Source organism: Sneathiella chinensis (assembly GCF_012720115.1).
GTDB lineage: Bacteria > Pseudomonadota > Alphaproteobacteria > Sneathiellales > Sneathiellaceae > Sneathiella > Sneathiella chinensis.
This window is the reverse complement of sequence record NZ_VNWN01000007.1, coordinates 111,322-225,598: the sequence shown is the minus strand read 5'-3', so window position 1 is coordinate 225,598 and position 114,277 is coordinate 111,322. Positions and strand designations below refer to the sequence as shown.

Here is a 114,277-nt window from a genome sequence, read left to right as displayed (position 1 = left end):
AGAGCACAAGCTGAAATTCCTGCCCCGGATCGCCAAGCGGGTGAATGTCTATTTCAACAATGAAGACCGGGCCATGGCCATTTCAGACAAGACCAAGGGCAACCCGGACCGGCTCGGTGATGACGGGCCGCGTATTCCAAGGTCCATTCCCGGCAAGGTGACGCTGGTTGATTGTACGGATGTGGTTTCGGGACTGGTGGAGCATTCCTATTATCTGGAAAGCCAGCGGGTCATGATGGACATGAAGTCCGCCCTTTTGGGGACGCCGTCGAACCTGATTGACGGGCGGTCGTATGATCCGGAAACCAACCGCTATCGCCTGACCTGAGGGCAGGCGGGCGCTGCCATGCAGGGGCGCGGGGCAGACAGGGCGGAAGGGGATTAATCCTCGACCGGGTCGATAAGGACTTCCCGCTGGCGATAGGGGGTAAAGCCGAACCGCTGATAGAGGGGCAGGGCCTTCGGATGGTCAAGGGTGCAGGTATTGACGGTCACCAGATCCGGGTTGCGCCGCCATGCCTGTTCGATAGCCCAGTTTAGCAAATACGGCCCCAGTTTCATGCCGATAAATTCCGGCATGATGCCGAAATAGGCCAGATCCACAACGGAGGGGAATTTGCGGAAATCCAGTTCGGCATAGCCGGCGGGAACCCCCCGGATATACAGAACATAGATTTCGGTCCCCGGATCCACCAGAATTTCCGACAACGCGTCGTCACCCAGTTTCTTGCGGTCGATCCAGGCCCAATCCCGGCCGACCGCATCATACAGATACCGGTAAAAGGAAACCGTCGGCTTTTCCGCCCGCAAAATGGAATGGGGCACCGCCGGGGCCGGAATAACCTGTGGCACCGGCCGTTCCTCCATCTTCAGATAGGTGATGGTGACGGGCCAAAGGCCTTCTGCATCCGGTGTCGGTTTCCTCTGGATTGGCATTGTTTTGCTCCGGTTCTGGTTATTCTGTTCCGGTCGGGATTATTTTGTCCCGGTTGAAATGGGCATGCTGTCATCCAGTCCCCATTCGGTCCAGGAGCCGTCATAAACCGCAACCTGCTTGTGGCCGATCAGGTGCAGGCCAAAGGCCAGAACACAGGCCGTAATGCCAGAGCCGCAGGTGGTGGTAACCGGTTTGGACAGGTCTATGCCCGCCTCGCGGAAGCGGGTTGTGAGCGTCTCCGCGTCCAGCAGGGTGCCGTCTTCCTTCAGCAGTGTGTTGAACGGCAGGTTGAGCGAGCCGGGAATGCGGCCGCCGCGAAGACCGTCGCGGGGTTCGGCCTCAACCCCTTCAAAGCGCCCTTTTGAGCGGGCGTCGAGAACCTGTTCCCTTGCGGTTTCAATATTGCGGCGGACCTGCGCCTTTTCCCGGTACATCATGTTGTTGAAGCGAGAGGTGAAGTGCCGTTCGGACGGGTGGGAGGGCATGTCGGTGACCGGACGGCCTTCTGCCTGCCATTTGGGCAGTCCGCCATCCAGAATGGACACCTCGTTATGGCCGAACAGGCGGAACATCCACCACGCACGGGCGGCACTGCGGACGCCCGCACCATCATAAATGACAATCCGGTTGCCATCGCCAAGGCCCAGCTTGCGCATCCGGCTGGAGAATTTTTCCGGGCTTGGGATCATGTGCGGCAGGGGATTGTCCGTATCCGCAATCTCGTCAATATCGAAGAAGATGGCGCCGGGAATATGGGCGGCGTCAAATTCGGCTTTCGGATCCCGTTGTTCCCCCGGCATGTACCAGGACGCATCCACAATGCGGATGTCCGGCGCGGACATGTTCAGGGAAAGCCATTCGGTAGACACAAGAGAGGTGGGGTTGGCATAAGACATTCTGTTCGGGCTCACTCGGTTAGTCTGATTGCTGTTTTACAAGGGATCGCTTATTCATCAAAGGTAAGGGAAACACGCCTGTTTTGACGACCCTTTTTTTCGATTTTTCGCACAAGAACCCGGCCAATTTCCGAAGTGTTCTTCACATGGGTGCCGCCGCAGGGCTGCAGATCCACGTCGCCAACCCGGATCAGGCGGACCTTGCCCGCGCCGCGCGGGGGCTGCACGGACATGGTTTTCACAAGGTCGGGCTTGGCATCCAGTTCGGCATCGGTAATCCAGTCGGAAGATACCGGGTGGGCACCCTCGATCACCTCGTTAAGCTGGCGGGTGATGTCTTCCTTGTCGAGGCTGGCTTCGGGAAGGTCAAAATCAAGCCGCCCCTTGCCATCGGACACCTGTCCGCCGGTGACCGGATAGGGCAGGACAGTGGACAGAAGATGCAGGCAGGTATGCATCCGCATCAGGCGGTGGCGGACGGTCCAGTTGATCTCGGCGGTGACGGTGTCGCCAACCGCGGGCAGGGTCTGGCCCTCTGCAGGGACAAGGACGATCTGCTCCGGCGTGTCGCCCTTGACCGTTGTGGCGATGGTGACAACGGAGCCGTCCTTTAGGGTCAGGGTGCCGGTGTCGCCGGGCTGGCCGCCACCGGTGGGATAGAAAACGGTCTGGTCAAGAATGATCCCCCCCTTGTCGTTGATGTCCGTCACCGTTGCAGTGCACGTTGTCTGATAGGCATCGTCGCGAAAAAGGGGGATCGTCATTTGTCTCAGTCTCCGTTTCAGGGCATTTTTGATTATCCTTCCAGCCAGGGTGCAACCGGAAGGTCATTTGCCCGGAGCATATCAACGTCCATCAGCTTGCTAAAGTACTTTTGTGCCGTGTCGCAAAGGACCGTGACAATGGTGTGGCCGGGGCCCATTTCCCGGGCCATGCGAATGGCGCCAGCCACATTGACACCGGTGGAAAGACCCAGTTGCAGACCTTCATGAATATTCAGGTCATACAGCACGTTCAGGGCCTCGCGGTCACTGATCTGATAGGGGAAGTCCACTTCAAGCCCTTCCAGATTGGCCGTAATCCGCCCCTGACCGATGCCTTCGGTAATGGAGCTGCCCTCAGCCTTCAGTTCGCCGTGGGTGTAGTAATTGAACAGCGCCGCGCCCATGGGATCGGCAAGCCCGATCTTGATCGCCGGGTTGCGATCCCGGAGCGCACCTGCCACACCCGCAAGGGTGCCGCCACTGCCGACCGCGCAGATGAAGCCGTCCACCTTGCCATCCGTATTCTGCCAGATTTCCGGTCCCGTGGTTTCGAAATGACCGGTCCGGTTGGCCACATTGTCAAACTGGTTGGCCCAGATGGCCCCGTTTTCCCCGGAGGCCGCCAGTTCCTCGGCCAGACGGCCGGAATACTTGATATAGTTGTCCGGGTCCTTGTAGGGCTTGGCCGGTACAAGGCGCAAATCCGCCCCGCAATAGCGCAGCAGGGCCTTCTTCTCGGCGGTCTGGGTTTCCGGCATGACAATCACGGTCCGGTATCCCTTTGCATTGGCAACAAGGGCAAGGCCAATGCCCGTATTGCCGGCCGTCCCCTCCACAATGATACCGCCGGGGCGCAGCAGGCCCTTGGCTTCGGCATCCTTGATGATGGCTAATGCAGCCCGGTCCTTGACGGACCCGCCGGGGTTCAGGAACTCCGCCTTACCGTAGATTTCGCAGCCTGTCTGCTCCGATGCGGCGGTCAGTCGGATAAGGGGCGTGTTGCCGATGGTATCGACGAAGTTTGTGCGGATGGTCATAGCTGTATTCTTGTGAATAAAAATGTTTAACGGAAAATTACTGTTAATTTATTATATTACCATACGGTTTTCAAGGAAATTTAAAATACGCCGAAACAGACTGGAAAAAGGCAAGGGGAGGGCAAGGGAATAGGGGGCGGAAGCCTTGGAAAACGGGGCGGCACCTGTACCCGCAATGCGTGAAATGCAGCCGCCGCCGAAAGACATCATTTGCAAGATTTAAAATATGACCTATTTCAGTTTAGGTGGTTTATTCTATATCTTAAGGGCGAATTCTGTTGCGTTTTTTTACCCCTTTAGTCAAAAATATAGGTCATTGGGTCGACGCAACGAGAAGCCGGGGGAGCATAGATGGACGGGGAACTGAAGGACGGGGACAAGGACCGGCCGGGGCCGCATGGCGCCCTGCGGGAATATCTTGAAAAGGCATATGCCGAGGCAATGTACAGCCGGCTGTATGTGACGGCCGGCATTATCGCGGCATCACTGGAAACCATTGGTGTCCCCATGAATATGGGGGATGACGAGGACGGTGACGTCACCGCCCCGGATATGGCACGAATTGCACAGATCCTGGCCTTCCCCGGAGGGGGGGACCGATAAGGATGTCTGTTTTTTTGCAAGGCACGCCCTAGATAAAGGGCGTGCCTTGCTTTTAGGCGGCTTTGGTCCGGTGCCTAGCAATATTCCTCATACTTGCCGATGATACGGGCCACGAGGCCTTGCTGTTCCTGGACAAGCCAGCTTTTTTCTTTCTGTTTATCCGGCCGGGCCTTCTGACCGGACACAGCGGTTTCCTGACATCCGCTGAGGGGATGCAGGCAGATATACAGGGTGTATCCCGGAAAATCGGATGTGACGCTTTCCTCGATGGCGAATTTGGCTTCGTTCGGGGCGATGCCGGAGCGAGGCAGGGAAATTTCGTACTGGTCTTCCTGTTGCCACAGCCGGTAACTGCCAAAGTCATCGGAAATCTGCCCGACGACCGGAATGGATTCTGTTCTGCCCGGAGGAATACCGGGGGATTCGTTCTGATCCAGTCGAATTTTCTGAAGTATGAAATTCTGGCTTAAATCCAAAAATAATGAAAGTTCCGGGATTTCGTGGGATTGTATTCGTCGGCGTCCCTTGATGATATCGGTGATTCTTGAGGGCGGAAGGCCTAGTGCCGCGCCAAGTTCAGTTTTTTTCTTGCCGATTTCAGACAAGCGCAGTTCTATCCATGAGCGTCTCATAATATATTATTTATTCTCCCTTGTGACGAAGTATATTTACGAATAACGTAAATTTGTTTGACGCACTACCATGCTGAACTTATCGTATAGGTAGAACGAAAATTATCATTATTAAAACAACTTGAAGTCGTGCTTTGTGTGTGGGGCTGCTTCAGAGTCTCGTATTTCTGTCGTTCGGAAAATTTTATCTAATATACACCGGACCGGTTGAATAACGCAACATTAGGTTGCTTTAGTTTTGTTTCAATCAATCTTTGTCCGGAGCGCCAACACGTGCTGCGGCCTTGTTCGACATGTTCCGAAAAATATAAAAGAGGGGAGAGAATGACATTCAAACCGAATAATAAGAGTCTGTGTGTAAGATGCGGTCTGACCGGCTGTTATGTCGCCGATACGGGGCGGGCATGTCCGACGCCCGCCAATGACAATATCCCCGAGAATAACAGGGAAGCCCTGCGGACAAGGCCCCGGAAAACGGATCGCCGCCTTTGGGAGGGGATGAACGCGGAAGAGACACGGGCCGCCCAGTTGATTTACTACGGCTTTCAGTTTCGAACGACGGGGCTGGGGTTTCGCACCTCCCTGTATGAGGCCATGCCACGGGGCAGCGCCCCGAATGACGACTGGCAGGCGGATGTGATCCGGCAGTTTCTGGCGTGGGCAACCGCCTGTCAGGCCGAGGGGCTGTCCGTGGCTGCGGCGCTGGATATCATCGTGTTTGGCCGAAGTTGCCGCGAGACGGACAAGGCGCGCAGAAAAAGAAAAGGATATGCCCGGGACACCCTGAAAGCCTGCCTGGAGATTTATGTCAATTTGAGAAAAACACCATAAAATAGAAAAATAGCGTTGACAGTTCGGGGGCAAGTTTGATAAGATATTTCTCATGATCAGGAATTGGGCCTGAAGCGGGAAGCTGCTTCAGGCTTTTTTATTTTCCGCTACTGTGTGTTTCATCTCCCCTTTGACGGGGAATTTCTCCATAATAACAGATGTTTGAAGTGGGTTCTGGATGTGCGGTCTTGTCGCCGTGCAGCCCGCTTGTGTCTGTGCGTTGTCTGGATCAGGCAACGCCAGATCGCGAAGCCTGTTCTTTTGGGGTGCATCTTATGGTTGCTCTTTTGGGAAGGGGGCAGAATGGTATTGTCCAGAAAAAACGCGCTGGAGGCCTTGCGATCGGCAATCCAGAACCGCATTTTCGGCAGCAATTCCGATTTTTCACTGCTGAAGGAACTTGGCAAGAAATCACGGGTTCAGGAGCTGCTTTCGCTTGCGGGGACGGTGTTCAACAAGAAAGAGGATGAACGGGTCCGCCTGTTCCTTGCGGATTATTTCGCCGGGGAAATTGTCACCATTGCGGATAGCGACGACGCCGAGACACCGGACGGCCGGGAAGCCGTTGCCCGTTCGAAACTGAGGATCGATACCCGTAAATGGTTGATGGAGCAGTTCGCGCCGCAGCGATATGCGCCGCAGCGTTCCGGCCGGGAGAGCGGCGAGCGGACATCCATTTTCAGGACACGGGTCTATGTCCCGAGCAATGGCAGAGATTAGGCCGCAACCCGGCCCGCAGGAGGCTTTTCTGTCCAGTGCGGCGGACATTGCCATCTATGGCGGGGCGGCCGGCGGGGGCAAGAGCTTTGCGCTGCTGCTGGAGCCGCTTCGGCATGTGGGAATTGGCGGCTTCCGGTCGGTTCTGTTTCGCCGGACAGGCAAACAGATCCGTAATGAAGGCGGGTTGTGGGACGCCTCGCGGGAATTATATGGGAAGACCGGCGCGGCGGCACGGGAAACGGACCTGTCGTGGCGCTTTGCGTCCGGGGCGGCCATCAGTTTCGGATATATGGAACATGAAAAGAACCGATATGACTGGCAGGGGACAGAGATTACCTGCATCGGCTTTGATGAACTGACCCATTTCACGGAAAGCCAGTTTTTCTACATGTTGAGCCGGAACCGCTCCACCTGCGGGGTTCGCCCCTATGTGCGGGCCACCTGTAACCCGGATGCGGATAGCTGGGTCGCCCGGTTTATCGACTGGTGGATCGACCCGCAAACCGGATATCCGATCAAGGATCGTTCCGGGGTGGTCCGCTGGTTCGTGCGGGACGAGGATGCACTGGTCTGGGCCGATGGGGAGGCGGAACTGACCCAGCGATTTCCCGGCGCGGTCCCGAAGTCGGTGACTTTCATTGCCGCGAATATTGAGGATAACAGAATCCTGCTGGAACGGGACCGGGGATACCGGGCCAATCTGGCCGCCCTTGACCGGGTGGAGCGGGAACGGTTGCTGCTGGGAAACTGGAAAATCCGCCCGGCAGCGGGGGAATATTTCCGGCGCGGCTGGTTTCGGATTGTGGATCGGCCCCCGGCAGACATTCAGCGATCCGCAAGGGGATGGGACCTTGCCGCCAGCGAAGGCGGGCAGGGCGACTGGACCGTTGGGGCCCGCGTTGGCCGGACCGAAAGCGGCGGGTATGTGATCGAGCATGTGGAACGGCTGCGGGCCAGTCCCGGCGGGGTGGAAGGCACCATACAGGCGCTGGCCACGCAGGATGGAGCGCGGGTTGCGATCGCATTGCCGCAGGACCCGGGGCAGGCCGGCAAGGCGCAGGCAAAACGGTTTGTGGCCCTGCTGGCGGGATACCGGGTTCGGGCCCGTCCGGTCAGCGGGGACAAGGTGACCCGGGCCGCGCCTTTTTCTGCGCAGGTGGAGGCTGGCAACGTGGTGCTGGTAAACGGGCTGTGGAACGAGGCCTTCCTTCGGGAGTTGGAGAATTTCCCCGGGGGGCGCCATGACGATCAGGTTGATGCGGTGGTGGAGGCGTTCAACGCCTTGCAGGAGACACGACAGACCATGCAAAAGGATATGTATACATGACAGATGATCCTTCAATCCCGTCCCCGGCCTTTGAGGATATGGCGCGCCGGTGGGCCTTGCCGAAAAGCCTTCTGGGCGGCACCGCAGTCATGCAGGCCATGGGAACCCGGTTCCTGCCCCGTCATCCGGCGGAAAATGAAACCGTATATCGGGAGCGGGCGAACCGCACCGTGCTTAGAAACTATTTCGGGCAGACTGTCCGCAAGCTGGTGGGCCGGGTCTTTGCCGAACCGATCCGGGCCAGCAGTGACATGCCGGACGGGATCCAGAACCAGTTCCGCAATATCGATCTGATGGGGCGGGGACTGAATGTCTTTGCCAAGGCCTGGTTCGAGGATGCCCTTGTGTGCGGACTGAGCCATGTTCTGGTGGATTTTCCCACTGGCGGCGGCGGGGTCGGTCGCCCCTATGCGGTGCATGTGCCCGCGGAAAACCTGATCGCGGCCCGCTGGCACCTGAACGGCAGCAATCACGAACTGGTGCAGGTCCGCATTCGTGAGGGCGGGCGGGAATATCACGGAAACCGGGAGCGGGTTGTCCCGCAAATCCGGGTGCTGGCCCCCGATCACTGGACGGTATGGCGGCAGGATGAAAAGGGGCGATGGCAGTGCCGGGAAGAGGGGGAGAACAGCCTTGGACGCATTCCGCTGGTCACCCTGTATACCAACCGGACCGGTTTCATGCAGGCCGCCCCCCCGCTGGAGGATCTGGCTTATCTTAATCTGGAGCATTACCAGATCCGCTCTGACCAGCGAAACGCGCTGAACGTGGCGTCCTTTCCCATACTGGCCGCCGCCGGATACGACCCGGAACTGGATGGCCCCATCGAGGTGGGGCCGAACAAGGTTCTGACCACGTCCGATACGGACGGGAAATATTATTATGTGGAAAGCACCGGTGCGGCATTGGAGGCCGGGGCGCGGGAGTTGGCCCATCTGGAAAAGGCCATGCAGATGTTCGGGCTTCAGTTCGAGGCCGGGGCCATCGGGGAAACCGCGACCGGACGGGCACTGGATGCGCGGGATGCGCTGTCCCCGCTGATCGGCATGGCACAGGAGTTGGAGGACAGCTTGAACCTGATGCTGGCCCTGTTTGGAAGCTGGTCAGGACTGGAGGCCGTGGGCCGGTTGTCGGTCTCGGCGGACCCCTTGAAGGGCGGTGCCGGGGGGACGGACGTGGGGCATCTTCTGTCGCTTCGCCAGATGGGGGAGATCACCCCGGAAACCCTGCAGGCGGAACTGGCCGTGCGCGGGATTTTCAAGTCCGCCAGCAGTTTCAATGATGCAGGATCGCTGTCCGGCTGAGGCAGTACGAGCGGTTGGTTACAAGGTCAAAAACGGTTTTTCACAGGGTCCCGAAAGGGGCCTTTTTTTATGGAAGAGGTCTGAATGTTTGAATTTCCCGAAAAAATGAAGGCTTTGGACACGGCGCCAGAGGAGTTTCGCAGCCTGTACCGCGAGGCGGATGACGGTTTTGCCCTGAACGAGGAATTGGCCGGGCGCCTGTCGGGCGGCAGAGAGGAAGCCATCGCCCATCTGGAGCAGGAGAAGGAAAGCCTGCGATCCCGTCTGTCCGCCATGGAGCAGGAATTGGCCGCGCGAACCGCAACACTTGCCGATGTGACCCGGCAGACGGACAGGCACCGGGTTGACGGTCTGGCGGCGCGGGCCGTGTCGGCGGCGCGGGGCAGTGTGGAATTGTTGCTGCCCCATATCCGCGAGGTGGTGTCCATCGCCGAAGAGGGGGGAAAACGGGTTCTGCGGGTTCTGGGGCCGGATGGGGAGCCGCGGGTTTGCGACAACGGCGCCCCGTTCAGTCTGGAGGACCTGGTCGAGGAGATGAAGGTCTCGCCCCTGTTTAACCGTGCGTTTGAGCAGGACGAGACACGGGGCGGCGGCATGAACCCGGCGGGGGGCGCCCTGCAGGCAGGCCGGGTCAACGGCCATGACCAGAGCCAGCTTAACAACCGGATCGAGGAAATCGCCGCCGGAAAGGTGACCGTGTCCTTCTAGCAGTTGTTGTTCGTCAAGATTTTATCATTACCCACTGGAGAGAAAAAACATGACCAATAACGTATCGGCCGTGATGCCGAAAATCCTTGCGCGCGGCTTGATGACCCTGCGGGAACAGGCCATCATGCCCCGCCTTGTCAACGGGGATTACAGCGCCATCGCCGCCGAGAAGGGGGATACCATCGACGTTCCGGTGCCTGCCGAACTGAGCGCCACCGACGTCACCCCGGATATCACCCCGCCCGTGCCCGAGGATGTGGCCATCAGAAAGGTTCAGATTGAACTGAAGAACTGGAAAAAGGCGGGGTTTCACCTGACCGACAAGGAAATGATGGAGGTGGAAGGCCGCGACAATTTCCTGCCCATGCAGGCCGGATCGGCCATTCGCGCCCTTGCCAATGCGGTGAACCAGTCGATCCATGCAGAATATACGGGGGTTTACGGGCTGGTGGGGGACCCGGCACAGGTGCCGTTCAGCGGCGGGTCCGGGGATGCCATCGACGCCCGCAAACTGTTGCTTCAGCAGCGGGCGCCGAAGGAAAACCGCTACGGGGTCCTGAATTTCGATGCGGAGGCCAGTGCGCTGGACCTGTCGGCGTTCGCGGATGCGGACAAGGCGGGAACCAGTGAGGTCAAGATTGACGGCGAGATTGGCCGGAAATACGGCATCAACTGGTTCAGCGATGACCATGTGATGACCCATGTGACCGGGGCCGCCGGGGCCGCCGTTGTGGTGGATGAGGGCAGCAGCGGCAACACGCTGGTCCTGACGGGGCTAGCCGCCCGGCCAGCGGTTGGCGATGTGCTGACCATTGAGGGGAGCGACCAGCAATATGTGGTTCGCGCCGCCACTGAACTGGCGCTGGACCAGTCCACCCTGACCATCGATCCGCCGCTTGTGACCGATCCGGCCGGGGCGGAGAATGTCAGTTTTGTCCCGTCCCACACGGTCAATCTGGTGTTCAACCGGGATGCGCTGGCCTTTGCCAACCGTCCGCTGGCGCACAGTACGCAGGATATGGGGCTGGGCAACCAGATCATGTCGATGACCGACCCGGTGACCGGCCTGTCCCTGCGGTTGGAGGTCAGCCGTCAGTACAAACAGGTGGTGTGGGAGTTTGACATCCTGTGGGGGGTCAAGCTGGTGCGTCCAGAATTCGCGGTACGTCTGGCCGGGAAACCCTGATCCGACAGGGGGAGGGGGCGACGTCCCCCTTCCTTTTACCGGGTAACTATCTTCAGCAGCAGGGAGAGCAAGCGTGATCTTGGAAACGGGAAGCGGGATTGAGGGAGCCGACAGTTATGTGGGGCTGGCGGATGCCAGCAGCCATTTTGCGGCCTTGGGTCATCATTCCTGGAATGCGGCGGCGGACCCGGTCCGGGAACAGGCCCTGATCCGGGCAAGCCTGTATGTGGACAGTTTCGAGTATCCCGGTCGGCCCCGATCGGACCGGCAAGGCCTGAAATGGCCCCGGACCGGGGCACGGGATGCGGATGGCCGCCTGCTGGCGGAATTGCCTCATGCCTTGCGAACGGCCGTTCTGGAACTGGCCGCCCGGTTTGTAACGGGCGGCACGGACCTGATGGGCGGGCGCGAGGTCAGCCGCCAGAAAATCGGTCCGGTCGAGATTGTCTATTCAGGTGCAGGCCGCCAACCCAGCTTTGTCTTCCGGCTGTTACAGCAGATCGGGGCCAGACCGGCACGGCGGGAATTGCGGCGCGGCTGACAGGAAACAACAAGGCGAGGGTGAGATGAACAAAGAGGAAATCCGGCAGTCGGTCAAAGGGGTTCTGGACCGGCTGGGTGATGTGGTCGTGCCGGTCCAGATTATCCGCAAGACCCCGACAGATACCCTTCCGGGGGAGCCGCCGGTCAGCGGGGAAGACCAGTTTCCGGCCCGGTTGCTGATGACCGGGACGGGCGGCGCACGCGGGACCGAAAGCGGCCCGGAGCTTTATCCGGCGGCGACAAGGGGGCTTCTGGAAAGTTCGGCGGTGGTGCCGCGTGTTCATGACGACCTTGTGGTGGACGGAGTGCGCCGGACCCTTCTGGCGGTTGAGGGGGCGGACCTTGGGGCGGGCGTCTTGTTTGATGTTCGCTATCAATAGAAGGGGGGGCGTTTATGGGATACCGAAAAGTTCAGGCCGCACTGGACCAGCATTTGCGAGGGCTCACCCTTGATGCGGTGGTTCATCATGGCCGCCCCGCCCATCTGGCACCGGGGCAGCCCTGTGTGATCACGGAATTCCTACCGGGTCGGTCCCGCGCCGTGTTTCTGGGCATAAGCCAGCCGGAACAGCGCGAGGGCGGATACCGCATTCATGTGCAGGACGTCGATCTGGATGCGGCCCTTCGCCGGGTCGATCAGATCAGTGCCCATTTCGGGGCGGGACTGATCCTGACATTCGAGGGGCAGGACACCACCCTTCGCACACACCGGATTGGCCGGGATACAGGCGGCCTGAAATTTGTTCGGCTGCCGGTGACAATCGCCTGGCGCAGTTTTTTCTGAGGAGCAGCAGACCATGATATTTGCAAGCCAGTCCCGGCACCTGTTGGGCATCGTCGCGGAAGATGTGGCAGGCACGACGCCGCCCAGCCCAGAGATCACTCCGCTTCGTCATACGGGGTGTGACCTGACCCTGTCAAAAGAGACGGTGGAAAGCGATGAAATCCGCAGTGATCGTCAGATCGGCCATTTCAATCATGGCCGGAAATCGGTGGCGGGGGACATTGATTTTGAACTGTCCTTCGGCAGCTTCGACAGCCTTCTGGAAGGGGCGTTTTGCGCAAGCTGGTCGGGGAATGTGCTGAAGACCGGCAGCGAGGAGAAAAGCTTCACGATCGAGCGGGGCTTTCCCGATATCCAACAATATCAGCGGTTTACCGGATGCGTCGTGAACCAGATGGCCCTGACCGTGCAACCGGACAGTCTGGTCAGTGGCCGGTTCGGTATCATGGGGCGGGACATGATGCCGGCGGCGGCGGCGCTGGACCCATCGCCGGGGCCGACCCTTTCCGCCGCGCCCATGGATGGTTTTGGTGGCAGCGTGAGCGAGGGCGGTGCCCCGCTGGCCGAGGTGGCGGGGCTGGACCTCAAGATCGAGAACGGGTTTGAGGCCGCGCATGTTCTGGGCAGTGATGTTGCCGGGGCGATGACTTATGGCCGGTCCCGTGTCAGCGGCGAAATGACGGTCTGGTTCGAGAACCGCGCCCTGATCGACAAGTTCCTGGGCAAGGTGCCCAGCCGCCTCGCCCTTACCCTGAACGGGGAAGGTGGCGGGTATGAAATCCTGCTCCCCAATATCCTTTACAGCGGGGCGGACATTCCGGTGAAAGGCGGGCGGGGCGCAATCCTGACCCTGCCCTTTATCGCCCTGCATGACGGGGTGTTGGGCAGCAATATCCAGATCACAAGAATACCAGCCTAGGAGGGGGAGATGAAAAGCGAGTTGGAGATCGTTGATCTTGCGGGTCTGGACCTCACCGCCCGTGCCGAGGCGGGGGCCGTTCTGGCCTTGCGCCATCCGGTGACGGAGGCGGTGTTGCCGGTTCAAATCCGACTGAAGGGACAGGATTCTGAGACCTTTCGGGCCATCCTGCGCCAACAGATCGACGCACAACTGGCCAGCGGAGCGGAAAATTTGAGCGCTGCAGAGCTTGAGAAAAACCTGATCCGCCGGTTGGCTGCCCTGACAATGGGCTGGGACAATGTGATCCTGCGCGGCGAGGCGGTGCCCTTTTCGGTGCGGGCGGCAGAGGCGCTGTATTCGGAGCATGTCTGGGTCCGTGAACAGGTGGCGCGATTTGTTGAGGATCGCAGCCGTTTTTTTACCGAATGACCCGTCGCCTGCTGACGGCGGCAAAAGCCAGAATGCAGGCGGAAAAGCGGGTCAATCTTCATGGCATTACCCAAGGGGCGGTCTTGCGCCAATTGGGGCGGGAAGGTCCGTCAGAGGGCGAGACCGGCATTCCCGCCTGCGTCCGGTATCTGTGGGCGTGGTTTGGCCTGATTCTGGAATTCAGCAGCGGGTTTGCCGAGGGGGTGCCGGGGCCGTCGGATATCAGGTCCGATCTGGTTGCCCTGACCGGACTGCAGCCCGCACCGCAAGAGGTGCAGGTTCTTTCAAGGCTGATCCGGCTGTGGCGGCAGGTTCAGGAAAACGAGGACATTAACAGCGGCCCGGTGGCCGTATCGGGCGGGGGGCATCATGGAAACGGATCTGGCGGATATCACGGTGGAGTTTGAGGCCGAGGGGCTGGGGAGTGCCGCGGCCGAGCTGGGCCGTATTCGGGAGACGGCGGAACAGATTGGCAAGGCGTTCAGCACCTATGGGGATGCGGCGGCCAGCGGATTGAAAATTGCCTTTGGGGCCGTGGATGTGTCGCCCGGCCTGAAGGCGCTGGACACCCTTGCAGGCAAGGGGCGGGATGTGGGCCGGACGCTGGATGGGGTGTTTCTGGGGGCGCTGGACCAGTTGCTGGTCAAGGGCCGCAGCCTGGAACAGGTGCTGGGCCGTCTTGAAACGGAATTTTTAAAACGGGGGACACGCTATTTTGCCGGGCAAGGCGGCAGCGGGGCGGGTGGCGGCGGATTGTTCGGACTGGCGGGGGATATGCTGACCCGGTTCTTTCCGGGCTTTAACAGCGGCGGTCAGTTCACCGTTGGCGGGCCCGCCGGGCGGGACCGGAACCTTGTGGGGATGCGCCTTAGCCGGGGGGAGCGGGTAACCGTTGAGACCCCGGCCCAGCAACAGCAGCGGGAGATGGCAGCGGCCCCGCCCAATATCGCCATTACGTTCAATATCGCGACGCCCGATGTAGCGGGGTTCAGGAAATCACAGGCGCAGTTGCAGGCAGAGGCCTTTCAGGCCGCCCGTCACGCCACCAGAAGAAACGGATGACAATCATGACTTTTCACGAGATCAGGTTTCCGACCCGCATTTCCTATGGGGCGGTGGGCGGCCCCCGGTTTTCCACCACGGTCCAGATACTGGGGTCCGGTCATGAACAGCGCAATATCAACTGGGCCGAGGCCCGGCGGGAATATTCCGTGGATATCAGCCCGAGCCGGGGTCAGGAATGGGAGGCGGTTCTGAGCTTCTTTCATGCGCGGCGGGGCCGGGCCTATGGTTTTCGGCTCAAGGATTTTGCGGATTTCCAGCTGGAGCAGGGCGTCCTTGGAACCGGCGATGGGACGACCGAATCATTCGGGATCGTCAAACGCTATCAGGATGCGGAGGGACTGGCCCCGGGATATGAGCGCCGCCTGCATAAGATCGTACAGGATACGGCCACGGTTTATCTGGACGGGACGGCGCAATTTGGCAACTGGACCGTGGATCACCAGACAGGCACGGTTCAGTTCACGACGGCCCCCGATCCGGGCGCCGAGATTGCTGTTAGCTGCGAATTTGATGTGCCGGTTCGCTTTGATACGGACCTGATGGAAGCGGCCATTCCCGGCCCGGACATTCATCAGTGGCAGCGGGTCCGGTTGGTGGAGATCCGGGTATGAAGGAGATCAGCCTTGACCTGAAAGCCCATATGGAAGGGGAAGTGACGTCCCTTGCCACCTGTTGGGAGGTGATCCGGCGCGATGGTGTGACCTTGCGCTTTACCGATCATGACCGGGATATGACGGTGGCGGGCGCGGTCTATCAGGCCGGGCAGGGATACAGCCGGTCCGCCATGAAGACATCCGCCGGGGTTGCCGCTGATGACATGGAGGTGTCGGGCAGCCTGTCCCTTGATGGATTGCCCGCCGAGGCGCTGGAGGCCGGGCTTTTTGATCATGCGGAAATCCGCCTGTTTCTGGTCAACTGGCAGGCCCCCGAACAGGGCACCATCCCCCTTCGCAAAGGCTGGATCGGCGAGGTTCGTTGGGAGGACGGCCGGTTTGCGGCGGAGCTACGCGGCCTGTCGGATGCCCTGCGGCGGCAGGTCGGGGCCCTGTACACCCCGGAATGCCGGGCCGATCTTGGCGATGGGAAATGCGGGGTCAATGTCGCCGCGCTGGAGGTTGCGGACAGGGTTCTGTCGGTCCGGGACCGGCAGGGGCTTGGCCTTGAGATCTTCTCCGGGGATTGGAACGGCCTGATCGGGGGGCTGGTAACCTTTACAAGTGGGCTGAATGCGGGCCGGTCTGTTGAAATTGAGGGCGTGGACCCGGCCAGCGGTGAAATTTTCCTGTTTACCGGGGCGCCGTTCGAGATGGCACCGGGAGACGAGGTTCTTCTGACACCGGGATGTGACAAGCGGTTCGAGACCTGTCGCAACCGGTTTTCAAACAGTCTTAATTTTCAGGGTTTTCCCCATATACCGGGGACGGACGCCCTGCTGGAGGTGGTGGATGATTGACGGGCTTGCCATCGTGGAAAAGGCCCGTTCCTGGACGGGCGTGAAATGGCGTCATCAGGGACGAAGCCGGCAGGGGGTGGATTGCGTCGGCTTGTGCCTGATGGTGGCCGACGGTGTGGGGCATCCCGTTCCGGCACCGGTGGATTATGATCGCCGCCCGAACGGCAGTGCGTTGCTGCGGCACCTGACTTCGACCCTTGTGCCGATCAGGACTGACGACCCCGCACCGGGTGATATTGCCCTGTTCCGGGATGAGGGAACCCCCGTTCATGTGGGGGTTCTGGCCTGTCAGGACGGGCAGTGGACGGTTATTCATGCCCATGCGGCCCGCCGCAAGGTGGTGGAGGAACCGGTTGACCGGTTCGCCGCGCCCTTTGCCCTGTTCCGGTTGGGAGGGCTGGCCTGATGGCGACATTGGCATTGAGCCTTGCCGGGGCTGGTCTTGGCAGCATCACGGGGATTGGCGCAGGCACCGGCTGGCAACTGGGATCAACCCTTGGGCGCATCTTCTTTCCGTCCGGGGATGACCGGGGCGGCCCGCGTCTGGACACCCTTCGGGTGACGGGGTCTTCCTACGGGATGCCGATCCCGAAGCTGTTCGGAACCATGCGGATGGGCGGAAACATCATCTGGGCCGGACCCGTTGAGGCCGAGGCCGCCGGACAAGGCGATGGCGGGAAAGGCGGCGCGGGACGGGGGCACGCTGCGGGCGGATACCGATATTTTGCCAGCTTCGCCGTTGCCTTTGCGGAAGGGGAATTGCCCTCCCTTTTGAAGCTGTGGGCCGACGGTAAACTGATCCTTGATCGGGAGGGCGCGGGCGAGACCCGCATTCCCGGCCTTCGCGTGCGGTATTATTCGGGGACGGACGGGCAACTGCCGGACAGTATCATGGAGGCAGACCTTGGGGCTGGCAATGTGCCTGCCTACCGGGGGGTGAGCTATGTGGTGTTCGATCGGCTGCCGTTGGCGGATTATGGAAATCGCCTGCCGAATATCGAGGCGCTTCTGTCTGCGGGCGGGGCGCGGTCCTATCCGTTTGAGACGGGGGCCAACCAGACGGTCAATGCCAGCAGTCTGGCTTTCGATCCCTATCGTCGGTCCCTGTTCAGCTACGAGGTGATCGGCGGGGTGGACACGGTTCGCAAGATTGATGCGGACAGCCTGTCCGTTTTGGGGGAAGCCCCTGTCAGCGAGGAGGGATTCCCAAGGCTGCCGGTCAGCATGGATACCCTGCCGCTGGACAGAAACGGCGTGATCTGGATCGGGACGGGCCTTGGCATGTTCGGAACGCGCACCATTGCAAGGTTCGACACGGTTGCCATGCGCCGGATGGATACGGTTCCGCTGCCGTCCGGTATCGGGGCGGTCAGTCATTCTACAGATGTCCGGTCGTCTGTCACCGGGGCGCTGTTTCAGGTTGCCGGATCGCAGTCGGGCGGGCAGGTGGTGGTGTTTGACCAGACCGGGGCGGTGTGCGGCCGTGTGGATACGGCAACCCGGTATTGTTCAGGCGCTGTGACCGACCGGGACGAGGTGGCCTGGATCAGCATGTCAGGCCGGTATTCGACGGCGTGGTTCACCGATCTTGAAATCGTCGCCGTCCGTCTGGATACCCGGCAGGCCCCAAGCGGCCCGGCAGTGGCAATGGAGGCGGAGCATTTTACCGTGCCGGGCGCGGACCTGACCCCCGGTAACGCAGGCGAGACAAACAATGTCACCCGTCTGGTCGCCTATTTGCGGGACCGGGCGGAGCTGGTGTTCCAGAATGACTATCGATTGTTCAAGTGGTCCCTGCTGAGCGGGACCATCACCGCCTTCCGTGATGACCTGCAAGGGTTGCGGGTGTCGCCAGTTCATGTGAACGATGATGTGTCGCTGGTATACCTGCAGGATGGGCGGTATCTGGTGTCACTGGACGCGGAAACGCTGGCGGAACGGTCCCGCGAGGATGCGGGAAATTTCGGTGTCACGGGCGGCCAGTTCTCGTTCTTCCATGATGCGGTTTCAAATAGTGCGATCATCCTGAGCCGGGTGCAGGGATTGCGGCGTCTCTATCTGAACCGCCAGCAGGGCAGCAAGGCAGGTTTCAAGTCCCTGTTCGAGCGTCTGGGCGCGATGGCCGGGCTGTCCCTGTCCGATCTGGATACGGGGCAGGTGACAGGCAGTATCGGGGGATATGTCCTGAACCGGCCCATGTCCCTGCAGGAAGCCCTGAAACCGGTGCTGAGTGCGGGCGGATATGATCTGGTGGAATGCGGGTACAAGCTGTGTTTCAAGCCGGAAACGGACAGCCTTGCCGCGACCATTCCCGAGGAGGCGTTTCTGGAGCCGGTGGTGCGCACCCGCATACAGGAAAGTGAATTGCCGGAATCCCTGACCGTTTCCTATATGGCGACGGATGGGGGCTACCTTGCCGGGGCGCAAAGCGCCCGCCGCCACCAGACACCGCGTGCGACCATGTTCGCCCGGAACGAAACCACACTGGACCTGCCAATGGCCCTTGGCGGCGGGCAGGCCAAGGCCCTGTGCCAAAACCTGCTGCGGGAGGCATGGGCGGAACGGGAACAGGCACGGGGCGTGCTGCCGCTTCGGTATCTGTATCTGGACCCGTCGGACCGGGTTGCCATCACGGGGGCGGGTACCCGTCAGGAATGCCGTCTGGTGCAGACCCATCTGGGGGGAGACCTGTCCATGGAGGTGGAGGGCATCGCCTTTTCCCGAACCGAGCGACGGGAACAGGTGGATGCGGATGCCGGGGCGGGCGTTCCCGCCTATGCCATTCACCGCCCGCAGATGCTGGAGCCGTTCATTCTGGATCTGCCCCTGCTGCGGGATGAGGATGCGTTGGCCGGGACAGGAAGCCGGTACTATTTCGCCGCTGCGGGATACGGGGCGCGCTGGAACGGGGGCGGGCTGTATTCATCGGAAACCGGGGAGCGGTTCACATTTCAGGACGCCGTTGATCGGCAGGTGGCATGGGGCATTGCCCTGAACGCGCTGGGAGAGCCAGTAACCCCGTACCGGACGGACTGGGAAAACAGTCTGACCGTTCGTCTTCTGCATGGGGCCGACCAGTTCGAGAATATCCCCGAGGCGGATTTCCTGAACGGGACCAACCCGGTGCTGGTCGGGCAGGAACTGGTTCAGTTCAAGTCGGTTCAGGACAACGGGGACGGTACGATCACCCTGTCCACCCTGCTACGGGGACGGCGGGGGACAGACCCGTTTGCCGGTGGGCATCAGGCGGGGGAGCGGGTCTTTCTGCTGGATAGCAACACCGTCCGCCGGGGTCAGGTTCCCCTGTCCCGGTTGTTGATGCCGCTGCATTGGAAGGCGGTTGCAGCCGGGCAGTTGCTGGAACAGGCGCCGCCCCTGATCCAGTCGCTGACCGGGCGAGACCTGAAACCATACGCGCCGGTGCATCTGTCGGGGGGGCGCTCCGGCGGAACCCTGCAGGTGTCATGGGTCCGCCGAAGCCGCATCGCCGGGAGCGGCCTGTCCGCACCGGTGCCGCTGTCAGAAGGGAGCGAGCGGTATGAGATCGTCTTCAGGTATGGGGCGGAAATGGTGTCAAAATATGTCAGGGACACCCTGAGCTTTGAGTATCAACTTGCTGAATTCAATGAGGATTTTAATTTAACGCTTGAGGAAATTCCAACGCTTGAGGTGACCGTTTTTCAACTGTCGGACGCCATCGGGCGGGGATATCCGGTGAAGGGGGAGTTTTAGATGGGGGCACTTGATTTGCCACTAATTGCTGAAAACCAGTCGGCGGCCTATGTCACATCCAATGACGCGGATGCCATTCTGGAAAGCGCCTTGTGCGACCAGATACCGGACCATGTGGCGACCGATGCGGGCGTTGTGGTCACCGCGCACCAGTTTCGCCAGAACTGGCATCACCGGATCACGGGAACGCCCGCATTGGCATTTGATTTTGTGGTGCCGAGCATTGCCCGCCCGTTCATGGTCAGTAACGACAGTGGCCAGACCGCTGGTGTCCGAACCGCCGGGGGGCTTTCCGTTCCGGTACTGACGGGCGAGACGCGGCTGCTCTATTGCGATGGTAGCGCCATTGTGCCGCTGACGGACAGCCTGTCCGCTGGGGCGGGTGGCGGCGGATATCAGGGGGCGCTGCTGTCCCGTTCCGCCGCGACAACCATTCCGCTTCTGCCGGATAATCCGTCAAATCCGGGGACCCCGATATATGTCTATACGGCGATCGATTGGGACAGCGTTGCCCATGACACAGATGATTTTTTTGACGGAACAGCAGGCATGGAAAGCCGGATCACCATTCCGGCGGGGGTCTCGAAAGTGATCCTGAGTGGGCAGGTCACCTGGGATTACAATGGCACAGGCTGGCGCTTGCTGCGCCTTCAGAAGGGCGGCGGGGGAAGCTATGCGGGGCAGGTGAGCCAGAGCGTCAAGGGAGACAGCGCCACCACACAGAGCTTTGTTTCGCCGGTCCTGTCGGTGATCCCCGGTGACTATTTCGAGTTGGGCGTCCTTCAGGATGCGGGGGTGAATATCAACCTGCCGGGGTCGGACAAGACCTGGATCGGCATTCATGTGATCGCGTGATACGAAAACGGAAAATCCCATGGAAAAACTGGAACATGAAATCGGGTCCATGCGGGCCCGGATCGAGAACCTGCATCTGGATATGGTCGAGCTGCGGGATGATGTGAAATCGCTCAGCCTGCAGGTCAGTATGGGGCGCGGTGCCGTCAAGGTTATCGGCATCACAGGGACGCTGGTTATTGCGTTAACCACCTTTGCCGCCTGGATCGGGCAGACCCTCCGACCTTTTACCCCGTGAAGGAAAGACTATGGACGAGACATTTATCTTGCAAAAATTCACAGATTCCCTATCGCGAGGCGCTGAAATTCTGGCCCTTCTGGTGTTGTTTTCAACCCTGATCACCTCCCTGACGCCCAGCCGGTCCAATGACAGGCGGCTTGACCGGTTGTTGCAGGTTCTGAACCTGTTGGCGGGGAATGTGGGGAAAAACCGGAATGCGGATGATCGATGAGGCCGGTTGTTGCAGTGGAATGTGCCCGGATCGCCTATCTGGACGACGGGGCCAGCGACGCGGCGCGTCTTGGCTTCAGTTATCAGGCCTTCGGGAACCGGGGGGTGCGCTGCTGGCTGGGCCGAAAGGGTGGCAAGGCGGTGGTCGCCGTGCGGGGAACCGTGTGGCGTAAAGAGGGCGAGCGGAACTTTGATCATAACCTGAAGACGGATCTTGTGCCGTGGATGGGGCCGGGCCGGGTGCATGAAGGGTATCACCGCGCCTTGTGGAGCCTGCTGCCGGCCATTCGCGCCCATCTGAAAGGAGCGGAGCGCGTCTTTTTCACCGGTCATTCCATGGGGGCGGCCATTGCGGTGCTGGCGGGCGGCCTTTGCGGGGGGGACCGGGTGTTCTGTTTTGCCAGCCCCCGTGTGGGGGATGAGGTTTTTGTCCGCGGCCTGAACGCCCGCCTTCGGGTGACCCGCTATGAAAACCGCAACGATCTGGTGACGCGCTATCCCCTTTTCGGAAGCGTTCGCGGCCAGAAGGATCAGACCGCCCTTTATTGTCATGTGGGGCGGGCGGTGCGGCTGAAAGGCTTCGGCCATTCCATGAATGCCTACTTGCGGGGCATGCAACAGCGGGCAGGGGCCACAGGAATAATCACAAGGCCGGAGCAGGCCGATACCTAGGTTAGGAAAGGGAGAGGAAAAATGAAGAAGGAAAAAATTAAGAATGAACAGGGGCGCGATGAGCTGTCAGGACGGACCGGCATCCGGTTCATGACGGCAGCGGAGATTGACGCCTTTCTTCGGGATATTCCCGCCAATGACAATGGTGGGCCGGACGCAGAGGATATGGCCCTTGAAGCAGAGCGGGAGACACAGGCGCTGCGTCATCTGGTCGGTGTACCGGACGCAGGTGCGGCTTTGCCGGATGCGGACAGGGATGGGCCGGGGGAATTCTGCCGAACAGATCGCGGCGACCCGACCGAACTGGATTTCTCCAGTCGGGAAGGGCGCGGACGGACCTATGGGCGCGGCTTTCTGGAGGCCGGGCCGGATTTCCTGCTGGAATGACCGTCAGCCCGGCTGGCCGGACGGTCTGACGGATCGGTTACTTTCCCTGCCAGCGGGGTTTGCGCTTTTCGGCAAAGGCGCGGGGGCCTTCCACCGTGTCTTCCGCATGGCGCCATGTCTGAAAAGCGGGATAGCCTGCTTGGGCGGCCATGGCCTGTTCCAGACTTTCTTCTTCAAGACCCTTGTAAAAAGCCTGCTTGGTCGCCCGAATGGCCAGCGGGGCACAATCAAGAATACGGTCACACCAGCGCCGGGTGGCGGCTTTCAGGTCGCCTGCCGGAACCACCTCGTTGACGAAGCCCAGCTTTTCCCCTTCGGCGGCGGAAACCCGATCGGCGGTCAACAACAGGCCCATGGCCTTTTTCTGCCCGATCTGGCGGGCCAGACGGTGAATGCCGCCGCCAATGGCGATGGCCCCGACACGGGGCTCGGGCAATCCAAAGCTGGCTGTCTCCGCCGCAATGATCAGATCCGCGGCCAGCGCAATTTCAAAACCACCCCCAAGGGCAATGCCATTGACCGCCGCGATGACCGGTTTGTCCAGATCAAATCGCTCAATCAGACCGGCATACCCACTTGCCGGATAGGCATGGCGTTTTTCAGGGTCGCGCCCGGCAATGGCCTTCAGGTCGCTGCCTGCGCAAAAGGCCCGCTCTCCATCCCCCGTTATCACCGCAATATATTGGTCGTTATCCGCGGCAAATTCATCAAAGGCCTGCTGCAATTCCTCGTGCATTTCCGGATTGATGGCGTTCATCACCTCTGGCCGTGTCAGGGTGATTGTGGTGATGTGGTTTTCCCGGTCCACGGCAATAAACTGGTACGGCATGGTTTCCCCCCTTGTTCTTGTTTTCCGGAATGATGGCACGGCAAGGCGGCCGGTTCAAGAAATGGGTCGGGAAAAGACAGCGGGTGAGGGCGCCTGTCCACGGCGCACAAAGAAAAAGGCCCTTGGCGTTTTATCGCCAAGGGCCTTTTTGAATTGGCTCCCCGAGCAGGACTCGAACCTGCGACAGGCTGATTAACAGTCAGCTGCTCTACCAACTGAGCTATCGGGGATCAGTGGCCCGATCTCATCGGGTTCGCGGCTTATAGCAATTGCAGATTGACCTGCCAAGCCCTGTTTTGCATTTTTTTTAAATTTTTTTTCAGGACTTTGAAAAAACCTTTAATTTCCGCGATTTACCACATAATTCTGTATGAGAATTGTCTGGGGTTGTTTACCCTTGATTGTGCATTCCGCGGATTTTCTGATCGGTTTTATACTGGCTGAGGGCATAGACCGCCCAGATCGCCGCCGGGATCCAGCCAATCATGGTCAATTGCAGGATCAGGCAGAAAATGCCCTGAAAAGGACGTCCGATGGTAAAGAACACCATGAAGGGCAGCAAAAGGGCCAAAATCAGTCGCATAACATACTCCGTATCGCGTTTTTTGTTTAATCCAGTGTGATCTGGTCTGTATGGTAAAGGCTTTGATTACTCGATTACAGACAAAAAACAAGAAGCAAAAACATGCCCAAGGACAATGCCGGTCTTGCCCAACTTGAACAACAGCTCCGTCGTCATCTTCGTTATTTGAATTTTCCGGCCGCCAACTGGGTTAAGGGGCAGACGGCGCCTGATGGTCGGGCGGCGCTGGATGTGGCAATTATCGGCGGCGGCGCCTGCGGCCTTGCGCTTGCCTTTGCCCTGATGCGAGAAGGGGTTCAGAATTTCAGGATTTTTGATCGCAGCCCGGAAGGGCAGGAAGGGCCGTGGGTGACAACGGCCCGGATGCGCACCCTGCGATCCCCCAAGCATTTGACCGGTCCGAATCTGGGCCTGCCCGACCTGACCTTCCGCGCCTGGTTCGAAGCGACCGAGGGCGCGGGTGCGTGGGAGGGACTGGACCGCATCCCGCGTGAGCAGTGGATGGATTATCTTCGCTGGTACCGTAAGGTGCTGGAGATCCCCGTTGAAAACAATACCGACCTTCGCCGAATAGACCCTGCGTGCGGGGCGGATGGCGCCGGGGGCCTGTTCCGGCTTGCGTTGGACCGGGACGGCGTGCGGGAGGACGTCTTCGCCCGTCACGTGGTTCTGGCAACCGGACGGGCAGCCTTTGGTGGTGTCGCCCTGCCGGATGGGGTGTCCGGCCTGCCGCGAGAGCGATACGCCCATACAGAGGAAGATATTGATTTTGGGGCCCTGACGGGCAAGTCGATTGTTGTGGTCGGGGCGGCAGCCTCGGCGGCGGATAATGCGGCCATGGCCCTTGAGGCCGGGGCCCGCGAGGTGCGCATGTTGATCCGCGCCCCAGAGGTTCCCCGCCTGAACAAGTTCAAGGGGATCGTTTATCCGGGGTATATGCGGGGCTATTGTGCACTGGAGGATGCCCTGCGCTGGCAGTTCCTGAAAACGGGGCTGGATGCGCGGGTGGCGCCGCCGCGGGCGTCCATGTTGCGCCTGAAGGCCCATCCGGGTTTTCACCTGCATACCGGATCACCCATCCATTCCATGGAAATGCAGGACGATCAGGTGGTGTTGCAAACCGGCCGGGGCGAGCGGCGGGCCGATTTCGTCATTTTCGGTACCGGCTACGCCATCGATGTGACGCAGCAGCCGGAACTGGCGCCCTTTGCGGACGATATCCGCCTGTGGCGGGACGCGTATCACCCCCCGGAAGATCAGCAGGACGACACCTTGCTCCGCTATCCCTATCTTGGGGAGGGTTTCCAGTTCCTGCCAAAGCCGGGACACGAGGAACGCGCCGCCTTTCTGGAACGACTGCACCTTTTCAACGCCGCCGCCACCCTCAGCCACGCCCCCGTCAGCAGCGACATCCCCGGCATCAACACAGGCACCGAACGACTGGTCGATCATCTGGTCAAGGCCCTGTTCAAGGCAGGGCAACACGAACACCTGACCGACTTCATCGCGTTCGATGAGCCGGAACTCCTCGGCGATGAATGGGAAGAAAGCCGGGAGTGAGAGGGCTGCCTTTGGGTTGTTAGGTAGGTTTTCAGGTGTAAATTCTGATATGTTACGCTGATGTGGTGATTTTGGATTTCGATGATGTGGTGGTTTAGCTGTGATGTTTTCGATGCTGGGGTTCAATCTGCCCGATGTTTATGTGGTAAGCTCATAAAAATTTGAGTTGGATGCGAGTGTCGGCGAATTTGACCATGGCGATAGGGTGAACTGGGTTTGCTGTGCAGGATGCTATGTCCGGGAAGGGATTTGTTTTGTTGAGGAGGGTTCATCAAGTTACATTTTTTGAAAGCATGTGTCATTTCGCCCCTACCGGAAGGTGTATTGCAAAGCGGAAACTTTCCTTTATAAGTCTCCCTAGTACACGACATGGAGTAGAACTATGACATCTAAAATCGCTAGATATCCTGAAGCGGGAGCTTATATTAAAGGGTTGCGACAGAAGGTCGAGATGACACAAGTAGAAGTCAATAAGTTTATTGGTTTCCCTCATTATACTACCTACTCGAACATCGAGTCAGGACGTATGAAGTTGGCTGCTGATAAGTTCGAGCCTACAGCAAGAGCCCTAGGAGTCGATCTGTTCGAGTTCACTAGAAGGCTCTCCTCTTACTATTACCCAGATCTCTATCATATTTTATTCAGGCTCTATCAGTGTGAGCCTAGTAGGGGTAAGAAAAATGATGCGTCTGATGAGGGAGCTTGAGGATAATTAAACTATGATCCGTAATATCGTCATAGTTTCCTTTAGGTATACAGATTGATAAAAATAAAACCCTCGAAAAATCTATGTTTTTCAAGGGCTTAAGATTGGAGGCCTGGACCGGAATCGAACCGGTGTACACGGATTTGCAATCCGCTGCGTCGCCACTCCGCCACCAGGCCTCGCGTCCTCACCTTTGGAAGGTGGGTTGGCGTTTGAGATGCGTTGTATAGTCCGACAGACGCGGTTGGTCAATTGCTATCCTGCCTGAAGCGGGAAATTTTTTCACTTTCCCGTTTTGGGCGGGATGTTTGCTGGCTTGGCCGGGCGGGCCGGGCGGGCCGCTGGGGCAGGGGGATGTGCGAAAATATCACGTCTGGTCGTCAATTCCCTGAAAATTCCCCGAAAAGGAAGGCGAAGATACGCTTCCTTCTTGCCATTCTCCGTCCACATTCAGTATAAGGCAGCAAACCCCCTTGCGCCGTTGCGGTTTGTGCCGTTGCGGTGGCGCCGGATGTTTTGCCGTCGGGGGCATTGCAATGAGTATAGGGAAATCGGAATAGGGTAATGACCGAAAATTTCGCCGAAGCACGTCTTAGCATGGTTCTCAGCCAGCTCCGTCCGAACAATGTGACCAGTGATCGCGTGGCCGATGCCATGAACACGGTTCCGCGGGAAGAATTCGTTCCGAAAGACCTGCGCGGGGTCGCCTATATGGATGAGGATCTGGCCATTGCGGAAGGCCGCTACCTGATCGAGCCGCGGGTTTTTGCCCGCCTGCTGCAGGAAGCCCGCGTTGAGGAAAGCGACGTGGTTCTGGATGTCGCGGTCGGCACCGGATATTCCTCCGCCGTTCTGGGTGAACTGGCGCAGGCGGTTGTCGCCATTGAAAGCACCGCAGGGATGGTGGAAAAGGCGAGCGAGATCCTGACCCGGCTGGAAGCGGACAACGTGGCCGTTGTGGAAGGAAACCTTCAGGACGGCAATGCCAAACAGGGGCCGTATAACGTCATTCATGTGAACGGCGCCATTCCGGCCGTGCCGCAAGCCCTGCTGGACCAGTTGGCCGATGGCGGACGCCTGATCTGTGTGATCGGGACGAACCCGGGTGTTGCCACCGTTATCTATCGCAAGGGCGACCGGTTCCATGACGAGCAGGTCTTTGATGCCGCAGTACCGGCCCTTCCGGAATTGCGGCCGGCTGAAGAATTCAGTTTTTAGTTTTATTTCTCTAACATAAAACTAAATCATGTATGATGGGGATCACAAGGTTCGGAATTCATTACGTGATTCCTGTCGTCGGCTGTAAAAACGGCTGGTAAAAGGGCGTCTGAGTATAAAGTTTAGGTGCAGCCGGGCAGGAGAGGGGCTTCGGCACGCATTGACAAGACAACTTTGAACGCGAATAGCAGACCGTGAAAGGTATGAGGGCGGGTAATATGAGAAAATCAATCCTGACAGTGGCGTCAGTGGTGGCGGTGACATTTTCCTTCGCACAGGCGGAAGCCGAGACATTGAGGGAAGCGCTGGCACTCACCTATGCCAACAACCCGACCCTTCAGGCGCAGCGCGCCAATGTCCGCAGCGTGGATGAAGGCGTTTCGCAAGCCCTGTCCGGCTGGCGCCCGACCGTCACGGTGGTGGGCGAGGCTGGCGCTGAATACAGCGACAATTCCATGAACAGCGGCACCGGCGCCGATAACGACTATACCCCAAGTTCCGTTGCCATGACCGTATCGCAGCCGATTTATACCGGCGGCCAGACGATCGCCAGAACCAGTTCCGCCGAGGCGGATGTGCTGGCCGCGCGGGCCGGATTGGACGGAGTGGAGCAGGACGTTCTGCAATCTGCCGTGTCCGCCTATATGAATGTGGTGCGCGATCAGGCGGTTGTGGATTTGAACCAGAACAACGTTCAAGTGCTGGAGCGCCAGCGTGAAGCGGCACAGGATCGCTTTGATGTGGGTGAAATTACCCGGACCGACGTGGCGCAGGCAGAAGCCCGTCTGGCCGGTGCAAAATCCGATCTGGTTCGAGCCATCGGCACCCTGAAGGCGAGCGAGGCCACCTATGAGCGGATCGTGGGACAGCGTCCCGGCTCTGTCAGCTATCCGGAGACACCGCCAAACTTCCCGGAGTCCCTTGACGGCGCCATTTCCCTCGGGCTGGAAAACAACCCGACCATCGAGGCCGCGAAATATCGCGAGGAAAGCTCGATGCACAATATCCGCGCCACCTCTGGCCGGTTGCTGCCCACCGTGAGCCTTGACGGCTCGCTCAGTTATGCGGATCAGCAGAATTCCGCCACACAGTGGAGTGAAACCGGGTCCATTTCCGCAACCTTGCGGGTGCCGTTGTATCAGTCCGGTGCCGTCTATAGTCAGGTCCGTCAGGCCCGGCAGGTCAACAGCCAGCGGAAAATCGAGATTGAGGCAGCCGTTCGCGAAGTGCGCGAAGCCGTCACCCAATCGTGGGAGCAGCTTGAATCCGCCCGTGCCCAGATCATTTCCACCGAGGAACAGGTCCGCGCCAACACCATCGCCCTTGACGGGGTGAACCAGGAAGCGCAGGTCGGCTCCCGCACCACGCTGGATGTGCTGGATGCGGAACAGGAACTTCTGGTCAGTCAGGTGAACCTTGTGACCGCCCGCCGGGATGTGTATATCGCCATGTTTGGCGTGCTGGCATCAGTCGGAAATCTGGGTGCCCGCGAACTGGGACTGGAGGTTGACTACTACGATCCCGAGCAGAACTACACCCGCGTTCGGGACAAGTGGTTCGGTACAGACGGCGGCCTTGATTAAACATTCGTTAAAGATATAGGACGAAACTTCCAGATGAAGGGTAGCGCTCTGCGCTATTCTTCGTTACATTCTGGCAGTTGTGTGACCTCTTGGCGGTGATTTAGACGATGAGTGATTCAAAAACAGAACAAGAACCGACAATGGAGGAAATTCTTGCGTCTATCCGGCGCATTATTTCCGAAGACGGTGACGACGAGAACGGTGACACCGCCGCTTCTGCGGAAAAACAGGCCGCCGCACCAGACCCCGTTGTCGAGGCCGAGCCGGAGCCGGAACCCGAATCCGAGCCCGAACCGGAAGAAGATGTTCTGGAACTCACCGAAGAGGTGAATGACGACGGTGAGGTGATTTCCTTTAACGAGGAAGAGCCGGAACCCGAGCCAGAGCCGGAGGTTGATTTCGACCCGGTCCCGGCGTTCGAACCGGAGCCCGAGCCTGAGGTTGATTTCGATGCGGTCCCGGCGTTTGACCCGGAACCCGAGCCTGAAACCGAACCCGAGCCGATGTTTGAGCCGGAACCTCCGGTGCAGGCGCCTGCCTATCAGGAAAATCCGTCCCGCGTGGACAGCCTGCTGGCTGATCCGACCGTGGCGGCCGCCACAAGTTCCTTCGCCCATCTTGCTGGTGCGGTTTCCTCGTCCCGGGGAATGCCCATGGGGAACGGCCATGCCACCCTTGAGGAGTTGGTCCGGGATTTGCTGCGCCCCATGCTGAAAGACTGGCTGGATGAGCATCTTGCCGCCATCGTGCAGCGGATCGTGGAACGCGAGGTGAGCAAGCTCGCTGATCGGGCGGATGACGACGATTAACCGCAAAAACGTCTGTTTTTGACTTTCCTGCCCGGCGGTGAGCCGATTATACTCTGGGCCGCTTGGGCGGCCCAAGCACCCAATTTATCTGAACGTAAATAAAGAAAAGAGAGTATCAGCAAATGCTGGACAAGACTTATCGGCCTCAGGATGCCGAAGGTAAACTCTATTCCAAGTGGATGGAAAGCGGCGCCTTTGCCTGTGGCCGCAACGATAGTGAAGACGCCTTTACCATTGTCATCCCGCCGCCCAATGTGACAGGCAACCTGCATATGGGCCACGCCCTGAACAATACGCTGCAAGACATTCTGGTTCGGTTCGAACGGATGCGCGGCAAGGATGTTCTGTGGCAGCCGGGCACCGACCATGCCGGCATCGCCACCCAGATGGTGGTGGAGCGGCAACTGGCCGAGCAGGGCATCACCCGCCACGACCTTGGCCGGGAAAAGTTTATCGAGAAAGTCTGGGAATGGAAGGAGCAGTCCGGTGGCTCCATCATCGGTCAGCTGCACCGTCTGGGCGCCTCCTGTGACTGGTCCCGTGAACGGTTCACCATGGACGAGGGATTGTCCCGTGCGGTTCGCAAGGTGTTTGTCCAGCTGTACAAGGAAGGCCTGATTTACCGCGACAAGCGGCTGGTGAACTGGGACCCGAAATTCCACACCGCCATTTCCGATCTGGAAGTGGAGCAAAAGGAAGTCAACAGCCATATGTGGCACTTCAATTACCCCATCGAGGGTGAGGAAGGCCGCTTTATCACGGTTGCGACGACCCGGCCGGAAACCATGCTGGGCGATACGGGCGTTGCGGTTCACCCGGAGGATGAGCGTTACAAGGACCTGATCGGCAAGTTCGTGATCCTGCCCATCGTTGGTCGCCGCATCCCGATCGTGGCGGACGACTATGCAGACCCGGAGCAGGGGTCCGGTGCGGTGAAGATCACCCCTGCCCACGACTTCAATGACTTTGAGGTTGGCAAACGGGCCGGTCTTGAAGTGATCAATATCATGGACGAGAATGCCTGCCTGAACGATCAGGTCCCGGAAAAATACCGGGGCATGGAACGGTTCCAGGCACGCAAGGAAATCGTTGCGGAAATTGAAGCCCTTGGCCTGCTGAACAAGATCGAGGATCACGTTCACATGGTGCCATATGGCGACCGGTCCGGCGTGGTGATCGAGCCGTTCCTGACCGACCAGTGGTTTGCCGATGCGGCCACGCTGGCCCAGCCGGCGATCCGCGCCGTTGAAACCGGCCAGACAAAATTTGTTCCGGCGAAATGGACCAACACCTATTACGACTGGATGCGGAATATCCAGCCGTGGTGTATTTCCCGTCAGTTGTGGTGGGGTCACCGCATTCCGGCATGGTTCGGCCCGGATGGCATGATCTTCGTCGAGGAAACCGAGGAAGAAGCCATCGCCGCTGCCAAGGCCCATTATGGCCGGGATGAGGAACTGAGCCGCGATACGGACGTTCTGGATACGTGGTTCTCGTCCGCGCTGTGGCCGTTCTCGACGCTGGGCTGGCCGGACAAGACGCCGGAGCTGTCAAAATACTACCAGACCGACGTGCTGATCACCGGATTTGACATCATCTTCTTCTGGGTTGCCCGGATGATGATGATGGGCCTGCATTTCATGGAAGGGGAAGCCCCGTTCCATACGGTTTACATTCATGCCCTCGTGCGGGACGAGCAGGGTGCCAAGATGTCCAAGTCAAAGGGCAACGTGGTGGACCCGCTTGACCTTGTGGACAACTACGGCGCTGATGCCTTGCGTTTCTTCCTGTCCTCCAGTGCGGCGCAGGGGCGGGATGTCCGCCTGTCCGAACAAAGGGTCGAAGGCTATCGCAACTTTACCACCAAGCTGTGGAATGCGGCACGCTTCTGCGAAATGAATGAATGCCGCGAATATGAAGGCTTTGATCCGTTCGCCGTCAAGGACGTGGTCAACCGCTGGATCGTCGGCGAGGTGGCAAAATGCGAAGCTGCCGTTCGCGAGGCTCTGGAAGGGCAGCGCGACGGGTATCGTTTTAACGATGCGTCCAGTGCCATCTATTCCTTCACATGGAACGTGTTCTGTGACTGGTATCTGGAATTTGCCAAGCTGCCGTTCCAGGGCGATGACGAGGCCCTGAAAGCCGAAACTCGCGCCACGGCGGCGTGGGTTCTGGACCAGATCCTGAAAATCCTGCATCCGTTCATGCCGTTCGTTACGGAAGAACTGTGGGGCAGCCTTGGTGTTGCGCGGGAAAATGATCTGATCATTTCCGATTGGCCGGTTTACCCTGCGGGTGCGGTTGATGCCGCGGCTGAGGAAGAACTGGAATGGGTTCAGGGCCTGATCACCGGCATTCGCGGAGTGCGGAGTGAAATGAACGTTCCTGCCGGGGCGAAAATCCCGCTGATCTTCAATGAAGGCAGCGACGCCCACAAGGCCCGTCTGGACCGTCACTGGAATATCGTTTCCCGTCTGGCCCGTCTTGAAGACAAGAGCATGGATGCGGAGCTTCCCAAAGGCTCCCTGCAATTCGTCCATGATGGCGCGGTTGTGGCCCTGCCACTGGCCGGAGCCATGGACCTTGATGCGGAAAAAGCCCGTCTTGAAAAGGAAATCGGCAAGCTGAACGGCTATATCACCGGCCTGAACAAGAAACTCGGCAACGAGAAATTTGTCAGCGGGGCACCGGATAATGTGGTCGCCGCCGAACGGGAAAAACTGGCCGAGGCTGAGGTCAAGATGGCCAAGCTGAAAGACGCTGCGGACCGGCTGGGAGAACTCTAGGCCCACATTCGCATCAATGCTGAAGGTTTGAGAAAAAGGCGGCCCCTGTGGTCGCCTTTTTGTTTGAGGCAGGCGCGCGGGAAGGGATAGGGGCATACCACCGAAATCGTAGTAGATTGGTTGTATTCAAACGAAACGGACTGTACTATCGGGCTTCTTTGCCTCGTACTTTTTTCACAGTGGCCCGGTTTATGGTTTCGAATTCCAACATATCGCAGACGCGGCGCATTCCCCTGATTGTTCTGGTCCTGTTCAGCATGGCCGGACCGATGGGAATGAATATCGTCCTGCCGTCCCTTCCGACCCTGGAACAGGTGTTCGAAACCGATTACGCCACCGCGCAGCTTACCTTGACCCTGTATCTTGCCGCCGTGTCTGTGGGGCAATTGATTTACGGCCCGGTGTCAGACCGGTTCGGGCGGCGCCCGGTGGTCCTGTTCGGGTTGACGGTGTTTCTTCTGGGCGGGGTGATCTGCCTGTTCGCGCCGACGATTGAAATCATGATCGCGGGTCGGGTTATTCAGGCCATGGGCGGCTGTGCCGGTCTGGTGATCGGCCGGGCCATGGTCCGGGATCTGTTTGACGCGGATACGGCGGCGGCCATGATCGCCTATCTGACCATGGGGATCGTCGTGGCCCCCACACTGGCCCCGCTGATTGGCGGCGTGCTGGAGGACTGGTTCAGTTGGCAGGCCAGCTTTGTTTTTGTGATTGCCGCCGGGGCGGTTTTTCTGGTGGCTTCCATCGGTTGGGCCCATGAAACCCTGCCCGAGGAAAAACGCCACCGCACCAATTTCAGCGGCATGTTGCGGTCTTTCATGCATCTTCTGACCAATCCGGAATTCAACGCCTATGCCTTTCAGGTGGCCTTTAACACGTCCGCCTATTTCGCGTTTCTGGGCGGGGCGCCCTATGTGCTGGTCAACCTGATGGGGGGAACCGCCGGGGAATTGGGCCTCTATCTGGTGGTGATTTCGGTTTTCTATATCGGCGGAAACTATATGACCGCCCGCATTGCCCAGCGGCTGGGCATTTTCCGCATGGTCTGCATTGGCAACAGCATTTCGCTGGTCGGACCGGTCGTCATGCTGGTCCTTGAACTGACGGTGGGCTTGGACAAGGTGGCCTTTTTCGGGCTGATGTCGCTGATCGCCCTTGGAAACGGTTTCACCATTGCCTCCGGCATGGCCGGGGCTGTCGGGGCGGACCCGGAACGGGTTGGTGCCGCGGCAGGATTGGCCGGTTCGCTGCAAATCGGCATGGGGGCGCTCAGTACCTTCATTGCGGGCCTTCTGCTGGCGCAATACGGGGATACGGCGCTGCCCCTGATCTTTGTATTGCTGTTCGGCCTTGCCTTTGGCTTCCTGTGCCTGATCCTTGGAAAGCTTGTCGCTGACCGGACCCGCGCCCTCTCCTGAACCGCTTTCTATTTCGGGCAGGGGCGGTTTTTGCGGTCTGCCCAGTGCGGCGGTACTTTTACATCTTTACGGATGCGGGTTTTTGCGCTGATACTTCTCTTGTAAAAATAGAATGACAGGGGAGGGGAAACATGCAGATTGCACAGGTGCTGGAGCGTGCGGTCCAGATCAAACGGGACCAGACCGCGACGGTTTTCAAGGGACGCCGCCGGACCTACGCCGAATTCAAGGACCGGGTACAGCGGTTCGCAGGCGGGCTTCGATCGCTTGGGATCGGCGACGGGGAACGGGTTGCCATTCTGGCCCTCAATTCCGATCGCTATCTGGAATTCTATTACGCCGTACCATGGGCGGGCGGTGTCTTTGTGCCGGTCAATACCCGTCTTGCAGCGCCGGAAATCGCCTATTGGCTGAATGATTCCGGGTCGGAAATCCTTCTGGTGGATGATGCCTTTGCGGCCATGGTCCCGGAATTGCGAAAGGCCGTTCCCGGTCTTGAAACGGTGATCCATTGCGACGATGGCCCCGCACCGGAGGGGATGATGTCCTATGAAGGGTTGATCCGGGATCATGAGCCGGTGGCGGATGCGGGCCGGGGCGGCGATGACGTGGCTGGTCTTTATTATACAGGCGGCACCACCGGGGTTTCAAAGGGCGTGATGCTCAGTCATCGCAATCTGGTGGTCAATGCCCTGAACGGTATGCCTGCCTTCCAGTTTTCCGAAAAAAGCCGCTGGCTTCACGCCGCGCCCATGTTCCATATCGCCGATGGCAGCGCCGTTCTGGGCGTCACCATGGGGCTGGGCTGTCATGTGTTCATTCCCGCCTTCACCCCGGCGGCGACCCTGTCCATCATTCAAGGGGAAGGCATAACCTGCACCATTCTGGTGCCAACCATGATTAACCTGCTGGTCAATGACCCCACCTTGCCGGACCATGATCTTGGCAGTCTTGAGAATGTCCTTTACGGGGCGTCGCCCATGCCGGAGGCGGTGATTGAAAAGGCGCTGTCGGTCTTGCCGGGATGCGGGTTCACCCATGCTTTTGGCCAGACGGAATGTGCCCCGCTGGTCAGTTTTACCGGACCCGAATTTCATGTGCTGGAAGGCCCCCACGCCGGGCGTTACAAATCGGCGGGCCGGGCGGCTTATGGGGTCGAGATGCGCATTCTGGACGAGCAGGGGAGCGAGGTTCCGAACGGAACCGTGGGCGAGGTCTGCGTGCGCGGTGACAACGTGATGCTGGGATACTGGAACAAGCCCGAGCAAACCGCCGAGGCAAAAAGGGATGGCTGGATGCATACCGGGGATGGCGGGTATCTGGATGATGAGGGGTTTCTCTATATTGTGGACCGGGTCAAGGACATGATCATTTCCGGCGGGGAAAACGTTTATTCCGCCGAGGTGGAAAATGCCCTTTATCAGCATCCCTTGGTGGCGGAATGCGCCGTGATCGGAATTCCGCACGAAAAATGGGGCGAACAGGTCCATGCTGTCATCCGCCTGCAGGATGGCAAAACCGCGACCCAGAATGAATTGATCGACCATGCCCATTCCCTGATCGCCGGGTTCAAGTGCCCGCGCAGTATCGCCTTCGTGACGGAACCGCTGCCGTTATCGGGGGCGGGGAAAATCCTGAAAACAGAACTTCGCAAGCCTTATTGGGACGGATACGGGGCAAAGGTCCACTAGGGGCGGCGATGGTCCTTACAGATTCGAGGGAAACAGGAACAGATTAACGGAAAAGGGACGGATGACCGGCCTGATACTGGCTTCTTGTGCAGTATTGGCGCCGGTTTCGAACCTGTTGCTGTTCAAAGCATCCCGTTCCTCTCCCACTGCGGTAGTATTTTTACCGATTTACGACAAAAAGAGGCATGGATTATTGTATTTTAGCTTTTTATTAATATACTTAACAAAAGGTTAAGCATTTAGATAAGACGGATGCCTATTGACGTTGCGTTCCATGTCCGGGGATACGGTCGCTCTGTTTCGCTGTTGGCGTAAAGCCCGGCCTTAAAAAGCCGACCTGTCCTGATCCAGATTAACATCATTCATTTTTTCTGTGTCGTTGCCTGCAAGAGTTCCTGCGAGAGCAATCTGCTGTGCTTGCGATACAAGGATGGGGACATTCCATGCTTAAAAAACTTATGATTGGGGCGGGGGTAGGTGCGGCCATTCTTTTCAGTGCCGCCTGGGCTCAGGCTTCTACCTTCTCGATTATCGGCGGCAGTGCGGAGGCGCTGAACGGATTTGACCTGACATCAACCACAGGCCTGACTGATGGCGATATTGTTCTGGTGTTCAACAGCAGTTCTGATGGCACGGGAACCGGCCTGTTTCTGGATGGTGCCCCGGCAACGGTAACCTTTACCTATCTTGGCAGCGAAGCGGCGGCCACCAACGAGGCGGTCGAACTGGAAGGAACGGAATCGGTCCTGTTCAACAACGATACCTCTGTTGTGGGAGATACGTCCACGGTGACTTTCTCCAGTGACGGGGCCCTGCCGTTCGGGTTCGAAACCGAGTCTGAAACCTGTTCAATCTGGTTTATTATCTGCTGGCAATACACAACAACAACCGAAGGTGCCGACAATGATGGCACCATCGACGGCGATCTTTCCATTGCGCTGTTCCAGGAAAGCGCCACATCCGTCATCGCCCTGTTTGGTGACGGACGCGGAGACCATGACTATGACGACATGGCCATTCGCATTTCCATAGTTCCCCTGCCACCGGCCCTGCTGCTTTTCGGTGCTGCGCTCCTAGGGCTAGGGTGGCTCTCAAGAAAAAGAAGCACGTAAGTGCGACCCAACCAAACCAAAACTGGGAGGCCTTGTGCCTCCCTTTTTTGTGATGGCCGTCCTCTTGATTTTAGGCTAGTCCGGGGCAAGGATAGGGAACGTTGAAGTCAGGCCCTGAACAAGGAGAATGTCCCGTGAGAATGCCGGTTGTCTTTGTATCGCACGGGGGTGGTCCCATGCCCCTTTTGGGAGATCCGGGCCACGGGGAAATGGTCGCGGCGTTGCAGACCATGGCGGCGGACCTGCCCCGGCCGGATTGCCTGCTGGTGGTCACCGCCCATTGGGAGGCGGACACGGTTTCCGTCAGCAGCGGGGCCGCGCCCGGTATGCTCTATGACTATGGCGGCTTCCCGCCCGAGGCTTACACCCTTCAATACGGGGCACCCGGTGCCCCGGCAATGGCGGACCGGGTCAGGGCCGTGCTGGGTGAGGCCGGCATCACCGCCGCCGCCGACCCCGATCGGGGCTTTGATCACGGCACCTTTGTTCCGCTGATGCTGCTGTACCCGGATGCGGATATCCCGGTGCTTCAGATATCGCTGGAACGATCCCTTGATCCGGCCCGGCATCTGGCGATCGGCAAGGCCCTGTCGCCCCTGTTGTCAGAAGGGGGGATGATTATCGGGTCCGGCCAGAGCTTCCACAATATCCCGCTGATGTTTCAGGCCGACAACCCGGATGTGCAAAAGATCAACACGGCGTTTCATGGCTGGCTGGACCGGGTGGTCCTGTCCCCCGAACTGGCCGAGCCGGACCGGGAGAGCGAGTTCGAAAGCTGGGCGCAGGCCCCGTTCGCGGGAACCTGTCATCCCCGCGAAGAACATCTGGTGCCCTTGATGGTCTGCGCCGGAGCCGCCAGAGCCGCCGCCCGCCGCCGCATCGACTATTCCGTCATGGGGATCGAGGCCCGCGGCTATATCTGGTAACCCCATCCCCGTCAGGAACAAAGGCGGATTTCAGTCCGCCGTTCCGGCAGGAAACGGGACCGGTTTTCCCCCAAACCCAGCGTCATGATCCGGCTGTTATCGACGCCGAGCTTGACCAGCCATTTGCGGATATGTTCCGCCCGTTTCAGGGACAGATAGCTGTTATACCCCCGGCGCCCGGACGGATCGGCAAATCCGAACACAAGAACGGCGGCGTCAGGCCGGGCCGCAAGCTTTGTCGCATGGTCAATCAGGGCTTGCTGATCCACGGGCGATGACAGGATGTGGCTGTCCTTCTGGAAGCGGCTGACAAGGCTGGGGGGTGTGGCAAGGCAACCAACAGGGATATTGCGATCCTTGATCTGGTCGGCCTGTATCTCGGTATAGCTGTCATACCCGAAGGGGGCTGCCTGAGCCGGAACCTGCGCAGGTGGTGTTTCGGGCGCGGGACGCTTCAGGTTGGCCAGTTCCTGCAGCAAGCGCTGAAGGGGCGAGGGGGTGTCCACAACTGCAGGCTCAGACTGCGAGGAAGGGGCCGGGGCCAACACCGGGGCGGAGCGGTCCTTGGGCGGGGCCGGTTCGGCAGGCCACAGGTTAAGAGCCAAGGCCCCCGGCAGCACAACCGGTTTATGGCCTGCCGGATCAAAGAACAGGGTGTAGCGCGACGTGGTGCGAAGATAGATCATCCAGCCTGCCGGAGACGGACCATCGACCCGGACAAGCGGGAAATCCAGCAGGCCCGGCACCACGGAAAACAGGTTCGCCATGTGACCGCCAGAAGCGGCGGGGGAGGCTGCAAGGCCCGGACAGTCAGAATACTGGGTCATGCCGGAGGGCAGAGCGAGAGTGCCGCCAGCGGATGGGGCGGCCGTTTCCTGCAGGCAGGTCAGTGTGTTCCCCGCCTTGTTTGCGGCAACTGTCAGCAGGCCGATGCTGGATAGAACCATGATCATGGCCAGCGCGAAAAAGCGATGGCGGCCAAACTGCTGCAGCAGGGCAAAGCGCGAGAAATAGTGCCACGCGGTCCGGGCGGGCAGGCCAGGCGGCGGGGTTGTTGCTCCCGATGCGGGGCGCAACCGGCGGAGGCCAAGGGCGAACCGCTCCCTCTGCGAGAGGAACTTTTCCGACTTTCGCCGGATTGTCGTTGGCAGGGGCAGGAAGATCAGGCGCAGGATGTTGAACAGGAAAATCACAAGGCTGTAGGCGATAATGGCGAGCCTTGTCCGGAAGGGCAAATTCTCCCCGCGCAGATTCAGGATGACCCGCCCCAGCAGGGAAAAACCAAGGAACAGCCCCAGAAGCAGGCTGTAGGCCATCCACACAAGAAGGGAAATGCCAAGGACCACACCGCCATAGCGGACAGTTCCAAGGACCAGATCCTCAACCCCGGCCCACGCCAGATAGCTGATCCCGAAATAGTTCAGGATAATACTTTCAAACAAAATGCCGTAGAAAAAGAAATTAATGACAATAAAAAAGAGCAATATGGGAAATAATAGTGCTAGACTGTGGGTGCGCCGAACCCGTTTATGCGTATCGCAGAAGAGTTCACCGGGGATCGACTTTTTTCGGCATCTTTTCCCGGCGCGTGTAATACCTTCACATTGCATGGTAAAACTCACTTGGTTACTTTAAACACCTTTAAGTAGTGTTGTGTAATTATTGTTCAATCAAATAGTGTTGCCTTGTGTTGTGCCGAATAGGGGTATAAAAGCCCTCTCAGCCGCTTGCCCTCTGGGGATTAAAGGGGTAGGAATGAAAAAGAGTTTGTAAACCAGTCAGGGAACAAGGAAATGCCGCAATACAGATCGAAGACATCCACTCATGGCCGGAACATGGCAGGTGCCCGTGCGCTGTGGCGTGCGACAGGCATGCAGGACGGGGATTTCAGCAAGCCGATCATTGCGGTCGTCAACTCTTTCACCCAGTTCGTGCCGGGCCATGTGCACCTGAAGGATCTGGGCCAGATGGTCGCCCGCGAGATTGAAAAATGCGGCGGTGTGGCCAAGGAATTCAACACCATTGCGGTGGATGACGGGATTGCCATGGGCCATGACGGGATGCTGTACAGCCTGCCGTCCCGCGAGATCATTGCCGACTCTGTTGAATATATGGTCAACGCCCACTGTGCTGATGCCATGGTCTGTATTTCCAACTGCGACAAGATCACGCCGGGCATGTTGATGGCGGCCATGCGGCTGAACATTCCGGTCGTCTTTGTTTCCGGCGGCCCGATGGAGGCTGGTAAAGGCATGGCCGATGGCGTGGAAATCGGGCTCGACCTGATTGATGCCATGGTTCAGGCGGGGGACCCCAACGTGTCCGACGAAAAGGTCGCCGAGGTTGAGCGTTCCGCCTGTCCGACCTGTGGTTCCTGTTCCGGCATGTTTACGGCCAACTCCATGAACTGCCTGACCGAAGCCCTTGGCCTTGCCCTGCCGGGGAACGGCAGCCTGCTGGCCACCCATGCGGACCGCAAACAGCTGTTCCTGGATGCGGCGCGGACGGTTGTTGATATTACCCGCCGTCATTATGAAATGGATGAAAAGGGCCTGCTGCCCCGCGAAATCGCCAATTTCAAGGCGTTTGAGAATGCCATGACCCTGGATATCGCCATGGGCGGGTCCACCAACACGGTTCTGCATCTGCTGGCCGCCGCGCAGGAAGGCGAGGTTGGCTTCACCATGGAGGATATCGACCGTCTCAGCCGCCGGGTGCCGCATCTGTGTAAGGTGGCGCCCAGCACACAGCATTACCACATGGAAGATGTTCACCGGGCTGGCGGTATCATGGGCATTCTGGGAGAGTTGGACCGGGCCGGTCTTATTCACAACGATCTGACCACCGTTCACAGCCCCAGCGTTTCCGATGCGCTTGAGCTTTGGGATGTGAAGGTCTCCCGCAGTGACACGGTTCAGGAATTTTACCGGGCGGGTCCGGGCGGCGTTCGGACGACCGAGGCGTTCAGCCAGTCCAAGCGGTATCCGGAACTGGATGTGGACCGCGAAGGCGGCTGTATCCGCAGCAAGGAACATGCCTATAGTCAGGATGGCGGTTTGGCTGTTCTGTATGGCAACATCGCCGCAGAGGGCTGCATCGTGAAAACCGCCGGTGTGGATGCCAGCATCCTGAAATTCTCCGGTCCGGCGCGCCTGTTCGAAAGTCAGGACAGCGCCGTCAAGGGCATCCTGAATGACGAGATCAAGGAAGGCGACGTTGTCGTGATCCTGTATGAAGGCCCGAAAGGCGGACCGGGAATGCAGGAAATGCTCTATCCGACCTCTTATCTGAAATCAAAGGGGCTTGGTAAGGCCTGTGCGTTGTTGACCGACGGGCGTTTCTCTGGCGGGACATCCGGCCTGTCCATCGGCCATGTTTCCCCGGAAGCAGCCGAAGGCGGCAATATCGGTCTGGTCGAGGAAGGCGATATCATCGAGATCGATATCCCGAACCGCACCATCAACCTTGCCGTCACGGACGAGGAAATGACCGCCCGCCGCACCCGCATGGAAGCCCGCGGTGCCGATGCGTGGAAGCCGACCGAACAGCGGACCCGCGTGGTGTCCCGTGCCCTGCAGGCCTATGCGGCCATGACCACCAGTGCCGCCCGCGGCGCGGTCCGCGATGTGACGCAGGTCCAGAAATAATTACTGCCGACAAGGCGATTGTTCAAAATAGAAAAGGGGGCCGTTTTTACGGCCCCCTTTTTGTCAGGTCATGGAGGGAGAGGCTCCCTAGAATTTCCAGCGGGCGGTCACCGACAGGGCGTGGGCCGTTTCTGTGGCAGATAGATCCCCCTGATAGGACAGGTCAAGATCAACATCGCTGCTGAGCCCTACGGTGACACCGGCACCGATGCGGGCGCTGTTGCGGTCTGTATCCGCCCCCTCGATGCGGAAGCCACTGTTCGGCGCCGCGGCAAAGGCGGCGTTGATTTCACTGCCGGTGTCTTTGTATTCATGCAGCCAAGCCGCTTCGACCCGGGTTGCAATGGTCGTTCCTTCCGGTGTGTTGAAAACATAGCCGACCCGGCCGCCCAGCGTGGAGCGCAGGCTGTCGCTGGCATCGCTGTTGATGGTCAGGTTGGCAGCCCCGGCCCCGGTTTCGGTAAAGCTGTCCCGTTTCAGCCAGCCATAGTGAAGGGCCGCATAGGGGGTCAGGATCACGCCCTGTCCTGGCGTCAGGTCGTAGCCCGCCTCAAACCCGGCGTTCAGACCTACACTGTTATAGTCGGCGTGGGCGGTATCGGTCAGGGTGCCGACGACAATTCGGCGGGAGGCGTCCGTCTTGTGCAGTCCGCCGCCAACCATGCCGTCAAGATAGAAGGCGTTGGGCTGGAACCGTCCATAGGCGGCCATCTGGTAGCTGTCCACATCCGTATCGCCGTTGGAGGAGGCGTGGGTCCGTGTATAGGAAAGCGCCCCTCCGGCAATCAGGTTTTGCCAGATTTCCGTATCCGCCCCAACGGCGGCACCGCCATAGACATAATCGGCACCGTCAACATTGGCATCCCCGTCAATATCACCAAACCCGCCGTAACCGCGAACCCAGATACGGCTGTTCCGTTCTGTGGCGGAGGAGGCCGCCTGAACCGCATCGGCGACACTCTGGCTCCAACTGTCATTTCCGTCAAACGCGGCAGCAAGAGAGTTGGTGCCGGGCTGGGAGGATCGTCCGCCCAACCGGTTGGAAATCTGGTTCTGGAAGGATTGACGTGCAGGACGGGACAAGCCGGGAAGGTGGCTGTGTTGCTGGCCGCTGAGGGACTTATACGCCTTCTTGGCGCCGGCGCTGTTAAGTTGCAACAGGTTGCCGACCAACCGTTTAAACGCCGGGTTGTCCCGATTTTCCTGCAAAATTCCCGCCAAACCGGTCTGGTTCGGGGTGTCTGCCTCGTCCTCGAAGGTGCGGTCATTTTCCGTCAGGGTCAGGAGAACGTCATTGGCGTTATAGCTGAGGGTTGGGTCCAGAAACGCAAGGTCGGAGGTTATGGTGTTAAACTGGCTGCCGCCCAGTTCGCCGCCTGCAGACAGGATGGTGTAGGTGGTGTCCGGTGCATAATTGCCTGCACCTGCCTTAACGGCCACGGTTCCGCCCGTCAATGTGGCGGTTCCGGTGACCTCAAGGCGGTCGGAGACCCCTGCGGGGTCAATGTCCACTGCAAAGGTGCCGCCGTTGGAAAAGTCCACATTTCCATTGACTGTCAGGGTGCCGATGCCATTGCCGGGGGCAAGGGTACCGCCGTTGGTGGCAACAGACCCAACCGACCCGGTTCCGCCCAGTGTGCCGTCATTGTGAATAATTGTCTGCCCGGCGAGAGAGCCGTTCACCAGCAGGGTGCCTTCCTCAATATGGGTGCCCCCGGAATAGACATGGGTGCCGGTCAGGGTCAGGGTGCCGCTACCGTCCTTGGTAACCCGCCCGTTGCCACCGATGGTCCCGTCATAGATGCCATCGAATGTCTGGTTGAAGACAAGCGAGGCATTGTTGGCAACATCCCCTTGCAGGGAGGCGCTATCCCCGGTCAGGGTTCCGCCCATCAGGGTCCAGTTTTGATCGGTCAAGCCGGTCAGGGTCAGGTTGGCAGGGCCTGTTTTTACAGCAACACCGATACCGGACAGGGTACCGCCATAGCTGCCGTCAACGGTTTGGTCAAAGATAACGGTTGCGTCATTGGTGATGTCGCCCTGCAGAGAGATGCTGTTCCCGGTCAGGGTGCCCCCCAAGACCGTCCAGTCTTGTGCCCCGGAGCCGGTCAGGGTCCAGTTGGAAGCCCCTGTTTTTTCAAACAGTCCAAAGCCGGTATATTGTCCGCCGATGCCGGAAACATTGAAGGTGGAATTGTTGCTGCCGCCAAGCCGCAGGGTATCAAGAGCGGAAAAGGCCTGGACCTTTCCGGTAATTGTTGACCCGTGATGCAGTTCGAGGATGTTGGTGCCACCATAAAAAACAATTGCGTCGGCATGGGTGGTTACTACAGGCTCAATGCCGCCTTCGATGGTACCGCTGTTGATCAGATGGGTATCTTCTGCATAGATGCCATACCCTGCAGGGCCATTTCCGCCGCCGATCCCGGGGTAGCCGCCCTTTCCACCGGTGATCGTGCCCGCGTTGTTGAAGGTTGAGGAGCCTGAAATCCAGACACCGTAGCCGCCAATGCCGCCGCTGCCGCCCCATCCATCAGCATGCAAATTGCCATTTCCACCCTCTCCGCCATCGCCGCCGGTGATAGAGCCTGTGTTGGAATTGATCGTGTTCCCGAAATAAAGGGCGCCGTGACCGCCGTCACCGCCGCCGCCGCCACTACCTGACAAACCGATGACGGATCCGGTATGGGCGGAACCACCATTTCCGCCATTGCCGCCCCGAAGAGTTCCGTTGTTGTTCAGGGAACCGCCGCCATAGCCCGATGCGCCGCCGCCGCCGCCGCCGCCGCCGCCGCCCTCAATGCCGTCGGAACTGCCGTCGTAGCCGTTCTCGCCATAAGCGCCTGGGACCTGGCCCGCACTCCCACCCAAGCCGCCATAGCCGCCAGAACCGGTGCCGCCGTTTTCATCGGCAGCACCGCCATTTCCGCCGACATTTTCCTGAGTCCCACCGTCGCCAGCATGGGCGCTAACGGGCAGGGACAGGGCTAAAATACTGACCGACGCCAGAAGAAGTATGGCGTGACAGGCGTGCAGGGAAGACTTGCCTTCGCGGGCGATTAAGGGGTGTTGGATCATGGTTACAACAATCTTTTAGTGTGTGTCTCAGCGATCCAAAATATGAGAAAAATTCTGTTACGCAACCCCTGAATTGTTTTGTTTTGGAGAAAAACACACCTAATGGATGTATTTTTAGGGGGTCAGGCGGACCCCTGATCCGGGTCAGGGTCGCGCGGTGGGTTGGGGAAACGGTCCTTATCCGCCTTGTCCACATGATCCACAAAGGCGATGGTCTTGATCACGGTTTTACCGTCGTCGGATATGGGGCAGATGATGGCCTCTATTTTCAGGTAGTCTTTTTTTGGCCCTGAATAGGCAAGGATCTGATAGCTGGGTTCCTGCCGGTTTACCACTTCTTCAAACGCGGTCCACATGCGGCTGCCGGGCTCTCGTTCGGGGCAGTTTCGCCAGTTCACATTCATGGTCTTGCAGGCGCTGCGCTCCACAATGCGCTCGCCGGTGATCCGCTCGATGAAATCAAGGGGATCATACTGGACATGGACCACAAGGATATGGGGCAGCAGGGGCAGCATTTCCGCCGGGTTGATATCGGCCCAACGGGGCATGGACCGGCCCCCGGTTTTGGAGAGCCAGTAGTCAAACCCCGCTTTTACGATCGGGGTGGTATGCTCAAAGCCGTCACCGTGGAGCATTGGACCCGCATTTCTGTCCTGATTTGCAGCATATCTTCTAACAATATGTTGCAAAATCAGCGAAAGAGAAGGGGAGCGCCCGCACAGGCGGCCTTGGCGATGGGTGGAAGGTCAGTCGATCTTCTGGTCCAGTTCCACCCAGATGGGGGTGTGGTCGGATGGGCGTTCCATACCGCGCGGTTCCTTGTCGATCCCGACGGCCTTCAACGTGTCGATGGCCTGCGGGGATAACAGAAGATGATCGATGCGAATGCCGTTGTCCTTCTGCCAGGCGCCGCGCTGATAATCCCAGTAGGTGTAATTCACATTGGGGGTAAAGGTCCGATAGGCATCGAAATAGCCAAGATTGAGCAACTGGCGGAAGCGGTTGCGGCTTTCCGGCTGGGTCAGGGCGTCCTTTTCCCATGCCTTGGGATCATAGCAATCCTCGTCCTGCGGGATGATATTATAGTCCCCGGCCAGAACCACCGGCTCCTCAAGGGCCAGCAGGTCTTTCGCCCGCTGGATCAAAAGGTCCATCCAGCCGAGTTTATAGGGGAATTTCTCCGTATCGATGGGGTTGCCGTTGGGCAGGTAGATGGAGGCAACGCGCACACCGTTGATGGTGGCCTCCATATAGCGGGCCTGCTCATCCTCGTCATTGCCGGGAAGGCGGCGCATCACATCTTCCATGGGGTGCTTGGACAGGATGGCGACACCGTTATAGGTTTTCTGGCCGTGGGTCTCCACGTTATAGCCCAGTTCCTCCACCTCAAGGCGGGGGAAAGCCTCGTCCACCACTTTCAGTTCCTGAAGACAAAGAACATCCGGGGCCTCTTCCTTCAGGTAATGCAGAAGGATGGGCAGGCGGGCCTTGACGGAATTGACGTTCCAGCTGGCAATTTTCATGGATGAGGGTCCCCACAGAATAAGCGTGCATTGGTCACGTCCGTTTGTCTATCACGACTGGGGCAATCGTCAACCATTAACGCCGGGAAAAGGGGGCAAGGCAAGGGGCGTTTTCGCCCCCAACCACAGGACGGAGGTAGGCTCTAGGGGGAGCCGAGCTTTAGACGGAGAAGGAGGACCCGCAGGAGCAGGAAGCCGTGGCATTGGGATTGTTGATGCGGAAAGCAGCGCCGATCAGGTCGCTGACATAATCGATTTCCGATCCGGCCAGATACATCAGGGACACACTGTCCACCAGCAGGACGGCCCCATCCTTTTCAACGACCATGTCATCGTCGTTACGGGTGTCGTCCAGATCAAAGCTGTACTGGAACCCTGAACAGCCGCCGCCATTGACAGCAACACGCAGCATCTTCTTGTCGGAATTCATATCCCGGACAATGGTGTTGATCTGCGCGGCAGCCGTATCGGACAGCTTGACAGGGGGTTCCATTGTATCTTGTGAAAACATGCGGTTACTCTCTTCAGGAAAAAGCCGGGGTTGGCCTCGTCTCCTCTAATCATGTATTAATCATGGGACCTTTTGTCAATCGCCCCGAAAAAAGAGAAAAACTGCCCTATGTCCGAAAGTTATGTCAGGCCCGTGTGGCGGGCGCTTTGTGCGGTGCTGGAACAGCAGGCCGCTGCTGATCCGGGGGCGGAGCACGGGGCCCCCCGTCCGGCAGCACCCTCAGGAAACCTGACCCTGCGCCCCCCGAAAGAGGAAAGCCGGGGCGATCTTTGCAGCAATATCCTGCTGTTGGCCAGTGGGCAGGAAGAGGAGGTGCGGGACCGTCTGGCCCGCACGGTCCTTGCGGCCGTTGAGGCCGTGCCGTCGGTCCGCTCCGCCGAGGTGGCCCCCAACGGATATGTGAATATCCACCTGCAGGCGGGATACTGGCTGGCGGAAATCCCGGTCATTCTGGAACGGGCGCGGGCCTATGGCATGAGCCTGCTGGAAAATCAGGGCGGGTTTGAGCTGGTCCGACCCGCGACGACGGACGATCTGGTATCCGCCAGACAGTTCTGGCAGGTGGAGGCCCTGATGAAGGTGGCCGATCTGGCGGGGCTGGCCTACGCCCTTTCTCCCGCGCCGGAAGATGGGGATCGGGGCATGGCGACCCGAACCGCCGTTGCCAAATGCTCCCTGCCACGGGTGCGTTTTGCCCTGCTGGCCAACGGGGCGTCCTTTGCCCGTCATTTCAGCCCGGTCCGGGCGGTGGATCAGTCCTATGACAATCCGGTTTTTGCCGTTCCTTACGCGATCAGCCGTATCCGGTCGTTGCTGGCAGCGGCAAGCGCGGGTGAGGGGGGCGAGGATCCCGTTGATGTGGATTATTCCGTGTTGACGCGGAGCAATGAACAGAAAATCGCCAAATTCATGTGTCAGTGGCCATTGGCACTGGAACAGTCGCTCAGAAACCGGGATATCATCCATCTGTCGGCTTTCCTGCATGACCTTTCCCTGCTATTTTTCCGGCTGGAGAGGGAGGAGCGACTTGTGTCGTCCGAATATCTGACTGAAACCGGGACGCGCCCGGCCCGTCTTGGGCTGTTGAGCGCCCTGAAATTGCAATTGTGCGAGGGGCTGGAAATCCTTGGCATCGAGATGGTAGAGGAGTGATAGTTTTGACCAACCATCAGGATTTTCCGGAAGAAGAAGAATATTATGAGGAATATGACGAACCGCGCTTCAGCCGCGGAAAACTGATCGGGGCGGCGCTTGCCGTGACCATCGTTGCCGGGTTCGGTATCGGCATCTGGTATGCCTATGATCAGGGCGTGAAAAAGGGGGTCCAACTGGCCCCGCCCATCGTCAAGGCGGATACCTCGCCGGTCAAGCAGCAGCCTGAAAATCCGGGCGGCATGGATATTCCCCATCAGGACAAGCAGGTGTTCAGCGTCCTAAATCCGGAGCAGGCCGAGGAAAAGGTCGAGAAACTGATGGAAGCGCCGGAGGAATCCACCAATGATCCGGCCCCTGTTGATATCACCGAAACCGAGCGCGAGGCGCAAGCCGGCAATCAGGCGGAAACCCTGATGGCGAAGCCGGAAGGGCAGGCTGCATCCGATGCGGTATCTGACGCAACGACCGAGGCAGAAGCCGCCGCCACTGCCGCCGCCCGGACCCCTGTGGAAAAGGTCCAGCGTGAGCAGGAAACCGCAGCAAACACCGTGAAAGAGGTTGAGGCCAAGGCCGCCGAAGCCAAGCCGGAGCCAAAACCGGAAGCGAAACCGGAAGCAAAGCCGGCACCAGAGCCTGAAAAAGTTGCGGCTCCGGCCCCGGTAAAGGCGGGAACATCCCCGAAGAAACCGGCCAATGCCGGTGATTATCGGGTTCAGATTGGCGCGTTCCGCTCTACCGATGCGGCGGAACAGGCGTGGGGACGGCTTCAAAAGGCGCATAAGGCCCTGCTGACCGGCGTGCCTCATTTCATCCAGAGTGTCGAGGTCAAGGGCAAGGGAATGTTCCATCGCCTGCAGGCCGGGGCCTTTGAAAACCGGGCTGGTGCGGAAAATCTGTGTACGGCCCTGAAGGCGGAAAAACAGGATTGTCTCGTTGCCAAAAAGTGATTTTACCGGCACCCGCGCCGTTATTTTCTCGTGCGCGGGCCTGACCCTGACCCCGGAGGAAGTTGACTTCTTCCGGGCGGTCAATCCTGTGGGGCTGGTCCTGTTCGCCCGCAATATTGATACGCCGGATCAGGTGCGGGCCCTGATCAACAGCTTTCGCGAGGCGGTGGGGCGACCGGGCGCGCCGGTCCTTGTGGATCAGGAAGGCGGACGGGTACAGCGGCTGCGGCCGCCGCACTGGCATTCCCTGCCAAGCTTCGGCGCCCTTGGGGCCGTTTATGCGGAAGACCCGGTCCGGGGCGAGCGGGCGGTGCGCCTTGCCACCCGGATCATCGCAGCGGAGCTTGCCAGCGTTGGTTTCTCCGTGGATTGTTCCCCCTGTCTTGATTTGTCGCTGGGGGAAACCTCCAGTGTCATTGGGGACCGGTCCTTTTCCGGCAATCCCGACGTTGTGGCCACCCTTGGCGCCTTTGTGGCCGAGGAATTCCTTGCCGCCGGTATCCTGCCGGTGATCAAGCATATGCCGGGGCATGGCCGGGGAACGGTGGACAGCCATCTTGAATTGCCGGTCGTTCCGGCCCGCCATTCGGATCTGTCAGCAAGTGATTTTGTCCCGTTCCGGAAACTGTCCCATGTCCCGTGGGGCATGACGGCGCATATTGTCTATCAGGATATCGACCCGGACAATCCGGCAACCCAGTCCCGCCGTGTGATCGAGGATGTGATCCGCGGGGAAATCGGATTTGGCGGGGTGTTGCTGTCCGATGATTTGAATATGGAGGCGTTGCAGGGCAGTCTGGCCTCGCGGGCGGCGCGCTCGCTGGAGGCGGGGGTGGACCTGATCCTGCACTGTTCCGGTAAAATGGACGAAATGAAAGAGGTTGCGGGGGCCTGCGGCGCGGTTTCCGATGAGACCCTGCGCCGACTGGACAAGTCCCTGACCGCCCTTGACGGGGCGGCCCCGGCGATGGGGGGCACCGAGGACATGATGGCCGAATTGCAGGGCCTGCTTGCCGGTCGGGGAGAGGGCTGATGGATATGGGAAACGTTCTCTATCAGGTGTCCATCTGGCTATTGCCTGCCTTGCTGGCCATTACCCTGCATGAAGCCGGTCACGCCTTTGCGGCGTGGCGACTTGGCGATGATACGGCCAAGCGGCAGGGGCGGGTGACCCTGAACCCGCTCAAACATGTGGACCCGATCGGGACCGTGCTTATTCCCGGCCTGTTGCTGATGGCAAAGGCGCCGTTCCTGTTTGGATATGCCAAGCCAGTGCCGGTCAATTTCATGCGCCTCAATCATCCGCGCCGGGACATGGTGCTGGTGGCGCTGGCCGGTCCGATGATGAATTTCCTGCTCGCCTTTCTGTGCATGTTGTCTTTTCATGCACTGGATTATCTTCCCGTAGACTGGCGTGAATGGGTTGCCTTGAACCTGAGAAATGGCTTGGTTCTCAATGTGGTACTGGGTTTTTTTAACCTTTTGCCTATACCGCCGCTGGATGGGGGGCGGGTGGCCGTCGGCATTCTGCCTAACTTTCTGGCCATTCCGTTGGCCCGGTTGGAACGGTTCGGGTTTCTGATCCTGATCGGGGTGATTATCCTGCTGCCCATGCTGTTCCGTCAGTTCGGCAGTGACATGGACCCCATGCGCTGGCTGATGAGCGGGCCGATCGCCACGGTTATTTCCGTGATTGCAACACTGGCGGGGTTTGACTAGAGTTTTTCTGACCACAACAGAAAGGATGTCCTTGAAGGATAACGGGCTGTTCAACGTTTCGGATCGTCTGGATGCTGAGGAGGCGGCGGCCTCGTCAGGGCCGGGTCTTGTTGTCGATCTGGACGGGTATGAAGGTCCGCTGGATGTCCTGCTTGTTCTGGCTCGGGACCAGAAGGTTGACCTTCTCAAAATCTCCATTCTTGAACTGGCGGAACAGTATCTCGCCTTCATCGAGGAAGTCCAGAAGCTGCGGCTTGAGGTGGCGGCCGACTATCTGGTGATGGCGGCGTGGCTGGCCTATCTGAAATCCCGCCTTCTGCTGCCGGAAGAGCCGGAGGAGGATGGACCGTCCGGTGAGGAAATGGCCGAACGGCTGGCCTTTCAGCTTAAAAAGCTGGAGGCCATGCGGACAGCGGCGGAAAAGCTGATCAACGGACAGGTTACGGGCCGTGACCGGATGCGGCGGGGCCGCCCGGAAGGGGTGAAAGTGGTGCGCCATTCCCGGTATGACTGTTCCCTTCGCGAGTTGTTGCAGGCTTATGCCGCCCACAAGGACCGCAAGGGCATCAAGAACCCTCTGCGCCTCATGCGCAACGCCATCTATACGGTGGAGGCAGCCCTTGAGCGGCTGGAGCGGATGCTGGGCAAGGTGCCGGACTGGGTCGATCTGACGGCCTATTTGCCCAAGAACCTGAAAGACCCGTTTTCCCGGCGTTCGGCCGAGGCCTCCACCTTGCTGGCCAGCCTGCAGATGGTCAAGGAAGGCCAGCTTGAAGTGCGTCAGGCCCACTTGTTCGGCCCGATCGAGGTGCGGGCCCGGCGGGAGAAAAGACAGGAAAGTGAGGACGAATGACAGCCAACCCGGAACATGTCCGCATGGCGGAAGCCTTGCTTTTTGCCGCGAAGGAGCCATTGGGCGAACTGGACATTGCCGCCCGCCTGCCGGAAGACGCGGATATTCCCGCCATTCTGGACCTGCTGCACAAACATTATGAACACAAGGGCGTCAATCTGGTGAAGCTGGCCGGGAAATGGACCTTCCTGACTGCGCCCGATCTGTCCTGGCTGCTTCAGGATGAAAAGGAAAATACCCGGAAATTGAGCCGCGCCGCCCTTGAGACCCTGTCTGTCATTGCCTATCACCAGCCGATTACCCGTTCCGAGATTGAGGAAATTCGCGGTGTCGGTCTTAGCCGGGGGGTGATGGATGTCTTGTTCGATGCGGGATGGATCCGCCCCCGCGGACGGCGGCGCACACCGGGCCGCCCGGTTACCTACGGGGTGACACAGGAATTCCTGATCCATTTCGGGCTGGATGATATTCGCGACCTGCCGGGGTTTGATGAGTTGAAAGCGGCGGGCCTGCTGCAAACCGAGCCGTCCGGCCTGTTTGATGACCTGATCCGGGGCGATGATGCGCCCCCCCTCGACCCGGAGGAAGAGGAAGACTGATCCCCTGCCGCCAGACCCCCTTTCAAGGGGTGTTTCGCTGGAAATCCGCCCTGTTTCATTTTCATTGCGTTTTTTTGTCACAGCGGGCCGTCTATGCGACTGATTATTATTTACATGTGGGGGCAGGGGGCGTATTGAGGGGCAGTTGACTATTTCGTACTAAGGACTAGCCCGTTGGGGATTGCCGAATACCAACAACAAGGAAGCCTGAAACGGCCCGGCAGACGCGGAAATAACTTTCTGTCCATGACCGGGGCAGGGCTGTCCATGCTTGTCGCCCTTCTGGTGGCGGTGCCCATTCTTGTGGTGTTCGGTTTTGTCTTTGTGCCAGCCGGGGATATCTGGTCCCATCTGGCGTCAACGGTTCTGCCTGTTTATCTGCTAAATACCCTGATCCTGTTTGCCGGTGTGTCCGTGCTGGTGGTGTTCATCGGGGTCGGGACGGCGTGGCTTGTCACCATGTGCGAGTTTCCGGGGCGACGCCTGTTCAGTTGGGCCATGTTCCTGCCGCTGGCCATGCCCGCCTATATCATCGCCTATACCTATACGGGGATGTTCGATTTCGCGGGGCCGGTACAGACCTTCCTGCGGGATCTGTTCGACTGGACCCGGCAGGATTACTGGTTCCCGCCGGTCAGAAGCGTGGGCGGCGCGGTCCTGATGCTGGGGCTGGTGCTGTATCCGTATGTGTATCTGGTCAGTCGGGCCGCTTTTCTGGAGCAGTCCATCTGTGTTCTTGAGGTCGGGCGCACACTGGGCCGGGGCCCGTGGGGCATTTTCTTTCATATCGCCCTGCCGCTGGCGCGGCCCGCCATTGTCACCGGTCTTGCCCTTGCGCTGATGGAAACGCTGAGCGATTTCGGGACGGTTCAGTATTTTGCCGTGGATACCTTCACCACCGGGATTTTCCGCATCTGGCTGGGCATGGGGGAGCCAGCCGCCGCAGCGCAGCTTGCCGCCATGCTGATGGGGTTTGTCTTTCTGCTGGTGATCGTGGAGCGGTTGAACCGCGGTGCGCGCAAATATCATCACACAACCGGTCGCTATCAGGGCATTCGCCGGTTTCCGCTGTCGGGCCTGCGGGCGGGCGGGGCGTTTCTGGCCTGTCTGTTGCCGGTGTTCCTTGGTTTCCTGTTGCCGTCGGGCTGGCTGCTGCATGAAAGCCTGCGCCATCCCGAGGCGGTTCTCAATCTTGAATTTCCCGCGCTTGCCTTCAGCAGTATTTCCGTCGCCATGGTGGCCAGTCTTCTGACGCTGGTGATTGCCATGGGGCTTGTCTATGGCATGCGGGGCGGCGTTTCCGGGCGGAAAAACCCGGTGCGGACCGCGGCGGTGCGGGTGTCCGCCATGGGATACGCCATTCCGGGGCCGGTGCTGGCCGTAGGCGTCATGATCCCGTTCGGCTTTCTGGACAATTCCGTGGATGCCTTCATGCGCAGCACCTTCGGCATCTCGACGGGCCTGCTGTTAAGCGGGACCCTTGTGGCGCTGATTTTTGCCTATATGGTGCGGTTTCTGGCCGTGGCCCTGAACACGGTGGAGGCCAGCGTCGGCAAGATCACGCCCAACATGGACCGGGCCGCCCGCACCATGGGGGTGACCGGCCTGAAGGCCGTGATTCGGGTCCATATCCCGATTATTTCAGGCAGCATGATGACCGCCCTGCTGTTGGTGTTTGTGGATGTGATGAAGGAACTTCCGGCAACCCTGATCATGCGGCCGTTCGGGTTTGAGACCTTGGCGGTTCGGGCCTATGAACTGGCCTCGGACGAGCGCTTGTCCGAAGCCGCCGGGCCGTCCCTTGCCATCGTTGCCGCCGGTATCATCCCCGTGATTATCTTGAGTCGCGCCATTGCCAGGTCCCGTCCGGGGCAAGATGGCGGCGCGGAAGGGTAGATTAATGAGTAAGCTGGTTCTGTCCCATATCAGGCATCGCAATAACAAGAATTTCAGCGTCGAGATCGACCGGCTGGAAGTGGGGGCGGGCCGGATTGTCTGTTTGCTGGGGCCGTCGGGCTGCGGGAAGTCGACAACTTTACGCATCGCCGCCGGGCTGGAACAACCCGACGCGGGCGAGGTCTGGATCAAGGACGAGAAAATGGCCGGCCCGGATATCTTCGTCGGGGCCGAGGATCGTCAGGTCGGACTGGTCTTTCAGGATTACGCCCTGTTCCCGCATCTCAGCGTGTTCGATAACATCGCCTTTGGCCTGCTGGGCCAAAGCGGACCGGAGAAGGCAGAGGTTGTCGCCCGGATACTGGAACAGGTGGGCCTGACCGGATCGGCCGAGAAATATCCGCATATGCTGTCCGGCGGAGAGCAGCAACGGGTGGCGTTGGCCCGGGCGCTGGCACCGAACCCACGTTTGCTGCTGATGGATGAGCCGTTTTCCGGGCTGGATGTGGTCCTTCGCAACAAGGTGCGGGACGAGACGCTGGCGTTCCTCAAGGAAACAGGCACAACGGTCATGCTGGTGACCCATGACCCGGAAGAGGCCATGCGCATGGCGGACGAAATTGTCCTGATGCGGAACGGCCGTGTGGAACAGCAGGGCACGCCTGCCGAACTTTACAGCCAGCCGAAAAACGAATTCGTTGCGGCCTTCCTTGGCGAGGTCAACCGGGTTGAGGGCATGTTGACGGACACGACCCTTGAAACGGAGCTGGGGGTTCTGGACAAACCCGCCGAAGACGGGCGGACAGGCGCGGTGAATGTGCTGATCCGGCCGGAAGCCATCCGCCTGCAACGCTTCGCCGGTGAACGGCATCCGGAAGGCCACCGGGAAGGGCGCGTCGTCGGCAGCCGCAATCTTGGGCCGTTCTGCCTGATCGATCTGGAGTTGCCATCCGGTCGCCGCGTGACCGCCCGCGCCGCCAGCATCCTGCAACCACAGGATGGAGAGGTGTGCAGCATTCATCTGGACCAGCGGCAGGTCTTTGCCTTTGATTGAGCCACGGCGGGCAGGGGTTTCGCCTTGGAACCCGGCGGCTGTGACAGTCCGGTTACAGGGCAGGGACAATGCCGCGACAATGGCGTTTTTTGAAATTAGTGGTCGTATAATCGTGCCTATCCCGTTATATAAGGGAGTAGGGAGAAATTCGCGGTGCGTCAGGGGTCTGAGGTTGGACCGTGGCAGCGGATTTTGGGAAACTGTTATTAGTCGTCTCGAAATCGAGACCAGGAGTTAAATTATGAGTATAGGTCCTTGGCAAATTGTTCTGATCCTTGTCATTGTGCTTATCATTTTTGGCGCCGGCAAACTGCCCCGTGTGGCAGGTGACCTTGCCAAAGGCATCAAGAACTTCAAAAAAGGCATGAATGAAGAAGACAGCGCAAAGGAAATCAGCGCGTCTGAAAATGCCAAAGAAACCACGGAAGAAAAGGACAAGGCCGCACAAGGCTGATTTGTCCCGTATCCCGTAGCAGATGTTTAGGACAGTCAAGACGGTGGGCCATGTTTGATATCGGCTGGTCCGAGATGGTGTTTGTAGTCATTGTGGCCATTCTGGTGATTGGTCCGAAGGACTTGCCACGGGCAATTGCCTCTGTCGGGAAATATGTCAGGAAAGCGCGTGCGCTGGCCCGGGATTTCCAGTCGGGTATTGATGATCTGGCCCGCGATGCGGAACTGGATGACCTGAAAAAGACCGTTCAGAACGGCACCGATTTCAACATCAAGAAACAGATTGAGGATGCGGTTGATCCGACCGGAACCTTCGAGAACATGTTCGATGATGTGAAGCCGGAAATTCGCGACCCCCGGAAATCGGGCACTGCCGACGCCAAACCGGCTGCCGGCGCTGCCGATACTTCCGCGAAGACAGACACATCCACCACTTCCGACAATTCCATCAGTCCGCCCCCGGCGGAGGATGCAAAACCCGCCCCGGCGGTAGAGGGGACGAAGGCGTCCTAGGTCCATGCATTCAGACAGCGATATTGAAGATAGCAAGGCTCCGTTGATGGAGCATATCATCGAGTTTCGGAACCGCCTTGTTTATTCGGTTCTGACTGTGCTCGTGACCTTTATCCTGTGCTATTTGGTCTCGGAAGAGCTGTTCGCCTTTCTGGTCCGCCCACTGGTCGCCGCCCTTGGCGATGACGTGGAAGGGCGCCGGATGATCTTCACCGGCCTGCACGAAGCCTTCTTCACCAATATCAAGATTGCCTTCTTTGTTGCCCTGTTTATCTCGTTCCCCATTGTGGCAACCCAGATCTGGGCCTTTGTGGCGCCGGGCCTGTACAAGCACGAGAAAAAGGCCTTCCTGCCGTTTCTGGTGGTAACGCCGGTGCTGTTCTTTCTGGGCGGGGCGCTGGCCTATGAAATTGTCATGCCGCTGGCGTGGAAATTCCTGCTGAGCTTCGAGACCGGGAACAGCGCCAGTCTTTATTCAAAGGCTTTCACGGCGCTGACATCCGAATATCCGAAGATGCTGGAATTCCTGCCCGCACCGTCCGAGCCGATGGCCCTGCCCATTCAGGCGGAAACGCGGGTCAGTGAGTATCTCAGCCTGTCCATGAAGCTGATTTTTGCGTTCGGTCTGTGTTTCCAGTTGCCGGTCCTGCTGACCCTGCTGGGTCGGGTGGGGATTGTCACGTCCCAGGGCCTGAAGGAAAAGTTCAAATATTCCATCGTGTTTGCGTTTATTGCTGCGGCGATCCTGACACCGCCGGACCCGCTGTCCCAGATCACGCTGGCGATCCCGATCATCCTTTTGTATGCGCTGTCCATCGTCAGTGTGCGGATGGTCGAGAAAAAGCGCGAGGAACGGGCCGCCGCCGAAGAGTGATCCGGGCGGCAATTCAGCAACATTTCCCGGTGGGATGAATAATTTTGTCCCCAACAATCGGTTTGGGCTCTGGACGGGCAGGGCGCAGGCAATTATACAAACCAGAGCCGTTCGGATGAGGAGGGGAGTTCCCACATCCGGACAGATGTGTTCCTTGTAAAAAATGGCGGGGCAGGGTGTGGGCTTTGATCGGACCACAGCGCGCCCTTTCCGACCAAGACCAGATTTCGAAATGGCCAAGACATGCTTGATTTAAGATGGATTCGTGAAAACCCGGACGCTTTCGATGCCGCCCTTCTGCGGCGCGGGGCAGAGCCTCTTTCCGCTGTTGTGGTGGAACTGGACGAGAGCCGGCGGAAACTTCAGACCGAACTTCAGACCGCGCAGGCCCGCCGCAACGAGGCCGCCAAGGCCATCGGCAAGGCGAAAGCCGCCGGTGAGGATGCGGACGCCCTGATCCGCGAAGTGTCGGACCTGAAGGCCTCTGTTCAGGAAATGGAAGCGTCGGAGCGGGACATGGCCGCCCGCATGGATGATCTTCTGGCCGGTATCCCCAACGTCCTGAAGGACGATGTGCCGGATGGGGCCGACGAAGACGACAATGTGGAAGTGCGCCGCTTTGGCGATGTGCCTTCCTTCGATTTTGAGCCGAAAGAGCATTATGAACTGGGCGAAGCTCTTGGCATGATGGATTTCGAGACAGCGGCCAAGCTGTCCGGTAGCCGTTTTGTGGTCACCAGCGGACAGATCGCCCGCATGGAACGGGCCCTTGCCGCCTTCATGATGGATGTGCATACCGAGGAAAAAGGGTATCTGGAAGTCTCTCCGCCGGTGATGGTGCGGGACCATGCCCTGTTTGGCACCGGCCAGCTCCCGAAATTTGAGGAAGACCTTTATAAGGTGGATACGGGCAGCTACATGATCCCGACCGCCGAGGTGCCGCTGACCAATCTGGTGCGGGACAGCATCCTGAGCGAAGAGGAACTGCCGCGCCGCTTTACGGCTCATACCCTCTGTTTCCGGTCCGAGGCAGGCTCTGCCGGGAAGGATACGGCGGGTATGCTGCGTCAGCATCAGTTCGCCAAGGTCGAGATGGTCTCCATCACCACGCCGGAAACCTCGAATGAGGAACATGAGCGGATGACCGGCTGCGCCGAGGATATCCTGCAGCGTCTGGGCCTGCCTTACCGGGTGATGGTCCTGTGTGCAGGGGATACGGGCTTCGGGGCACGGAAAACCTATGACATCGAGGTCTGGTTGCCGGGGCAGGACAGGTATCGCGAAATTTCAAGCTGTTCCGTGTGCGGGGATTTTCAGGCGCGCCGGATGAAGGCCCGGTATCGGCCGGACGGGGAAAAGGGAACCCGTTTCGTCCATACCCTGAACGGTTCCGGTCTTGCCGTGGGGCGGACCCTGATTGCCGTGATGGAAAACTATCAGCAGGCCGACGGCTCCATTGTGGTGCCGGAAGTGCTGCGCCCCTATATGGGCGGGCTTGAAAAAATTACCAAGTAACCAAGTAGAACAAGAAAGAAAAAGGTGTAACGTTGCGCATATTACTCAGTAATGATGACGGGTTTGATGCCCCTGGTATGGAAGTGCTGAAGCGAATTGCCTATTCGCTGTCAGATGAGGTTGTGATTGTGGCTCCCGCCAAGGAGCAGAGCGGGGCCTCCCGGTCCCTGACCCTCCATGATCCTCTCAGGGTCAACAAATATTCCGAAACTGAATATTCAGTGGAAGGAACTCCGACCGACTGTGTGATGATGGCGCTGAACTATCTGTTCCCGGATGACAAGCCGGACCTGATCCTGTCCGGTGTGAACCGGGGCGCGAACCTTGGCGAGGATGTGCTGTATTCCGGTACGGTCGCCGCCGCCAGTGAGGGAACCCTGCTGGGTGTCCCGTCCATCGCGCTTAGCATGTGCATGTTCGATTCCCCGGAAATCCACTGGGAAACCGCCGAGAAAATGGCGCCGGGAATTATCCGTAAGCTGCTGGAAACCGGGTGGGGCGAGGATACGCTGGTCAACATCAACTTCCCGGCCATTCCGGTGGACGAGGTACAGGGCGTTGTGGTTACCCGTCAGGGCAAGCGAGACCTGTCGAACCTGCTGATCGATGCCCGTGTGGACGCCCGCGGGCGCGAGTATTACTGGCTTGGCTATCGTCCGTCCTCGGGCAAGCCGTTTGAGGGCAGCGACCTTCATGCCGTTGAAAATAAAATGGTGTCTGTAACACCACTGAAGCTGAACCTGACCAATGAGTCCTCTCTGGACAATCTGGCAAAGGCACTGGGTTAGAGTGTGATCCGGAAGGTAGTACAGAAGTGAACGAGTATGCGGCGCAGAAAATCCGCCTGATCATGGAACTTCGTCGGCAGGGCATAACAGATACGGATGTCTTGTCGGCCATTGAACGGGTTCCACGGGAGGAGTTTGTTCCGGATACATTCAAGGACAGGGCGTATGAGAATATCGCCCTGCCCATCGCCAGCGGCCAGACCATCAGCCAGCCCTATATCGTCGCCTATATGACCCAGTTGCTGGAACTGGACAAGCGGCGCAAGGTTCTGGAAATCGGTACCGGGTCCGGCTATCAAGCCGCGGTTCTCTCCAAGTTGTGCCGCCGGGTCTATTCCATCGAACGGTACCGGTCCCTGCATATGACGGCGGTACGCCTGTTCGAGCGGCTGAAGATCACCAATGTTACCACAAAGCTGGGGGACGGATACAAGGGATGGACCGAACAGGCCCCCTTTGACCGGATCATTGTTACCGCCGCCGCCGAAACCATCCCTGAGACCCTGATCGACCAGTTGGCCTGCGGCGGGATCATGGTGATACCCGTTGGCCGGGACAGTGCCCATCAGGAGATCGTGAAACTCACCCGTGACGAGCAGGGGACCCTGACCGAAGAAGTCCTTATTCCGGTCAGATTCGTGCCTTTGGTTCAAGGGCTTGCCATAGAAAGTTGAGTCGTTACTACATCTTGTGGTGTTGCAAATGGCTTGCGATTCGCGGCCTTTTATGGTTAAATTCAAACCATGAGAGGGTGGATTTATACATATGGCCGCACGGCGGTTCTGGGATTGTTGCTTGCCAGTGTTTTGGGGGGATGCGGATATAACCGGTATCTTTCCGGCTCACCCGCAGTCATTGACAAGTCCCGGACCTATGCTTCCACACGCCCGGCGGCGACCGTGGCAGTGGCAGATAATCCGTCCCTTTATTATGACAACCTGTCCTATCATCATGTGACCGTTCTGCCGGGCGATACCTATACCCGGATCGCGGATCGGCACGGTGTTCCCACCCAGTCCGTTCTGGCCCTGAACCGGGCCCGGGCGCCCTATACGATTTATGTGGGACAGCAGGTCAAGATCCCGGCCTTCAAGGGGCATCGTGTCCAGCCGGGGGAAACCCTCTATGCCATTTCACGGGTCTATAACGTCGAGATGGGGGAAATTGCCCATTTCAACCGGATGAACCCGCCCTACCAGATCGGCGTTGGCTCGGTCCTGCGTATTCCCGATCGGCAGCGCCGGGAAATCCGTGTTGCCTCCATGGGCGACAAGGCTTGGCCTGTGGCCGATGTGCAGCCGCGACAGGAAAGTCGCAGCGTGAGTTCCGCAGCCACCAGCCGGGCCGTAACGTCGGCATCGCTGGCCGCGCCTTCGGGGGCCTCTGCGCCTGCCACGTCGGCGGCAACCACCGCACCGCAGCGGCAGGCCATTGGGGCCGGGACGGGGCAATCCGCCGCGCCCACCCCCAAGACCGATAAGCCCGTTCGGGTGGCCAGTCTGGGTCCGGTTTCCGGGTCGGGGCTTGTCAACCGTACCGCGCCGGAACCCCAAACGCCCCGCCGCTCCCCGGAGGAGGTGATGGGCGGAACGGCCATCCCGAAGGCGGACCTGCCGCCGGTCCCGCGGGAACGCTATTCCATCAAGCGCCCCCCCTCGCGGGAGGGAAGCCGGTTTATCTGGCCGGTATCCGGCAAGGTGGTGTCCGGTTTCGGGAAGAAGAGCAACGGCTTCCATAATGACGGCATCAATATCCTTGCCAAGGCCGGTGATCCGGTTCGGGCCGCCGAAAACGGCATCGTGTCCTATGTGGGGAATGAAATGCGGTCCTTCGGGAACCTGATCCTGATTTCCCATGCGGATGGATATGTCACCACCTATGGCCATAATGCGCGCATTCTGGTGCAGAAGGGCGACCGGGTCAGCAAGGGGGATATCATCGCCCATGCCGGTGCGACAGGTGACGTGGATACACCGCAGGTTCATTTCGAGGTGCGCAAGCAGGGCAAGGCCATCAATCCGGCCACCATGCTGGCCCGCCGATAACCGACCCCAAGGCAGGACCATCGTCCAGGACGCTTGATCCATGTGATCCATGTGCTCCATGTGCTCCATCTGATCGGGCTGTAAGATCGGTTTTCTGCCGGGTACTCCGCTTGGGGGCCTCCTACCTTCCTTTCGATTTCTTTTGGCGTCTCGTCGCGTGGCTTCCATGCGATCCACGCCGTTACTGACAGTGACAGAACATCATGACAAATTTCTTTGAAAGTCCCTTCAAGGGCATCCCGCTGGACCAGCAGGTGACCAACCCCAATATCGAGGTCGGGCGCCACAGCTATTATTCCGGTTATTATCATGGCCACGGTTTTGACGACTGTGCCCGCTATCTGTTGCCGGAGCCGGGCGTGGACCGGCTGGTGATTGGCAGTTTCTGTTCCATCGGGACCGGCACCGCCTTTATCATGGCCGGTAATCAGGGGCACCGTCCCGAATGGATCAGCACCTTTCCCTTCCACTATATGTCCGAGGTCGAGCATTTTTCCGGGGCGCGGGACGGATACCAGCCCGCCGGGGATACGGTGATCGGCCATGATGTGTGGATCGGGGCCGAGGCCGTGATCATGCCGGGCGTTCAGGTCGGGCATGGGGCCATCATCGGGTCGCGGGCGGTGGTCACCCGAAATGTGGACCCCTATAGCATTGTCGGGGGGAACCCTGCGAAAGAGATCCGCAAGCGCTTTGATGAGGACAGTATTGCCATGCTGCTTGAAATGGCGTGGTGGGACTGGACCGACGAACAGCTGGGCCGGGCCATGCCCCTGATGACCAGCGGGGATATCGCCGCCCTTTATGATTACTGGCAGGGCACGGTCAGCAACGCCCAGTAATTGGGGGCGGATCGGTATGGGGGCGGATCGGTAATGGGGTCGGATTGGCGTCCGGCGGTGTGTGGCCGCCGGATGCGAAGGGCAGGGATGGTTCCGTTCGGAAATAAAGAAAGCGCGTCCTAGCGGAGCGGCGTTTCCATCCGTCCGGCCAGATCCTGTACATATTGCCACGCGACACGGCCAGAGCGGGAGCCGCGGGTGCGGGTCCATTCGATGGCTTCCCGTTGCAACTCCTCGTCGGAAATGGGGATGCTGTAATGGGCCACATAGGCTCGAATCATATCCAGATATTCATCCTGTGAACAACTGTGAAAGCCAAGCCACAGGCCGAACCGATCGGACAGGGAGACTTTTTCCTCGATGGCTTCGGATGGCATGACGGCAGTGGCCCGCTCGTTCTCGATCATGTCGCGCCGCATCAGGTGACGGCGGTTTGACGTGGCATAGATGATCACATTGGCGGGGCGTCCTTCAAGGCCGCCATCCAGAACGGTTTTCAGGGATTTATACGTATCATCGTCGCCGTCAAAGGACAGGTCGTCGCAAAACAGGACGCAGGGGCGATCCGTTGCCTGAAGCGTGCGCAGTAGCTCCGGCAGGGAGGGGATATCCTCCCGGTGGATTTCCACCAGCACCAACCGGTCGCCAAGTTCACGGTTCACAAGGGCATGGGCCGCCTTGACAAGCGAGCTTTTCCCCATGCCGCGCGCGCCCCACAGAAGGGCGTTGTTGGCGGGAAACCCCTTGGCAAAGCGCAGGGTGTTGTCGAGCAGGATATCCTTGACCCGGTCAATGCCATGCAGCATGGACATGTCCACATGGGCAACACGGGGGACGGGGCGAAGCTCGTTCTTTTCGGCTTCCCAGACATAGGCCGTATCCGAAGACAGGTCCGGGGCTTTCGGTGCGGACGGGGTCAGCCGCTCCAGACTGTCAGCAATGCGGGTCAGCTGTTCAATTATTTTCTTTTTACTCATGATGACCAATTGAATTTGACGGTGTTCGCCCCAATCTAGAGGTCCTGACATGAAAAACCCACCAAAAAAAGTGGCGCAGGATTGTTGTTGGCGGAACTGATTGCGACTTGCAATGCCATACAGGTCTACTATAACAGTCGTTCGGAATTTGTATGATGTTGTCAGGCGTATTTTGACAATGTCGGGGCTAACAGATTGAATTAGAGGATCAAAGTAATGGACCAGGGACTCGCGCAACTTATGCCGTTGATCCTTATCGGTGTCGTGTTCTATTTTCTGCTTATCCGCCCGCAGCAAAAGCGGGTGAAGGAACATCGCGCCATGATCGAGGCAGTTCGCCGGGGCGACAATGTTGTCACCGCAGGCGGCATTATGGGTAAGGTCACAAAGGTACGGGACGACAACATCGTCCAGATCGAAGTGGCACCTGAAGTACGCATCGACGTTGTCAAGTCAACCTTGAGCGAGGTACGGGGCAAGACTGAACCCGCCTCTGACGCAGCCGCACCGTCCGCATCGTCAACAGACGCAAAGGAAAACGGCGGTCTGTTCGGAAAATTCAAGAAAAAGTAACGGATTAATCCATGATCAGCTTCCCGAAGTGGAAGATCGCCCTTGTTTTGCTCGTGTGCATTCTTGGGGTGGTCTATACGATTCCGAATTTTATTCCCAAGGAGAAACTGGCCGGACTGCCCGAATGGGCCCCCAGCCAACATATCAATCTGGGACTGGATCTTCAGGGGGGCTCCCACCTGCTGTTGCAGGTGGACACGGATGACGTTAAGGAAAAAATGCTGGAAGGCATTGTGGATACGGTGCGGGACAGCTTCCTTCGGGAAGAGCCGAAAATCGGTTACAGTGCCGCACCCTCCATAAAGGGCGACAGCGTATCGGTCACACTTCGCAATGTCGGGGATCGTGATCTGGCACGGGAGAGGCTCGCGCCTCTCTCCGTTCTGCTGCCAAACGGCCAGCGCAGTGCCATTATCTCCACCTCGGATGATGGGGTTATCACCATCACCCCCAGCGAGCAGGCCATCAATGACCGCATCGGGGCCGCGGTGGAACAATCCATTGAAATTGTTGGACGCCGCGTGAACGAAACGGGCGTCAATGAGCCGACGATCCAGCGTCAGGGCAGGGACCGCATTCTGGTCCAGTTGCCGGGCGTTGACAATCCGGACCGCATCAAGGACCTGCTGGGCCAGACCGCACAGATGACCTTTCATCTTGTGAACATGTCTGCCAGCGTCGGGACCGGCCGCGTCCCTCCGGGATCAAAAAGGCTTCCGGCCCTGACAGAAGGGGAACCGGATTACGTTATTTTTAATCGCGTCATGGTGTCCGGTGAGAACCTTGAAGACGCGCAGGCGACCTACCAGAACGGCCAGCCGGTTGTGTCCATCCGTTTCAACGGTCTGGGCGGCAAGCAGTTCGGTACGGTAACGTCGCAGAATGTGGGCAAGCCCTTTGCCATCGTACTGGACGGCAAGGTCATCAGCGCACCGCGTATCAATGAACCGATCCTGGGCGGCAGCGCCGTTATCAGTGGCGGCTTTGATGTGCAGGGCGCGCAGGATCTGGCGTTGCTGCTGCGGGCGGGCGCGCTGCCGGCCCCGCTGAAAATTCTTGAGGAACGGTCTGTTGGGCCGGACCTTGGCGCCGACTCGATTGCCGCCGGTGAAATTGCCGGGCTTATCGGTCTGGCCGCCGTGGCCATCTTCATGATCCTGTCCTATGGCGGGTTTGGTCTGGTGGCCAATGTGGCGCTGGCCATGAATATCGTTCTGATCATGGCGGCCCTGTCCGTTCTTGGGGCAACCCTGACCCTGCCGGGCATTGCCGGGATCATCCTGACCATTGGTATGGCGGTGGATGCCAACGTGCTTATTTTCGAGCGTATTCGCGAGGAATTGAAGGTTGGAAAATCGCCCCTGAATGCCATTGAGTCCGGGTATCAGCGGGCCTTTACCACCATCGTGGATGCCAACGTGACCACCGGTATCGCTGCGGTGATCCTGTTCGTCATGGGCTCCGGTCCGGTGAAGGGCTTTGCGGTGACCCTCGGGATCGGGATTATCTGCTCCATGTTTACGGCCATTCTGCTTTCCAGAATGATTATTTCCCTGTGGGCGCAGCGTGCGCGTCCCAAGACCCTTGAAATTTGAGGGGGGATGCAGCAATGAGAAAAATCAAGATTATTCCGTCTGACACGAACCTGCCTTTCCTGAAAAGCCGTTTCATCGCCTTTATCCTTTCCGGCCTGTTGCTGGTTGCATCCGCCGGGATGTTTTTCGGCGTCGGCCTGAACAAGGGGATCGATTTTGAAGGCGGCATCATGATGGAAGTCGGTATGCCCGAAGCCCCGGAACTGGGGGCCATGCGTTCCTCTCTCGGTGGGTTGGGGCTGGGCCAGATTTCCCTGCAGACCTTTGGTGCGCCTGATGACATCCTGATCCGTATCCAGCGGCAGGAAGGCGATGCCACCGCACAGGAAGCAGCGGTCAAGCTGGTCAAGGAAACCCTTGAGGCCGATTACGGCACCGGTGTATCCTATCGCCGGGTGGAATTCGTTGGTCCGACCGTTTCTGCGGAATTGGTCCAGACCGCGATCGAGGCGGTGATCGTTGCGGTTATTGCCATCCTGATCTATATCTGGCTGCGCTTTGAATGGCATTATTCCGTTGGGGCGATTGCGGCCCTTGTTCATGACGTGATCCTGACCATCGGCATGTTCGCGGTGACGGGGATTGAATTCAACTTGGCGTCGGTGGCGGCGATCCTGACCATTGTGGGGTATTCAATCAACGATACGGTGGTGGTCTATGACCGCATTCGCGAGAATTTCCGCCGCTACAAGAAGATGGAGGTCGCCGACCTTCTGAACCTGTCCATCAACGAGACCCTGTCCCGGACAACCATCACCTCATTGACCACCCTGTTGGCACTGGTGGCGCTGTTCATCTTTGGCGGCGAGGTCATTCGGGGCTTTGCCACGGCCATGATCTTTGGCGTTGTGGTCGGGACCTATTCGTCCATCTTCGTTGCGGCACCGATCCTGTTGCATATCGGGCTGACCCACCGGAACGAGGAAGAAGACGGCTTCAAACCGAGCGACGATACGCTCGATGCGGAAAAGCAGGGCTGATACGGCCCTGCTGACAGGATAGATCATGCAGGATATTTCCGGCCTTCCCGAGGAAGGGCAACAACTCGTCAACTCCTATGGTGACATGGGCTTCCGTATCAGTGGTGTGCGCCACGAGGGATCGGTTCTGGTTTTCCCGAACCGGACCGAAAGCTGGGACGTGACCACGGCGGAAACCGTAACGGTCGAGAGCCTGTCATCGGTGGGCGATCAGGACCCCGGTATTGAAATCCTGTTGATCGGCTGCGGGGCCAGCATGGCCTTTATCGAGGATGATGTCAGGCGGGCGCTGCGGGACAAGGGCGTTGTCATTGACGCCATGGATACGGGCGCGGCGGTACGCACCTATAATGTGCTGCTGCTGGAAGGGCGCCGGGTGGCGGCTGCCCTGATTGCCGTCTGATCTTGCGGCCTGTTGCGCCGGTCCTGAAGGCCGCGATATTCAGTCCCTGACACACACAAAAAAAGGCGCCGGAAAATCCGGCGCCTTTATTATTTCATGACCCGTCGGATCAGGCTTTTGCCAGGTTTTCGTTGGCAAAGTCCCAGTTGACCAGGCTGTCCAGGAATGTGGAGATATAGTCCGGACGACGGTTCTGGAAGTCCAGATAGTAAGCGTGTTCCCAAACGTCCATGGTCAGGAGCGGGGTTGCACCGTCTGTCAGCGGGCATTCAGCGTTCGGGGTCTTGACGACCTTCAGCTTGCCACCATCCAGAACCAGCCATGCCCAGCCGCTACCGAACTGGGTTGCGCCGGCGGCTTTGAATTCTTCAACGAATTTGTCGTAGGAACCGAAATCTTCGTCGATCTTGGCTGCGATGGCGCCTGTCGGCTTGCCGCCGCCATTGGGGGCCATTGAGTGCCAGTAGAACGTGTGGTTCCAGACCTGTGCTGCGTTGTTGAAAATACCGGCTTTGGATGCGTCGCCAGCAGTTTCTTTCATCAGCTCTTCCAGGGACTTGCTGTCGTCACCGTCCAGCAGGTTGTTCAGGTTCACAACATAGGTGTTGTGGTGCTTGCCATGGTGGAAGTTCAGGGTTTCTTCGGAAATGTGCGGTGCCAGTGCGTCTTTTGCATACGGCAGTTCTGGAAGTTCAAAAGCCATTTTTATCCTCTAGCCTGTGTGTTGAAAGAAAGTTGCCTGATACGGCAACCGCCCGTTTCAGACGGGACGGTAAATTCTTGTTACATAAGACGGTTTATAACGTAAAACTTCGCCTGCGGACATTAAATTTTTAATTATTCTAGCGGGAAGTCTGTTACAAGACGACAACAATTCTGTATCGGGGTCAACAGGCGGAAAGAAGTGTGATGGACACCACCAATCTATCTACGAGCGCGGCAGAGGTTCGGCGGTATGATTATGACCGCTGGCTGGTTTCCCTGTTCTCGCCGCCGGAAAAGCGGGACGCCATTCACGCCGTTCTTGCCTTTAATGCGGAAATCGCCCGCATTCGCGAAACCGTGTCCGAACCGTTATTGGGGGATATCCGTCTGCAATGGTGGCGGGACACCCTGCAGGGCCTGAAGAAGGGCGAACACAAGGCCCATCCGGTGGCCGAGGCCCTTGATCATACAGCGCGCCAGCAGCCCCTTGATTATGACCTGATGCTGGACATGGTTGATGTGCGCGCCCGCGATCTGGACCCAAGCCCGATCCTGAACGATGCCGAACTTCTGGCCTATGCGGATGGGACGGGCGGCGCGGTGCAGCGGCTGATCCTGCAGGTGGTTGCGGGTACCAGTCCGGCTTCATCCGTGGTGGAGGCCGCCAGTCTGGCCGGGCGGGCCTTTGCGTTGCTGGGTATTATACGGGCCATTCCGTTCCATGCCCGTCACGATCTTGTTCTGTTACCGACCGAGCGCCTGCAAGAAACAGGCATGAGCCGCTATACCCTGTTGCAGCCGGAATACGGCCCCAACCTGCAGGCGGTGGTTCGCGATCTTGCTGCGCTGGCGGACGAGGATTATCGGAGGGTTCGAAAAGAGCGCCGGAGCCTGTCCAAAGAGGCCGCGCCCGCAGTCGCGATCAATGGCCTGAGCGGCCTGTATCTGAAACGGCTGAAAGCAGCGGGATATAATCCGCTTCACCACAAGCTGAATGTGGGGGCGCAGCGAAAGGTACTGACCCTGACCCTGCAGCAGTTATTGGGATAACAACTCCCGGGATCTGACGTATCTGAAGAAGAAGGGGAGGCATCGCTTGTACGGATGCCTCCCTTTTTTTTGGGGGGGGATGGGCGGTGTGGTTGCGGATCAGTGATGACCCAACCGCCAGACCTGTCCCTGCATGTAGTTCTGGGCCAGAAAGCGATAGGTGGCTTTCAACTGTTTTTCAACAAGCGGGTTTTCCTCGGCAATGAGGTTCTTCCAGCCCTTGATCATGTCGTCCCAGATCATGAACCGCTGGTGCAACTCGTCCCGGGTGTTGCGGACCAGTTCGATGGTAGGCTCGAAGTTTTTCAGGATGGTCAGGACCTCGCAGGTCTGGGCATCCAGTTCCTCGAACATGTTGTCAAAGGACTCGACCACCGGCTCCAGCAGGGCCGTGATCCGGATCAGGTCTTCCATCATGCCCCGGTCGCGCCGGTACACCACGTTCAGGCGGTCGATGGTGCTCTTGATTTTCTTGATCTGGGAATAATGGTCCCGCAGGGCCTCGATATAGGCCAGTTCGCGGATCACATCATCCACTTTCTCGATCACCTCTTCCTTGGAGATGCCCAGCTTTTCGGCGATTTCCTGGAAGGCGTTCTGAACCTTGCCGCGGGTGTCCGGGTTGTTGGCGATATTCTCCAACTCGCTGGAGTTGGTGATGATTTCCTCGCTGCCACTCAGCCACGAGACAAGCTGCATGGTAATGCGGCCGCGGGCCACGTTTCTGTGAATTTCCTCAATATGCCAAGAGGCGGAGCCGTCCAGAATTTCCGTGGGAATTGAATCGTTCGGGCGGATCTCCTTGACGAATTTCAGGGCACCACTGATGATCCGCAAGAGTTGCGCATCCTGACTGTCGTCGGGAATACCGAATTCATGGCAGAGGGACCGGACAGGAACCGCGCCCGTGATATCGCCGATCGTCACATACAGGGCAGGCTCCCGGTTATCATGTGTCAGTTTGAAATGGGCACCCTCAACACTGAAAATCTTGTGGTTGAACACAAAATGTGTACTTGGATCCATTTCGGAACCTGAACCGTTTTTCTCGCTCATGTCACTCGCTCTGGCTTGCGCCACAGGTATTGTTAAACAGTACTTGGCCGCGTCCCCCATACCCCTGAAAGGGGCGCGTGGCCTCAACTTTTGATCGTCTTCTTACAACGGTATCCGTTTTTGGTATAAAAATCGTTACCAACTTTTTTAATTCTGTTCAAAAAAAACGGGGGCGATACGACAAAGCCGCTCGCCCCCTGCTTTTTTGACGGGCATCAGAAGGAAAGATCGGCCTTCCACGCATCAAAGGCGGCAAAGGCCCGCTGGGTATAGGCCTGTTTGCGTTCCTTTTTCTTGACCCGTTGTTCCAGCGGCGGGAACAGCCCGAAATTGACGTTCATGGGCTGGAAGGTTTCCGCATCGGCGCCGCCAGTGATATGGCCCATCAGGGCACCAAGGGCGGTTGTCACGGGCGGCGGGGTAAAGGCTTTTTCCAGCCTTTCAGCCGCCATGAAGCGGCCCGCCAGCAGCCCGATGGCCGTGCTTTCCACATATCCCTCAACACCGGTGACCTGACCGGCAAAGCGCAGACGCGGCACGGATTTCAGGCGGAACTGGTCATCCAGAACCACGGGGCTGTTGATGAAGGTGTTGCGGTGCAGACCACCCAGACGTGCAAATTCGGCATTTTCCAGACCGGGGATGGTCTTGAAGATGCGGGTCTGTTCAGCGTATTTCAGCTTGGTCTGGAAACCGACGATATTATAGAGGGTCCCGAGCTTGTTGTCCTGACGCAGCTGGACAATGGCATAGGGCTTGACCTCCGGATCACGGGGGTTGGTCAGGCCGACCGGCTTCATGGGGCCATAGCGCAGGGTTTCAGGCCCGCGTTCCGCCATGACCTCGATCGGCAGGCAGCCGTCAAAATAGGGGGTGTCTTTTTCCCATTCCTTAAACTCGGTCTTGCCGCCTTCGTTCAATTCCCGGATCAGGGTGTAATATTGCTCTTCTGTCAGGGGGCAGTTGATATAGTCGGAGCCTTCCCCCTTGTCATAACGGGACTGGAACCAGGCAATGTCGAAATTGATGCTGTCCTTGTAGACAATCGGGGCGATGGCATCAAAGAAGGATAGGGCATCGGCGCCGGTGGCCTCATGCACGGCGGCGGCCAGTTCCGGCGAGGTGAGGGGGCCTGTGGCGATCAGGGTATTGCCCCATTCCGCTGGCGGCAGGCCGGTCACTTCCTCGCGGCTGACGGTCACAAGCGGGTGGTTTTCCAGCTTGTCCTGCACATAGGCGGAAAACTCGTTCCGGTCCACGGCAAGGGCACCGCCCGCCGGTACCTTGTTGGCATCGGCGCTTTCCATGATGAGGGAGCCAAGCTCACGCATTTCCTTGTGCAGCAGGCCAACCGCGTTGTTATCCGCATCGTCAGAGCGGAAGGAGTTGGAGCAGACCAGTTCCGCCAGACCATCGGTCAGGTGGGCGTCCGTACCGCGGACCGGCCGCATTTCATGCAGGACGACGGGAATGCCCTTGCTGACCAGTTGCCATGTGGCTTCCGATCCGGCAAGTCCACCACCAACAACGTGAACAGGTTTGATGTTTTCGCTCATTTGCTACTCTTTATCTCAAGGGACGGGCCGGCCGGCGGGCAGATGTTGCAGGGGCCGGGCCTGTCAGGGTCAGGCCGCTTTCGTCTTTTTGGACTTTTTCGGCGATGGTTTGTCCGGGGACGGTTCCTCGTTCTTCACCGGGGGGCGCTTGGACAGGATTTCCTTCAGGTACCGGCCCGTATGGCTGGCTTCGACCTCGGCCACCTGTTCCGGCGTTCCTTCCGCCACCAGATAGCCGCCGGCATCGCCGCCGTCCGGTCCCATATCGATCAGCCAGTCGGCGGTTTTGATAACCTCAAGGTTATGCTCAATGACCAGCACACTGTTCCCGGCATTGACCAGTGCCTGAAGCACTTCCATCAGCTTGCGCACATCCTCGAAATGCAGGCCGGTGGTCGGCTCGTCCAGAATATAAAGGGTCCGTCCGGTGGCCCGGCGTGACAGTTCCTTGGCCAGCTTGACACGCTGTGCCTCGCCGCCGGACAGGGTGGTGGCCTGCTGTCCCACATGGATATAGCCAAGCCCCACCTGTTGCAGGGTTTCGAACTTCTCGCGCACGGCGGGAACGGCTTTGAAAAACTCAACGGCTTCATCAACTGTCATGTCAAGAACGTCGGATATGCTCTTGTCTTTAAAGGTGATTTCCAGCGTTTCGCGGTTGTATCTCTTGCCCTTGCAGACATCGCATTGAACATAGACATCGGGCAGGAAGTGCATCTCGATCTTGATGACGCCGTCGCCCTTACAGGCCTCGCAGCGCCCGCCCTTGACGTTGAACGAGAAGCGGCCGGACTTGTATCCGCGGGCCTTGGCTTCGGGCAGTCCTGCGAACCAGTCCCGGATGGGCGTAAAGGCGCCGGTATAGGTTGCCGGGTTGGACCGGGGGGTCCGTCCGATCGGGCTTTGATCGATATCGACAATCTTGTCCAGCCATTCAATGCCTTCAATCCGGTCGTGGGGACCGGGATGATTGCGGTTGTTGTTCAGCTTCTTGGCAATGGCCTTGTACAGGGTCTCGATAATCAGCGAGGATTTACCACCGCCGGAAACACCGGTCACACAGGTAAAGGTGCCCAGCGGAATGTTCACATTGACCCGTTTCAGGTTGTTGTGCCGTGCCCCGACAATTTTAAGCTGGCGCGATGACAGGGCCTTGCGACGGACGGCGGGCAGGGGGACTTCCATCTCGCCGGTCAGGTATTTGCCGGTGATGCTGTCCTTGTTGTTCATGATGTCGTCCGGGGTGCCTTGCGCAATCAGGCGGCCGCCGTGGCTGCCGGCGCGGGGGCCCATGTCGATCACATGATCCGCGGTCAGGATGGCTTCCTCGTCATGCTCAACAACAATGACCGAGTTGCCCTGATCCCGCAGGTTGACCAGTGTCTTCAGAAGACGGGAGTTGTCCCGCTGGTGCAGGCCGATGGACGGTTCATCCAGCACATACAACACGCCGGTCAGGCCGGACCCGATCTGGGAGGCAAGGCGGATACGCTGGCTTTCGCCGCCGGACAGGGTGCCAGAGCCGCGGGACAGGGTCAGGTATTCCAGCCCCACATCCACCAGAAAGCCAAGCCGCTCGTTGATTTCCTTCAGGACCCGTTCGGCGATGGAGTTTTCCTTCTCGGTCAGGATATCGCGAAGTTCAAGGAACCACTTGCGGCTGTCGAGAATGGATTTCTCGACCACTTCACCGATATTCAGGCCATTGATCTTGATGGCCAGTGCTTCCTGTTTCAGGCGGTGGCCGCTACAGGTGCTACAGGCGGTCTTGTCCTGATATTTTTCCAGATCCTCGCGCACCCAGCTGCTGTCGGTTTCGCGCCAGCGGCGTTGCAGGTTAGGAATGATCCCTTCAAACGGCTTGTTGGTCTTGTAGGTCCGCAGCCCGTCGTCAAAGGTGATCTGGATTTTCTCGTCGCCGGTTCCGAACAGCACTTTTTTGCGGTCTTCTTCGGGGATTTCCTCCCACGGGGCGGTGGTGTCAAAGCCATAATGACGGCCCAGTGCCTCAAGGGTCTGCATGTAATAGGGGGCCGGTGTGGCGGAACGGGACCAGGGCGCAATGGCTCCATCCCGGAGCGACAGGGTCACATCGGGCACCACCAGTTCCGGGTCAAAGAACATTTCCGTACCAAGGCCGCCGCAGGACGTACAGGCGCCATACGGGTTGTTGAACGAGAAAATGCGAGGCTCGATTTCCTCGATGGTGAAGCCGGAAACAGGGCAGGCGAACTTGGCCGAGAAAATCTTGCGGTCCTTGGTATCCGCGTCCTCGACCACAAACAGCCCGTCGGCCAGTTCAAGGGCCGTTTCGATGCTGTCGGCAAGGCGGCTCTGGATATCGTCGGTGACAACAACTCGGTCCACCACCACATCGATATGGTGCTTCAGTTTCTTGTCGAGGGCGGGCACATCCTCGATCTCGTAAATCTCGCCATCGACCTTGACCCGCTGAAAACCGCGCTTGCGAAGGTCGAGGAATTCCTTGCGATACTCGCCCTTGCGGCCCCGGACAATGGGGGCCAGCAGATAGAGGCGCTTGTCCTCGCCCATGGCCATGACCTGATCAACCATCTGGCTGACCGTCTGGCTTTCAATGGGCAGGCCCGTCGCCGGGGAATAGGGAACGCCGATCCGCGCATAGAGAAGCCGCAGATAGTCGTAAATCTCGGTCACGGTACCAACCGTGGAGCGAGGGTTCTTGGAGGTGGTCTTCTGTTCGATGGAAATGGCGGGGCTGAGGCCATCAATATGGTCCACATCCGGTTTCTGCATCATTTCCAGAAATTGCCGGGCATAGGCGGACAGGCTTTCCACATAGCGGCGCTGCCCCTCGGCATAGATGGTGTCGAACGCCAGAGACGATTTGCCAGAGCCGGACAGCCCTGTAATGACAACCAGCTTGTCGCGGGGAATGTCCACATCCACATTTTGCAGATTATGCTCGCGTGCGCCGCGGATCTTGATTTCTTTCAACATGAGTTTCCTGCCCGGTTCTGAAGACGTCCGTGGAGCGGAACTTAACGGCCCGGAACGCAAATTTCCAGTCTTGCGAACAAAAAAAGATGATTTTTGTACCGTTTTTGTTCTTATTGTCAAACTTGCCGATTTGCTCTAGTCAGGGCGGCGCCGACAAGGTAAGGTTGGCATCCAAAATTCAAGTTATTCATCGAATCGAGAGCACGAAACTATGGCAGGTAGCGTCAACAAAGTCATTCTGGTCGGTAACCTTGGGGCAGACCCGGAGGTCCGGCACATGCAGAACGGGAAACCGGTGTGTAATTTGCGGATCGCTACGTCGGAAAGCTGGCGCGATCGGGACTCCGGCGAACGTCGCGAGCGGACCGAATGGCACCGGGTTGTGATTTTCAACGAAGGGCTGTGCAAGGTTGCTGAAAACTATCTGCGCAAGGGGTCCAAGGTCTATATCGAAGGCCAGCTTCAGACCCGCCAGTATGAACAGGACGGCATTACCAAATATTCAACGGAAATCGTTCTGCAGGGCTTCAACTCCAACCTGACCATGCTGGATGCAGCCGGTGGTCAGGGCGGCGGCCAGGGTGGCGGTCAAGGCGGTGGCTTTGGCGGTGGCAACCAGGGCGGCGGCTTTGGGGGCGGTCAGTCACAAGGCGGCGGTTTTGGCGGCGGTAACCAGGGCGGTGGCTTTGGTGGCGGCCCGTCCGGCGGCGATTTCGACGACGACATCCCGTTCTAGGACGGGACCGGGGCGGCCGCATTTGCGCCAGTGCCCCGTTGATAAAAACCGAAAAGAAAGGCTCCGCTCTGCGGGGCCTTTTTTGTGTTTGGGGGTTGGAAACTATTCCGGCAGGGTCGGCAGTTTGGGCAGGTTTTCAAGGGCGTGGTCCCAATCGGCCTTGCTGTTCATGAACAGGTGGGCGTTCGGGCGGAGGCCGGGCGGGGTGTCCAGACTGCCGGCGGGCACAACCAGAAGGGTGCCGTTCATTTGCAGGGATGGCAGGGCCGATCCGCAGCAGGAACAGAAACTTTTCCCATGGCGGGTGCCGGGAAGGGTGAAACTGGAAACCTTGTCCTGACCGGAACGCCAGACCAGTTCGGCGGTGCTGGAAAACAGGTTGGCGGCGTGGGCGGAACCGGTGTCTTTCTGGCAATGGTGGCAGTGACACAGGAAGAAATGTTCGAACGGGCCGTGAATTTCAAAACTGACCGCGCCGCAGAGGCATGATCCGGTATGGTTTGTTGTCATGGTGGCTTTTTCCGTCTGTTGTCGTTTCTGTTTCTGTTGTCTGGTCGGTTTTGCCCGGTCGGGGGCAGAATCACTGTTGCCCGTATTTATCCTTCAGGCGTTGCAGGGTACCGTCCTTCCGGATGGCTTCCAGTGCGCCGGAAATCTGCTCCCTGAGCCAAAGAGGCGTTGCTTGTGAGGCGACGGCCCAAAGTTCGGTTTCGCGGATCGGTTTTCCAATGACGGGGGACGCGGGAAGAATACCTTTCTTGTGCAGCCAGTCGGCTTCCTGCTGCAGGGCGAACCACGTATCAAGTCGCCCGGCGGTCAGCATACGGGCGCCGGTTTCACTGTTGTTGGTGCGGATCAGGCTGTGATCAAAGCCGTTTTCCTGCAGCACATGTTCCAGCATACTGTCGCGGTAAACTCCGATGCTGCCTTGTTGGCGGGCCTGCTGCACGGTATCGATGGCTGGCGGAGCGATGGAGATAAAGGTGAGGGAGATTTCTGTCACTGGCGTGATCCAGTGGAACAGGGTTTCCCGATCCTCGCTGCGGGCCATTTGCAGCATGATGGTTTCAGGGGTGTTCAGAAGCTGCTGATAGGCACGGCTCCACGGCAGGAGGTGCCGCCGCACGACAGGTGTTTGAGGCCCGCTGGCCCGCCCCAATCGGGTCGCCAACTCGCCGCCAATATCCCACAAAAGACCGGCGGGGCTGTTCGGCTCGTCAATGACCAGCGGGGGAATATTGGAAAACAGGATATTCACGGGAACCGTTTCGGTCAGGGCTTTTACCGGTGCAGCGGACAGCAGGAAAACTGTCAGAAGGACGCTGAAGAAAGACCAGTTACGATACGCCATTCAGGATTGTTCCCCGGAATTTGTTTTATTTCTTGCGGGCAGTTTAGCGATCCCGGAAACACAAAAACAGACCTTAAATCGGTATAATCCTCACATTTTTCTAAAACAGGCCAGAGGAGAAGGGGAAACCTGTTCACAATTTTCCTGTATAATGTTTTAGTGAATTAAGGCCTCGTGCGGGGAGCGGTTGCGGGGAAGTCTGTCCGAAAAAGGATCACCAAGATGCTTGATCGAAAAACACAGGGAAATTTCTGGTATTTTGTTGCGGCATTATTCCTGATCCTCGCCATCCAGAATTTCTGGGCCAGTACCCAGACCACCGAGCAATTGAGCTATAGCCAGTTCAAGGATCATCTGGAGCGGGGAGACCTGACCGATCTGCAGGTCAGTAATCAAGAAATTCGCGGTCGGTTCGCCCAGCCGCAGGACGGCAAGGAGAGGTTCTATACCCGCCGGGTCGATCCCGATATCGCCGCCTATCTGGACAAAAACGGCGTGTCCTATAGCGGCGTTGCGGAAAGCACGTGGCTTGCGACCCTGCTGTCCTGGATCATTCCGGTGCTGTTTTTCTTTGCCCTCTGGATGTTTTTTTTCCGCAAGGTCATTTCCCAGTCCGGTGCCGGGGGGCTGATGCAGGTGGGGAAAAGTAACGCCAAGGTTTACGTGGAAAAGGATACAAGGGTCGGGTTTGACGATGTGGCCGGCGTGGACGAGGCGAAAGAGGAGTTGCAGGAGATTATCGATTTCCTGAAATCGCCGGAGGATTACGGCAAGCTGGGGGCGCATATTCCGAAGGGGGTCTTGCTGGTCGGGCCGCCGGGCACGGGGAAAACCCTGCTGGCCCGTGCTGTCGCGGGCGAAGCCGGGGTGCCGTTCTATTCCATATCCGGGTCCGAATTCGTCGAGATGTTTGTCGGTGTTGGCGCGGCGCGGGTTCGCGACCTGTTCGAACAGGCCCGAAAGAAGGCCCCGGCCATTATCTTTGTGGATGAACTGGATGCGGTGGGCCGGGCACGGGGCGCAGGCCCCATCACCGGCGGCCATGACGAGCGGGAAAATACCCTGAACCAGTTGTTGAGCGAACTGGATGGCTTTGACCCCAGTTCGGGGCTGGTCCTGCTGGCCGCCACCAACCGTCCGGAAATCCTTGATCCCGCGCTCCTTCGGGCGGGGCGGTTTGACCGGCAAATTCTGGTGGATCGGCCGGACCGGGCGGGCCGGGTGCAGATTTTGAAGGTCCATATGCGCAAGGTGATCAATGACAGTTCGGTGGACCCGGAGGAAATCGCTGGGCTGACCACCGGCTTTACCGGCGCCGACCTTGCCAATCTGGTGAACGAGGCGGCGCTGCTGGCCACCCGCCGCCGGTCAGAGAATGTGACGCTGGACGATTATACACGGGCCATTGAGCGGATCGTTGCCGGGTTGGAGAAGAAAAACCGTCTGCTGAATGTGCGCGAGCGGGAAATTGTCGCCCATCACGAAATGGGGCACGCCCTGACATCCATGATGTTGCCCGGCGCGGATGAGGTGCATAAGGTGTCCATCATCCCGCGCGGGGTGGGGGCGCTTGGATATACGATCCAGCGACCGACAGAGGACAGATACCTGATGACCCGGACGGAGCTGGAGAACAAGATTTGCGTTCTTCTGGGTGGACGGGCCGCAGAATATCTGGTGTTCAACCAGCTTTCGACGGGGGCGGCGGATGATCTGGCCAAGGCGACGGATATTGCGCGCAGCATGGTCACCCGATACGGCATGAATGATGATCTGGGGGCGGTCAGCTACGATACGGAAAAGTCCCGCTTTCTGGGGCAGGAGGCCCCGGCCTATCTGGAACGGCGCTATAGCGAGGCAACGGCGGAGCGGATCGATCAGGCGGTTAAGTCCATTATCGGCGATCTTTTTGCGCGGACCGTGGCCTTGCTGAAGGAAAACCGCACCGTTCTTGAAGCGGGGGCGACCCAGCTTTTGAGGCAGGAAACCCTTGAGACGGAAGACCTTCAAAAACTGGTTGGAAGCCTGAAGACATGAGAGCGGCGCTGTCAGCCCTGTCTCGTATCACCGCCGCCCCGGCCTTGGCCCTGTTGCTTGTGTCCGTGGTACCGGCGCAGGCCGCGGAATTTACCGTCACATCGGATCTGGTGGGGGAAATGGCCGAACACCGGATTGCGGACGGCGAGACCCTGATCGGCCTGCCGCAACGGTTTTCCCTTGGATATACGGAACTGGTGGCCGGCAATCCCGGGGTTGATCCGTGGATGCCTGCGGTTGGCACCCGGATTGTCCTGCCGGGCGCCCATTTGTTGCCGCCGGGCCGCCGGGAAGGCATCGTCATCAATCTGGCACAGCAGCGCCTGTTCCTGTTTTCAAGGGATGGTAAGACGGTGAAAACCTTTCCAGTGGGGGTGGGGCGGCAGGGCTGGGAAACCCCGCCCGGACAGACCCGCGTCATCCGAAAGCGCAAGGACCCGGTCTGGCGGCCCCCTGCATCCATTCGCAAGGAACAGCCGGACCTGCCCGCGGCAATTGGGCCGGGGCCGAACAACCCGCTGGGCCGGTTCGCCCTTGATCTGGGATGGGCGTCCTATCTTTTGCACGGCACCAACAACCCGTTAGGAGTTGGACGGCGGGTCAGTCATGGATGCCTGCGCCTTTACCCGGCGGATATCGAGTATCTGTTTGACAAGGTCACCATCGGCACATCTGTCACCATTCTTGACAGCCCCGTTCTGGTGGGCTGGCATGACGGGCAGCTTTATCTGGAGGCCCATCCATCGCAGGCGCAGGCCGATCAGGTGGAATGGGGCGAGGCCATGCAGCCTGTCCCTGTCAGCACTGTATTTCCCATGGTTGAGGCCGCCGCCGGTCCGTGGCTGCAACAGGTGGACTGGCCCCTTGTGAACAGCATTCTGGCGGCCCGGCGCGGTATCCCCATCCCCATAACGCCCCCTGTCGCAAAGAGCGGCGCCGGGGGCACGTCCTGAAGCAGGACGGTGTGGGGGATGTTACTTCTGCATGGATTTCTTGAAGGTCATATCCGCCTTGCGATTGGCCGCCTCGGCGGCTTCACGGGCAGCTTGTGCCTCGCTCAGCGCACGGCTGGCATCAGCCTGTGCGGCCCGTGCGGCGGCAAGGGCTTCATTGGCCATGGCCTTGGCATCCTCGGTGGCCATCATGGTCGCACTGGAAGAAGAGGACCCCTGATCCATTTCCCCCTGGGAGGCGCAAGCCCCCAATCCCAGGGTAAGAACGGCGATCAGGGCGAGAGACGCTTGTTTATTTGAGACCCTTTGCATGGCAACAGCTCCTTGTCTTTCGGTTTCTCATGGCACTCTGGTTTACCGGGTAAGATGCGAAACAATTAATATAGAGCTATTGCGGCTTTTGGCGGGATCAAATCTTTTCTTTGAAATGACGGGAATTTGAAGGATGGGATGTCGAAGGGCAGGGATCAGTTCGCCCGGACATGGGCCTGAAACGGAAGTTCGCCATAGGGCAGCACAAGGGTCAGGTTTACCACGTCTCCCGTTTTAACCGGTTTATCCATATTATTAAGTTGGACGAACAGGTGCATGCTGGTCATGTCGAGGGATTCCTCGCGGGGGATGGAAATGGAATCCAGTTCCGCATATTCCAGATCGCCCAGCTTGGCGATGATCCGGGACCGCTGAAAGGATTTTCCGCCAACCCCCAGCACTGTCATGTTATCGAAACCTTCGTTTGTTATCCGCATCCGCAACGTGCTGGTGCCGCCGGTCCCGGCTGGCGTCAGATACGCATCCTCGATGGCGGCGGACTGGAACACAACGATATCGTCCGCCATGGCCGTCGAAAGCGAAAGCCATGCCGCAAAAAGGGCCGCGAGATAAGCAACTGGTCTGTTCATGTCATTTCCTGATTACGGGCTGTATGCCTGGAGGGGCATATAAGATACAAACCCCCTCCAGACGTAGTGACGAAGAACACAACAGGGCCTAAAACATCAGACGCGCCCCGAAGACAATGCTGAACATGTCGGCTTCGTCACCTTCCTCGCGAATAAAATCGGCGGTCTCGCCGAAATATCGCTCATAGGCAACGCCCACATAGGGGGACAGCATCCGGTCCCACAGGTCATAGGACAGACGAAGGCCGACTTCGGCACTGTTCAGGCCGGACCCGACGCCCCTTTCCCGGTCGCTGGAAAAGGCCACGCTCATTTCCGCCGAGGGGATCAGGGTCAGGTAATTGGTCAGCAGCAGCTCATATTCCAGATCAAGATCGGCAGAAACGTCGCCCTTTTCACTGACATAGAGGGAACTGTCCACCTCGATCCACTGGGGGGCGAGGCCGCTGATGCCCACCGCACCGTGCCAGCGGTCCGGTCCATCGGGGCTGTCATACCGGATGCCAGCCTTGACATCCCAGAAGTCGGAAACCGGAACCTGTATGGAAAGCTGGTTGGTGGCGGATTCAAACAGGTCGGCATTCAGGTCATATTCCCCGTTGCCTTCCCAGCGAAGCCGGACCTCATCCGTTCCCACAAAGGCATCCCCGTCCCAGACCAGCAAATCCTGACCGGCATCGCCCGCCCGGTATTCCAGTTGTTCCATCTGAAGCCCGTAAAACACAAGAGGTTCCGTTTGGGCCAGAGCGGTCAGGGGCGCCGCTGCCGTGAAAAGGGCGCCAAGGGCGGCGCATGAAATGCTTGCGAACCTCATTGGATGGCTCCTTTCAACGGGGTGATGTCGGCGGTGTTGTCAGGTCCGCCCTCAACGATGATCTTGCGGAACATGCCTGCCGCAGCGTGATAGGACAGGTGGCAGTGGAACGCCCATTGTCCCGTGGCATCCACCTCGGTTTCCGAATAGACGGTGGTGCCGGGGGCAATGCTGATGGTGTGCTTGACCGGATCCCATTTCTCGGCCCCCACATCCAGAATGCTCCACATGCCATGCAGGTGCATGGGGTGGGTCATCATGGTTTCGTTGACGAACTTGAAACGCACCCGTTCCCCATATTGCAGGCGGATGGGGTCGGCGTCCTCATACTTCACGCCATTGATGGACCAGATATACCGTTCCATGTTGCCGGTCAGGCGCAGTTCGATTTCACGGGTGGCCTCGCGGTCCTTGTACAGGGGACGCTGGGCCTTCAGGTCGGAATAGGACAGGAATTTCCCCTGACCTTCCGATGGGGTCGGGGTCAGCCCGCTGCCCGCCGCATAGAACGGATCCTGCGTCTGCATGGACCCATGGTTCATGCTGCCGTGGTTCATGCCGCCGGACGGCATCTTGCCGTGATCCATGCCGCCCTGTTTCAGGGTATCCTGCTTCATGTCGCCATGGTTCATGCTGCCGTGGTTCATGCCGCCGGACGGCATCTTGCTGTGATCCATGCCGCCCTGTTTCATGGTGCCCTGCTTCATGTCGTCATGATTCATGGTCCCGTGGTTCATGGTCTTGCCATGGTTCATGCCCTGCATTTCAGCCGGGTCCTCTTTCTGCATGGTGCTGTGATCCATACCGGCCATTGACCCATGATCCATGCCCATATCGGCCATGGTCAGAAGGGGGCTGTCGCCCATGTCCGGCACCGGGGCCGTCATGCCTGGGCGCGGGGCCAGCGTACCGCGGGCAAAGGCTGTGCGGCCCATGCTCTGGGCGAACAGGGTATAGGCCTTGTCCTCTTGCGGGCGAACAATCACGTCATAGGTTTCGGCAACGCCAATTCGAAACTCATCAACGGGCACCGGCTGGACCAGATTACCATCGGCGGCAACCACGGTCATTTTCAGGCCCGGTATCCGGACATCGAAATAGGTCATGGCCGATGAGTTGATAAACCGCAGGCGGACCCGTTCGCCCGGCTTGAACAGGGCGGTCCAGTTCTGGTCCGGTCCCTTGCCGTTGATCAGGGGGGTGAAGCCCTGAACATCCTCGATATCCGTTGCCATCATGCGCATGCTGCCCCACGCCATGCGGTCGTCAAGGGCGGCGGACAGGCCGTTCTTGCGGGCGTCGCTGAAAAAGTCGCCCACGGTCTGCTGTTCCCGGTTGTAGTAATCGGGCGCCTGTTTCAGGTTGCGCATGATACGAGCCCCGGAATGGGGATGCTTGTCCGTGAACTGAACCACATAATCCCGGTCCACCTTGAACGGTTCGCGCTTTTTGGGGGTGATGACGATGGCCCCGTATGCCCCGTCCGGTTCCTGAAAGCCGGAATGGCTGTGGAACCAGTAGGTCCCTGACTGCACCACCGGGAAGCGATAGGTAAAGGTTTCGCCGGGGGCAATGCCGGGAAAGCTGATATCGGGAACCCCGTCCATCTGGAAGGGCAGGATCAATCCATGCCAGTGGATCGAGGTTTCCTCCTTCAGGTTGTTGGTCACGTTGATGGTGACATCTTCGCCTTCCTGAAATTTCAGGACCGGCCCGGGAGAGGCACCGTTATACCCGATGCCGGTTTTCTTGAAGTCGCCGGTATCGATGGTGACCGGGTCGACCGTCAGGGTGTAGGTCCCCGCATGGGACAGGGCTGGCTGGACCGCCAACAGGGCAGCCACGGCCAGAGCGCGCCTTGCGGCACGCAGGGTAAACATATTCATGGGTTATTCCTGTAATGAAAACAGAGGGCACAGCCGTTGCCGGCTGTGCGTGTTCGTTCAGTTGATGCGGACGTCGCCCATCATGCCGCTGTCATAGTGACCGGGCACGTTGCAGGCGAATTCCAGATCCTTGTCGCCGGAGAAATGCCAGATGATTTCTGCGCTTTCGCCCGGTTCAAGAAGAACACTGTTAGGGTCGGAATGATCCATGGTCATGCCGTTCCCCATATCCATTTTCATTTTGTCGCGGTTGATCTTGTCCGCTTCAAGAACGCCATGCTCCATCATCATCATCATTTCCTTTTGATGATCGGCGTGGGACAGGGTGGTCCCAATGTTGAATTCATGAACGAATTCACCGGCATTGATGACCTTGAAACGAACAGTTTCGCCTTTGGAAACCGTAATATTTTCCGGTTCGTAGTAATTGTCGAACATGCGGATTTCGACGGTCCGGCTGACCTTTGCGGCGTCGCCGGGCTCCCCAATGGCGGAGGCGCCGCCGTGACCGCCTGCATGACTGCCTGCAGAAAGCGCCTGAAAAGAGGTCAGGGTGACGGTTGCCGCCACAAGACAGGCCGCCATGGAGGAAAGGGTAAAGTTAAGTTTACGCATAAGTTTCGATCCTTCGATCCTTGTCCCATCTCGCAGCCGTATCAATGCCATTCGATCACAGTGTTGCAAACACGATGGGACGTGAGAAAAAAATAGTCAGGAAATCGCGTCACGGGGTGCGGCCCTGATGAAACAGGAACCGGGCCAGACACGATGGGAGCGAAAATTATGCTGAGGGAGGGCGTCCCGGAGGGGCCAGATCAAGGCCGGATGGAATAGAATTCAGGTCGGTAAAGTGAACCTGACGGGCCGCCAGCAGGACAGAGCCGTTTTCCATTGCCGGAACGGAAACGGAGCAAGAGGTCATGCCGCATTTTTCCATATGCATATGGCGGGTATTCTCGGGCGAAGGGGCCGGGGCCATGCCCTGAACAGACATGATATGGCTGCCTTCGTGGTTCTTGGCATGGGACAGGGACGTGGGAATGACAGAGAACAGACTTGTCACAAACGCAACGAGCATGGCGAAGGCCATGATCTGTATCTTGCGGTTTATGGTGGGGCTGTGTCGGGTCACGGGTGGTCCTGAAAACATACATCCTTGAAGATGCCGAAAAACATAGGAGTGAATTACGGCGTCTTCAAGGCAAAAATTATGCGCGCCAACGTAGAAAGATTTTTTCCGCCCGGCCAATCAGCCAGCTTACGGAAAGGCCCAGCAGGGACAGGATGGCAACACCGGCCACCAGTTGATCCATGGCCATCAGGTTTCCGGCCAGCAGGATATAGGCCCCGATTCCGTATTCCGCGCCAATCATTTCGGCGGCCACCAGCAGGATGATGGCGATAGAGGCGGAAATCCGAAACCCGGACAGAAGCGCAGGCAGGGCACCCGGCAGGATGATCTTGCGAACAATGGACCACCAGCCAAGATTGAACGACTGCCCCATGCGAATGAGGCCCCGGTCCACATTGTCGACGCCGCCATACACGGCAATGACCGTCGGAAAGAAGGTGCCGAACAGGATGGTGGCAACCTTGGATTCCTCGCCAATGCCGAACCAGATGATAAAGACCGGCAGCAGGGCGATTTTAGGGATCGGGAAAAAGGCGGCGACAAACGGCACGATCCCGCCGCGGGCCAGCGTGAACAGGCCGGCCGCAAGGCCAACGGCCAGCCCCAGCACCGTGCCCCCGACCCATCCAAGGGCCAACCGCATGAGCGAGGCTTCCAGATGCAGGACCAGTTGCCCGGAATTCACCAGATCCATGAAGGCCTGAAAGGCTTCGGACGGGGCGGGGAGGACAATGGGACTGATCCAGCCAAACCGGGAGCCAGCCTCCCACAGGCTGAACAGCAGGACAAAGAAGATGGGGGCCACAAGCCGGGACGGGCGCGGCGCGAAGCCACCGCCGCGATAGGGAACCGGTTTTACGGCTGCCGCAGACGGGGTCTGTACAGTTGTTGGTGTGTCCAGATCAGGCATCGAGCAACTCCAGGTCGGCGGCGCGGGCCTCCTCGCGCATCAGGTTCCAGAGGTAATCCTGCTTTTCCTGCAACAGGGCAGGATGCTTCAGGCGGTCTTCAAGGGGGATGTCGATATCGACAATGTCGCGCACCTGTCCGGGGCGGCGCGACAGCACCACAACCCGGTGGCCAAGGCGCACGGCTTCGTTCAGGTTATGGGTGACGTAGCAGGCTGTGTATTTTTCCTTCAGCCACAAATCCACCAGATCATCCATCAGCAACTCGCGGGTCTGGCTGTCAAGGGCGGACAGGGGCTCATCCATCAGCAGGCAGGCGGGCTTGACCGCAAGGGCGCGGGCAATGGCAACGCGCTGTTTCATGCCGCCGGAAAGCTGTTTGGGCAGGGCCGCCCCGAAATCGGACAGCTTGGTGCGGGCCAGCACATCATTGATAATGGTGTCGGCCTCGGTGCCGCGAATGCCATGATCCTCAAGGACCAGACTGATATTTCCCCGTACCGTGCGCCACGGCAGCAGGGCGAAATCCTGAAAGATATAGGTCAGCGGGTTAAGGCTTTCAGCTGGGGGATCACCGATCTGCAGGACCTGTCCCTCGGTCGGGCGTTCCAACCCGCCGATAAAGCGCAGCAAGGTTGACTTGCCACAGCCGGACGGGCCGATGATGCAGATGATCTGTCCCGCCTTGATGGTGAAATCGATATTGTTCAGAACCCGGGTCGCATCATAGGCGTGCGAAATCCCGTCCAGTTTCAAATCCATGTGGCCCCCGCCAAATCAGAAGGGGCGGAAGAACCGCCCCTCTTTTACTCTCTACCCTATGATACTGCCGGATCAGTTGGTTGTATCGGCAAAATTTGTGTCAACCAGCTTTTCCAGTGTCAGGCTGGCCGGTGCCAGATTGTTTTTCTGGAACCATGCCAATTGTGCGGCAATGTCCTTGGTGTTCAGGGCTGCGCCCTCGCTCAGGTAAACGGCACCGGCCTTGATGGACGGCGCGGCTTTTTCCCGCGGACGGTCTGTGTAGACATATTTGTGGATCAGGTCGACCATGGCTTCTGTTGCAGCCGGGTCTTTCTTCTGGTCGCCCATGACGGCAAGATAGTCGGCAATCCCCTTGGAATAGGCGCGCATGAAGCGTTTGACCATGTCCTGCTTTTCTTCGGTGTTGCGGGTCGAGGTGAAGATGGTTGTCACCTGATAGTCACCGAGGTTCTGCACCCGGCCGATTTCCTTGGCAGCGCCGCCCTTGACCAGACCGGCAGCAATGTGCGGCACGATGGCCATGGCATCAACCTGCCCGGATTTCAGGGCACCGATCATGGCGCCAACCTTCTGCAGGGCTTTCAGTTGCATGTCCGCGGTGGTGAAGCCGTTCTTTTCGGCAATCAGACCGGCCATATAGTGGAAGGAGGACCCCTGCTGGGTCATGGCCCAGCTTTTGCCCTTGAGGTCCGCCGGGGTTGTCAGGCCTGCGTCATAGGCCGCGTTGGATGCCAGAATGACGTTACCGGGAAAACCCTGCTTTTCGGCCATCATTCCGCCGATGACCTTGACGGCACCCTTGTCGGCAAGGCTGAAGAAGCCGCCGGTCATGGCAGTGACGCCAAAATCGATATCGCCGGACGCAATGGCAACCGCGACGGGCTGGGCGGCCTGGAAGAATTTCAGTTCAACATCCAGACCTTCTTCCTTGAAGTAACCTTTTTCATAGGCGATGAAGGACGGCGCGTGGGACGTGAAGCGCAGGGCCCCGATGGTGATCTTGTCGTCTGCCTGTGCAGCACCGGCAAAACCGGAGGCCAGAACAGCGCCTGCAAGTGCGCCAAACAGGGAACGGCGCGTCATGGCACCAAGATTGAATTTCAGCATTGTAAAGGGACCTCCCTCAAGGATTTGATTTTGCACCAAATTACGTCATTGGTGGGCGCCAATCAATTGGAGTTTTTGCCTTTGATGTAAAAATATGAAAGTTGTTTTAAATCAGAATTTTGTCTTATTTTCTTTGTGTGATTTACGAGGTTTGGTCAGTCTCCTGAAAATGTCAGACGGGCAGGGCGGTTGTGAATTTTATTTCTTCCATGGCGAAGTTGGAGCTGACATCCGACAGGCTGATGGACTGGATCAGGCGGCGATAGAAATTGTCATAGGATGCAATGTCCGGCACCACCACTTTCAGCAGGTAATCCACATCTCCGCTCATGCGATAAAATTCCATGATCTCGGGGAACTGATCCACGGTTCTGGCGAATTTCTCAAGCCAGCCGGGTTCATGCTCGCGGGTCTTGATATTGACAAAGACCGTCACCGGGACTCCCAGTTTTTCGCGATCCGCCAGAACGACCTGTTTGCGGATGAGGCCCGTTTCCTCCATGGATTTGATGCGCCGCCAGCAGGCCGTACGGGAGCATCCCGCCTGTTCCGCCAGTTCAGTGACCGGGATGCGGCTGTCTTCTTGCAGAAGTTTCAGAATCTTGCGATCGATCTTGTCCACGACAGATACCTTCTTTGTGCGTTTTCGGGGCAATCTACGAAACATATGTTTCGGCATGGTACCTTGAAGTGTCAATATGTTTCTGGTTACGGGACTTCGGTGGGTTTCTGGCAGGCAGGGAAAAAGAAGAATTGGTTTGACGTTTATAAGCATAAGGCGCATACAAATTGGTTCTGGCACCCGGTCATATCAGGGACAGGATCGTTCTTGCTGATTGATTTTCCTTGTTTTTTCCGGTCGTCGGTGAAGGAAGATCAATAATTCGAGTGGTTCGGGTATGAGACCCATCTTGTTCGTGAACGGTTCAGTCCTGACCATTATAGGATTGCCCCTGATCCTGATAGAAATGCTGAACGAAGGGGCGGAAGCGCCGTTTCTGGAGGCGTTCGCCTGTATCATGTTCTTCGGGATTGGCTTTATTCTGGTCAGTCGCGGCGCCGAGATGTCCTTCAGCCGAAAACAATTATTCATTCTGACGGTTTCGGTCTGGGTGACCCTGACGGCGGCGGCAACCCTGCCGTTCTGGCTGTGGGGTATCCCCCTGACCGATGCGGTGTTCGAGGCCGCGTCCGGCATCACCACAACGGGGGCAACGGTGCTGTCCAATCTGGATGACATGCCGCACAGTATCCTGATGTGGCGGGCGTTCCTGCAATGGCTGGGCGGGATCGGCATTGTGGTCATGGCCATTGCCATCCTGCCGTTCCTGAAAATTGGCGGAATGCAGCTTTTCCAGACCGAAAGTTCCGAACGCACCGACGACGAACTGCCTTCGGCCGCAAAACTGGCGTCGGTCACCATCTGGGTTTATCTGGCCATGACGATCCTCTGTATTGCGGCCTTCCTGATCGGGGGGATGTCCTTGTTTGATGCGGTGGCCCATACCTTTGCGACCGTTTCCACCGGGGGCTTTTCGACCCACGATCAGTCCTTTGGCTATTTTGACAGCGACTTCGTCAAGTGGAGCTGTGTCGTCTTCATGTTCGCGGGCAGTGTTCCGTTCATCTGGTATATCCGGGCCGTCCGCAAGGGCCAGTTCGCCAGCGAACAGTTATGGGTGTATGGGGCTGGGCTGCTGATCGTGATCGCGTCGGTTGCCATCTGGCTAGTGATGGAGCGGCAGGAAAGTGTCGCCGATGCGTCCCTTCTGGCCGCGTTCAGTGTGGTGTCGGTTGTCACCACATCCGGTTTCGCGATCGAGGATTATTCCGGCTGGAGCGGATTTTCGGCGCTGTTTTTCTTCCTGCTGATCATGACTGGGGGGTGTACCGGTTCCACCAGCGGCGGGATCAAGGTCATGCGGTTTGTGGTCAGCGGCAAGATGATCCGCCAGATTATTTCCCGCAGTGTTTTTCCAAGCGGGGTGTTTACCGCGAAATACGAGGGCAAGGTCATCAGCGGCGAGGTGTTCGGCAGTGTGGCCGGTTTCATGTTCATCTATATGGTCACCTTCCTGTTCTTTGCATTCATTCTGGCGTTAAGTGGCCTTGACCTGATGACCAGCCTGAGCGGATCGGCCGCTGCCCTTGCCAACGAAGGGGCGGGGATTGGCCCGATTATCGGCCCGTCCGGTAATTATGGCAGCCTGACCAGTTTCGTGAAATGGGCGCTGGCCTTCGAGATGATTTTGGGCCGTCTGGAAATTTTCACCCTGCTGGTCTTCCTGACGCCAAGATTCTGGCGAAGCTGAGCAGGATCACACCCCACACCGTGCGGATCGGTATAGAATTCCGGTATCCTGTAAAATTTTGAAACGCGTGTTTCATTTATTTCGGATCGGGCGTGAATTTTGGGAAAATAATCCATCAGAACCTGAATAGAATATGCCCGTCACGCTGACGTAGCATTTTTAAGAACCAGACAGGACGGGAAACAGGGTATGAGCCTGAAAGCGCTATTTACGGAACATCCGAATACGGTCAACGAGACCTATGTGGAGCATATGCGGATGTCTTCCGGTTTTGGGGGATGGCTTTTTCTGGCAACCCTGTGTGCGTTTTTGCACGCGGTCTTTCCGTTTTTGTTTGAGAAAACCGCCAGCGGGATCATTGCGCGGCTCTATGGTCGGATGGTGACGAGCCGCGTGGTGAGGAAAGCTCCGACAACCGAGGACAAGACAGGGGCGCATCTGGCTCTGGACAGTGCCTGCCTCTGAACGGGGGAGCGAATATCCCATACCTTGATCCCGGCTCTGTGCCGGGATTTTTTTTGTCCGGCACACACATAATATGGCGCCGGCGCGGCAAAGGCCAAAAAAATGCCACTTGGCATTCGTTGAAAATCAACCAATAATTGCCCGTCATTCTGACAGTTTCGTCCCACCCCGTATCTGAATAACGTCGAGGATTTCGATGGAAGAGTTTTTTGCCCTGGTTGTCATTCCATTGGCCGTGTTCTGGTTGATCGGATGGGGGATTGTCCGTGCGGTTCGGCAGAGCCGCCGGTTGAAGGAACTGGAGCTACGCTTTGATGTGCTGGAGGATTATGTTGTCCAGCATCTTCGGGACGGGGGCGCGGCCGCAAAGGCCAAGGCCGCGGATCAGGCCCCGCCGGACAGTATTGTGGAAACCGTGCCGGTCGAACCGGCGCCAGAGCCACAACCACAACCCAAGCCTGAAGTGAAAGCGGCGGAGCCTGAGGCGGAGGCAGAGGCCGCAACCGATGCGGAAGAGGCTGCAGCGGGCAAGGGCGCGGCGGAAGACAGTGCCGCACCGGATCGTGAACCAGAGCGTATCGCGGCCCGTGAGGCCACCGCACCGGCAGCCAAGCAATCCCGTTGGGACGCGTCTTTTGCCGAAAACTGGCTGGTTTGGCTGGGCGGAATTGCGCTGGCCCTTGGCGGTGTCTTTATTGTTAAATACTCCATCGATAACGGGTTTCTGGGGCCGTGGGCGCGCATTATTGCCGGTCTGGTCGCCGGTGTTGCCATGGTGGGTGCCGGGGAATGGGCGCGTCGCCAACCGGTGCGGGGGGATAATCCCGCAGCGTGGGGCCGGGTGCCGCTGGCCCTTGTCGGGGCGGGACTGCTGACCGTTTATGGGGCGATTTATGCCGGGTTCGGTTTTTACGGCCTGTATCCGCCGGTTGTGACCCTGATCCTGATGGCGCTGACATCTGCCGCCGGGCTGGCCTATTCCCTGTTGCTGGGGCCGTGGATGGCGGGTCTGGCCATGCTGGGTGCCTATATCGTGCCGCTTCTGGTCGGATCGCGGGACCCGTCAACCGAGCTTCTGTTCCTGTATCTGACAGCGGTTCTGGCGGGCAGTCTGTGGCTGCTGCGCTATCGCCCGTGGATGTGGGGCGGTCTGGCCAATCTGGGGGCCAGTGCCGTGTGGTTCCTGCTTTGGTACAGTGCTGAACTGACAGGGGCCGCCGATCTCATGGTTGTGGAACTTTATGGCCTTGCCGTCATGGGGCTCTTTGTCTTCTTCTTCCTGAACCATATGCAGCAGGACGATTATGCCGGACCGATGGATGCGCTGCGTCTTGTAACCCGTCCGCTGTCGGCGTCCTTTATCCTGCATCTGGCCTTTGTGGGTGTGGCCGCTGCCGGTGTCATGCTGGCGGTGCACGGCGATCACGCCCCGCTGGCCAGCCTGCTTGTCTATGCCGTGCCGGTGATGGCAGCGCTTCTGGCATGGCGGGAGCCGCGTCTGGAATTGATGGTGGTGGTGTCGCTTGTGGCCGGGTTGCTGTTCATGGGATTGTGGCCCGTTGATTATCAGGAACAGGACACCATGCGTTATGTGACAACGGCGCTGCTTCTGGGTGTGTTTTATGGGGCCTATGGGTTGTGGCGGGTCCAGAGCGGCATTCTGCCTGTCCTTGGGGCGGCCGAGGCGGTTGCCGGTCCCATTCTGCTGTTCTGTGTTGCCTATTGGCATTTCAATCGCATGGGGACCGCACCGGAATGGGCGCTGATCGCGCTTATTCTTGCGGCCGGCTATGTGGCCGCCGCGTCCTTTATCCTGCGGGGGCATGACGGACGTGTCGTGCAATCCGTGGTCGCCGTCTTTGCCATTGGCGCCACGTCCGGCCTGTCGCTGGCCCTGGCGGCAGCCCTTGAAAAGGAATGGCTGACCATCGCCTTCGCCCTGCAGGTGGCGGCGATTGCGGTTATTCATAGCCGCTTGCCGCTGGCTGCGTTCCGTCATCTTGCCGGTATTCTGATCCTGATTGTTATTGTCCGGCTGGAACTGGACAGTGCGGTGGTGCGTGCCTTCTTTAGTTGGGGTGTGCCGGTTGAATGGTATTTCTATGGCTTCGGGGTGCCCATTCTGGCCTTTGCCTTTGCATGGCACCTGTTCCGCCGGGAAAAGACCGATTATGTGGTGACACTTCTGGAAAGCGGGGTGCTGCTGTTCTGGGTGACCTTTGTGGCCCTGACAGTTCGCCAGTTCGCCGGGGTGCTTCAGGATGCACCGGGGCAGGGGGCCTATACGCTGATGGGGTACAGTTTTGCAGAACTGTCCATTCATGTGGCTTCGCTTCTGGCCAACGCCTTGGGGCTTTACTGGCTGAACGGCCGGAACCGGACCGTGGTCCGGGATTGGGGCTGGCGCATTCTGGGTGTGGCTGGGCTTGTCCTGCTGGTCGGTTTCGGCTTGCTGCTGGCGAACCCGTTCCTGAACTATACAGGCAGTGTGGGCAGCATGATCGTGATTGACTGGCTGATGCTGCTCTATCTGGTGCCGGCGGGCATGTTCCTGTGGTTCGGCCGGATCGCCGATCCGCGCCATCAGGGTCTTGCCCGCATATTGGCGATGGCCGCAGGGGGGCTGGTGCTGTTTTACCTGACCACCGAGGTGCGCCATGCCTTCCGGGGGCACGACCTGACCCTTGGCTATACCAGTGAGATGGAATTCTATACCTATTCGCTGGTCTGGATCCTGTATGCCAGCCTTGCGCTGCTGCTGGGGATTGTAAGGGATAACACGGTTGTCAAAAAGGCGGCGTTTGTGCTGGTGCTGCTGACCGTGGCCAAGGTGTTCGTGCTGGATATGGCCGCCTTGAAAGGGTTGCTGCGGGCTGTCTCGTTCCTTGGATTGGGGGGCTGCCTGATCGGTCTGGCCATCCTGTACCAGCGGTTTGGCAAGTCCGCACCGGCCCACAAGAACGCCCCGGAGCAGCAGGGCTGATCCCGATTGGGCATCGGCGGTTGAAGGGGCGCGGTGTTGGCGACTGCAACAGTTGCACAGGCGCCGTTTATCTTGTAGAACGTCAGGGACCCTCCGCTCCATTCGGGGGGACCTGATAATGGTTGAGTTTTCGATGTTCCCCGGGGGCGTTTCCGGAACATCGCCCAAACATGGAAGTATGCCTTGAACGACGTAACCTTGCCACCATCCGAGAAGGACATAGTTCCCGTCACGATCGAAGAGGAAATGCGCAAGTCCTATCTGGACTATGCCATGAGTGTGATCGTTTCCCGTGCGCTGCCAGATGCGCGGGACGGGTTGAAGCCGGTACACAGGCGTATCATCTACGCCATGTACGAAAACGGCTATACGTCGGACAAGCAATTCCGTAAATCCGCCCGCGTCGTCGGTGACGTGATGGGTCGTTACCACCCGCATGGTGACAGCGCGATTTACGATGCCATGGTCCGTCTGGCGCAGGATTTCTCCATGCGTCTGCCGCTTGTGGAAGGGCAGGGGAACTTTGGTTCCATGGACGGCGACAAGGCTGCCGCCATGCGGTATACCGAGGCCCGTCTGGAAAAAGCCGCGGAAAGCCTGATCGATGATATCGACAAGGAAACCGTTGATTTTGCCAACAACTACGACGATTCGGAGCAGGAGCCGACGGTTCTGCCCGCCCGCTACCCGAACCTTCTGGTGAACGGGGCCGGGGGTATCGCGGTTGGTATGGCGACCAATATCCCGCCCCATAACCTTGGCGAGGTGATCGATGCCAGCGTGGCGCTTCTTGGCAAGCCTGAAATGGGCGAGGAAGAACTGCTGGATTACGTTCCCGGACCGGACTTCCCCACCGGGGGCGTCATTCTGGGCCGTTCCGGCTCGATCAGTGGGCTGACCACAGGCCGCGGGTCCGTGATCATGCGGGCCAAGGTCGAGGTCGAGGAAATCCGCAAGGACCGTCAGGCCCTGATTGTCACGGAAATTCCCTATCAGGTGAACAAGTCCCGTCTGGTCGAACAAATCGCTGACCTTGTCCGCTCCAAGAAGGTGGAAGGGATTGGCGATCTGCGCGATGAGTCCGACCGTCATGGTGTTCGCGTCGTGATCGAGATCAAGCGCGATGCGGTGGCCGAGATTGTCCTCAACCAGTTGTACCGCTACACCTCGCTGCAGACATCATTCGGCGTGAACATGCTGGCCCTGAACCGGGGCAAGCCGGAACTGATGAACCTGAAAGAGCTTCTGGAAGCGTTCCTTGATTTCCGTGAAGAAGTTGTCACCCGCCGGACTAAATACCTGCTTCGCAAGGCGCGGGAGCGGGCCCATGTGTTGATCGGTCTGGCCATTGCCGTGGCCAATATCGACGAAGTGATCCAGTTGATCCGCAGCGCGCCGGACCCGCTGACCGCCCGCACCGAACTGATGTCCCGTGCCTGGCCGGCCACGTCCGTTGAGTCGCTGATCCGTCTGGTGGATGACCCGGAATACCCGATCAACGAAGATGGCACCTATCACCTGTCTGAATTCCAGGCTCGCGCCATTCTGGATTTGCGCCTGCAACGCCTGACAGCCCTTGGCCAGAATGAAATTGGCGACGAATTGAAGGGGCTGGGCGAGCGGATCGTCGATTATCTCGATATCCTGTCCAGCCGTCCGCGCCTGATCGACATCATCCAGACCGAACTTCTGGAGATGAAAGAGAAATACGCGACACCGCGCCGGACCCTGATCGAGGAAAACGAGTTCGAGCACGACATCGAGGACCTGATCCAGCAGGAAGACATGGTTCTGACTGTCAGTCACAAGGGCTATATCAAGCGGGTGCCACTGTCCACCTATCGTCCGCAGCGTCGCGGCGGCAAGGGCCGCTCCGGCATGCAGACCCGCGACGAGGATTTTGTAACGCAGGTGTTCGTGGTGAACACCCATACACCGGTGCTGTTCTTCTCCTCCTTCGGGCGGGTTTACAAGATGAAGGTGTATCGCCTGCCGCTTGGCTCTCCGCAAAGTCTGGGCAAGGCCATCATCAACCTGTTGCCGCTTGAGGAAGGGGAGGTCATCTCCACCCTGATGCCGCTGCCGGAGGAAGAGGATAGCTGGAATGAATTGCAGGTGATGTTCGCGACCGCCAACGGTAACGTGCGCCGCAACCGCCTCAGTGACTTCTCCAACGTGAAATCAAACGGCAAGATCGCCATGCGTCTGGATGACGATGACCAGTTGATCGGCGTCGGCATCTGTACCGAACAATCCGACATTCTGCTGGCGGCCTATGGCGGTAAATGTATCCGCTTCCAGTCCACCGATGTACGTCTGTTCAAGGGCCGGGATTCATCCGGTGTCCGGGGTATGCGTCTGGCCAGCGGTGACCGGGTGATCGGCATGTCCGTTCTGGGTCATGTGGATGTGGAAACAGAAGAACGGGAAGCCTATCTGAAGGCCCGCCGTTCCGTGGATGAAGACGGTAATGTGACTGATTACGGGGATATGACCCCGGAACGGTATCAGGAACTGTTCGATCTTGAAGAAGTCCTGCTGTCGATCACCGAAAACGGGTATGGCAAGCGGACCAACGCCTACGAATATCGCGTTACCAACCGCGGTGGTCAGGGCATCATCAATATTGAGACGTCCAAGCGTAATGGTCAGGTGGTTGCGACCTTCCCAGTCCTGCCGGATAACCAGATCATGCTGGTGACCAATGGGGGCAAGCTGATCCGGACACCGATCGCGGATATTCGGATTGCCGGTCGGAATACCCAGGGGGTAACCCTGTTTAAAACTGCTGAAGGAGAGAAAGTCGTCTCTGTCACCGCGCTTGAGGACAAGTCGGATGACGAGCATGACGAGGATGATCTGGAAAACGGTCTCGTCGAAACCGAAGCAACCGAAACAACAGAAACAACGGAAGTATCCAGTGAAATTCCGGATGATGGCTCCTGAGGGAGCCGTCAACCCGGGGAAAATCCATAACAAGCTAGCAACAAGAAATAGCAGATAATCAGAGAGGACCCCTCATCATGCCTACAGAGCGTATCGGCCTATATCCTGGAACTTTCGACCCCATCACGCTGGGTCATTATGATATTATCAAGCGAGCGGCGAAACTGGTGGATACACTGGTGATCGGCGTTGCCATGAACCCGGGGAAGAACCCTCTGTTCAGTGTTGAGGAACGCTGTGCGATGGCGCTGAAAATGACCGAGGAATTCCCCGACACCAACTTCGAGGTGCGGCCGTTCCAGAACCTGCTGATGCATTTCGCCGAGGAATGCAACGCCAGTGTCATCATTCGCGGCCTGCGCGCCGTGTCCGACTTTGAGTATGAATTCCAGATGGTGGGCATGAACCGCCGCCTGAATGCGGATATTGAAACCGTGTTCCTGATGGCCTCTGACCAGCATCAGTTCATTGCATCCAGCCTGGTTAAGGAAATTGCGTTTCTGGGTGGCGATATTACGCCATTTGTGTCAAAAACCACCGCAACAAAGATTGTTGAGCGCGTGGCCAAGATAAAGGCCGCAAAATAATTGATATCAAGGCCTGCCGCGGCGGGCGAACAGGAGCATTACTATGTCTGCAGATCTCGAAAACACGCTGTATCTTGAACTGAAGGATGGCCGCGTTGTCATTGAGATGCGCCCCGACCTGGCACCGAACCACGTTGCCCGCATCAAGGAACTGGCCCGTGAAGGTTTCTATGACGGGATTGTCTTCCACCGCGTCATCGACGGCTTCATGGCCCAGACCGGTGATCCGAAAGGCAACGGAACCGGTGGGTCCGGCCAGAACTTGAGCGCGGAATTCTCCGGTGAAGCTCATATTGAGGGAACTTGCTCCATGGCCCGTGCGGCCCATCCGGACAGCGCCGACAGCCAGTTCTTCATCATGTTCGCACCGGCCCCGCATCTGGACAGCCAGTATTCCATCTGGGGTCAGGTTGTTGAAGGCATGGAACATGTGCACAATATCAAGAAAGGTGACGGCATGATGAACGGCAGCGTCGCCGATCCGGACAAGATCGTCAGCCTGAAAGTGGCCGCTGACGTTCAGTAAAGACCGACCGTTTCGAAGCGAACGGCTTTCCGGTCCGGGAAGTCGTTCGTTTTTTGTTTGACCGGATGAGCCGGGGTAAAGAAATATTCCATGCGTGTTGATAGCTTTGATTTCGTCCTGCCGGAAACCCTGATCGCGGACCGGCCTGTCAGTCCCCGGGAAAGCGCAAAACTTCTCGTGGTGCGGGACAGCCTGTCCGATCATACGGTGGGCGACCTGCCAGACTTTCTTGAGGCGGGCGATGTTCTTGTGTTCAACGATACCCGTGTGATCCCGGCCCGGTTGCGGGGCATGCGCCGCACCGCCAAGATCGAGGTCACCCTGCACAAGAATGTGTCGCTGGATACCTGGCACGCCTTTGCCAAACCGGCCAAGAAGCTGAAGCCCGGCGATGAAATCAGCTTTGGCGATGATTTCAAGGCGTTGGTGGCCGACAAGTTCGATGGCGGCGAAGTGGCGCTGGCCTTCAACTTTTCCGGGGCCGACCTGATGCAGAAGCTGTCGGAATATGGGGAAATTCCCCTGCCGCCCTATATCGGTTCCATCCGTCAGGTGGACGAGCAGGACAAGAAAGATTACCAGACCATCTTCGCCAACGAGGAAGGGGCCGTAGCCGCCCCGACGGCGGGCCTGCATTTCACCCCGGCCCTGATGGAGCAGATCAAGGCCAAGGGTGTGGTTACGGTGGCGACCACGCTGCATGTGGGGGCCGGGACCTTCCTGCCGGTCAAGGTCGAGGATACGGACGATCACAAGATGCACGCGGAATATGGCGTGATCCGCCCCGACGCCGCCGAGATTATCAATGCCTGCCGGAAAAAGGGCGGGCGCGTGGTTTCCGTAGGGACGACCAGCCTTCGCCTGCTGGAAAGTGCGGCCGATGACTACGGGATCGTTCATCCGTTTCAGGGCGAGACGGATATCTTCATCACGCCCGGATACCGGTTCAAGGCCGTGGACCTGCTGATGACCAATTTCCACCTGCCCAAATCGACCCTGTTCATGCTGGTATCGGCCTTTTCCGGCTTTGATCGCATGAAAGAGGCCTATGGCCACGCCATCGACGAGAAATACCGTTTTTATTCCTATGGAGACAGCTCGCTGCTATATCCCGCATCATGACTGAAAAAGTATTCACATTTGATATTCACGCCCGGGACGGGGCTGCGCGGCGGGGTACCCTGTCAACGGCCCACGGGGACATTCGGACCCCGGCCTTCATGCCGGTCGGAACCGCCGGAACCGTCAAGGGCCTGACGCCGGAAATGGTGCGCGAAACCGGTGCGGATATCCTGCTGGGCAATACCTATCACCTGATGCTGCGGCCCGGTTCCGAACGGGTTCGGCGCCTTGGTGGATTGCACAAGTTCATGAATTGGGAACGGCCGATCCTGACCGATTCCGGCGGGTTTCAGGTGATGTCCCTGAACGAGCTTCGCAAGATCGATGAAAACGGGGTTGTCTTCAAATCCCATATCGATGGCAAGCGGTTCGACCTGACGCCGGAACGCTCCATGCAGATCCAGAATGATCTGGATGCCACCATCACCATGGCCTTTGATGAATGCACGCCCTATCCGGCCGATCACAAGATGGCCGCCGACAGCATGCGCCGCTCCATGCGGTGGGCAAAACGCTCCCGCGATGCGTGGGAGCCGCGGCCGGGATACGGCCTGTTCGGCATTGTGCAGGGTTCCACCTACGAAGACTTGCGCCATGAATCCATTGACGCCCTGACCGATATCGGGTTCGAGGGATATGCCGTGGGCGGGTTGGCCGTGGGCGAGGGACAGGAGGAAATGTTCCGCACCCTTGAATTCACCACCCCCAACATGCCGCAGGAAAAACCCCGTTACCTGATGGGGGTTGGCAAGCCGAGCGACCTTGTCGGCGGTGTCATGCGCGGCATTGACATGTTCGATTGCGTCCTGCCCACCCGGTCTGGCCGCAATGCACAGGCCTTCACCCGTCTTGGGACAGTGAATATCCGTAACGCCCGTCATCAGGACGATCCCCGTCCGCTGGACGAGCATTGCCGCTGTCCGGCCTGCCGGACCTATTCACGGGCCTATTTGCATCACCTGTTCCGGGCCAAGGAAATTCTGGGCGCGGTATTGCTGTCAGCCCATAACCTGACCTATTTCCAGGACCTGATGGCCGGTATGCGGGATGCGATCGAGAATGGCGCCATGGCCGATTTTGCGCTTGATTTTCATGCGGCGCAGGAACGCGGGGATATCGACCCCCTCTAGGCGAGGGGGCGGAAGCGAACCGTTCGGGGAGCCTAGATAGACATCCGGGTTCCCAGAATGCCGTATACATCCTGAACGCTGAGCGGTTTTGAAATCAGATAACCCTGTCCAAAGTGACAGTCGAGATCCCGATAGAGGGAAAGTTGTTCCCGCTCCTCGATCCCTTCGGCGACAACCTCGATATTCAGGTTGTGGGCAAGGCCGGAAATGGCCCGGACAATTTCCAGACTGCTTTCGTCGGTGAGGACCGTGTGGGTGAAGGATCGGTCGATCTTCAGCTTGTCGATGGGGAACTGGTGCAGATAGTTGAGGCTGGAATAGCCGGTTCCAAAATCATCCAGCACAAGATCAAATCCCAGTTCCTTGACCTCGCCCAGCACTTTTTTGGCGTGGGCGGTATCTTCCATCAGAACGCTTTCGGTGATTTCCAGCTCAATGGTCGAGACATCGGCGCCGGTCTCCTCGGTGATTTCCTTGAACCGTCTGGAAATGTTGGGAACCGCAAACTGGTTGGCCGAAATATTGATGCTGACAAAGACTTCGGGTTTGCCGAGTTCTGCCGTCTTCAGGTTGAAATCGCGGGCCTGTTTGCAGGCCTCGCGGAACACCCAGTCCCCGATGGGGACAATCATGTTGGTGGTTTCCGCAATATCGATGAAATGATAGGGGGACAGCAGGCCGCGTGTGGGATGCTGCCAGCGTAGCAGGGCCTCGAAACCGGCCGTAAAACCCCCGCGCAGCGAGATGATCGGCTGGAAATACAGCACCATTTCGTCATTGAGAAGGGCGCGTTCCAGTTCTTCCTTGATCTGGAATTCCTTCAAAAGCTGCTCGCGGTGGGAGCGCAGGGCGATATCCCGCCGATGGGGCAGGGGCGCCGGCTGGTCTTGCGGGGTGACAGGCACACCATGATGCCGCTTTGTCAGGTCATGACAGCGTTCCATGAAGAATTTCAGGAACAGGCTGATCATGGGGTCAGCGGAATTGGTTTTTTCTTCAATTTCCTCGCGACTGACCACCAGAAGAAGGCAGTCTTCCTCGGCGACGGCGGCGGAATAATGGCTGGCACCGGCGATGACGCCATATTCACCGAACATGTCGCCCGGCCCCAGAAGATAGCTGTCTTTCTGGGTGATCTTGTCCAGAATGCGCACCTGACCGCTTTCAACCAGAAAAGCGCTGTCGCCCGGCTGTTCATAGCCGAAGATTGTTTCGCCTTGTTTTACCTGTTTGCGATACACGGAAATCACTCATCCTGAATACTGTCACCAAGCGATGCAGTGTGATCCCCAACCCTTACTTTTTCGTTAAGGAAACAACCGGAGGTCGCGAGAAATTTTAAAAAACTACCAGAAGGGGTTTCAGCAGAAACAGGCGCGGAAGATCGGAAGGGTGACCTGAGGGAGGGAGCCGGGGGAAGGGGTAACCGAAGCTGTTGATACCTTTGTTTGGGGGGCTTGGAATAAGGCAGCAACAGCTCCGATCAACCTTGGACAACCTCATATTTATACCATAATATTATAAAAGTGTTAATCGCTAATAAAATAATATTCTAAATCTAGGTTTGTTTTTATGAAACGCCCGGATTTCCGGCACTTTCCCCCTTAATCCGGTTTGGTTGAATTTCCCGCCCCGGGCGTCGGTGGGTGGGTGTTGGGGGAGTTTTGGGTCGTCTGGCCCGGTGTGTCCGATGAAAACAGCAGCTTGTCGAAGAATCGGAAAACGAACTCCACGCTATATCCGGCCAGAAAGGCCACCGCCAGCGGGCTGAGGGCGGTCAGGCCGGGCTCAAGGGCAGGGCCGTTCTGGCCCGAGCTGACCAACCCGGAGGGTTCGATGGGATCGGAACTGAAGAAGTAACTGGTCATGATCCCGGCCAGTGGCCCCTGAACCATGCGAAGGCTGTACCCGATATAGGAATTCATGGAAAAGGTCAGGGCCTCGATCTCCTTGGGGATCTGGCGAAGGATATAGAAACAGGCCCCGATCAGGCCGTACAGGATGGGCAGGGCATATTCGGAAATGGCCTGCAGGGTGTTTTCCGCCGACACGAACTGAATGCGGCGCTGTACCTCGGGCGGGTAGTTCCTGTAATCGTCATTCTGCCACGGCTGCAAGGTCAGCAGGTCCATGTTGGACCAGACCTGATTCCAGTTCTGAAGGTGGTTTTCAGCGGCCATTTTCCAGTTTTGATGTTCCGTGATCAGGCTGTCGAGGGTCTGAACCCGATTCCTTTGTTCCAGTGAAAACCTGTTCTGTTCCTGAGGGTTGCCGTCAAGGCTGAGGGCAATGCCCGCCCGTTCTTTATCATAGGCAGCGATGGTTTGGCGCTGCGCCCGGATATCCGAGGTCAGTGACCAACCAATATACCAGTAGACCTGCACCAGAATGAGTGCCAGCAATGTGACAAGGGACAGCAGCTTGTAGGTATTGGCGCAGCGTGTTGAGAGGGACACCCGCGGCCACAGGCAGAACCGCCGGCGGCCGGTCCGGCTTTGTCCTTCAAGGGGCGGGGATGTGGCCCGGATACTGGCAATTGAGATGGGCTTGAAGGCCCGCGTGATCCGTTCATAGGCAGACCAGAACGCCGCTTCTGTCTCGGCGGGGATGGCAGCGGCGTGCAGGCTGTTCTTGAGGCGAATAATGATGGTGATGTCGTCCGGGGCCAGCGGGATGGCCTTTTCCGCCGCAATGGACACCATCAGGAAGGCGTCAAAAACCGCCTGTTGCAACAGGGCGCGGTTCGGGTCCTGTTCCTGTTCGGGCAGGGGAAGCCTGAAATACTGGATAATCCGGGCGGCAAATGGGGGCATGGTCCTTCTCCACTGGAGGGAAAAGGACGCCGGAGCCGCGCCGGTTGTGACTTTTTAAGGCGCGCCTTCCACAACCGATTGAAGAATATCGTGCAGGCACCGGGCGGCCGAGCCGGTGCTGTCGCCATGCACCTTCACCAGATGCAGCGTCACCCGCCGCTCGCTGGGTGTTTCCATTTCAAGGCGTACCAGACGGCCCTCCCGCAAGGGGGCTTGCAGCAGGGTCAGCGGTGCCCACGAAAAGCCATAGCCGTTCAGCAGCGCCTCGGTCGCGGATGACTGGTGACTGAAGGTCCAGCGTTGTTCGGCCCGCTGCCAGCCCTGATTGTCGCGTCTGTTGATACCGGAATCCCGCACAATGATCTGGCGATGGCGGCTGAGCATTTGCGGGGTCACCGGCACGCCCGCTTGGGCAAGCGGGTGGGAGGGCGCGGTAACCAGATCGAACTGCACCTCCATCAGGGGAACGCCGAAAAAACCCGCCGGCGGGGTCACGCAGATGGCCAGATCGGCCTTGCGGTTTGTGATCATGTCGTCCGTCCCGGACATGACACTTTCCACAATCTCGACGCGGGTGTGCGGGGCCTCGGCCCCCAATTGGTCAAGGGCCCTCATCAGCAGCGGTACGGGGAACAGGATTTCCGCCGCCAGCGTCAGTTCCGGCTCCCACCCCTGATAGAGGGATTGGGCCGCCGCTTCCAGACAGGAGGCTTCCTCAAGAAGGTGGCGGGAGCGGCGAAGCAGTAGCTCCCCGGCATCGGTCAGTTCCGCCTTCCGTCCCTTGATGGTCAGGATTTCAAGGCCCAGTTGCTCCTGCATCTTCGAGATGGCATAGCTGACGGCGCTTTGGCTCTTGTTCAGTTTGCGCGCCGCCTGTGCAAAACCGCCTTCGCTGATGATGGTATGCAGGATACGCCACTGTTCCAGACTGACGCGGGGAGTTGCCATGGTTCGACCTATCTAATTACTTGATGCTTTCGATCAGATAATAGCGCTTTTAAATCAGTCTGATTGATATTAATTCTGAGGTCAACGAAGCAAATCACGAAGTAGGATGTAAGGTGTTACCCATGGTAAAAGTTTTGCACTTGAAAAGCAGTATTCTCGGCGATGCCGGTCAGTCAAACCAGCTTAGCCAGCGGTTTGTGGACCAGTATCTGTCCACCGTTTCCGGCAGCAGTGTCACCCTGCGCGATCTTGGGGAAAACCCGGTGCCGCACCTGACCGGCGAGGCCGTGGTCGGTTTTGGCCTGCCCGATGCAGAGCGGACCGCCGCCCAGACCGCAGCCAAGGAACTGTCCGATGCGTTGATCGCGGAACTCCGGGATCATGATGTTCTGGTCATCGGATTGCCCATGTATAATTTCTCCATCCCCTCAACCCTGAAGGCATGGATCGATTATGTGGCGCGGGTGGGCGAGACCTTCCGTTATACGGAAACAGGACCGGAAGGATTGCTGAAAGGCAAGAAGGCCTATGTCATTGCGGCGCGCGGCGGCAAGTATGTGGGAACCCCGGCGGATACACAGACCAGCTTCATGAAGACCATTCTGGGCTTTGTCGGCATCACGGATGTGGAGTTCATCTTTGCCGAAGGCCTGAATATGGGGGATGAGGCCCGAACCGCCGGTTTGACCGAGGCCGAGGAGGAGATGGGGCGCCTGATCGCCGAAACCGGGCAGGCCGCTGCCTGACGCCTGACGTCTGGCGCGGACCATCAAATCATTGAAATGCGGGAACAGGGCTGCTATCCGGTAGTCCTGTTTTCATTTGGGGAGGGCGCCATGCTCAAAATCTACGGAATTCGCAACTGCGACACAGTCAGGAAAGCCCTGAAATGGGCGGAAGAGCAGGGTCTGGAATTTACCTTCCATGATTATCGTAAAGACCCCTTGAGCCCGGAAACCGTTGAAAAGTGGCTGTCCGCCATTGATCGGTCGAAACTGGTCAACAAGCGGGGGACCACCTATCGCAATCTGGACGATGCGGCCAAGGCCCAACTGGAAGGAGAGGGCGCGCTTCCCCTTCTGCTGGAGCAGCCAACCCTGATGAAACGGCCGCTTTTTGATACGGGCCGGGGCTATGTGGTGGGCTTTACCGACGCGGAACGGGCGGTCCTGCTGGGCTGAGCCATCCCCTTGTCCTGATCCTGCCCCTGGCTGCCCCCCGGTTTTGTTCAGGGGGTCAGGTTCTGGATATAGCAGAGCACATGGTCAATGCTGCGGCTGTCGTCACTGAGCGGCAGGGCAATCACCCGAAGGGGCGCCTCGCCGCGACTGGTCGGGAAGTGATCGGTTCCGTGGGCCGGTTTGCCGCTTTGGGACACATCCCGGGCAAAGCCCAGCACCCAGTCCACCACCATGGGCGTGAAATCCACATCGGCAATGATATTTTCCGCTGGAATGTCGCCATAGGCGGCCTTGCGGATGGCATGGCTGAAATTGTATTTGACCTGCAGGCGCCCGGCCTCATGGTTACAATGGACCAGAATACAGTTCGGCCAGTTTCTCCCGATATCCTCTGCATTGAGGGCTTCCCAAGTGGGATACCGCTTTCCCTGTCTCAGGTTCATCCAGTAAGTGAGGATGTCCGGGGCCGGGGCCGGTTTCGGGCGGGGCTGTCCCCAGCCGGTATTGCGCGGGCGCGGTGCGGGCCGGAGGGGTCGCACCGGTGTGGGCGCCAGAGCAGGGGCCGGAGTTGGTGCCGTAGCAGACGGTGCCTGCGGCCTTGAGGCAGGCACAATTGTGGCCGGTGCGTCAGGCTGAACAGGTGCCGCGGGCCGTTCACCGTTCAGCGGGGCGGGTTCCTGATCCAGTTCCGCCGACAGGGCGGCAAGACGCTCGGTGATGTCGCCTGATTTTGCAGGACGATCAAGGGTAAGGCCGCTTTTGGCGGATTTCCGTACAGAGATTGAGGTCAGCGAGGCAGCGCCAAAGCCTTCATCTGCCTCGTCGGTGTCCAAACGATTGCGCATTGTCACTAACCCCAGTTACAGACGAAACTTCTTTTCCCGGACGCAGGCGCAGGCTGACGGGGCCAGTTCATCGCCATGATTGTCAATAAACTCGTCCAGGGCCTGTTCCATCAGGGTTTGCACCGACATATGGGCATGGGCGGCAATCACCTTCAATTGCAGATGTTGTTCCGGGGTCATGCGAATGCCAAGGCGGACCCGGCCAAGGGTATCCCGTTTCAGTTTGCGGGTCTTCCGGGCCAAAAGCTCCACTTCCCTGTTGTCATGGGCCTCCGGTTTCGCGGCTGGCTCCGATACGGGGGCGGGGCGCGGTGCTTCGGGCTGACGGGAGGCTGCCACAGGGCGCGTGGTGCGGCCCTGATCACGGGCAACAGGTGTTGCGCCTTGCACCGGAGATTGAAGCGCCGGGGAGGTGACGGGCTTGCGAAGACCGGCGGCGCGGGCCAGAACACTTTCTGGTGACATGACCGGGGTTGCAGGCGCGGCGCGGCCCTTGGCGCTGATCAGCGAGCTGGATAGAAATGCTGCTTTCATGATGGTGTTTCCTTATTCTGGGCCGTGCGTCAGGACAGGTGCATGTTGGCAGCGGACAGGTCCTGCTTGCGCGGGGCGTTGCCGCTGGACAGCGAGAAGCCTTGCGGTTTTTTCTCAAGGCGGTCCTGGATGTAGGTCCACAGCTTGCTGATTTCCTCGGCTGATTTTGAGGCGGCGCTCAGTTCCATAACCGTGCGCCCGTCAATCATGCTGGACGCGAAATCCACACGCTGGTGCAGGATGGCGGGGGCCAGCGTGCCGTGTTGCGACAGGGCAATGGCTGCCTCGCTGGTGATGCGGGCGCGGGGGGTTGCCCCGTTGACCACAAAGACCAGCGGTGTATCCAGCCCTTCCGCCAGTTCCACGGTGGCTCCAACGGCCCTCAGGTCATGGGGGCTGGGGCGGGTGGGGATGATCAGAAGGTCCGCCACCTCGACAACGCGGGCGATGGTTTCTGTAATGGCCGGGGGGGTGTCGATGATCACCAGTTCAATGCCCATGCGGGCCATGCGTTCCGTGTCGTCTTTCAGGCGGTCGATGGTGGTACGGGCAAAGAGCGGGGTTTCGGCCTGCCGTTCGTTCCACCATTCGGAAAGGCTTCCTTGCGGATCTGTATCAACAAGGGCAACGGGGCCTTTACCGGCCATTTCCGCTTGAACGGCCAGATGTCCGGCCAGTGTGGTTTTACCAGAACCACCTTTTTGAGACGCAACCGCGATGACTTTCATAGGCTCTCTCCAGGACAAAGGATTGGCGACAGCCAGAAACTGCCGACGAATTGAACTTTCCTGAAGTGTACGAAAGAGGTTTTAATTTAAAATTACCAAGTGAGGCTAATTTAGATAAAAATTAACAGAAGAATTGACTGTTTCTTGATGAAAAATTTGAAAAACAAGGCGCAAAAAACGGGGAAAATTTTATCTTTTCAGACTTGGTCGGGATGTCTTGGGGGCCGGAAGGTGCGGCGAAGCAGGAGGCCCGCTTCGCCGGAATTCATCATGCAAATTTTGAAAAGTCGGCGGGCCGTTTTTCCATGAAGGCCTGCATGGCTTCCCGCGCTTCGGGAGAGGTCAGGCGAGAGGAGAAAATCTCCAGCTCCTGTTTCATGACCGCTGCGACCTTTTCCGTATCCCCTTTCAACAGGGCCTTGGACAGGCGCATGGCCTCCGGGGCTTTGGCAGCCAGTTTCCGGGCCGCGTCCATGGCGGTTTCCTGAAGGTCTTCAGGGGCGACAACCTTGTTAACGATGCCAATATCCGCGGCGGTTTTCGCATCGAACGGCTCGCCCAGCAGCAGAAGCTCGGAGGCTTTCTGGTGGCCGCACATCTTGGGCAGCAGATAACTGGAGGCGGCCTCCGGGACAAGGGCAAGGTTGACGAAGGGCAGGCTGAGGCGGGCGTCGTCGGACGCATAAACCAGATCGCAATGCAGCAGCATGGTCGTTCCAACCCCGACGGCAAGCCCGTTGACCGCCGCGATGAGGGGTTTCTTGATGGTGGCAAGGGCGATCAGAAAGCGGACCACGGGTTTGTCATCGTCCTGTCCGGGGTTTTGCAGGAAATCCATCAGGTCGTTGCCACTGGTAAAGCTGTCCTGGGTGCCGGTGATGACGGTGACCCGGATCGCAGGGTCGCTGTCCGCCTTGTGCAGGCTGTCCGCAAGAACGGAATACATGTCCTGCGTCAGGGCGTTTTTCTTGTCGGGCCGGTTGATGGTCAGTTTCTGGATGCCGTCTTCGAGGGAGACGCTTACAAGGTTGCTCATGTCCTGCTTTCTTTATTGATGGTCCGCGTAACGGGGCGGGAACCTGCCTGTTGAACGGTCAGTCTAGCCCATAAAATTTATCCCGTCAGTATTGACCTAAGGTCAAGGCAGGCAAAAAAACGGCGGCACTGATGGCCGCCGTAATCGGGAATGAGGAAGGGGTCAGACCGCCCGAACCCGGGCGAGGAAGTCCCCGATCTCGCTACTGAAATCGGCTGTCAGGGCTTCCAGACTGTTGGCTGTCTCCTGAACCGAGGAGGCAATCCGCTGGTTGTCGGTGCTGCTGGTGCGGATGGCGGTGACGCTTCCGGCGACCTCGCGGGCTGCGGATGCCGCCTGATGGACGCTGCCGGAAATCTCGTTCGTGGCGGCGCTTTGTTGCTCAATCGCTGAGGAAATGCCGGTGGCGATGCCGCTGACATTGTCAATGGTTGTGCTGATTTCCTCCAGCACGGAGACAACCTGATGGGTCACCGTCTGCATTTCCGTGATCTGGGCACTGATTTCGTCCGTCGCGCGGGATGTCTGGGTGGCCAGTGACTTCACCTCGTTGGCGACGACGGCAAAGCCCTTGCCTGCTTCTCCGGCCCGCGCCGCCTCGATGGTGGCGTTGAGGGCCAACAGGTTGGTCTGGTTGGCAATATCATGGATCAGGTCCACAACCGTTCCGATTTTCTTTTCAGCAGCGGTCAGGTCCTCGGCAAAGGTGGTGCCGCGGGCGGCGTCCTGAACGGCCTGTCTTGTCACCTGTGAGGACTGGTGAATTTGTCCGCTGATTTCGTTGATGGAGGCGCTGAGTTCCTCGGTCGCGGAAGCAACCGTGTTGACGTTTCCGCTCATCATGTCGGTACGTGCATCAACATTTTCGGCCAGGCGGCCATTTTCGACGGACTGGCGGGACATTTCGGTGGCGGCGTTTTTCATGTCGCCTGCGGACCGGGTCAGGGTTTCCATGGTCTGGCTGACCTTGCTGTCAAATTCCGCAATCAACTGGTTCAGGGCCGCAGCTTTTTCCGCCTGCTGCGCCAGTTCCCGTTCCCGCTGGTCGCGTTCTTCGCGGTCATGGCGTTCCTGTTCCTCGCGCTGCAATTGCTCCAGTCGGGCCTGTTCCTGCTTGGCCTTCTCGTTTGCCTCGGTCAGTTGGATGGTGTGAAGGGCATTGGTCTTGAAAATCTCGACCGCCTTTGCCATGCCGCCAATTTCATCCTTGCGCCGGGTGTTTGGAATGTCCGTATCAAGCGCACCCTCGGCAAGGGCGCTCATGGTGCGGGTCATGGCGGTCAGCAACAGCCGCAGGCCCCGCGCAATCAGGCCAGAGAAAATGGCCATGACAAGCCCGACCAGAACAAGGGACACCATCAGGGTCAGGGCAATCGTCTTGGCGGTGGACTGTGCTTTCAGGCCCTGAACATTCCGGTATTCCTCAAGGGCGTGTTCCAGTTCTGAAAAACTTTTAAGGGTGGCGTCGGAAATATTTTCCATGGACTGGATATTTTCCTGAAGACGGATCAGGCCCTTGGCCATCTGGTTGAAGCTGTCCCGATAAATGGTCATGCTGGACAGGATGGACTGCTTTTCCCGGCTGGTGAACGGGGTGTTGTCCAGTTGTTGGGTGAATTCGTCAAACCGGTCAGACAGGCGGGTCACATATTTGGCATCCTGCCGGAGGATGAAATCCTTCTCGTGCCGACGCATCATCAGCATGGTGATTGTCAGGGTGTCAATATTGGCCTGATCAAGGGTTGTCTCGATCTGGTGGACGGCGTTGCGGGCCTGCCCCTGAAGGCCGCTATTCTCGTCCAGACCGACCTCTTTATACTGGGTGACCACCGTGTCAAAGGCTGCCTTGTAGGCATCAATGGCGGCGGGGAGTCGCTCGACCGTATCTACCAGATGGGGCGCGTTGAGTTGGCTGTCCAGAAGGGCAATGTCGTTCAGGATCTCGTCGATTTTATTGTCGTGCTCCCCGATCAGGCTTTCCCGGCGAAGGCGGATGAAATCCTTTTCAAGGGTGCGGGCCTCCAACATCTCGCGGTGCAGGTTCTTGGTAATATTCAGGCTTTCTTGAACGGAAAGGTAGTAGGTCTGGTTTTTAAGATTTTGATTGGTCCCGAAAAAAAAGACGGAAGCAATCAGAACCAGGCCGACCGCTGTAACAATCAGGGGAAGATACAATTGATACTTTAAAGAAAGCCTTGCGAACATACGCACACCCTTTACTGACTAAGCTAACGTAGGGTATTCATAGGTTTTCAACTCTTAACAAGTCATTTACAAATATTACGAAATAAAAAATAGCAAGTTTATTTCATTATAAGTTTTTTTGTTTCTTGTTTTTGAAATTTAGTTGCTCTTATTTGTTTCTTTTATTTAATCGTTATGGTTGTTCTGTGTGTTCTGGAAGATGTGCTTGAACCAGCGCGCAGCCTGTCGCGATTGACGTTGCCCGCACGGCCGTAAAGGGACTGGTTGCAACGACGCCTTTTATCTGAGCGGATGCACCGGCATGGTAAAGGCCGCCTGAAGCAAGAGCAGTCCGATGATCAGGACCACGAGGCCACCGAAAAGGGCGATCAGATCGAGAATGACGGTAAACCGTGTCGCCCCCCGGTCCGGGATCAGCGCCGCGAGGCGCAGAGCGCCCTTACGAGCATAGACCGAGAGTGTTGCAAGCAGGGAAACGGTAATCGCGGTGCCAAGGGACATTGCCAGCACCGCACCGACCCCGGCCCAGTGAAGGTCCAGAGAATAAGCCACAAGCAGCACAAGCACCGCGCCGCTGCACGGGCGCAGGCCAATCGAGGCAATTATGCCAACAAGGTTGCGCCAGGAAACCGGCGTGTCCAGATCGCTGAGTGAGGGGCCGTGGGTATGGCCACAGCTTTGGCAAGACTGGTCATGCTTGTGATGATGGTCATCATGTTGGTGCGGGGGGGTACCCTGACCGGAGGGTACCGCGAGTTTCTGTCGCCGCAAGAGGCGGCGCGCTCGACTGGCCATCAGGGTGAAGCCGACCAGCGCGACAAGGCCATAGCTCAGGGTTTCAAGGTTGGTGGCGGCCCCTTTTGCCTGACGCAGGGTGAGGCCAAGCAACCCGACCGTCGCGGTGACCGCCACGATGGCCGTGACCCCCTGGCAAAGAGAAGAGATGCCCGACAGTAAAAGCCCGCGACGCAGTTGGCTTTCCTGGGTCAGGATATATGTCGAGATGACGACCTTGCCGTGGCCGGGGCCGGCGGCATGGAACACCCCGTACAGGAAGCTGAGAATAATGAGCGTCCAGGCTGCTGCCGCCCCTTCAGCCTGAACAGACTGCATTGCGGCTGCAAGCTGGCGATGCAGGTCGCGCTGAATTGTCTGAATTTCCAGCACCAAAGAGGACCAAAAACTTGGACTGTTATCTGTCAGCGCGAAGAAGGAGACAGCAGGAAGAGCGATCAGGATCAGGATCGTGGCCGCCAAGGGCAGATAGCGGCGAGTTACTTGCATGAGACTTCCACCCGTTCGGCGAAGACACTACCGAGTGTGGTGTCCGGTGTGGCGTCGCGATCCATGGTTTGCGCTAGCAGAATGGCTTCCGTTGTCGGATTGGGCGGCATAATGCGGCCAAAACAGCCACCCGTAGCGTCGCCTCGAAAAGTGATAATGTCTCCTTCCAGATGAAGGATTTCCGTATAGTAGGTCGGATCAAAGACGGCAAATTCGAATGTTTTCAGGGTCGGGGAAACCGGTGTGGCGAGCGGTACAACGAAGCGCATCCAAACTCGCCCGTTGCGAAGTTCGCTCTCATACTCGCTTACCTCGCCCAGATCGATTTTCACATCATCTGCGCGGACTTCCGTGAAGTAATTGTAACTGCGCAGTTCCTGAAGGTTACTGCCGGCGAGGGTCGTGAGTGCATCGCGCTGGCTCTCCGCCGTGCCGGACAAGTCCTCCATGACGAAGGTCGAGTATAATGGATCGAACAGCCATTCCTGCTCAAGGGCGGTGATGTGGCCCGCGGCGTCCAGAATGACCGTGCTGCGAAGGTCGATCCAGCCGTGGGGGTGGGCGCGCACGGGTGAAGAGCCTGCGGCAAGGCAGAGCAGAAGCGTGAAAAACGCGGGCACAAGTTTCCCGGCTATAAAGAGCGGTTTCCCGCGCCGGGCGCGGACGTTGCAACCGATGTTCATTTCAAACACTCCTTGCCGACCTTGAGTATGAGGTGGGCGACGACATCGCTCTCGCGGTTGTGTTGGCGAAAACGGCATGTCTTCTGCTACGCGGCGCTGCATGATCCGGTTTTTGGGGAAGCCTGATCGTACAAGCGGTTGTGATAGAAGGTAAAATAACGTCTCTCTTACCTGCCTGATCAATACCCTTTCTGACGGTCGTTTACAAGGTTTTGGGGCGCTGAATGACCCGTTGTTCCAGCTTGTGAAAACCTTGGCGATTGCGCTTTCATCGTGACGGTGCGTGGCCGGGAAATGTCTGCGCCGATATGTTATGGCTGGGTTTTGAACATCTGCAATTCACCCGCTACGAACAGGTCTGCCCCTAGTGCATGAACTGTTCGTCGAGGATGCGTTTTTCCAGATTATGTTCCGGGTCGAACGAGACGAGGATGTTGATGTTCCGTGCCTCTTCAATGGCGACCGTGGCCACGTCGCGCACCTCGACCGCATCGGCAACGGCGCTGACGGGACGTTTCTTTGATTCAAGGATCGTGAAAACGATGCGGGCCTCGCGGGGCAGGATCGCACCGCGCCAGCGGCGGGGGCGAAACGCACTGATGGGGGTTAGGGCCAGTACCCCCGCATTGACCGGCAGGATTGGCCCGTGAGCGGAAAAGTTATAGGCCGTACTGCCCGCCGGTGTTGCCACAAGCACCCCGTCGCAGGTCAGTTCATCGACCTTGGTCTTGTCGTCAATCTTGATCTCGATCTTGGCGGTTTGCCGGCTTTCCCGCAGCAGCGATACCTCGTTGATGGCAAGCGCCTCGGTCACGCGGCCATGCATGTCCTTTGCCGCCATTTTCAGCGGGTGAAGGGTCGTCACCTCGGCCACTTCAAGGCGATCATGCAGGTTGTCTTCGTCATAATTGTTCATCAGGAAGCCAACCGTGCCCTTGTTCATGCCGTAAATGGGGACTTCCGCCGCCATATATCGGTGCATGGTCTCCAGCATGAACCCGTCGCCGCCAAGGGCGACAATCACGTCGGCCTGACTGACCGGGTTCTGTCCATACTGGTGGACAAGGCGCTTGAGGGCCGTTTGGGCCTCGGGTGTTTCACTGGCCGTAAAGTGTATTCTTTTTTGTGTCATTGTTTTTATACCGGGCCATTATTTTACGTAAGGAGAGGGGGAGGGGTCAGCCGCCGGTCACACTCATGTGGCGGGACACGGCAGGTTTGTTGTCGTGGGTTCGGTCGATAACGAAATCATGTCCCTTGGGTTTGCGGCCGATGGCCTCGTCAATGGCGGCATCAAGGGCGTCAAGGCCGCCGGGGCCGCGCAGCACATCCTTCAGGTTGGCGCTATCTTCCTGACCAAGGCACAGATACAGCATGCCGGTGCAGGTCAGGCGCACCCGGTTGCAACTTTCACAGAAATTATGGGTGAGGGGGCTGATAAAGCCGACCCGCGTTCCCGTCTCCTGATTGATCATGTAATCGGACGGCCCGCCGGTCTTGTAATCGGTGGGGACCAGCGGCCAGCGTTCCGCGAGGGTGGCCTTCAAGTCCTTCAGCCGGATAAACCGGTCAGAGCGTAACTCGTCAATCTGGCCCATGGGCATGGTTTCAATAAAGGTAATATCCATGTCCCGATCACCGGTCCAGCGGATCAGGTCGTCAAATTCCCCGTCATTGAACCCCTTGACCGCCACCGTATTGATCTTGACCTTCAGGCCTGCTTTTTGGGCGGCGTCAATGCCGGAAAGCACCTTGTCCAGATGGCCCCAGCGGGTGATGTCATGGAATTTTTCCGCATCCAGCGTATCCATGGACACATTGATCCGCCGCACCCCGGCCGCATAAAGATCATCGGCGAAGCGGTCCAACTGGCTGCCATTGGTGGTCAGGGTCAGTTCGTCCAACTCGCCGCTTTCACGGTATCGGCCCAGATTGCGGATCAGTTCCATGATGCCCTTGCGGACCAAGGGCTCGCCGCCTGTCAGGCGGATCTTGCGGACCCCCTTGCGGATGAAGGCAGCCGTGACCTGTTCGATTTCCTCAAGGCTGAGAACGTCCTTTTTGGGCAGGAACGTCATGTTCTCCGCCATGCAGTATTTGCAGCGGAAATCGCACCGATCCGTTACGGAAACGCGCAAATAGGTTACTTCTCTGCCAAATGGATCAATCACGGCCTGTGTCCGTTCAATCGTTTCAAGAACCGGCTTCCCCACAGCTTGTGTGCGGAAGTCCTTGGTTAACAGAGTATATTTTATAACGCTTTTTGCAAGAGGAGATCAGTGCGCCTGATAGTAGCGGATGTTGCCGCTGATGAATTCCGGATTGGCCAGCGCCCGGGTGGCGGCTTCTGATTTCAGCAGGGAATAGAAGGTGACCAGATTGTCCCGTTCTTCCTTGCCTTTCGGGAATTTCAGGTTGACGGTGCAGACCAGATCAAAAATCGTGGCAAAGACAATCTTGTCCATGTCCAGAATACGGCAGGCCGCGGCCAGCAGTTCCGGGTTCTTGGAATAGAGGATTTTCTGGATCTGGTTGCGCGGCATGTCGATCAGTTTGGCGAAGGTCAGCTCAAACAGGTCAATTTCGCCCTGCCGCAGGGATTTCAGCATGAAGCCCGCGCTCAACTCCCCGGCCTTGTGGAGTTTTTCGACCAGCTTTTCCGATGGGTCCATATCCGTTGAAATGGACTTGATGGTGGCGCGCCGTTCATCAATATCCACTTCCAGAATGCGCGGGTCCACCTGGAACCGGTTGGCAATATATTCCCGGAGGGCGACAGACACCCATCGGTACATTTTTTCGGCGATGTGGTTGGGCAGGAACGGACGCTGCAAAAGGGGTTTCTGGTAGGCGATGATGGTTTCCGACTTTTCGCCCAGTTTCTCCAGAATATCGTTGGGGATGTTGGCCGTGTGGTTGTTCAGCAGTTCAACACAAACTTCTTCCTTGTCGGTGTCGCTGAGGGCGCGGGAAACGCTTTCGCTGATATTGCTGCGGGCGGCAATGGCCAACTGATGCTGGGTTGATCGGGTGTGGATGATTTCCAGCAGGTCGGGTTCTTCCAGAAGGCCGCAATCCCGCAGGATGGGGAGGGCTATCTCGAAGTCGTCGTTGGCGAGGAATATGATCAGGTCCTGCGGTATGTCGGTCCGCTTGGCGATATGGCGTGAAAAATGGGCGCGAATGGATTTTTCTACGTCAGAGGTAATGCGGCAGAGAATGTCTGCCATCAGTTCCTTTTCCGCCTTGGAAAAGGTTTCCCCTTCCTCAATCAGGAAATCCCCGATTTTCTGGTACAGGAATTTACGCTGGGTCGGTGATTTGTCCTCTGCGAGCTCAACCAGACCCAGAATCTGGTTGATGTTTTCGTTTCGTTGAGAGCCCAAAACCATAAACCTACTTACAATTGGAGAATACCAACACTAATTCTGCGGTGGTAGTCTTAACAAACAATAAACATTCTTTCGTAATAAACGAATACGGCTTGGACTGGTCGGCGGATGTTATGGCATCAATGGCAGGGTGACTGTAAACCTGCTTCCCTGACCGGGCTCACAGGCAACGGTGATGTTCCCTCCCATCAGTCGGGCCAGCTTCAGCGAAAGCGTCAATCCCAGTCCAACCCCGTCCTCACCGCGGCTGTATATGCCATTATGGGCCTGTTTAAAAGCCTCAAAAATTCTTTCCTGGTCACTTTCTTCAATACCGGGGCCTGTATCCCAGATGGTCAGGGCCAGCATGTTGCCGTCACGGATTTCCGTATCGGCCCCGATTTTCCCGCCCTCCGGCGTAAATTTCACGGCGTTTCCAAGAAGGTTGACGATGATTTGCAGGCTGCGGGTCGGGTCCACATGCAGGGCAATGTCGTCGTCGATCCGCACCGCAGACAGGTCCAGCCCCTTGTCGGTGGCTTTCTTCTGCACAAGGATGCGGGCATCATCGACCAGGTTCCTGAGCGAGGTCGGCTCCAGTTCCAGCGGGATCTTGTCGCTTTCAATGCGGGCGATATCCAGAATATCCTCGATCAGGCTGAG

Annotated in this window: 112 protein-coding genes and 2 tRNA genes (2 of these 114 running past the window's edge); 69 read left to right on the top strand and 45 right to left on the bottom strand. The window is 58.4% G+C overall.

What is annotated here, in order from left to right; genetic code table 11:
* On the top strand, positions 1-328 hold the 3' end of the coding sequence (locus tag FQB27_RS13560; RefSeq protein ID WP_169561595.1) for an alpha/beta hydrolase. Its footprint begins 695 nt before the window's first position; the window shows 328 of its 1,023 coding nt (coding positions 696-1,023); its start codon lies beyond the left edge, outside the window; it ends in the stop codon at positions 326-328.
* 53 nt (positions 329-381) lie between these two features.
* Here FQB27_RS13560 and FQB27_RS13555 read toward each other — a convergent pair whose 3' ends face one another.
* Genes FQB27_RS13555 through FQB27_RS13540 form a run of 4 tightly spaced genes read right to left on the bottom strand, consistent with a single transcriptional unit; the run spans position 382 to position 3,634 of the window.
* Positions 382-936, bottom strand: a complete 555-nt coding sequence (locus FQB27_RS13555; RefSeq protein WP_169561594.1) for a GNAT family N-acetyltransferase — start codon at positions 934-936, stop codon at positions 382-384.
* 39 nt (positions 937-975) lie between these two features.
* On the bottom strand, positions 976-1,833 hold the full coding sequence (gene sseA, locus FQB27_RS13550; RefSeq protein WP_169561593.1) for a 3-mercaptopyruvate sulfurtransferase: 858 nt from the start codon (positions 1,831-1,833) through the stop codon (positions 976-978).
* Positions 1,834-1,883: 50 nt separating this feature from the next.
* Positions 1,884-2,597, bottom strand: coding sequence for an alanyl-tRNA editing protein (locus FQB27_RS13545; protein ID WP_169561592.1), 714 nt, complete (start codon positions 2,595-2,597; stop codon positions 1,884-1,886).
* 32 nt (positions 2,598-2,629) lie between these two features.
* The gene (locus FQB27_RS13540; protein WP_169561591.1) at positions 2,630-3,634 is read right to left on the bottom strand and encodes a cysteine synthase A; all 1,005 of its coding nucleotides are present in this window, start codon (positions 3,632-3,634) and stop codon (positions 2,630-2,632) included.
* Positions 3,635-3,985: 351 nt separating this feature from the next.
* On the opposite strand from FQB27_RS13540, the gene FQB27_RS13535 reads away from it, so the two are divergent.
* A complete protein-coding gene (locus FQB27_RS13535; protein WP_169561590.1) occupies positions 3,986-4,237 on the top strand; it encodes a hypothetical protein in 252 nt (83 codons plus the stop codon).
* A gap of 74 nt (positions 4,238-4,311) precedes the next feature.
* Here the strand turns inward: FQB27_RS13535 and FQB27_RS13530 are convergent, their stop codons facing one another.
* Positions 4,312-4,713, bottom strand: a complete 402-nt coding sequence (locus tag FQB27_RS13530; protein WP_169561589.1) for a hypothetical protein — start codon at positions 4,711-4,713, stop codon at positions 4,312-4,314.
* A gap of 654 nt (positions 4,714-5,367) precedes the next feature.
* On the opposite strand from FQB27_RS13530, the gene FQB27_RS13525 reads away from it, so the two are divergent.
* The 22 genes from FQB27_RS13525 (at position 5,368) to FQB27_RS13420 (ending at position 22,217) form a co-directional block, all read left to right on the top strand.
* Positions 5,368-5,700 carry a hypothetical protein gene (locus FQB27_RS13525; protein WP_169561588.1) on the top strand — a complete coding sequence of 111 codons (333 nt, stop codon included), beginning with the start codon at positions 5,368-5,370 and terminating at the stop codon, positions 5,698-5,700.
* A gap of 303 nt (positions 5,701-6,003) precedes the next feature.
* Positions 6,004-6,420 (top strand): terminase small subunit-like protein, encoded by a 417-nt coding sequence (locus FQB27_RS13520; RefSeq protein ID WP_169561587.1) that lies wholly within the window; start codon positions 6,004-6,006, stop codon positions 6,418-6,420.
* Entirely contained in the window at positions 6,407-7,747 is a 1,341-nt protein-coding gene (terL, locus tag FQB27_RS13515; protein ID WP_206374667.1) for a phage terminase large subunit, read from the top strand. The genes FQB27_RS13520 and terL overlap by 14 nt, the downstream gene beginning before the upstream one ends.
* The gene (locus FQB27_RS13510; protein ID WP_169561585.1) at positions 7,744-9,051 is read left to right on the top strand and encodes a DUF4055 domain-containing protein; all 1,308 of its coding nucleotides are present in this window, start codon (positions 7,744-7,746) and stop codon (positions 9,049-9,051) included. Before terL ends, FQB27_RS13510 begins: the two co-directional genes overlap by 4 nt.
* A gap of 84 nt (positions 9,052-9,135) precedes the next feature.
* The gene (locus FQB27_RS13505; protein ID WP_169561584.1) at positions 9,136-9,759 is read left to right on the top strand and encodes a hypothetical protein; all 624 of its coding nucleotides are present in this window, start codon (positions 9,136-9,138) and stop codon (positions 9,757-9,759) included.
* 49 nt (positions 9,760-9,808) lie between these two features.
* A complete protein-coding gene (locus tag FQB27_RS13500; protein WP_169561583.1) occupies positions 9,809-10,945 on the top strand; it encodes a major capsid protein in 1,137 nt (378 codons plus the stop codon).
* A 73-nt stretch (positions 10,946-11,018) separates the two neighbouring features.
* Positions 11,019-11,486, top strand: coding sequence for a DnaT-like ssDNA-binding protein (locus FQB27_RS13495; protein ID WP_169561582.1), 468 nt, complete (start codon positions 11,019-11,021; stop codon positions 11,484-11,486).
* A 25-nt stretch (positions 11,487-11,511) separates the two neighbouring features.
* Positions 11,512-11,868, top strand: a complete 357-nt coding sequence (locus tag FQB27_RS13490) for a hypothetical protein (protein WP_169561581.1) — start codon at positions 11,512-11,514, stop codon at positions 11,866-11,868.
* Positions 11,869-11,882: 14 nt separating this feature from the next.
* A complete protein-coding gene (locus tag FQB27_RS13485; protein WP_169561580.1) occupies positions 11,883-12,272 on the top strand; it encodes a hypothetical protein in 390 nt (129 codons plus the stop codon).
* Between the two features lie 13 nt (positions 12,273-12,285).
* Positions 12,286-13,191: a phage tail tube protein gene (locus tag FQB27_RS13480; RefSeq protein ID WP_169561579.1), complete on the top strand. Its 906-nt coding sequence runs from the start codon at positions 12,286-12,288 to the stop codon at positions 13,189-13,191.
* A 9-nt stretch (positions 13,192-13,200) separates the two neighbouring features.
* Positions 13,201-13,602: a hypothetical protein gene (locus FQB27_RS13475; RefSeq protein WP_169561578.1), complete on the top strand. Its 402-nt coding sequence runs from the start codon at positions 13,201-13,203 to the stop codon at positions 13,600-13,602.
* Positions 13,599-14,009 (top strand): hypothetical protein, encoded by a 411-nt coding sequence (locus tag FQB27_RS13470; protein ID WP_169561577.1) that lies wholly within the window; start codon positions 13,599-13,601, stop codon positions 14,007-14,009. Before FQB27_RS13475 ends, FQB27_RS13470 begins: the two co-directional genes overlap by 4 nt.
* Complete coding sequence (locus FQB27_RS13465; protein ID WP_169561576.1) at positions 13,972-14,664, top strand: hypothetical protein; 693 nt, start codon at positions 13,972-13,974, stop codon at positions 14,662-14,664. Before FQB27_RS13470 ends, FQB27_RS13465 begins: the two co-directional genes overlap by 38 nt.
* Positions 14,661-15,278, top strand: coding sequence for a DUF2460 domain-containing protein (locus FQB27_RS13460; protein ID WP_169561575.1), 618 nt, complete (start codon positions 14,661-14,663; stop codon positions 15,276-15,278). Before FQB27_RS13465 ends, FQB27_RS13460 begins: the two co-directional genes overlap by 4 nt.
* Positions 15,275-16,120: a DUF2163 domain-containing protein gene (locus FQB27_RS13455; protein ID WP_169561574.1), complete on the top strand. Its 846-nt coding sequence runs from the start codon at positions 15,275-15,277 to the stop codon at positions 16,118-16,120. The genes FQB27_RS13460 and FQB27_RS13455 overlap by 4 nt, the downstream gene beginning before the upstream one ends.
* Positions 16,113-16,526 (top strand): NlpC/P60 family protein, encoded by a 414-nt coding sequence (locus FQB27_RS13450; RefSeq protein ID WP_169561573.1) that lies wholly within the window; start codon positions 16,113-16,115, stop codon positions 16,524-16,526. The genes FQB27_RS13455 and FQB27_RS13450 overlap by 8 nt, the downstream gene beginning before the upstream one ends.
* Positions 16,526-19,852: a phage tail protein gene (locus FQB27_RS13445; RefSeq protein ID WP_169561572.1), complete on the top strand. Its 3,327-nt coding sequence runs from the start codon at positions 16,526-16,528 to the stop codon at positions 19,850-19,852. The genes FQB27_RS13450 and FQB27_RS13445 overlap by 1 nt, the downstream gene beginning before the upstream one ends.
* Entirely contained in the window at positions 19,853-20,707 is an 855-nt protein-coding gene (locus tag FQB27_RS13440; protein WP_169561571.1) for a hypothetical protein, read from the top strand.
* Between the two features lie 19 nt (positions 20,708-20,726).
* On the top strand, positions 20,727-20,945 hold the full coding sequence (locus FQB27_RS13435; RefSeq protein ID WP_169561570.1) for a hypothetical protein: 219 nt from the start codon (positions 20,727-20,729) through the stop codon (positions 20,943-20,945).
* 10 nt (positions 20,946-20,955) lie between these two features.
* Positions 20,956-21,159: a hypothetical protein gene (locus FQB27_RS13430; protein WP_169561569.1), complete on the top strand. Its 204-nt coding sequence runs from the start codon at positions 20,956-20,958 to the stop codon at positions 21,157-21,159.
* Positions 21,156-21,830 carry a lipase family protein gene (locus FQB27_RS13425; protein WP_169561568.1) on the top strand — a complete coding sequence of 225 codons (675 nt, stop codon included), beginning with the start codon at positions 21,156-21,158 and terminating at the stop codon, positions 21,828-21,830. Before FQB27_RS13430 ends, FQB27_RS13425 begins: the two co-directional genes overlap by 4 nt.
* 21 nt (positions 21,831-21,851) lie before the next feature.
* Complete coding sequence (locus FQB27_RS13420) at positions 21,852-22,217, top strand: hypothetical protein (RefSeq protein WP_169561567.1); 366 nt, start codon at positions 21,852-21,854, stop codon at positions 22,215-22,217.
* Positions 22,218-22,254: 37 nt separating this feature from the next.
* On the opposite strand, the gene FQB27_RS13415 is transcribed toward FQB27_RS13420, so the two are convergent.
* From FQB27_RS13415 to FQB27_RS13405, 3 genes are all read right to left on the bottom strand, one after another.
* Positions 22,255-23,046 (bottom strand): enoyl-CoA hydratase-related protein, encoded by a 792-nt coding sequence (locus tag FQB27_RS13415; RefSeq protein ID WP_169561566.1) that lies wholly within the window; start codon positions 23,044-23,046, stop codon positions 22,255-22,257.
* Positions 23,047-23,200: 154 nt separating this feature from the next.
* Positions 23,201-23,276: transfer RNA gene (locus tag FQB27_RS13410), tRNA-Asn, on the bottom strand.
* A gap of 161 nt (positions 23,277-23,437) precedes the next feature.
* Positions 23,438-23,629 carry a YqaE/Pmp3 family membrane protein gene (locus FQB27_RS13405; protein WP_169561565.1) on the bottom strand — a complete coding sequence of 64 codons (192 nt, stop codon included), beginning with the start codon at positions 23,627-23,629 and terminating at the stop codon, positions 23,438-23,440.
* 102 nt (positions 23,630-23,731) lie between these two features.
* Here FQB27_RS13405 and FQB27_RS13400 point away from each other — a divergent pair, with 102 nt between their 5' ends.
* Both FQB27_RS13400 and FQB27_RS13395 read left to right on the top strand, forming a co-directional pair.
* A complete protein-coding gene (locus FQB27_RS13400; protein WP_169561564.1) occupies positions 23,732-25,189 on the top strand; it encodes an NAD(P)-binding domain-containing protein in 1,458 nt (485 codons plus the stop codon).
* A 382-nt stretch (positions 25,190-25,571) separates the two neighbouring features.
* The gene (locus tag FQB27_RS13395; protein ID WP_169561563.1) at positions 25,572-25,895 is read left to right on the top strand and encodes a helix-turn-helix domain-containing protein; all 324 of its coding nucleotides are present in this window, start codon (positions 25,572-25,574) and stop codon (positions 25,893-25,895) included.
* A gap of 105 nt (positions 25,896-26,000) precedes the next feature.
* Here FQB27_RS13395 and FQB27_RS13390 read toward each other — a convergent pair.
* Positions 26,001-26,074, bottom strand: a tRNA-Cys gene (locus FQB27_RS13390).
* Between the two features lie 385 nt (positions 26,075-26,459).
* On the opposite strand from FQB27_RS13390, the gene FQB27_RS13385 reads away from it, so the two are divergent.
* The 8 genes from FQB27_RS13385 to FQB27_RS13350 all read left to right on the top strand — a co-directional run bounded on the left by FQB27_RS13385 (position 26,460) and on the right by FQB27_RS13350 (position 37,438).
* Positions 26,460-27,113, top strand: coding sequence for a protein-L-isoaspartate O-methyltransferase family protein (locus FQB27_RS13385; RefSeq protein WP_169561562.1), 654 nt, complete (start codon positions 26,460-26,462; stop codon positions 27,111-27,113).
* Between the two features lie 218 nt (positions 27,114-27,331).
* On the top strand, positions 27,332-28,696 hold the full coding sequence (locus FQB27_RS13380) for a TolC family outer membrane protein (protein WP_169561561.1): 1,365 nt from the start codon (positions 27,332-27,334) through the stop codon (positions 28,694-28,696).
* A gap of 140 nt (positions 28,697-28,836) precedes the next feature.
* Positions 28,837-29,505 (top strand): DUF2497 domain-containing protein, encoded by a 669-nt coding sequence (locus FQB27_RS13375; protein ID WP_240953512.1) that lies wholly within the window; start codon positions 28,837-28,839, stop codon positions 29,503-29,505.
* Between the two features lie 122 nt (positions 29,506-29,627).
* The gene (locus tag FQB27_RS13370) at positions 29,628-32,291 is read left to right on the top strand and encodes a valine--tRNA ligase (protein WP_169561559.1); all 2,664 of its coding nucleotides are present in this window, start codon (positions 29,628-29,630) and stop codon (positions 32,289-32,291) included.
* A gap of 191 nt (positions 32,292-32,482) precedes the next feature.
* Positions 32,483-33,709, top strand: coding sequence for a multidrug effflux MFS transporter (locus FQB27_RS13365; RefSeq protein ID WP_169561558.1), 1,227 nt, complete (start codon positions 32,483-32,485; stop codon positions 33,707-33,709).
* 131 nt (positions 33,710-33,840) lie between these two features.
* Positions 33,841-35,400, top strand: coding sequence for a long-chain-fatty-acid--CoA ligase (locus tag FQB27_RS13360; RefSeq protein WP_169561557.1), 1,560 nt, complete (start codon positions 33,841-33,843; stop codon positions 35,398-35,400).
* A 443-nt stretch (positions 35,401-35,843) separates the two neighbouring features.
* Entirely contained in the window at positions 35,844-36,512 is a 669-nt protein-coding gene (locus FQB27_RS13355) for a hypothetical protein (protein WP_169561556.1), read from the top strand.
* Between the two features lie 176 nt (positions 36,513-36,688).
* Positions 36,689-37,438: a DODA-type extradiol aromatic ring-opening family dioxygenase gene (locus FQB27_RS13350; protein ID WP_206374665.1), complete on the top strand. Its 750-nt coding sequence runs from the start codon at positions 36,689-36,691 to the stop codon at positions 37,436-37,438.
* Positions 37,439-37,449: 11 nt separating this feature from the next.
* On the opposite strand, the gene FQB27_RS13345 is transcribed toward FQB27_RS13350, so the two are convergent.
* Entirely contained in the window at positions 37,450-38,880 is a 1,431-nt protein-coding gene (locus FQB27_RS13345; RefSeq protein ID WP_169561555.1) for an OmpA family protein, read from the bottom strand.
* A 351-nt stretch (positions 38,881-39,231) separates the two neighbouring features.
* Between FQB27_RS13345 and ilvD the strand changes: the two genes are divergently transcribed.
* On the top strand, positions 39,232-41,085 hold the full coding sequence (gene ilvD / locus FQB27_RS13340; RefSeq protein WP_169561554.1) for a dihydroxy-acid dehydratase: 1,854 nt from the start codon (positions 39,232-39,234) through the stop codon (positions 41,083-41,085).
* 87 nt (positions 41,086-41,172) lie between these two features.
* On the opposite strand, the gene FQB27_RS13335 is transcribed toward ilvD, so the two are convergent.
* The 4 genes from FQB27_RS13335 to erpA form a co-directional block, all read right to left on the bottom strand.
* On the bottom strand, positions 41,173-44,163 hold the full coding sequence (locus FQB27_RS13335; RefSeq protein WP_169561553.1) for an autotransporter family protein: 2,991 nt from the start codon (positions 44,161-44,163) through the stop codon (positions 41,173-41,175).
* Between the two features lie 122 nt (positions 44,164-44,285).
* Positions 44,286-44,798 carry a PAS domain-containing protein gene (locus FQB27_RS13330; protein WP_169561552.1) on the bottom strand — a complete coding sequence of 171 codons (513 nt, stop codon included), beginning with the start codon at positions 44,796-44,798 and terminating at the stop codon, positions 44,286-44,288.
* 111 nt (positions 44,799-44,909) lie between these two features.
* The gene (gene xth / locus FQB27_RS13325) at positions 44,910-45,686 is read right to left on the bottom strand and encodes an exodeoxyribonuclease III (RefSeq protein ID WP_169561551.1); all 777 of its coding nucleotides are present in this window, start codon (positions 45,684-45,686) and stop codon (positions 44,910-44,912) included.
* A 160-nt stretch (positions 45,687-45,846) separates the two neighbouring features.
* Positions 45,847-46,179, bottom strand: coding sequence for an iron-sulfur cluster insertion protein ErpA (erpA, locus tag FQB27_RS13320; protein WP_169561844.1), 333 nt, complete (start codon positions 46,177-46,179; stop codon positions 45,847-45,849).
* 126 nt (positions 46,180-46,305) lie between these two features.
* Here erpA and FQB27_RS13315 point away from each other — a divergent pair, with 126 nt between their 5' ends.
* The 16 genes from FQB27_RS13315 (at position 46,306) to catB (ending at position 61,450) form a co-directional block, all read left to right on the top strand.
* Positions 46,306-47,349, top strand: coding sequence for a DALR anticodon-binding domain-containing protein (locus FQB27_RS13315; protein WP_169561550.1), 1,044 nt, complete (start codon positions 46,306-46,308; stop codon positions 47,347-47,349).
* A gap of 5 nt (positions 47,350-47,354) precedes the next feature.
* Positions 47,355-48,299 carry an SPOR domain-containing protein gene (locus FQB27_RS13310; RefSeq protein ID WP_169561549.1) on the top strand — a complete coding sequence of 315 codons (945 nt, stop codon included), beginning with the start codon at positions 47,355-47,357 and terminating at the stop codon, positions 48,297-48,299.
* Entirely contained in the window at positions 48,286-49,332 is a 1,047-nt protein-coding gene (nagZ, locus tag FQB27_RS13305) for a beta-N-acetylhexosaminidase (RefSeq protein WP_169561548.1), read from the top strand. The genes FQB27_RS13310 and nagZ overlap by 14 nt, the downstream gene beginning before the upstream one ends.
* Positions 49,332-50,018: a site-2 protease family protein gene (locus tag FQB27_RS13300; protein ID WP_206374663.1), complete on the top strand. Its 687-nt coding sequence runs from the start codon at positions 49,332-49,334 to the stop codon at positions 50,016-50,018. The genes nagZ and FQB27_RS13300 overlap by 1 nt, the downstream gene beginning before the upstream one ends.
* 25 nt (positions 50,019-50,043) lie before the next feature.
* Positions 50,044-50,871 carry a segregation and condensation protein A gene (locus FQB27_RS13295; RefSeq protein WP_169561547.1) on the top strand — a complete coding sequence of 276 codons (828 nt, stop codon included), beginning with the start codon at positions 50,044-50,046 and terminating at the stop codon, positions 50,869-50,871.
* Entirely contained in the window at positions 50,868-51,470 is a 603-nt protein-coding gene (scpB, locus tag FQB27_RS13290) for an SMC-Scp complex subunit ScpB (RefSeq protein WP_169561546.1), read from the top strand. The genes FQB27_RS13295 and scpB overlap by 4 nt, the downstream gene beginning before the upstream one ends.
* 246 nt (positions 51,471-51,716) lie before the next feature.
* Entirely contained in the window at positions 51,717-53,366 is a 1,650-nt protein-coding gene (locus tag FQB27_RS13285) for an ABC transporter permease (RefSeq protein ID WP_169561545.1), read from the top strand.
* A 4-nt stretch (positions 53,367-53,370) separates the two neighbouring features.
* Complete coding sequence (locus FQB27_RS13280; protein WP_169561544.1) at positions 53,371-54,420, top strand: ABC transporter ATP-binding protein; 1,050 nt, start codon at positions 53,371-53,373, stop codon at positions 54,418-54,420.
* A 241-nt stretch (positions 54,421-54,661) separates the two neighbouring features.
* Positions 54,662-54,874: a twin-arginine translocase TatA/TatE family subunit gene (tatA, locus tag FQB27_RS13275; protein WP_169561543.1), complete on the top strand. Its 213-nt coding sequence runs from the start codon at positions 54,662-54,664 to the stop codon at positions 54,872-54,874.
* Positions 54,875-54,924: 50 nt separating this feature from the next.
* Positions 54,925-55,386: a Sec-independent protein translocase protein TatB gene (gene tatB / locus FQB27_RS13270; RefSeq protein WP_169561542.1), complete on the top strand. Its 462-nt coding sequence runs from the start codon at positions 54,925-54,927 to the stop codon at positions 55,384-55,386.
* 4 nt (positions 55,387-55,390) lie between these two features.
* A complete protein-coding gene (gene tatC, locus FQB27_RS13265; RefSeq protein WP_169561541.1) occupies positions 55,391-56,260 on the top strand; it encodes a twin-arginine translocase subunit TatC in 870 nt (289 codons plus the stop codon).
* 243 nt (positions 56,261-56,503) lie between these two features.
* Positions 56,504-57,775: a serine--tRNA ligase gene (gene serS, locus FQB27_RS13260; protein WP_169561540.1), complete on the top strand. Its 1,272-nt coding sequence runs from the start codon at positions 56,504-56,506 to the stop codon at positions 57,773-57,775.
* 32 nt (positions 57,776-57,807) lie between these two features.
* Entirely contained in the window at positions 57,808-58,563 is a 756-nt protein-coding gene (gene surE, locus FQB27_RS13255) for a 5'/3'-nucleotidase SurE (RefSeq protein ID WP_169561539.1), read from the top strand.
* A 26-nt stretch (positions 58,564-58,589) separates the two neighbouring features.
* Positions 58,590-59,237 (top strand): protein-L-isoaspartate(D-aspartate) O-methyltransferase, encoded by a 648-nt coding sequence (locus tag FQB27_RS13250; protein WP_169561538.1) that lies wholly within the window; start codon positions 58,590-58,592, stop codon positions 59,235-59,237.
* A 69-nt stretch (positions 59,238-59,306) separates the two neighbouring features.
* Entirely contained in the window at positions 59,307-60,608 is a 1,302-nt protein-coding gene (locus FQB27_RS13245; RefSeq protein WP_169561537.1) for a peptidoglycan DD-metalloendopeptidase family protein, read from the top strand.
* 203 nt (positions 60,609-60,811) lie between these two features.
* On the top strand, positions 60,812-61,450 hold the full coding sequence (gene catB, locus FQB27_RS13240) for a type B chloramphenicol O-acetyltransferase (RefSeq protein WP_169561536.1): 639 nt from the start codon (positions 60,812-60,814) through the stop codon (positions 61,448-61,450).
* A gap of 119 nt (positions 61,451-61,569) precedes the next feature.
* Here catB and FQB27_RS13235 read toward each other — a convergent pair whose 3' ends face one another.
* Positions 61,570-62,427, bottom strand: coding sequence for an ATP-binding protein (locus FQB27_RS13235; RefSeq protein ID WP_169561535.1), 858 nt, complete (start codon positions 62,425-62,427; stop codon positions 61,570-61,572).
* A gap of 216 nt (positions 62,428-62,643) precedes the next feature.
* On the opposite strand from FQB27_RS13235, the gene yajC reads away from it, so the two are divergent.
* Genes yajC through FQB27_RS13215 form a run of 4 tightly spaced genes read left to right on the top strand, consistent with a single transcriptional unit; the run spans position 62,644 to position 65,978 of the window.
* The gene (gene yajC, locus FQB27_RS13230; protein WP_169561534.1) at positions 62,644-63,000 is read left to right on the top strand and encodes a preprotein translocase subunit YajC; all 357 of its coding nucleotides are present in this window, start codon (positions 62,644-62,646) and stop codon (positions 62,998-63,000) included.
* 11 nt (positions 63,001-63,011) lie between these two features.
* Positions 63,012-64,595, top strand: coding sequence for a protein translocase subunit SecD (secD, locus tag FQB27_RS13225; protein ID WP_169561533.1), 1,584 nt, complete (start codon positions 63,012-63,014; stop codon positions 64,593-64,595).
* Positions 64,596-64,609: 14 nt separating this feature from the next.
* A complete protein-coding gene (gene secF / locus FQB27_RS13220; protein ID WP_169561532.1) occupies positions 64,610-65,575 on the top strand; it encodes a protein translocase subunit SecF in 966 nt (321 codons plus the stop codon).
* 25 nt (positions 65,576-65,600) lie between these two features.
* The gene (locus tag FQB27_RS13215) at positions 65,601-65,978 is read left to right on the top strand and encodes an Mth938-like domain-containing protein (protein ID WP_169561531.1); all 378 of its coding nucleotides are present in this window, start codon (positions 65,601-65,603) and stop codon (positions 65,976-65,978) included.
* 109 nt (positions 65,979-66,087) lie between these two features.
* Here the strand turns inward: FQB27_RS13215 and FQB27_RS13210 are convergent, their stop codons facing one another.
* On the bottom strand, positions 66,088-66,681 hold the full coding sequence (locus tag FQB27_RS13210; protein WP_169561530.1) for a superoxide dismutase: 594 nt from the start codon (positions 66,679-66,681) through the stop codon (positions 66,088-66,090).
* A 206-nt stretch (positions 66,682-66,887) separates the two neighbouring features.
* On the opposite strand from FQB27_RS13210, the gene FQB27_RS13205 reads away from it, so the two are divergent.
* Complete coding sequence (locus FQB27_RS13205; RefSeq protein ID WP_169561529.1) at positions 66,888-67,733, top strand: phytoene/squalene synthase family protein; 846 nt, start codon at positions 66,888-66,890, stop codon at positions 67,731-67,733.
* Positions 67,734-67,832: 99 nt separating this feature from the next.
* On the opposite strand, the gene FQB27_RS13200 is transcribed toward FQB27_RS13205, so the two are convergent.
* The 3 genes from FQB27_RS13200 to uvrA all read right to left on the bottom strand — a co-directional run bounded on the left by FQB27_RS13200 (position 67,833) and on the right by uvrA (position 73,324).
* The gene (locus FQB27_RS13200) at positions 67,833-68,759 is read right to left on the bottom strand and encodes a hypothetical protein (protein ID WP_169561528.1); all 927 of its coding nucleotides are present in this window, start codon (positions 68,757-68,759) and stop codon (positions 67,833-67,835) included.
* Between the two features lie 245 nt (positions 68,760-69,004).
* The gene (gene trmFO, locus FQB27_RS13195) at positions 69,005-70,345 is read right to left on the bottom strand and encodes a methylenetetrahydrofolate--tRNA-(uracil(54)-C(5))-methyltransferase (FADH(2)-oxidizing) TrmFO (RefSeq protein ID WP_169561527.1); all 1,341 of its coding nucleotides are present in this window, start codon (positions 70,343-70,345) and stop codon (positions 69,005-69,007) included.
* A gap of 69 nt (positions 70,346-70,414) precedes the next feature.
* Positions 70,415-73,324: an excinuclease ABC subunit UvrA gene (gene uvrA, locus FQB27_RS13190; RefSeq protein ID WP_169561526.1), complete on the bottom strand. Its 2,910-nt coding sequence runs from the start codon at positions 73,322-73,324 to the stop codon at positions 70,415-70,417.
* Positions 73,325-73,535: 211 nt separating this feature from the next.
* Between uvrA and ssb the strand changes: the two genes are divergently transcribed.
* Complete coding sequence (ssb, locus tag FQB27_RS13185) at positions 73,536-74,060, top strand: single-stranded DNA-binding protein (protein WP_169561525.1); 525 nt, start codon at positions 73,536-73,538, stop codon at positions 74,058-74,060.
* A 102-nt stretch (positions 74,061-74,162) separates the two neighbouring features.
* Here ssb and FQB27_RS13180 read toward each other — a convergent pair whose 3' ends face one another.
* Both FQB27_RS13180 and FQB27_RS13175 read right to left on the bottom strand, forming a co-directional pair.
* Positions 74,163-74,570: a GFA family protein gene (locus tag FQB27_RS13180; protein WP_169561524.1), complete on the bottom strand. Its 408-nt coding sequence runs from the start codon at positions 74,568-74,570 to the stop codon at positions 74,163-74,165.
* A gap of 70 nt (positions 74,571-74,640) precedes the next feature.
* On the bottom strand, positions 74,641-75,411 hold the full coding sequence (locus FQB27_RS13175; RefSeq protein ID WP_169561523.1) for a substrate-binding periplasmic protein: 771 nt from the start codon (positions 75,409-75,411) through the stop codon (positions 74,641-74,643).
* Between the two features lie 222 nt (positions 75,412-75,633).
* Between FQB27_RS13175 and ftsH the strand changes: the two genes are divergently transcribed.
* A complete protein-coding gene (gene ftsH, locus FQB27_RS13170; protein ID WP_169561522.1) occupies positions 75,634-77,448 on the top strand; it encodes an ATP-dependent zinc metalloprotease FtsH in 1,815 nt (604 codons plus the stop codon).
* Positions 77,445-78,401, top strand: coding sequence for a L,D-transpeptidase family protein (locus FQB27_RS13165; protein WP_169561521.1), 957 nt, complete (start codon positions 77,445-77,447; stop codon positions 78,399-78,401). Before ftsH ends, FQB27_RS13165 begins: the two co-directional genes overlap by 4 nt.
* 21 nt (positions 78,402-78,422) lie before the next feature.
* Here FQB27_RS13165 and FQB27_RS13160 read toward each other — a convergent pair whose 3' ends face one another.
* From FQB27_RS13160 to FQB27_RS13115, 10 genes are all read right to left on the bottom strand, one after another.
* Positions 78,423-78,713: an Lpp/OprI family alanine-zipper lipoprotein gene (locus FQB27_RS13160; RefSeq protein WP_169561520.1), complete on the bottom strand. Its 291-nt coding sequence runs from the start codon at positions 78,711-78,713 to the stop codon at positions 78,423-78,425.
* 155 nt (positions 78,714-78,868) lie between these two features.
* The gene (locus FQB27_RS13155; protein ID WP_169561519.1) at positions 78,869-79,303 is read right to left on the bottom strand and encodes a copper chaperone PCu(A)C; all 435 of its coding nucleotides are present in this window, start codon (positions 79,301-79,303) and stop codon (positions 78,869-78,871) included.
* Positions 79,304-79,391: 88 nt separating this feature from the next.
* Positions 79,392-80,117: a copper resistance protein B gene (locus FQB27_RS13150; RefSeq protein ID WP_169561518.1), complete on the bottom strand. Its 726-nt coding sequence runs from the start codon at positions 80,115-80,117 to the stop codon at positions 79,392-79,394.
* The gene (locus FQB27_RS13145; protein ID WP_169561842.1) at positions 80,114-81,997 is read right to left on the bottom strand and encodes a copper resistance system multicopper oxidase; all 1,884 of its coding nucleotides are present in this window, start codon (positions 81,995-81,997) and stop codon (positions 80,114-80,116) included. Before FQB27_RS13145 ends, FQB27_RS13150 begins: the two co-directional genes overlap by 4 nt.
* A 63-nt stretch (positions 81,998-82,060) precedes the next feature.
* Entirely contained in the window at positions 82,061-82,618 is a 558-nt protein-coding gene (locus tag FQB27_RS13140) for a cupredoxin domain-containing protein (protein ID WP_206374658.1), read from the bottom strand.
* A 166-nt stretch (positions 82,619-82,784) separates the two neighbouring features.
* Positions 82,785-83,135, bottom strand: a complete 351-nt coding sequence (locus tag FQB27_RS13135) for a hypothetical protein (RefSeq protein WP_169561517.1) — start codon at positions 83,133-83,135, stop codon at positions 82,785-82,787.
* Between the two features lie 76 nt (positions 83,136-83,211).
* The gene (locus FQB27_RS13130; RefSeq protein WP_169561516.1) at positions 83,212-84,045 is read right to left on the bottom strand and encodes an ABC transporter permease; all 834 of its coding nucleotides are present in this window, start codon (positions 84,043-84,045) and stop codon (positions 83,212-83,214) included.
* Positions 84,038-84,805 carry an ABC transporter ATP-binding protein gene (locus tag FQB27_RS13125; protein ID WP_169561515.1) on the bottom strand — a complete coding sequence of 256 codons (768 nt, stop codon included), beginning with the start codon at positions 84,803-84,805 and terminating at the stop codon, positions 84,038-84,040. The genes FQB27_RS13130 and FQB27_RS13125 overlap by 8 nt, the downstream gene beginning before the upstream one ends.
* Before the next feature lie 72 nt (positions 84,806-84,877).
* Entirely contained in the window at positions 84,878-85,915 is a 1,038-nt protein-coding gene (locus FQB27_RS13120; RefSeq protein WP_206374656.1) for an ABC transporter substrate-binding protein, read from the bottom strand.
* A gap of 172 nt (positions 85,916-86,087) precedes the next feature.
* Complete coding sequence (locus FQB27_RS13115; protein WP_169561514.1) at positions 86,088-86,537, bottom strand: Lrp/AsnC family transcriptional regulator; 450 nt, start codon at positions 86,535-86,537, stop codon at positions 86,088-86,090.
* Between the two features lie 277 nt (positions 86,538-86,814).
* On the opposite strand from FQB27_RS13115, the gene FQB27_RS13110 reads away from it, so the two are divergent.
* From FQB27_RS13110 to tgt, 8 genes are all read left to right on the top strand, one after another.
* Positions 86,815-88,227, top strand: coding sequence for a TrkH family potassium uptake protein (locus FQB27_RS13110; RefSeq protein ID WP_169561513.1), 1,413 nt, complete (start codon positions 86,815-86,817; stop codon positions 88,225-88,227).
* A gap of 189 nt (positions 88,228-88,416) precedes the next feature.
* Positions 88,417-88,692: a DUF6356 family protein gene (locus FQB27_RS13105; RefSeq protein WP_206374652.1), complete on the top strand. Its 276-nt coding sequence runs from the start codon at positions 88,417-88,419 to the stop codon at positions 88,690-88,692.
* 196 nt (positions 88,693-88,888) lie between these two features.
* Positions 88,889-91,675 (top strand): DUF2339 domain-containing protein, encoded by a 2,787-nt coding sequence (locus FQB27_RS13100; protein WP_169561512.1) that lies wholly within the window; start codon positions 88,889-88,891, stop codon positions 91,673-91,675.
* A 183-nt stretch (positions 91,676-91,858) separates the two neighbouring features.
* Positions 91,859-94,621: a DNA gyrase subunit A gene (gene gyrA / locus FQB27_RS13095; protein WP_169561511.1), complete on the top strand. Its 2,763-nt coding sequence runs from the start codon at positions 91,859-91,861 to the stop codon at positions 94,619-94,621.
* A gap of 77 nt (positions 94,622-94,698) precedes the next feature.
* Positions 94,699-95,208, top strand: coding sequence for a pantetheine-phosphate adenylyltransferase (gene coaD, locus FQB27_RS13090; RefSeq protein WP_169561510.1), 510 nt, complete (start codon positions 94,699-94,701; stop codon positions 95,206-95,208).
* A gap of 43 nt (positions 95,209-95,251) precedes the next feature.
* Positions 95,252-95,734, top strand: a complete 483-nt coding sequence (locus FQB27_RS13085) for a peptidylprolyl isomerase (protein WP_169561509.1) — start codon at positions 95,252-95,254, stop codon at positions 95,732-95,734.
* 90 nt (positions 95,735-95,824) lie between these two features.
* Positions 95,825-96,856: a tRNA preQ1(34) S-adenosylmethionine ribosyltransferase-isomerase QueA gene (queA, locus tag FQB27_RS13080; RefSeq protein WP_169561508.1), complete on the top strand. Its 1,032-nt coding sequence runs from the start codon at positions 95,825-95,827 to the stop codon at positions 96,854-96,856.
* Positions 96,853-97,986: a tRNA guanosine(34) transglycosylase Tgt gene (tgt, locus tag FQB27_RS13075; protein ID WP_169561507.1), complete on the top strand. Its 1,134-nt coding sequence runs from the start codon at positions 96,853-96,855 to the stop codon at positions 97,984-97,986. Before queA ends, tgt begins: the two co-directional genes overlap by 4 nt.
* A 32-nt stretch (positions 97,987-98,018) precedes the next feature.
* Here the strand turns inward: tgt and FQB27_RS13070 are convergent, their stop codons facing one another.
* The 3 genes from FQB27_RS13070 to FQB27_RS13060 all read right to left on the bottom strand — a co-directional run bounded on the left by FQB27_RS13070 (position 98,019) and on the right by FQB27_RS13060 (position 101,747).
* Positions 98,019-99,227 carry an EAL domain-containing protein gene (locus FQB27_RS13070; protein WP_169561506.1) on the bottom strand — a complete coding sequence of 403 codons (1,209 nt, stop codon included), beginning with the start codon at positions 99,225-99,227 and terminating at the stop codon, positions 98,019-98,021.
* Between the two features lie 363 nt (positions 99,228-99,590).
* On the bottom strand, positions 99,591-100,799 hold the full coding sequence (locus tag FQB27_RS13065; protein ID WP_169561505.1) for a hypothetical protein: 1,209 nt from the start codon (positions 100,797-100,799) through the stop codon (positions 99,591-99,593).
* Positions 100,800-100,853: 54 nt separating this feature from the next.
* Positions 100,854-101,747, bottom strand: coding sequence for a LysR family transcriptional regulator (locus tag FQB27_RS13060; RefSeq protein WP_169561504.1), 894 nt, complete (start codon positions 101,745-101,747; stop codon positions 100,854-100,856).
* Positions 101,748-101,869: 122 nt separating this feature from the next.
* Between FQB27_RS13060 and FQB27_RS13055 the strand changes: the two genes are divergently transcribed.
* A complete protein-coding gene (locus FQB27_RS13055; RefSeq protein WP_169561503.1) occupies positions 101,870-102,493 on the top strand; it encodes an FMN-dependent NADH-azoreductase in 624 nt (207 codons plus the stop codon).
* A 90-nt stretch (positions 102,494-102,583) separates the two neighbouring features.
* Entirely contained in the window at positions 102,584-102,928 is a 345-nt protein-coding gene (locus tag FQB27_RS13050; protein WP_169561502.1) for an arsenate reductase, read from the top strand.
* A 47-nt stretch (positions 102,929-102,975) separates the two neighbouring features.
* On the opposite strand, the gene FQB27_RS13045 is transcribed toward FQB27_RS13050, so the two are convergent.
* The 11 genes from FQB27_RS13045 to FQB27_RS12995 form a co-directional block, all read right to left on the bottom strand.
* Positions 102,976-103,773, bottom strand: a complete 798-nt coding sequence (locus FQB27_RS13045; protein WP_169561501.1) for a hypothetical protein — start codon at positions 103,771-103,773, stop codon at positions 102,976-102,978.
* A 15-nt stretch (positions 103,774-103,788) separates the two neighbouring features.
* Positions 103,789-104,307 (bottom strand): hypothetical protein, encoded by a 519-nt coding sequence (locus FQB27_RS13040; protein ID WP_169561500.1) that lies wholly within the window; start codon positions 104,305-104,307, stop codon positions 103,789-103,791.
* A 29-nt stretch (positions 104,308-104,336) separates the two neighbouring features.
* Positions 104,337-105,035: a ParA family protein gene (locus FQB27_RS13035; protein ID WP_169561499.1), complete on the bottom strand. Its 699-nt coding sequence runs from the start codon at positions 105,033-105,035 to the stop codon at positions 104,337-104,339.
* A 268-nt stretch (positions 105,036-105,303) separates the two neighbouring features.
* Positions 105,304-106,071 (bottom strand): enoyl-CoA hydratase, encoded by a 768-nt coding sequence (locus tag FQB27_RS13030; RefSeq protein ID WP_169561498.1) that lies wholly within the window; start codon positions 106,069-106,071, stop codon positions 105,304-105,306.
* Positions 106,072-106,233: 162 nt separating this feature from the next.
* On the bottom strand, positions 106,234-108,276 hold the full coding sequence (locus FQB27_RS13025; protein ID WP_169561497.1) for a methyl-accepting chemotaxis protein: 2,043 nt from the start codon (positions 108,274-108,276) through the stop codon (positions 106,234-106,236).
* A gap of 279 nt (positions 108,277-108,555) precedes the next feature.
* Entirely contained in the window at positions 108,556-109,560 is a 1,005-nt protein-coding gene (locus tag FQB27_RS13020; RefSeq protein WP_169561496.1) for a nickel/cobalt transporter, read from the bottom strand.
* Positions 109,551-110,243, bottom strand: coding sequence for a DUF1007 family protein (locus tag FQB27_RS13015; protein ID WP_169561495.1), 693 nt, complete (start codon positions 110,241-110,243; stop codon positions 109,551-109,553). Before FQB27_RS13015 ends, FQB27_RS13020 begins: the two co-directional genes overlap by 10 nt.
* Positions 110,244-110,607: 364 nt before the next feature.
* The gene (locus tag FQB27_RS13010) at positions 110,608-111,375 is read right to left on the bottom strand and encodes an NAD kinase (RefSeq protein ID WP_169561494.1); all 768 of its coding nucleotides are present in this window, start codon (positions 111,373-111,375) and stop codon (positions 110,608-110,610) included.
* Positions 111,376-111,421: 46 nt separating this feature from the next.
* Positions 111,422-112,414, bottom strand: coding sequence for a GTP 3',8-cyclase MoaA (gene moaA, locus FQB27_RS13005; RefSeq protein WP_206374651.1), 993 nt, complete (start codon positions 112,412-112,414; stop codon positions 111,422-111,424).
* 105 nt (positions 112,415-112,519) lie between these two features.
* The gene (locus tag FQB27_RS13000) at positions 112,520-113,635 is read right to left on the bottom strand and encodes a DUF2336 domain-containing protein (protein WP_169561493.1); all 1,116 of its coding nucleotides are present in this window, start codon (positions 113,633-113,635) and stop codon (positions 112,520-112,522) included.
* A gap of 111 nt (positions 113,636-113,746) precedes the next feature.
* Positions 113,747-114,277, bottom strand: the 3' end of a protein-coding gene (locus FQB27_RS12995; protein ID WP_169561492.1) for a sensor histidine kinase. It continues 1,086 nt past the right edge of the window; 531 of the gene's 1,617 nt are visible here — the last part of the coding sequence; its start codon lies off the right edge, out of view — the gene reads right to left on this strand; the stop codon is at positions 113,747-113,749.

Bases quoted from the DNA above. Each gene is read 5' to 3' on its own strand.
- FQB27_RS13455 (WP_169561574.1), top strand. From the start codon at position 15,275: ATGAAGGAGATCAGCCTTGACCTGAAAGCCCATATGGAAGGGGAAGTG.
- terL (WP_206374667.1), top strand. From the start codon at position 6,407: ATGGCAGAGATTAGGCCGCAACCCGGCCCGCAGGAGGCTTTTCTGTCC.
- FQB27_RS13465 (WP_169561576.1), top strand. From the start codon at position 13,972: ATGGAAACGGATCTGGCGGATATCACGGTGGAGTTTGAGGCCGAGGGG.
- FQB27_RS13475 (WP_169561578.1), top strand. From the start codon at position 13,201: ATGAAAAGCGAGTTGGAGATCGTTGATCTTGCGGGTCTGGACCTCACC.
- FQB27_RS13060 (WP_169561504.1), bottom strand. From the start codon at position 101,747: ATGGCAACTCCCCGCGTCAGTCTGGAACAGTGGCGTATCCTGCATACC.
- FQB27_RS13435 (WP_169561570.1), top strand. From the start codon at position 20,727: ATGGAAAAACTGGAACATGAAATCGGGTCCATGCGGGCCCGGATCGAG.
- FQB27_RS13280 (WP_169561544.1), top strand. From the start codon at position 53,371: ATGAGTAAGCTGGTTCTGTCCCATATCAGGCATCGCAATAACAAGAAT.
- FQB27_RS13105 (WP_206374652.1), top strand. From the start codon at position 88,417: ATGAGCCTGAAAGCGCTATTTACGGAACATCCGAATACGGTCAACGAG.
- FQB27_RS13405 (WP_169561565.1), bottom strand. From the start codon at position 23,629: ATGCGACTGATTTTGGCCCTTTTGCTGCCCTTCATGGTGTTCTTTACC.
- ssb (WP_169561525.1), top strand. From the start codon at position 73,536: ATGGCAGGTAGCGTCAACAAAGTCATTCTGGTCGGTAACCTTGGGGCA.
- FQB27_RS13140 (WP_206374658.1), bottom strand. From the start codon at position 82,618: ATGCGTAAACTTAACTTTACCCTTTCCTCCATGGCGGCCTGTCTTGTG.
- FQB27_RS13525 (WP_169561588.1), top strand. From the start codon at position 5,368: ATGAACGCGGAAGAGACACGGGCCGCCCAGTTGATTTACTACGGCTTT.
- FQB27_RS13030 (WP_169561498.1), bottom strand. From the start codon at position 106,071: ATGAGCAACCTTGTAAGCGTCTCCCTCGAAGACGGCATCCAGAAACTG.
- FQB27_RS13155 (WP_169561519.1), bottom strand. From the start codon at position 79,303: ATGAACAGACCAGTTGCTTATCTCGCGGCCCTTTTTGCGGCATGGCTT.
- FQB27_RS13365 (WP_169561558.1), top strand. From the start codon at position 32,483: ATGGTTTCGAATTCCAACATATCGCAGACGCGGCGCATTCCCCTGATT.
- scpB (WP_169561546.1), top strand. From the start codon at position 50,868: ATGACAGCCAACCCGGAACATGTCCGCATGGCGGAAGCCTTGCTTTTT.
- FQB27_RS13395 (WP_169561563.1), top strand. From the start codon at position 25,572: ATGACATCTAAAATCGCTAGATATCCTGAAGCGGGAGCTTATATTAAA.
- FQB27_RS13145 (WP_169561842.1), bottom strand. From the start codon at position 81,997: ATGTTTACCCTGCGTGCCGCAAGGCGCGCTCTGGCCGTGGCTGCCCTG.
- FQB27_RS13180 (WP_169561524.1), bottom strand. From the start codon at position 74,570: ATGACAACAAACCATACCGGATCATGCCTCTGCGGCGCGGTCAGTTTT.
- FQB27_RS13330 (WP_169561552.1), bottom strand. From the start codon at position 44,798: ATGCTCCACGGTGACGGCTTTGAGCATACCACCCCGATCGTAAAAGCG.
- FQB27_RS13130 (WP_169561516.1), bottom strand. From the start codon at position 84,045: ATGCCTGATCTGGACACACCAACAACTGTACAGACCCCGTCTGCGGCA.
- sseA (WP_169561593.1), bottom strand. From the start codon at position 1,833: ATGTCTTATGCCAACCCCACCTCTCTTGTGTCTACCGAATGGCTTTCC.
- FQB27_RS13375 (WP_240953512.1), top strand. From the start codon at position 28,837: ATGGAGGAAATTCTTGCGTCTATCCGGCGCATTATTTCCGAAGACGGT.
- FQB27_RS13165 (WP_169561521.1), top strand. From the start codon at position 77,445: ATGAGAGCGGCGCTGTCAGCCCTGTCTCGTATCACCGCCGCCCCGGCC.
- FQB27_RS13025 (WP_169561497.1), bottom strand. From the start codon at position 108,276: ATGTTCGCAAGGCTTTCTTTAAAGTATCAATTGTATCTTCCCCTGATT.
- FQB27_RS13380 (WP_169561561.1), top strand. From the start codon at position 27,332: ATGAGAAAATCAATCCTGACAGTGGCGTCAGTGGTGGCGGTGACATTT.
- FQB27_RS13510 (WP_169561585.1), top strand. From the start codon at position 7,744: ATGACAGATGATCCTTCAATCCCGTCCCCGGCCTTTGAGGATATGGCG.
- FQB27_RS13235 (WP_169561535.1), bottom strand. From the start codon at position 62,427: ATGAGTAAAAAGAAAATAATTGAACAGCTGACCCGCATTGCTGACAGT.
- FQB27_RS13485 (WP_169561580.1), top strand. From the start codon at position 11,883: ATGGGATACCGAAAAGTTCAGGCCGCACTGGACCAGCATTTGCGAGGG.
- FQB27_RS13430 (WP_169561569.1), top strand. From the start codon at position 20,956: ATGGACGAGACATTTATCTTGCAAAAATTCACAGATTCCCTATCGCGA.
- FQB27_RS13120 (WP_206374656.1), bottom strand. From the start codon at position 85,915: ATGCTGAAATTCAATCTTGGTGCCATGACGCGCCGTTCCCTGTTTGGC.
- FQB27_RS13460 (WP_169561575.1), top strand. From the start codon at position 14,661: ATGACAATCATGACTTTTCACGAGATCAGGTTTCCGACCCGCATTTCC.
- FQB27_RS13300 (WP_206374663.1), top strand. From the start codon at position 49,332: ATGGATATGGGAAACGTTCTCTATCAGGTGTCCATCTGGCTATTGCCT.
- tatA (WP_169561543.1), top strand. From the start codon at position 54,662: ATGAGTATAGGTCCTTGGCAAATTGTTCTGATCCTTGTCATTGTGCTT.
- FQB27_RS13400 (WP_169561564.1), top strand. From the start codon at position 23,732: ATGCCCAAGGACAATGCCGGTCTTGCCCAACTTGAACAACAGCTCCGT.
- FQB27_RS13100 (WP_169561512.1), top strand. From the start codon at position 88,889: ATGGAAGAGTTTTTTGCCCTGGTTGTCATTCCATTGGCCGTGTTCTGG.
- FQB27_RS13505 (WP_169561584.1), top strand. From the start codon at position 9,136: ATGTTTGAATTTCCCGAAAAAATGAAGGCTTTGGACACGGCGCCAGAG.
- erpA (WP_169561844.1), bottom strand. From the start codon at position 46,179: ATGGAACCCCCTGTCAAGCTGTCCGATACGGCTGCCGCGCAGATCAAC.
- ftsH (WP_169561522.1), top strand. From the start codon at position 75,634: ATGCTTGATCGAAAAACACAGGGAAATTTCTGGTATTTTGTTGCGGCA.
- FQB27_RS13555 (WP_169561594.1), bottom strand. From the start codon at position 936: ATGCCAATCCAGAGGAAACCGACACCGGATGCAGAAGGCCTTTGGCCC.
- FQB27_RS13490 (WP_169561581.1), top strand. From the start codon at position 11,512: ATGAACAAAGAGGAAATCCGGCAGTCGGTCAAAGGGGTTCTGGACCGG.
- FQB27_RS13285 (WP_169561545.1), top strand. From the start codon at position 51,717: ATGACCGGGGCAGGGCTGTCCATGCTTGTCGCCCTTCTGGTGGCGGTG.
- uvrA (WP_169561526.1), bottom strand. From the start codon at position 73,324: ATGTTGAAAGAAATCAAGATCCGCGGCGCACGCGAGCATAATCTGCAA.
- FQB27_RS13215 (WP_169561531.1), top strand. From the start codon at position 65,601: ATGCAGGATATTTCCGGCCTTCCCGAGGAAGGGCAACAACTCGTCAAC.
- catB (WP_169561536.1), top strand. From the start codon at position 60,812: ATGACAAATTTCTTTGAAAGTCCCTTCAAGGGCATCCCGCTGGACCAG.
- FQB27_RS13445 (WP_169561572.1), top strand. From the start codon at position 16,526: ATGGCGACATTGGCATTGAGCCTTGCCGGGGCTGGTCTTGGCAGCATC.
- serS (WP_169561540.1), top strand. From the start codon at position 56,504: ATGCTTGATTTAAGATGGATTCGTGAAAACCCGGACGCTTTCGATGCC.
- FQB27_RS13200 (WP_169561528.1), bottom strand. From the start codon at position 68,759: ATGGATCCAAGTACACATTTTGTGTTCAACCACAAGATTTTCAGTGTT.
- FQB27_RS13360 (WP_169561557.1), top strand. From the start codon at position 33,841: ATGCAGATTGCACAGGTGCTGGAGCGTGCGGTCCAGATCAAACGGGAC.
- FQB27_RS13010 (WP_169561494.1), bottom strand. From the start codon at position 111,375: ATGACACAAAAAAGAATACACTTTACGGCCAGTGAAACACCCGAGGCC.
- FQB27_RS13015 (WP_169561495.1), bottom strand. From the start codon at position 110,243: ATGAACATCGGTTGCAACGTCCGCGCCCGGCGCGGGAAACCGCTCTTT.
- secD (WP_169561533.1), top strand. From the start codon at position 63,012: ATGATCAGCTTCCCGAAGTGGAAGATCGCCCTTGTTTTGCTCGTGTGC.
- FQB27_RS13205 (WP_169561529.1), top strand. From the start codon at position 66,888: ATGGACACCACCAATCTATCTACGAGCGCGGCAGAGGTTCGGCGGTAT.
- FQB27_RS13420 (WP_169561567.1), top strand. From the start codon at position 21,852: ATGAAGAAGGAAAAAATTAAGAATGAACAGGGGCGCGATGAGCTGTCA.
- FQB27_RS13175 (WP_169561523.1), bottom strand. From the start codon at position 75,411: ATGGCGTATCGTAACTGGTCTTTCTTCAGCGTCCTTCTGACAGTTTTC.
- FQB27_RS13245 (WP_169561537.1), top strand. From the start codon at position 59,307: ATGAGAGGGTGGATTTATACATATGGCCGCACGGCGGTTCTGGGATTG.
- FQB27_RS13055 (WP_169561503.1), top strand. From the start codon at position 101,870: ATGGTAAAAGTTTTGCACTTGAAAAGCAGTATTCTCGGCGATGCCGGT.
- FQB27_RS13125 (WP_169561515.1), bottom strand. From the start codon at position 84,805: ATGGATTTGAAACTGGACGGGATTTCGCACGCCTATGATGCGACCCGG.
- yajC (WP_169561534.1), top strand. From the start codon at position 62,644: ATGGACCAGGGACTCGCGCAACTTATGCCGTTGATCCTTATCGGTGTC.
- xth (WP_169561551.1), bottom strand. From the start codon at position 45,686: ATGAAAATTGCCAGCTGGAACGTCAATTCCGTCAAGGCCCGCCTGCCC.
- FQB27_RS13065 (WP_169561505.1), bottom strand. From the start codon at position 100,799: ATGCCCCCATTTGCCGCCCGGATTATCCAGTATTTCAGGCTTCCCCTG.
- FQB27_RS13295 (WP_169561547.1), top strand. From the start codon at position 50,044: ATGTCCTTGAAGGATAACGGGCTGTTCAACGTTTCGGATCGTCTGGAT.
- queA (WP_169561508.1), top strand. From the start codon at position 95,825: ATGCGTGTTGATAGCTTTGATTTCGTCCTGCCGGAAACCCTGATCGCG.
- FQB27_RS13355 (WP_169561556.1), top strand. From the start codon at position 35,844: ATGCTTAAAAAACTTATGATTGGGGCGGGGGTAGGTGCGGCCATTCTT.
- FQB27_RS13000 (WP_169561493.1), bottom strand. From the start codon at position 113,635: ATGGTTTTGGGCTCTCAACGAAACGAAAACATCAACCAGATTCTGGGT.
- FQB27_RS13415 (WP_169561566.1), bottom strand. From the start codon at position 23,046: ATGCCGTACCAGTTTATTGCCGTGGACCGGGAAAACCACATCACCACA.
- FQB27_RS13150 (WP_169561518.1), bottom strand. From the start codon at position 80,117: ATGAGGTTCGCAAGCATTTCATGCGCCGCCCTTGGCGCCCTTTTCACG.
- FQB27_RS13450 (WP_169561573.1), top strand. From the start codon at position 16,113: ATGATTGACGGGCTTGCCATCGTGGAAAAGGCCCGTTCCTGGACGGGC.
- FQB27_RS13045 (WP_169561501.1), bottom strand. From the start codon at position 103,773: ATGCGCAATCGTTTGGACACCGACGAGGCAGATGAAGGCTTTGGCGCT.
- tatB (WP_169561542.1), top strand. From the start codon at position 54,925: ATGTTTGATATCGGCTGGTCCGAGATGGTGTTTGTAGTCATTGTGGCC.
- FQB27_RS13210 (WP_169561530.1), bottom strand. From the start codon at position 66,681: ATGGCTTTTGAACTTCCAGAACTGCCGTATGCAAAAGACGCACTGGCA.
- FQB27_RS13370 (WP_169561559.1), top strand. From the start codon at position 29,628: ATGCTGGACAAGACTTATCGGCCTCAGGATGCCGAAGGTAAACTCTAT.
- FQB27_RS13425 (WP_169561568.1), top strand. From the start codon at position 21,156: ATGAGGCCGGTTGTTGCAGTGGAATGTGCCCGGATCGCCTATCTGGAC.
- FQB27_RS13020 (WP_169561496.1), bottom strand. From the start codon at position 109,560: ATGCAAGTAACTCGCCGCTATCTGCCCTTGGCGGCCACGATCCTGATC.
- FQB27_RS13315 (WP_169561550.1), top strand. From the start codon at position 46,306: ATGTCCGAAAGTTATGTCAGGCCCGTGTGGCGGGCGCTTTGTGCGGTG.
- FQB27_RS13350 (WP_206374665.1), top strand. From the start codon at position 36,689: ATGCCCCTTTTGGGAGATCCGGGCCACGGGGAAATGGTCGCGGCGTTG.
- FQB27_RS13160 (WP_169561520.1), bottom strand. From the start codon at position 78,713: ATGCAAAGGGTCTCAAATAAACAAGCGTCTCTCGCCCTGATCGCCGTT.
- coaD (WP_169561510.1), top strand. From the start codon at position 94,699: ATGCCTACAGAGCGTATCGGCCTATATCCTGGAACTTTCGACCCCATC.
- FQB27_RS13535 (WP_169561590.1), top strand. From the start codon at position 3,986: ATGGACGGGGAACTGAAGGACGGGGACAAGGACCGGCCGGGGCCGCAT.
- FQB27_RS13540 (WP_169561591.1), bottom strand. From the start codon at position 3,634: ATGACCATCCGCACAAACTTCGTCGATACCATCGGCAACACGCCCCTT.
- trmFO (WP_169561527.1), bottom strand. From the start codon at position 70,345: ATGAGCGAAAACATCAAACCTGTTCACGTTGTTGGTGGTGGACTTGCC.
- FQB27_RS13050 (WP_169561502.1), top strand. From the start codon at position 102,584: ATGCTCAAAATCTACGGAATTCGCAACTGCGACACAGTCAGGAAAGCC.
- FQB27_RS13440 (WP_169561571.1), top strand. From the start codon at position 19,853: ATGGGGGCACTTGATTTGCCACTAATTGCTGAAAACCAGTCGGCGGCC.
- FQB27_RS13500 (WP_169561583.1), top strand. From the start codon at position 9,809: ATGACCAATAACGTATCGGCCGTGATGCCGAAAATCCTTGCGCGCGGC.
- FQB27_RS13480 (WP_169561579.1), top strand. From the start codon at position 12,286: ATGATATTTGCAAGCCAGTCCCGGCACCTGTTGGGCATCGTCGCGGAA.
- tatC (WP_169561541.1), top strand. From the start codon at position 55,391: ATGCATTCAGACAGCGATATTGAAGATAGCAAGGCTCCGTTGATGGAG.
- FQB27_RS13545 (WP_169561592.1), bottom strand. From the start codon at position 2,597: ATGACGATCCCCCTTTTTCGCGACGATGCCTATCAGACAACGTGCACT.
- FQB27_RS13335 (WP_169561553.1), bottom strand. From the start codon at position 44,163: ATGATCCAACACCCCTTAATCGCCCGCGAAGGCAAGTCTTCCCTGCAC.
- FQB27_RS13035 (WP_169561499.1), bottom strand. From the start codon at position 105,035: ATGAAAGTCATCGCGGTTGCGTCTCAAAAAGGTGGTTCTGGTAAAACC.
- ilvD (WP_169561554.1), top strand. From the start codon at position 39,232: ATGCCGCAATACAGATCGAAGACATCCACTCATGGCCGGAACATGGCA.
- FQB27_RS13040 (WP_169561500.1), bottom strand. From the start codon at position 104,307: ATGAAAGCAGCATTTCTATCCAGCTCGCTGATCAGCGCCAAGGGCCGC.
- FQB27_RS13520 (WP_169561587.1), top strand. From the start codon at position 6,004: ATGGTATTGTCCAGAAAAAACGCGCTGGAGGCCTTGCGATCGGCAATC.
- FQB27_RS13470 (WP_169561577.1), top strand. From the start codon at position 13,599: ATGACCCGTCGCCTGCTGACGGCGGCAAAAGCCAGAATGCAGGCGGAA.
- secF (WP_169561532.1), top strand. From the start codon at position 64,610: ATGAGAAAAATCAAGATTATTCCGTCTGACACGAACCTGCCTTTCCTG.
- FQB27_RS13385 (WP_169561562.1), top strand. From the start codon at position 26,460: ATGACCGAAAATTTCGCCGAAGCACGTCTTAGCATGGTTCTCAGCCAG.
- FQB27_RS13085 (WP_169561509.1), top strand. From the start codon at position 95,252: ATGTCTGCAGATCTCGAAAACACGCTGTATCTTGAACTGAAGGATGGC.
- tgt (WP_169561507.1), top strand. From the start codon at position 96,853: ATGACTGAAAAAGTATTCACATTTGATATTCACGCCCGGGACGGGGCT.
- FQB27_RS13110 (WP_169561513.1), top strand. From the start codon at position 86,815: ATGAGACCCATCTTGTTCGTGAACGGTTCAGTCCTGACCATTATAGGA.